Origin of the sequence: Devosia sp. ZW T5_3 (assembly GCF_044987315.1) — a bacterium.
Lineage (GTDB): Bacteria > Pseudomonadota > Alphaproteobacteria > Rhizobiales > Devosiaceae > Devosia.
This window is the reverse complement of record NZ_JBJDRE010000006.1, coordinates 1-111265: the sequence shown is the minus strand read 5'-3', so window position 1 is coordinate 111265 and position 111265 is coordinate 1. Positions and strand designations below refer to the sequence as shown.

General features: G+C 61.5%; 112 protein-coding genes and 3 pseudogenes (1 of these 115 cut by a window edge). 56 read left to right on the top strand and 59 right to left on the bottom strand.

Features of this window, described 5'->3' with window-relative positions; translation table 11 throughout:
• A protein-coding gene (locus ACI3KW_RS09525; protein ID WP_404847876.1) for a malate synthase G crosses the window boundary here: on the top strand, positions 1 to 757 show its final stretch. The gene continues 1400 nt to the left of window position 1, outside the view; only the last 757 of its 2157 coding nucleotides appear in the window; its start codon lies beyond the left edge, outside the window; it ends in the stop codon at positions 755 to 757.
• Here the strand turns inward: ACI3KW_RS09525 and ade are convergent, their stop codons facing one another.
• The gene (ade, locus tag ACI3KW_RS09520; protein ID WP_404847875.1) at positions 758 to 2467 is read right to left on the bottom strand and encodes an adenine deaminase; all 1710 of its coding nucleotides are present in this window, start codon (positions 2465 to 2467) and stop codon (positions 758 to 760) included.
• A gap of 128 nt (positions 2468 to 2595) precedes the next feature.
• Here ade and ACI3KW_RS09515 point away from each other — a divergent pair, with 128 nt between their 5' ends.
• Together ACI3KW_RS09515 and ACI3KW_RS09510 are read left to right on the top strand one after the other, a co-directional pair.
• A complete protein-coding gene (locus ACI3KW_RS09515) occupies positions 2596 to 2754 on the top strand; it encodes a hypothetical protein (RefSeq protein ID WP_162740130.1) in 159 nt (52 codons plus the stop codon).
• Positions 2754 to 3752 carry a DNA topoisomerase IB gene (locus ACI3KW_RS09510; RefSeq protein ID WP_404847874.1) on the top strand — a complete coding sequence of 333 codons (999 nt, stop codon included), beginning with the start codon at positions 2754 to 2756 and terminating at the stop codon, positions 3750 to 3752. The genes ACI3KW_RS09515 and ACI3KW_RS09510 overlap by 1 nt, the downstream gene beginning before the upstream one ends.
• A gap of 6 nt (positions 3753 to 3758) precedes the next feature.
• Here the strand turns inward: ACI3KW_RS09510 and ACI3KW_RS09505 are convergent, their stop codons facing one another.
• The gene (locus ACI3KW_RS09505; protein WP_404847873.1) at positions 3759 to 6002 is read right to left on the bottom strand and encodes a putative bifunctional diguanylate cyclase/phosphodiesterase; all 2244 of its coding nucleotides are present in this window, start codon (positions 6000 to 6002) and stop codon (positions 3759 to 3761) included.
• 94 nt (positions 6003 to 6096) lie between these two features.
• The gene (locus tag ACI3KW_RS09500; protein ID WP_404847872.1) at positions 6097 to 7311 is read right to left on the bottom strand and encodes an ROK family protein; all 1215 of its coding nucleotides are present in this window, start codon (positions 7309 to 7311) and stop codon (positions 6097 to 6099) included.
• 287 nt (positions 7312 to 7598) lie between these two features.
• On the opposite strand from ACI3KW_RS09500, the gene ACI3KW_RS09495 reads away from it, so the two are divergent.
• From ACI3KW_RS09495 to ACI3KW_RS09465, 7 genes are all read left to right on the top strand, one after another.
• Positions 7599 to 8627, top strand: coding sequence for a sugar ABC transporter substrate-binding protein (locus ACI3KW_RS09495; protein WP_113120875.1), 1029 nt, complete (start codon positions 7599 to 7601; stop codon positions 8625 to 8627).
• Between the two features lie 142 nt (positions 8628 to 8769).
• The gene (locus tag ACI3KW_RS09490) at positions 8770 to 9846 is read left to right on the top strand and encodes an ABC transporter permease (protein ID WP_262166300.1); all 1077 of its coding nucleotides are present in this window, start codon (positions 8770 to 8772) and stop codon (positions 9844 to 9846) included.
• Complete coding sequence (locus ACI3KW_RS09485; RefSeq protein ID WP_404847871.1) at positions 9843 to 10661, top strand: ATP-binding cassette domain-containing protein; 819 nt, start codon at positions 9843 to 9845, stop codon at positions 10659 to 10661. Before ACI3KW_RS09490 ends, ACI3KW_RS09485 begins: the two co-directional genes overlap by 4 nt.
• A 155-nt stretch (positions 10662 to 10816) precedes the next feature.
• Positions 10817 to 11863, top strand: coding sequence for an NAD(P)-dependent alcohol dehydrogenase (locus ACI3KW_RS09480; RefSeq protein WP_404847870.1), 1047 nt, complete (start codon positions 10817 to 10819; stop codon positions 11861 to 11863).
• Positions 11864 to 11983: 120 nt separating this feature from the next.
• Positions 11984 to 12769, top strand: a complete 786-nt coding sequence (locus ACI3KW_RS09475; RefSeq protein ID WP_404847869.1) for an SDR family NAD(P)-dependent oxidoreductase — start codon at positions 11984 to 11986, stop codon at positions 12767 to 12769.
• Positions 12770 to 12829: 60 nt separating this feature from the next.
• The gene (locus ACI3KW_RS09470; protein ID WP_404847868.1) at positions 12830 to 13354 is read left to right on the top strand and encodes an MgtC/SapB family protein; all 525 of its coding nucleotides are present in this window, start codon (positions 12830 to 12832) and stop codon (positions 13352 to 13354) included.
• A gap of 514 nt (positions 13355 to 13868) precedes the next feature.
• A complete protein-coding gene (locus ACI3KW_RS09465) occupies positions 13869 to 15602 on the top strand; it encodes a tetratricopeptide repeat protein (protein ID WP_404847867.1) in 1734 nt (577 codons plus the stop codon).
• Here ACI3KW_RS09465 and ACI3KW_RS09460 read toward each other — a convergent pair whose 3' ends face one another.
• From ACI3KW_RS09460 to ACI3KW_RS09450, 3 genes are all read right to left on the bottom strand, one after another.
• Entirely contained in the window at positions 15603 to 15935 is a 333-nt protein-coding gene (locus ACI3KW_RS09460) for a DMT family transporter (RefSeq protein WP_404847866.1), read from the bottom strand. It abuts the gene before it with no gap.
• An 82-nt stretch (positions 15936 to 16017) separates the two neighbouring features.
• The gene (gene murD / locus ACI3KW_RS09455) at positions 16018 to 17307 is read right to left on the bottom strand and encodes a UDP-N-acetylmuramoyl-L-alanine--D-glutamate ligase (RefSeq protein ID WP_404847865.1); all 1290 of its coding nucleotides are present in this window, start codon (positions 17305 to 17307) and stop codon (positions 16018 to 16020) included.
• The gene (locus tag ACI3KW_RS09450; protein WP_404847864.1) at positions 17297 to 18625 is read right to left on the bottom strand and encodes a hypothetical protein; all 1329 of its coding nucleotides are present in this window, start codon (positions 18623 to 18625) and stop codon (positions 17297 to 17299) included. The genes murD and ACI3KW_RS09450 overlap by 11 nt, the downstream gene beginning before the upstream one ends.
• A 149-nt stretch (positions 18626 to 18774) precedes the next feature.
• Here ACI3KW_RS09450 and ACI3KW_RS09445 point away from each other — a divergent pair, with 149 nt between their 5' ends.
• Both ACI3KW_RS09445 and ACI3KW_RS09440 read left to right on the top strand, forming a co-directional pair.
• Positions 18775 to 19188, top strand: a complete 414-nt coding sequence (locus ACI3KW_RS09445; RefSeq protein ID WP_404847863.1) for a YciI family protein — start codon at positions 18775 to 18777, stop codon at positions 19186 to 19188.
• Between the two features lie 112 nt (positions 19189 to 19300).
• Entirely contained in the window at positions 19301 to 20122 is an 822-nt protein-coding gene (locus ACI3KW_RS09440; RefSeq protein ID WP_404847862.1) for a C40 family peptidase, read from the top strand.
• Between the two features lie 45 nt (positions 20123 to 20167).
• On the opposite strand, the gene ACI3KW_RS09435 is transcribed toward ACI3KW_RS09440, so the two are convergent.
• From ACI3KW_RS09435 to ACI3KW_RS09425, 3 genes are all read right to left on the bottom strand, one after another.
• The gene (locus ACI3KW_RS09435; RefSeq protein ID WP_404847965.1) at positions 20168 to 21781 is read right to left on the bottom strand and encodes an ABC transporter substrate-binding protein; all 1614 of its coding nucleotides are present in this window, start codon (positions 21779 to 21781) and stop codon (positions 20168 to 20170) included.
• A gap of 143 nt (positions 21782 to 21924) precedes the next feature.
• Complete coding sequence (mepA, locus tag ACI3KW_RS09430; protein ID WP_404847861.1) at positions 21925 to 22776, bottom strand: penicillin-insensitive murein endopeptidase; 852 nt, start codon at positions 22774 to 22776, stop codon at positions 21925 to 21927.
• Positions 22777 to 22855: 79 nt separating this feature from the next.
• Entirely contained in the window at positions 22856 to 23332 is a 477-nt protein-coding gene (locus ACI3KW_RS09425; protein WP_404847860.1) for a MarR family winged helix-turn-helix transcriptional regulator, read from the bottom strand.
• Between the two features lie 60 nt (positions 23333 to 23392).
• On the opposite strand from ACI3KW_RS09425, the gene ACI3KW_RS09420 reads away from it, so the two are divergent.
• Positions 23393 to 24619, top strand: a complete 1227-nt coding sequence (locus ACI3KW_RS09420; RefSeq protein ID WP_404847859.1) for an FAD-dependent monooxygenase — start codon at positions 23393 to 23395, stop codon at positions 24617 to 24619.
• Between the two features lie 63 nt (positions 24620 to 24682).
• Here ACI3KW_RS09420 and ACI3KW_RS09415 read toward each other — a convergent pair whose 3' ends face one another.
• Entirely contained in the window at positions 24683 to 25489 is an 807-nt protein-coding gene (locus ACI3KW_RS09415; protein ID WP_404847858.1) for an AraC family transcriptional regulator, read from the bottom strand.
• Between the two features lie 92 nt (positions 25490 to 25581).
• Here ACI3KW_RS09415 and ACI3KW_RS09410 point away from each other — a divergent pair, with 92 nt between their 5' ends.
• Entirely contained in the window at positions 25582 to 26805 is a 1224-nt protein-coding gene (locus ACI3KW_RS09410; RefSeq protein ID WP_404847857.1) for an MFS transporter, read from the top strand.
• A gap of 39 nt (positions 26806 to 26844) precedes the next feature.
• Here ACI3KW_RS09410 and ACI3KW_RS09405 read toward each other — a convergent pair whose 3' ends face one another.
• Positions 26845 to 27639, bottom strand: a complete 795-nt coding sequence (locus tag ACI3KW_RS09405; RefSeq protein ID WP_404847856.1) for an SDR family NAD(P)-dependent oxidoreductase — start codon at positions 27637 to 27639, stop codon at positions 26845 to 26847.
• Between the two features lie 97 nt (positions 27640 to 27736).
• Here ACI3KW_RS09405 and ACI3KW_RS09400 point away from each other — a divergent pair, with 97 nt between their 5' ends.
• Positions 27737 to 28630 (top strand): LysR substrate-binding domain-containing protein, encoded by an 894-nt coding sequence (locus tag ACI3KW_RS09400; protein ID WP_404847855.1) that lies wholly within the window; start codon positions 27737 to 27739, stop codon positions 28628 to 28630.
• Positions 28631 to 28744: 114 nt separating this feature from the next.
• Here ACI3KW_RS09400 and ACI3KW_RS09395 read toward each other — a convergent pair whose 3' ends face one another.
• Complete coding sequence (locus tag ACI3KW_RS09395) at positions 28745 to 29170, bottom strand: hypothetical protein (protein WP_404847969.1); 426 nt, start codon at positions 29168 to 29170, stop codon at positions 28745 to 28747.
• Here ACI3KW_RS09395 and ACI3KW_RS09390 point away from each other — a divergent pair.
• Positions 29145 to 29360, top strand: coding sequence for a winged helix-turn-helix transcriptional regulator (locus ACI3KW_RS09390; RefSeq protein ID WP_404847854.1), 216 nt, complete (start codon positions 29145 to 29147; stop codon positions 29358 to 29360). The genes ACI3KW_RS09395 and ACI3KW_RS09390 overlap by 26 nt on opposite strands.
• 747 nt (positions 29361 to 30107) lie before the next feature.
• Here the strand turns inward: ACI3KW_RS09390 and ACI3KW_RS09385 are convergent.
• The 5 genes from ACI3KW_RS09385 to ACI3KW_RS09365 are packed head-to-tail and all read right to left on the bottom strand — an operon-like array spanning position 30108 to position 33349.
• Positions 30108 to 30557 carry a hypothetical protein gene (locus ACI3KW_RS09385; protein WP_404847853.1) on the bottom strand — a complete coding sequence of 150 codons (450 nt, stop codon included), beginning with the start codon at positions 30555 to 30557 and terminating at the stop codon, positions 30108 to 30110.
• Position 30558: 1 nt separating this feature from the next.
• A complete protein-coding gene (locus tag ACI3KW_RS09380) occupies positions 30559 to 30879 on the bottom strand; it encodes a hypothetical protein (protein WP_404847852.1) in 321 nt (106 codons plus the stop codon).
• A 35-nt stretch (positions 30880 to 30914) separates the two neighbouring features.
• On the bottom strand, positions 30915 to 31316 hold the full coding sequence (locus ACI3KW_RS09375; RefSeq protein WP_404847851.1) for a hypothetical protein: 402 nt from the start codon (positions 31314 to 31316) through the stop codon (positions 30915 to 30917).
• A gap of 56 nt (positions 31317 to 31372) precedes the next feature.
• The gene (gene groL / locus ACI3KW_RS09370) at positions 31373 to 33001 is read right to left on the bottom strand and encodes a chaperonin GroEL (RefSeq protein ID WP_113120333.1); all 1629 of its coding nucleotides are present in this window, start codon (positions 32999 to 33001) and stop codon (positions 31373 to 31375) included.
• 33 nt (positions 33002 to 33034) lie between these two features.
• Positions 33035 to 33349: a co-chaperone GroES gene (locus tag ACI3KW_RS09365; protein ID WP_404847850.1), complete on the bottom strand. Its 315-nt coding sequence runs from the start codon at positions 33347 to 33349 to the stop codon at positions 33035 to 33037.
• 208 nt (positions 33350 to 33557) lie between these two features.
• Between ACI3KW_RS09365 and ACI3KW_RS09360 the strand changes: the two genes are divergently transcribed.
• A complete protein-coding gene (locus ACI3KW_RS09360; RefSeq protein WP_404847849.1) occupies positions 33558 to 33827 on the top strand; it encodes an usg protein in 270 nt (89 codons plus the stop codon).
• Positions 33828 to 33902: 75 nt separating this feature from the next.
• On the opposite strand, the gene ACI3KW_RS09355 is transcribed toward ACI3KW_RS09360, so the two are convergent.
• The 6 genes from ACI3KW_RS09355 to ACI3KW_RS09330 all read right to left on the bottom strand — a co-directional run bounded on the left by ACI3KW_RS09355 (position 33903) and on the right by ACI3KW_RS09330 (position 37233).
• Positions 33903 to 34424 (bottom strand): Hsp20/alpha crystallin family protein, encoded by a 522-nt coding sequence (locus tag ACI3KW_RS09355; protein ID WP_404847848.1) that lies wholly within the window; start codon positions 34422 to 34424, stop codon positions 33903 to 33905.
• 76 nt (positions 34425 to 34500) lie between these two features.
• The gene (locus tag ACI3KW_RS09350; RefSeq protein ID WP_404847847.1) at positions 34501 to 34974 is read right to left on the bottom strand and encodes an Hsp20 family protein; all 474 of its coding nucleotides are present in this window, start codon (positions 34972 to 34974) and stop codon (positions 34501 to 34503) included.
• Between the two features lie 216 nt (positions 34975 to 35190).
• Positions 35191 to 35766, bottom strand: a complete 576-nt coding sequence (locus tag ACI3KW_RS09345; RefSeq protein WP_404847846.1) for a DUF1349 domain-containing protein — start codon at positions 35764 to 35766, stop codon at positions 35191 to 35193.
• A gap of 80 nt (positions 35767 to 35846) precedes the next feature.
• Positions 35847 to 36143 (bottom strand): YciI family protein, encoded by a 297-nt coding sequence (locus ACI3KW_RS09340; RefSeq protein WP_404847845.1) that lies wholly within the window; start codon positions 36141 to 36143, stop codon positions 35847 to 35849.
• 90 nt (positions 36144 to 36233) lie between these two features.
• Complete coding sequence (locus tag ACI3KW_RS09335) at positions 36234 to 36884, bottom strand: DUF2161 domain-containing phosphodiesterase (RefSeq protein ID WP_404847844.1); 651 nt, start codon at positions 36882 to 36884, stop codon at positions 36234 to 36236.
• A 154-nt stretch (positions 36885 to 37038) separates the two neighbouring features.
• Entirely contained in the window at positions 37039 to 37233 is a 195-nt protein-coding gene (locus ACI3KW_RS09330) for a hypothetical protein (RefSeq protein WP_404847843.1), read from the bottom strand.
• Between the two features lie 73 nt (positions 37234 to 37306).
• Between ACI3KW_RS09330 and ACI3KW_RS09325 the strand changes: the two genes are divergently transcribed.
• Complete coding sequence (locus ACI3KW_RS09325; protein ID WP_404847842.1) at positions 37307 to 37546, top strand: SDR family NAD(P)-dependent oxidoreductase; 240 nt, start codon at positions 37307 to 37309, stop codon at positions 37544 to 37546.
• A gap of 16 nt (positions 37547 to 37562) precedes the next feature.
• A pseudogene (locus ACI3KW_RS09320) lies at positions 37563 to 37862 on the top strand (SDR family NAD(P)-dependent oxidoreductase); the annotation flags it as partial.
• A 371-nt stretch (positions 37863 to 38233) separates the two neighbouring features.
• Here the strand turns inward: ACI3KW_RS09320 and ACI3KW_RS09315 are convergent.
• Complete coding sequence (locus ACI3KW_RS09315; protein WP_404847964.1) at positions 38234 to 38977, bottom strand: GntR family transcriptional regulator; 744 nt, start codon at positions 38975 to 38977, stop codon at positions 38234 to 38236.
• Positions 38978 to 39255: 278 nt separating this feature from the next.
• Between ACI3KW_RS09315 and ACI3KW_RS09310 the strand changes: the two genes are divergently transcribed.
• The 6 genes from ACI3KW_RS09310 to ACI3KW_RS09285 are packed head-to-tail and all read left to right on the top strand — an operon-like array spanning position 39256 to position 45189.
• Positions 39256 to 40359: an ABC transporter ATP-binding protein gene (locus ACI3KW_RS09310; protein WP_404847841.1), complete on the top strand. Its 1104-nt coding sequence runs from the start codon at positions 39256 to 39258 to the stop codon at positions 40357 to 40359.
• Positions 40360 to 40387: 28 nt separating this feature from the next.
• Complete coding sequence (locus tag ACI3KW_RS09305) at positions 40388 to 41428, top strand: PotD/PotF family extracellular solute-binding protein (RefSeq protein WP_404847840.1); 1041 nt, start codon at positions 40388 to 40390, stop codon at positions 41426 to 41428.
• A gap of 4 nt (positions 41429 to 41432) precedes the next feature.
• Positions 41433 to 42260 carry an ABC transporter permease gene (locus ACI3KW_RS09300; RefSeq protein WP_404847839.1) on the top strand — a complete coding sequence of 276 codons (828 nt, stop codon included), beginning with the start codon at positions 41433 to 41435 and terminating at the stop codon, positions 42258 to 42260.
• Positions 42253 to 43074: an ABC transporter permease gene (locus tag ACI3KW_RS09295; protein ID WP_404847838.1), complete on the top strand. Its 822-nt coding sequence runs from the start codon at positions 42253 to 42255 to the stop codon at positions 43072 to 43074. The genes ACI3KW_RS09300 and ACI3KW_RS09295 overlap by 8 nt, the downstream gene beginning before the upstream one ends.
• A 37-nt stretch (positions 43075 to 43111) precedes the next feature.
• Positions 43112 to 44527 (top strand): M24 family metallopeptidase, encoded by a 1416-nt coding sequence (locus ACI3KW_RS09290; protein WP_404847837.1) that lies wholly within the window; start codon positions 43112 to 43114, stop codon positions 44525 to 44527.
• Complete coding sequence (locus ACI3KW_RS09285) at positions 44527 to 45189, top strand: flavin reductase family protein (RefSeq protein ID WP_404847836.1); 663 nt, start codon at positions 44527 to 44529, stop codon at positions 45187 to 45189. The genes ACI3KW_RS09290 and ACI3KW_RS09285 overlap by 1 nt, the downstream gene beginning before the upstream one ends.
• A 218-nt stretch (positions 45190 to 45407) precedes the next feature.
• On the opposite strand, the gene ACI3KW_RS09280 is transcribed toward ACI3KW_RS09285, so the two are convergent.
• Positions 45408 to 46223: an alpha/beta hydrolase gene (locus ACI3KW_RS09280; RefSeq protein WP_404847835.1), complete on the bottom strand. Its 816-nt coding sequence runs from the start codon at positions 46221 to 46223 to the stop codon at positions 45408 to 45410.
• A 226-nt stretch (positions 46224 to 46449) separates the two neighbouring features.
• Positions 46450 to 47226 (bottom strand): alpha/beta hydrolase, encoded by a 777-nt coding sequence (locus tag ACI3KW_RS09275; protein ID WP_404847834.1) that lies wholly within the window; start codon positions 47224 to 47226, stop codon positions 46450 to 46452.
• Positions 47227 to 47538: 312 nt separating this feature from the next.
• On the opposite strand from ACI3KW_RS09275, the gene ACI3KW_RS09270 reads away from it, so the two are divergent.
• The 7 genes and pseudogenes from ACI3KW_RS09270 to ACI3KW_RS09240 all read left to right on the top strand — a co-directional run.
• Positions 47539 to 48162 carry a response regulator transcription factor gene (locus ACI3KW_RS09270; protein ID WP_404847833.1) on the top strand — a complete coding sequence of 208 codons (624 nt, stop codon included), beginning with the start codon at positions 47539 to 47541 and terminating at the stop codon, positions 48160 to 48162.
• A gap of 39 nt (positions 48163 to 48201) precedes the next feature.
• Positions 48202 to 48570, top strand: coding sequence for a response regulator transcription factor (locus ACI3KW_RS09265; RefSeq protein WP_404847832.1), 369 nt, complete (start codon positions 48202 to 48204; stop codon positions 48568 to 48570).
• Between the two features lie 62 nt (positions 48571 to 48632).
• A complete protein-coding gene (locus ACI3KW_RS09260; RefSeq protein ID WP_404847831.1) occupies positions 48633 to 49994 on the top strand; it encodes a PAS domain S-box protein in 1362 nt (453 codons plus the stop codon).
• Entirely contained in the window at positions 49955 to 50248 is a 294-nt protein-coding gene (locus ACI3KW_RS09255) for an ATP-binding protein (protein WP_404847830.1), read from the top strand. Before ACI3KW_RS09260 ends, ACI3KW_RS09255 begins: the two co-directional genes overlap by 40 nt.
• 606 nt (positions 50249 to 50854) lie before the next feature.
• Entirely contained in the window at positions 50855 to 51550 is a 696-nt protein-coding gene (locus ACI3KW_RS09250; protein WP_404847829.1) for a carboxylesterase family protein, read from the top strand.
• Complete coding sequence (locus ACI3KW_RS09245; protein ID WP_404847828.1) at positions 51468 to 52253, top strand: carboxylesterase family protein; 786 nt, start codon at positions 51468 to 51470, stop codon at positions 52251 to 52253. The genes ACI3KW_RS09250 and ACI3KW_RS09245 overlap by 83 nt, the downstream gene beginning before the upstream one ends.
• A gap of 31 nt (positions 52254 to 52284) precedes the next feature.
• A pseudogene (locus ACI3KW_RS09240) lies at positions 52285 to 52507 on the top strand (integrase); the annotation flags it as partial.
• A 320-nt stretch (positions 52508 to 52827) separates the two neighbouring features.
• Here ACI3KW_RS09240 and ACI3KW_RS09235 read toward each other — a convergent pair.
• The 9 genes from ACI3KW_RS09235 to ACI3KW_RS09195 all read right to left on the bottom strand — a co-directional run bounded on the left by ACI3KW_RS09235 (position 52828) and on the right by ACI3KW_RS09195 (position 61233).
• The gene (locus tag ACI3KW_RS09235) at positions 52828 to 53316 is read right to left on the bottom strand and encodes a RidA family protein (protein WP_404847827.1); all 489 of its coding nucleotides are present in this window, start codon (positions 53314 to 53316) and stop codon (positions 52828 to 52830) included.
• Between the two features lie 60 nt (positions 53317 to 53376).
• Complete coding sequence (locus ACI3KW_RS09230) at positions 53377 to 53772, bottom strand: c-type cytochrome (RefSeq protein ID WP_404847826.1); 396 nt, start codon at positions 53770 to 53772, stop codon at positions 53377 to 53379.
• A 24-nt stretch (positions 53773 to 53796) separates the two neighbouring features.
• Positions 53797 to 55473 (bottom strand): flavin monoamine oxidase family protein, encoded by a 1677-nt coding sequence (locus ACI3KW_RS09225; protein ID WP_404847825.1) that lies wholly within the window; start codon positions 55471 to 55473, stop codon positions 53797 to 53799.
• 129 nt (positions 55474 to 55602) lie between these two features.
• On the bottom strand, positions 55603 to 56361 hold the full coding sequence (locus ACI3KW_RS09220) for a sugar phosphate isomerase/epimerase family protein (RefSeq protein WP_404847824.1): 759 nt from the start codon (positions 56359 to 56361) through the stop codon (positions 55603 to 55605).
• Between the two features lie 159 nt (positions 56362 to 56520).
• Positions 56521 to 57000, bottom strand: coding sequence for a VOC family protein (locus tag ACI3KW_RS09215; protein WP_404847823.1), 480 nt, complete (start codon positions 56998 to 57000; stop codon positions 56521 to 56523).
• Between the two features lie 69 nt (positions 57001 to 57069).
• Complete coding sequence (locus ACI3KW_RS09210) at positions 57070 to 58317, bottom strand: ABC transporter substrate-binding protein (RefSeq protein ID WP_404847822.1); 1248 nt, start codon at positions 58315 to 58317, stop codon at positions 57070 to 57072.
• Between the two features lie 26 nt (positions 58318 to 58343).
• Positions 58344 to 59438, bottom strand: coding sequence for an ABC transporter ATP-binding protein (locus ACI3KW_RS09205; RefSeq protein WP_404847821.1), 1095 nt, complete (start codon positions 59436 to 59438; stop codon positions 58344 to 58346).
• Between the two features lie 5 nt (positions 59439 to 59443).
• Positions 59444 to 60343: a carbohydrate ABC transporter permease gene (locus ACI3KW_RS09200; protein WP_404847820.1), complete on the bottom strand. Its 900-nt coding sequence runs from the start codon at positions 60341 to 60343 to the stop codon at positions 59444 to 59446.
• Complete coding sequence (locus tag ACI3KW_RS09195; RefSeq protein ID WP_404847819.1) at positions 60343 to 61233, bottom strand: carbohydrate ABC transporter permease; 891 nt, start codon at positions 61231 to 61233, stop codon at positions 60343 to 60345. The genes ACI3KW_RS09200 and ACI3KW_RS09195 overlap by 1 nt, the downstream gene beginning before the upstream one ends.
• 192 nt (positions 61234 to 61425) lie before the next feature.
• On the opposite strand from ACI3KW_RS09195, the gene ACI3KW_RS09190 reads away from it, so the two are divergent.
• The 4 genes and pseudogenes from ACI3KW_RS09190 (at position 61426) to ACI3KW_RS09175 (ending at position 64872) form a co-directional block, all read left to right on the top strand.
• Entirely contained in the window at positions 61426 to 62238 is an 813-nt protein-coding gene (locus ACI3KW_RS09190; protein ID WP_404847818.1) for an aldo/keto reductase, read from the top strand.
• A gap of 155 nt (positions 62239 to 62393) precedes the next feature.
• Positions 62394 to 62837 (top strand): VOC family protein, encoded by a 444-nt coding sequence (locus tag ACI3KW_RS09185; RefSeq protein ID WP_404847817.1) that lies wholly within the window; start codon positions 62394 to 62396, stop codon positions 62835 to 62837.
• A gap of 120 nt (positions 62838 to 62957) precedes the next feature.
• Positions 62958 to 63980, top strand: a complete 1023-nt coding sequence (locus ACI3KW_RS09180; protein ID WP_404847816.1) for a LacI family DNA-binding transcriptional regulator — start codon at positions 62958 to 62960, stop codon at positions 63978 to 63980.
• A 249-nt stretch (positions 63981 to 64229) separates the two neighbouring features.
• A pseudogene (locus tag ACI3KW_RS09175) lies at positions 64230 to 64872 on the top strand (tyrosine-type recombinase/integrase).
• A 202-nt stretch (positions 64873 to 65074) separates the two neighbouring features.
• Here ACI3KW_RS09175 and ACI3KW_RS09170 read toward each other — a convergent pair.
• Positions 65075 to 65434, bottom strand: a complete 360-nt coding sequence (locus ACI3KW_RS09170; protein ID WP_404847815.1) for a winged helix-turn-helix transcriptional regulator — start codon at positions 65432 to 65434, stop codon at positions 65075 to 65077.
• Positions 65435 to 65539: 105 nt separating this feature from the next.
• On the opposite strand from ACI3KW_RS09170, the gene ACI3KW_RS09165 reads away from it, so the two are divergent.
• Positions 65540 to 66418 carry an SDR family oxidoreductase gene (locus ACI3KW_RS09165; RefSeq protein WP_404847814.1) on the top strand — a complete coding sequence of 293 codons (879 nt, stop codon included), beginning with the start codon at positions 65540 to 65542 and terminating at the stop codon, positions 66416 to 66418.
• 221 nt (positions 66419 to 66639) lie between these two features.
• Here the strand turns inward: ACI3KW_RS09165 and ACI3KW_RS09160 are convergent, their stop codons facing one another.
• The 3 genes from ACI3KW_RS09160 to ACI3KW_RS09150 are packed head-to-tail and all read right to left on the bottom strand — an operon-like array spanning position 66640 to position 68550.
• Positions 66640 to 66855 carry a 4-oxalocrotonate tautomerase family protein gene (locus ACI3KW_RS09160; RefSeq protein WP_404847813.1) on the bottom strand — a complete coding sequence of 72 codons (216 nt, stop codon included), beginning with the start codon at positions 66853 to 66855 and terminating at the stop codon, positions 66640 to 66642.
• Positions 66856 to 66907: 52 nt separating this feature from the next.
• On the bottom strand, positions 66908 to 67810 hold the full coding sequence (locus ACI3KW_RS09155) for an SDR family NAD(P)-dependent oxidoreductase (RefSeq protein ID WP_404847812.1): 903 nt from the start codon (positions 67808 to 67810) through the stop codon (positions 66908 to 66910).
• On the bottom strand, positions 67810 to 68550 hold the full coding sequence (locus ACI3KW_RS09150) for an SDR family oxidoreductase (protein WP_404847811.1): 741 nt from the start codon (positions 68548 to 68550) through the stop codon (positions 67810 to 67812). The genes ACI3KW_RS09155 and ACI3KW_RS09150 overlap by 1 nt, the downstream gene beginning before the upstream one ends.
• A 102-nt stretch (positions 68551 to 68652) precedes the next feature.
• Here ACI3KW_RS09150 and ACI3KW_RS09145 point away from each other — a divergent pair, with 102 nt between their 5' ends.
• The gene (locus tag ACI3KW_RS09145) at positions 68653 to 69546 is read left to right on the top strand and encodes a LysR family transcriptional regulator (RefSeq protein WP_404847810.1); all 894 of its coding nucleotides are present in this window, start codon (positions 68653 to 68655) and stop codon (positions 69544 to 69546) included.
• Positions 69547 to 69872: 326 nt separating this feature from the next.
• On the opposite strand, the gene ACI3KW_RS09140 is transcribed toward ACI3KW_RS09145, so the two are convergent.
• Both ACI3KW_RS09140 and ACI3KW_RS09135 read right to left on the bottom strand, forming a co-directional pair.
• Positions 69873 to 71111, bottom strand: coding sequence for an ATP-binding protein (locus tag ACI3KW_RS09140; RefSeq protein ID WP_404847809.1), 1239 nt, complete (start codon positions 71109 to 71111; stop codon positions 69873 to 69875).
• Positions 71108 to 71833 (bottom strand): response regulator, encoded by a 726-nt coding sequence (locus ACI3KW_RS09135; RefSeq protein WP_404847808.1) that lies wholly within the window; start codon positions 71831 to 71833, stop codon positions 71108 to 71110. Before ACI3KW_RS09135 ends, ACI3KW_RS09140 begins: the two co-directional genes overlap by 4 nt.
• 195 nt (positions 71834 to 72028) lie before the next feature.
• On the opposite strand from ACI3KW_RS09135, the gene ACI3KW_RS09130 reads away from it, so the two are divergent.
• The 7 genes from ACI3KW_RS09130 to ACI3KW_RS09100 all read left to right on the top strand — a co-directional run bounded on the left by ACI3KW_RS09130 (position 72029) and on the right by ACI3KW_RS09100 (position 83859).
• Positions 72029 to 73405 (top strand): efflux transporter outer membrane subunit, encoded by a 1377-nt coding sequence (locus ACI3KW_RS09130; RefSeq protein WP_404847807.1) that lies wholly within the window; start codon positions 72029 to 72031, stop codon positions 73403 to 73405.
• Positions 73402 to 74670 (top strand): efflux RND transporter periplasmic adaptor subunit, encoded by a 1269-nt coding sequence (locus tag ACI3KW_RS09125; protein ID WP_404847806.1) that lies wholly within the window; start codon positions 73402 to 73404, stop codon positions 74668 to 74670. The genes ACI3KW_RS09130 and ACI3KW_RS09125 overlap by 4 nt, the downstream gene beginning before the upstream one ends.
• 50 nt (positions 74671 to 74720) lie before the next feature.
• A complete protein-coding gene (locus tag ACI3KW_RS09120) occupies positions 74721 to 77834 on the top strand; it encodes an efflux RND transporter permease subunit (protein ID WP_404847963.1) in 3114 nt (1037 codons plus the stop codon).
• Positions 77835 to 78054: 220 nt separating this feature from the next.
• Complete coding sequence (locus ACI3KW_RS09115; protein WP_404847805.1) at positions 78055 to 78540, top strand: GNAT family N-acetyltransferase; 486 nt, start codon at positions 78055 to 78057, stop codon at positions 78538 to 78540.
• A gap of 1119 nt (positions 78541 to 79659) precedes the next feature.
• Positions 79660 to 82287 (top strand): hypothetical protein, encoded by a 2628-nt coding sequence (locus tag ACI3KW_RS09110; RefSeq protein WP_404847804.1) that lies wholly within the window; start codon positions 79660 to 79662, stop codon positions 82285 to 82287.
• The gene (locus ACI3KW_RS09105) at positions 82268 to 82714 is read left to right on the top strand and encodes a hypothetical protein (RefSeq protein WP_404847803.1); all 447 of its coding nucleotides are present in this window, start codon (positions 82268 to 82270) and stop codon (positions 82712 to 82714) included. Before ACI3KW_RS09110 ends, ACI3KW_RS09105 begins: the two co-directional genes overlap by 20 nt.
• Positions 82711 to 83859 (top strand): response regulator receiver protein, encoded by a 1149-nt coding sequence (locus tag ACI3KW_RS09100; RefSeq protein ID WP_404847802.1) that lies wholly within the window; start codon positions 82711 to 82713, stop codon positions 83857 to 83859. Before ACI3KW_RS09105 ends, ACI3KW_RS09100 begins: the two co-directional genes overlap by 4 nt.
• A 132-nt stretch (positions 83860 to 83991) precedes the next feature.
• On the opposite strand, the gene ACI3KW_RS09095 is transcribed toward ACI3KW_RS09100, so the two are convergent.
• A complete protein-coding gene (locus ACI3KW_RS09095; protein WP_404847801.1) occupies positions 83992 to 84882 on the bottom strand; it encodes a metallophosphoesterase family protein in 891 nt (296 codons plus the stop codon).
• Positions 84883 to 84992: 110 nt separating this feature from the next.
• On the opposite strand from ACI3KW_RS09095, the gene ACI3KW_RS09090 reads away from it, so the two are divergent.
• Positions 84993 to 85469 carry an NUDIX domain-containing protein gene (locus ACI3KW_RS09090; RefSeq protein WP_262166349.1) on the top strand — a complete coding sequence of 159 codons (477 nt, stop codon included), beginning with the start codon at positions 84993 to 84995 and terminating at the stop codon, positions 85467 to 85469.
• 174 nt (positions 85470 to 85643) lie between these two features.
• On the opposite strand, the gene ACI3KW_RS09085 is transcribed toward ACI3KW_RS09090, so the two are convergent.
• Positions 85644 to 86603, bottom strand: a complete 960-nt coding sequence (locus ACI3KW_RS09085; protein WP_404847800.1) for a glutathione S-transferase family protein — start codon at positions 86601 to 86603, stop codon at positions 85644 to 85646.
• Positions 86604 to 86953: 350 nt separating this feature from the next.
• On the opposite strand from ACI3KW_RS09085, the gene ACI3KW_RS09080 reads away from it, so the two are divergent.
• The 3 genes from ACI3KW_RS09080 to ACI3KW_RS09070 all read left to right on the top strand — a co-directional run bounded on the left by ACI3KW_RS09080 (position 86954) and on the right by ACI3KW_RS09070 (position 89377).
• Positions 86954 to 87508 carry a GNAT family N-acetyltransferase gene (locus tag ACI3KW_RS09080; protein WP_404847799.1) on the top strand — a complete coding sequence of 185 codons (555 nt, stop codon included), beginning with the start codon at positions 86954 to 86956 and terminating at the stop codon, positions 87506 to 87508.
• A gap of 64 nt (positions 87509 to 87572) precedes the next feature.
• On the top strand, positions 87573 to 88199 hold the full coding sequence (locus tag ACI3KW_RS09075; RefSeq protein ID WP_404847798.1) for a CoA pyrophosphatase: 627 nt from the start codon (positions 87573 to 87575) through the stop codon (positions 88197 to 88199).
• A complete protein-coding gene (locus ACI3KW_RS09070; protein WP_404847797.1) occupies positions 88196 to 89377 on the top strand; it encodes a CCA tRNA nucleotidyltransferase in 1182 nt (393 codons plus the stop codon). Before ACI3KW_RS09075 ends, ACI3KW_RS09070 begins: the two co-directional genes overlap by 4 nt.
• Here the strand turns inward: ACI3KW_RS09070 and ACI3KW_RS09065 are convergent.
• The 4 genes from ACI3KW_RS09065 to ACI3KW_RS09050 all read right to left on the bottom strand — a co-directional run bounded on the left by ACI3KW_RS09065 (position 89374) and on the right by ACI3KW_RS09050 (position 92289).
• Entirely contained in the window at positions 89374 to 89571 is a 198-nt protein-coding gene (locus ACI3KW_RS09065; protein WP_404847796.1) for a DUF1059 domain-containing protein, read from the bottom strand. The genes ACI3KW_RS09070 and ACI3KW_RS09065 overlap by 4 nt on opposite strands.
• A gap of 177 nt (positions 89572 to 89748) precedes the next feature.
• Positions 89749 to 90924, bottom strand: coding sequence for an AAA family ATPase (locus tag ACI3KW_RS09060; protein WP_404847795.1), 1176 nt, complete (start codon positions 90922 to 90924; stop codon positions 89749 to 89751).
• A gap of 1 nt (position 90925) precedes the next feature.
• Positions 90926 to 91822, bottom strand: coding sequence for an oxygen-dependent coproporphyrinogen oxidase (hemF, locus tag ACI3KW_RS09055; protein ID WP_404847794.1), 897 nt, complete (start codon positions 91820 to 91822; stop codon positions 90926 to 90928).
• A complete protein-coding gene (locus ACI3KW_RS09050; RefSeq protein WP_404847793.1) occupies positions 91819 to 92289 on the bottom strand; it encodes a tRNA (cytidine(34)-2'-O)-methyltransferase in 471 nt (156 codons plus the stop codon). The genes hemF and ACI3KW_RS09050 overlap by 4 nt, the downstream gene beginning before the upstream one ends.
• A 247-nt stretch (positions 92290 to 92536) precedes the next feature.
• Here ACI3KW_RS09050 and petA point away from each other — a divergent pair, with 247 nt between their 5' ends.
• The 5 genes from petA to ACI3KW_RS09025 all read left to right on the top strand — a co-directional run bounded on the left by petA (position 92537) and on the right by ACI3KW_RS09025 (position 96103).
• Positions 92537 to 93067 (top strand): ubiquinol-cytochrome c reductase iron-sulfur subunit, encoded by a 531-nt coding sequence (petA, locus tag ACI3KW_RS09045; protein ID WP_390888772.1) that lies wholly within the window; start codon positions 92537 to 92539, stop codon positions 93065 to 93067.
• A gap of 14 nt (positions 93068 to 93081) precedes the next feature.
• A complete protein-coding gene (locus ACI3KW_RS09040) occupies positions 93082 to 94332 on the top strand; it encodes a cytochrome b N-terminal domain-containing protein (protein ID WP_113120950.1) in 1251 nt (416 codons plus the stop codon).
• 17 nt (positions 94333 to 94349) lie between these two features.
• Complete coding sequence (locus ACI3KW_RS09035; RefSeq protein WP_113120951.1) at positions 94350 to 95195, top strand: cytochrome c1; 846 nt, start codon at positions 94350 to 94352, stop codon at positions 95193 to 95195.
• Positions 95196 to 95338: 143 nt separating this feature from the next.
• Positions 95339 to 95533 carry a hypothetical protein gene (locus tag ACI3KW_RS09030; protein WP_404847792.1) on the top strand — a complete coding sequence of 65 codons (195 nt, stop codon included), beginning with the start codon at positions 95339 to 95341 and terminating at the stop codon, positions 95531 to 95533.
• Positions 95534 to 95569: 36 nt separating this feature from the next.
• Entirely contained in the window at positions 95570 to 96103 is a 534-nt protein-coding gene (locus ACI3KW_RS09025; RefSeq protein WP_113120953.1) for an adenine phosphoribosyltransferase, read from the top strand.
• A 12-nt stretch (positions 96104 to 96115) separates the two neighbouring features.
• On the opposite strand, the gene ACI3KW_RS09020 is transcribed toward ACI3KW_RS09025, so the two are convergent.
• The 7 genes from ACI3KW_RS09020 to ACI3KW_RS08990 form a co-directional block, all read right to left on the bottom strand.
• A complete protein-coding gene (locus ACI3KW_RS09020) occupies positions 96116 to 96517 on the bottom strand; it encodes a GFA family protein (protein ID WP_404847791.1) in 402 nt (133 codons plus the stop codon).
• A 66-nt stretch (positions 96518 to 96583) separates the two neighbouring features.
• On the bottom strand, positions 96584 to 96976 hold the full coding sequence (locus ACI3KW_RS09015) for a VOC family protein (protein WP_404847790.1): 393 nt from the start codon (positions 96974 to 96976) through the stop codon (positions 96584 to 96586).
• Between the two features lie 124 nt (positions 96977 to 97100).
• Positions 97101 to 98120, bottom strand: a complete 1020-nt coding sequence (locus ACI3KW_RS09010; RefSeq protein WP_404847789.1) for a TerC family protein — start codon at positions 98118 to 98120, stop codon at positions 97101 to 97103.
• Between the two features lie 383 nt (positions 98121 to 98503).
• On the bottom strand, positions 98504 to 98848 hold the full coding sequence (locus tag ACI3KW_RS09005; protein WP_404847788.1) for a hypothetical protein: 345 nt from the start codon (positions 98846 to 98848) through the stop codon (positions 98504 to 98506).
• 32 nt (positions 98849 to 98880) lie between these two features.
• Complete coding sequence (locus ACI3KW_RS09000) at positions 98881 to 99438, bottom strand: MaoC family dehydratase (RefSeq protein WP_404847787.1); 558 nt, start codon at positions 99436 to 99438, stop codon at positions 98881 to 98883.
• A complete protein-coding gene (locus tag ACI3KW_RS08995) occupies positions 99435 to 99914 on the bottom strand; it encodes a MaoC family dehydratase (RefSeq protein WP_404847786.1) in 480 nt (159 codons plus the stop codon). The genes ACI3KW_RS09000 and ACI3KW_RS08995 overlap by 4 nt, the downstream gene beginning before the upstream one ends.
• A 63-nt stretch (positions 99915 to 99977) precedes the next feature.
• Positions 99978 to 100850 (bottom strand): helix-turn-helix domain-containing protein, encoded by an 873-nt coding sequence (locus ACI3KW_RS08990; RefSeq protein WP_404847785.1) that lies wholly within the window; start codon positions 100848 to 100850, stop codon positions 99978 to 99980.
• A 105-nt stretch (positions 100851 to 100955) separates the two neighbouring features.
• Between ACI3KW_RS08990 and ACI3KW_RS08985 the strand changes: the two genes are divergently transcribed.
• Positions 100956 to 102410, top strand: coding sequence for an alpha-glucosidase/alpha-galactosidase (locus ACI3KW_RS08985; RefSeq protein ID WP_404847784.1), 1455 nt, complete (start codon positions 100956 to 100958; stop codon positions 102408 to 102410).
• 177 nt (positions 102411 to 102587) lie between these two features.
• On the opposite strand, the gene ACI3KW_RS08980 is transcribed toward ACI3KW_RS08985, so the two are convergent.
• The 5 genes from ACI3KW_RS08980 to ACI3KW_RS08960 form a co-directional block, all read right to left on the bottom strand.
• Positions 102588 to 103955: an alpha-glucosidase/alpha-galactosidase gene (locus ACI3KW_RS08980; RefSeq protein ID WP_404847783.1), complete on the bottom strand. Its 1368-nt coding sequence runs from the start codon at positions 103953 to 103955 to the stop codon at positions 102588 to 102590.
• Between the two features lie 17 nt (positions 103956 to 103972).
• Positions 103973 to 105640, bottom strand: coding sequence for an ABC transporter ATP-binding protein (locus ACI3KW_RS08975; protein ID WP_404847782.1), 1668 nt, complete (start codon positions 105638 to 105640; stop codon positions 103973 to 103975).
• 10 nt (positions 105641 to 105650) lie between these two features.
• Positions 105651 to 106793, bottom strand: coding sequence for an ABC transporter permease (locus ACI3KW_RS08970; protein ID WP_404847962.1), 1143 nt, complete (start codon positions 106791 to 106793; stop codon positions 105651 to 105653).
• A 56-nt stretch (positions 106794 to 106849) separates the two neighbouring features.
• The gene (locus tag ACI3KW_RS08965) at positions 106850 to 107854 is read right to left on the bottom strand and encodes an ABC transporter permease (RefSeq protein ID WP_113120962.1); all 1005 of its coding nucleotides are present in this window, start codon (positions 107852 to 107854) and stop codon (positions 106850 to 106852) included.
• Positions 107855 to 107918: 64 nt separating this feature from the next.
• On the bottom strand, positions 107919 to 110012 hold the full coding sequence (locus ACI3KW_RS08960; protein ID WP_113120963.1) for an ABC transporter substrate-binding protein: 2094 nt from the start codon (positions 110010 to 110012) through the stop codon (positions 107919 to 107921).
• Between the two features lie 159 nt (positions 110013 to 110171).
• Here ACI3KW_RS08960 and ACI3KW_RS08955 point away from each other — a divergent pair, with 159 nt between their 5' ends.
• Complete coding sequence (locus ACI3KW_RS08955) at positions 110172 to 111101, top strand: helix-turn-helix domain-containing protein (protein WP_404847781.1); 930 nt, start codon at positions 110172 to 110174, stop codon at positions 111099 to 111101.
• The last annotated feature ends 164 nt before the right edge of the window (positions 111102 to 111265 follow it).

Here is a 111265-nt window from a genome sequence, read left to right as displayed (position 1 = left end):
GGCGGTGCTGCGCAAGGATGAGATCAAGTCCGAGCGTTGGATTGCCTCCTATGAGGATCGCAATGTGCTGATCGGGCTGGCCTGTGGCCTCTCGGGCAAGGCGCAGATCGGCAAGGGCATGTGGGCGCGGCCCGACGATATGGCGGCGATGATGGCGGCAAAGTCCGGCCATCCCAATGCCGGTGCGAACACCGCCTGGGTGCCTTCGCCAACGGCGGCGACGCTACATGCCTTGCACTATCACCAGATCGACGTGTTCGAGGCGCAGCAACGCCGTCACAACCAGCCGGTGCCGCCGCTGGCGGAGCTATTCTCCATGCCGGTGCAGGCGCCTTATTCGCTCAGCCGCGAGGAAATTACCCGGGAGCTGGAGAATAATGCGCAGGGCATTCTGGGCTATGTGGTGCGCTGGGTGCAGCAGGGCGTGGGCTGCTCCAAAGTGCCCGACATCAACAATGTGGGCCTGATGGAAGATCGGGCTACCTGCCGGATTTCCTCGCAGGCAGTGGCCAATTGGCTGCGCCATGGGCTAGTGTCAAAGGACGAAGTGACCTCGGTGTTCGAGCGCATGGCGGCGGTGGTCGATCAGCAAAATGCGGATGACCCGATCTACCGGCCGATGGCGGAGAATTTCCAGTCGGTGGCGTTCCAGGCCGCGCTTGATCTGGCGCTACATGGCGCCGATCAGCCCTCCGGCTATACCGAGCCGCTGCTGCACGCGGCCCGGCGGAAGGTCAAGGCGCGCGAAACGCATTGATCAGCTGACGAAATCGAACTTATCAACGTCGAACAGGCCCCGGTCGGTCATCTTCAAATGCGGGATGACCGGCAGCGCGAGGAACGCGACTTGCAGGAACGGCTCCGGCAGCACGCAGCCCAGGGCGAGGGCGGCGTCGCGCAGATGATGCAGATCTTGGGCGACGGTTTCGAACGGGTTGAGGCTCATCAGCCCGGCGATGGGCAGGGCCAGCTCGGCTGATATTTTGCCGCCGTCGGCTACCGCGAAGCCGCCTTGCAATTGTATCAGCCGGTTGACGGCCAGGGCCATGTCTTCGTCATTGGCGCCGATGACGGTGATGTTGTGGCTATCGTGTCCGACCGAGGAGGCGATGGCGCCGCGTTGCAGGCCGAATCCTCGAACGAAGCTGCGGCCGATATTGCCGTTGCGGCCATGGCGCTCGATCACCACGCATTTGAGCACGTCCTGGGCGATGTCGGCCTGGGTGCCGCGTTCGCCAATTTCCAGCGCCGCGGATTCGCGGAAGGTGAGGATGAGGCCCGGCTTGACGCCGATCACCGGCGTCTGGTTGCGGTCGGGGCGGGCGGGGATGATGAAATCGTCGGCCACGATCGTGCGGGATTTGACCGAGGTCAGGCCCACCGGCGCTACGGGTTTGCGCGCGGCAAACAGCTCAAGGCGCACCAGGCGGCCGGCGGTCAGCACATCGGAAACCTGACAATCCTCAAGGCTATCGAGCAGGGCGATGTCGGCGCGCCAGCCGGGGGCGAGGAGGCCGCGATCCGTAAGGCCGAAAATCCGGGCGGCGGAGTGGCTGGCGGCGCGATAGACGTGGTGCAGGGGCCGTCCCATGGCGATGAGGCGGCGGATGGAGCTATCGAGGTGCCCTTCCTCGGCAATGTCGAGCGGGTTGCGGTCATCGGTGCAAAGGGCGACGAAGCTGGAAGTGTTTTCGTCGAGGATCTCGGCCAGCGCTTTGAGGTCCTTGGAGACCGAGCCTTCGCGGATCAGGATCGCCATGCCCTTGGCGAGCTTTTCGCGGGCTTCGGCGGCACTGGTCGCCTCATGGTCGGTGCGAATGCCGGCGGCGAGATAGCCGTTGAGGCTCTGACCGAGCAGCAGCGGGGCGTGGCCATCGATATGGCCATCCTGGAAGGCGACGAGCTTGGCGATGATGCCCGGATCGGCCGATAGCACGCCGGGAAAGTTCATCATTTCGGCCAGGCCAATGACCTTGGGATGGTTGCGGAAGGGCTCGAGGTCTTCGATTTCCAGTGCCGCGCCATTGGTTTCAAAACCGGTGGCCGGGACACAGGAGGAGAGGTTTACCCGCACATCCATGATGGTTTGTTCGGCGCTATCGAGGAAATAGCGAATGCCTTCGGCGCCCAGCACATTGGCGATTTCATGGGGATCGCAGATGGCGGTGGTCACGCCATGCGGCAGCACGCAGCGGTCGAATTCGAAGGGGGTGACCAGGGAGGATTCGATATGCAGATGGGTATCGATGAAGCCGGGCACGGCGTAGCGGCCGGCGCCGTCGATGATGGTTTCGCCTTCATAAGCGGCATGGGTGCCCACGATGCGGTCGCCGACAATGGCAATGTCGGTCAGCGTGACAGCGCCGGTGACAACATCGAGCAATTGCACATTCTTGATGACGAGATCGGCTGGCGCCTTGCCCTGTCCGGCCATGATCATGCGGGTGAGAAGTGCGGCAGAGGTCATCAAAATATCCTGGAATGGGCAATGGCCGAGAGTCGGCCGCTGGCCCCGCGGCGTCAAGTCCCGGCTTTGGCCGGAACCAGGGCGAAGGGCGCACGTTTGCCCCTAAAGCGCCCAAGGGGAGAACCAGTTTGGAAACCTATGATCCACACAAGAACAAGACCGAGGTCCGGCAGGGCAGCCCGCGCAAGATGAATATGCGCGTGCTGGTCATTTCGCTGATCGGCATCATTATCCTGTTCGCCATCATCTATCTCGTCTTTACCATGAGCCAGCCGAACCCGACCTGATGGCCCGCCTGATCAGAGCCAGCCGCGAGGATTTGACCATTGTCCGGCAACGGCGCGGCAAGGGCTTCACTTATGTCGATGCCGATGGCGTTGTCATCAGCGACCGGCTGACCCGGTTGCGCGTGGCGGCTTTGGGCATTCCGCCAGCCTGGCAGCAGGTGCGGATTGCCAGTGACCCGCGGGCGCATATCCAGGCGCTGGGGGTCGATGAGGCGGGGCGCGATCAATATATCTACCACTCCGATTGGGAGCTGAAGCGCAATGGCCGCAAGCTCAAGCGGCTGGCGACGTTCCCCGCCGTCTTGCCCAAAGTGCGGCGCAAGGTGCGGGTCGGGCTCAATGCGCAAACCGGCAGTCGTGAACTGGCGCTGGCCATCGCGGTGGCGCTCATCGACAAGACGGCGATGCGGGTAGGGCGCGAGAAATATCTCGAAACCAGCGGTACACGGGGCGCGGGAACATTGTTTGCGCGCGACGTGAAGGTCGATGGCGACGAAATCAGCGTGAGTTTTGCGGCCAAGGGCGGCAAGCGGGCGGATTATCGCTTTACCGACAAGGCGCTGGCCACGGCCCTGAGCCGGATCCAGCAATTGCCGGGCAAGCGCCTCCTGGTCTATCGCGACGAGAGTGGCACGGTCCGGCCGATCCAGACCGGCGCCATCAATGACTATCTGCGCGAGCTGGCCGGGGTGGATATTTCGGCCAAGGATTTCCGCACCTTCCATGCCAGCGTCATGGCCGCCGAGGCGCTGGCCCGCATGGAGAGCGGCGGCTCGATGTCGGCGCGGCGGCGGCAGATGGCGCAGGTGGCGCGCGAGGTTGCAGAGCAATTGCGCAATACGCCGGCGATCTGCCGGAAATCCTATATCGCGCCGTGCCTGTTCAAGCTGTTCGACCAGGGCAAGCTGCAGGCCTTGTGGCTCGAGGCCGGCACGGGCCGGGCTGGGCTATCCACGCGCGAGAAGCGGCTGGGTGTCGTGCTGGCGGCAGCTGGTTGAGCCCGCTCAGGCGGCGCGGTTGCGGGCGCGACGGCGGCGTTCGGGCGTATTGAGCGGATCGGCGAAAATGCCGGCAATCTTGGCAGGAATGACGGCGCCCGAGAACAGGAAGCCCTGCAGGGTATTGCAGCCCATCTTGCCCAGGATGGTCGCCTGTTTTTCCGATTCCACGCCCTCGGCGGTGACTTCGATATCCATGGCATGGGCCAGCGTGACGATAGCCTGGGTGATGGCGACCGAGACATGGCCTTCGGCCAACTGGCTGACGAAGGAGCGGTCGATCTTGATGCGATCGACGGGGTAGCGCTTGAGGTAGCTCAGCGAGGAATAGCCGGTGCCGAAATCGTCCAGCGCGATCTGAATGCCGGCGGCGCGGAAGGTGCGCAGGTTCTGGGCCGAAATATTCTCATCGTCGAGCAGGATGGATTCGGTGATTTCGAGTTCCAGATCAATCGGGCGCATGCCCGTTTGATGCAGGATGTCGAAGACCTGGTTGGAGAAATACGGGTTGCGCAGCTGGGTCGGGGAGATGTTGACCGCGATGGTGCGGCCAGGCGCGCTGGCGCCGATTTCGCAGGCGCGCCGCAGCACGAATTCGCCTAGTTCTTCGATCAGTCCGGTATTTTCGGCCACGGGAATGAAGCGGGCCGGAGAAATCTGGCCATACTTCGGGTGATACCAGCGGGCCAGAGCCTCGGCGCCGATAACCTTGCGCGTCTTCTGATCGACCAACGGTTGGAAGGCGACGGAAAGCTGGTCGTTGCGGTTGAGCGCCGCGCGCAGCTCGCCTTCGATCGTGTGCTGGAGCTGGAGCAGCTCGTTCATATGCTCTTCATAGACCATGGCGCGATTGCGTCCGCTCGCCTTGGCCTCGTAGAGCGCGATGTCGGCCTTGCGCACCAGCTCGCGCGGTTCGGCCGAACTGGCGTCGGCTTCCACAATGCCGATGCTGACCCCGACATGGGCCTTGAAGTGACCGAGATCGAAGGGGCGGCCGATGGCTTCGATGATGCGGCCGGATACCGCCATGGCGTCGAAGGGGCGATTATGGGTGACCGCCAGAATGGCAAATTCGTCGCCGCCGAGGCGGGCCACCATCACCTCATTGCCCACGACCAGGCGGATGCGTTCGCCAACGCTGCGGATGAGATCGTCGCCGGCCTGGTGGCCGAGCGTGTCATTGACCTGCTTGAAGCGGTCCAGATCAAGCATCAGCAGCACGATATTGGTGCTGGGGGCTTTCTGCTCACGCAGTATGCGCGCCAGATGGGTATCGAAATTGGTGCGGTTGGGCAGGCCGGTCAGCCGGTCATGGGCGGCTTCATGTTCGGCAACCCGGCGGCCCTCCTGCAGGGCGGCCGAGGAGCCGCGCAGCTTGCGCAACAGCAGCATGAAGAGCAGGGCGCCAGCCAGGATGACGAAGATCAGCACCGGCACGGTGTGACCCAGCATCAGCCGGCCGGGTCGGTCGCCGGTCCATTCGAAGAAGGCCACGAAGCGCCCGACGTCGTTGATCACCGGATAGGAGACCCGATCGGGGCTGGCGGATGGGACGAGCACGAAAGCTGCGTCCTCGATCAGGTATTGGTGCATCATCTCGGTGACGGCCTGGGCGCCGAGAAAGCGTACCGACACCATCAGGCTCTCCGTGCCGGGCGTGTGCGCCAGGGTGCGGGTGTGGCTGACAATGGGGGTGACGCCCACAATGGCGGGCTTGCCATCGACCAGCGCAAAATCGCAGACGGTGGGCGGAGCTTCGGCCCTGCCGCTGACGAAATCGGTCATTCGCCCGGCGTCGATCAGGGTGCGCAATTGCTGAACGAGAGGCATGACGCCGCTGGCCATGTCGCGGAAGCTGGTCGTGGCTACGGCTTGCCCATCTTCCATCACGTAGAGCGGCTGGTCCTGGGCATCGAGCACCATGGTGCGGTCATGCCCAAAGAAATTGTGCATCCACAGGCCCATATTGGCATGGACCCAATCATGATCGAAGCTCTGGCCGGTATGGATCACCGCCTCGTCCCAGATGGCAATGCCGCCCTGGTCCTTGAGCATGAGGTCGCGCTTGCCCTGCAGCACCTGGGTGACCATGGTGGTCTGGCGCTCGATGGCGCGCTGGTCGATCGTGCTGGTCGACCAGAAGACAAAGCCGATCACAGCGGCAGCCGTTGCAACCAACGCCAGGACGACGGGCAGCAGGACAGCCGTTATGAAGTGCCAACGTTCGGTCGTCGAAGTTTGCGCCTGCATGAATAGGAACCGGGCCGATTACCGGCTTAACCTAGACCGGGTAAACTTGCAGACTGGTTACTAGATTTCGCATAAATCCGCAGAGCGATCTTAATCAGCTGTTTTCTTTGAACAGCACTTCGCGGTCTTGCGTGAAGTTGGCCAGAAGCGGCAGGCAGGCGCCGCCGACTTCGCGGGCGCCGAAGCCGATCGTGCCCTCGGCAATGTCGAAGGGGGCCAGGCCCTGGCGGTCGAATTGGGCGAAAGCAGCCCGTGTTGCCTCGACCAGACGTGCCCGCACCGCGGTGGGGAAGGCGCCATCGAGCACGATTGTGCGGAAATCGATGATCGAGACGGCGGTGACGCAGGCAATCGCCAGGCTCTGGGCGGCTTCGGCGATCCAGTCATCAAGCGGGGCGCCAAGCGCGCCCCAATCGCTGGGATCGAGCCAGAGCACTTGCGGGTCGATCCCGGCCGATTTCAGCCTATCGGCCAGCACATAGATGGAGGCGCTGCGCAGCAGCTGCTGGAAGCCGCCGGGAACGGGGACGGGCAGGGGGGCGAGTGCGCCGGCATAGCCGGTGCGGCCGGGAAACAAATGCCCATTGAGCACCACGCCGCCGCCCAGAAACGAGCCGAGGAAAATATAGAGGAAGTCCTCGCCATGCTGGCCATTGCCCAGCACCAGTTCGGCGGCGCAGGCGGCCGTGCCGTCATTGTGCAGATAGACCGGCCAGGTGCTGATACCAGCGATATCGCGGTGAATATCGGCGTGGCGCCAGGATTCGAGCACGTCGGGGGGCGCCGCCAGTTGGGCTTCCCAGTTCCACAATTCGAAGGGCGAGGCGATGCCGAAGCCGGCAATGCGGCTGCGCTCGGCGGGGTTGAGCTGGGCGGTCAACTCGGCAATGCCGCGTTGGGCCAAAGCCAGCGCGATTTGCGGCGTGGGATAGGGATGCGGCTCGTGGATGCGGCCGAGCACATTGCCGGTAAAATCGAGCAGCACGATATCGGAGGAACGCCGGCCGATCTTGAGCCCGAGGAAAAATGCGCCGCGCGGATTGAGTGCATAGGGCACGAGCGGCTGGCCGACCTTGCCGCGCAAGGGCGATTGCCGCGTGATCAGGCCATCGCGCTCCAGCGCATTGGCGATGGTGGAAATCGTCTGGGGCGATAACCCAGTGCGGCGGGCAATGTCGGCCTTGGGCAGGGCGCCATGGCGGCGGATCAGCGAGAGCAGCAGCCGCTCATTGTAGAGGCGGACGCCGGTCTGGTTGGTGCCGCGGCTCAGATCGTCCGAACGGGCTCGACCGCCGTCTGCCTCAACCATCCATCCGCCCCTGTTTTCTTAACCAGGCCAATAATTTGCCATAGCGCAGCTAGCCCGAACGGATGCGAATTCGCAATCGTTTTCATTGGCTTGCAGCTCCTCCCGGCAAACTAGTGGCGCCGAACGGGTGGCTCTGTCAATTAATAAATCAGTTGGATTAATTTATTGACAGAAGTGGAATGTGCGGCTGATATGGCGGCAAGGACGGGTGGCCGGAGGAGAGCGCCGCACGGACTATCGACCCGCTGCGCCCATCAGGGCGACGGCAATTCTCGGGAGGAGACATTATGGGTAGGTTTATCAAGATCGCGGCCGCAGGGGCCGTGATGCTGGGTCTGATGGGCGGCACGGCGGCCATGGCACAGGAAGCCATTGTCGGGCTGATCACCAAGACGGAAGGCAATCCCTTCTTCGTCAAGATGCGCGAAGGTGCCCAGGCCAAGGCGGACGAACTGGGCATTGAATTGCGCACTTTTGCCGGCAAGTTCGATGGCGACAATGACAGCCAGATCGCGGCCATCGAAAATCTGATCGCCTCGGGCGCCAAGGGCTTTGCCATCGTGCCTTCGGATTCCAGCGCCATCGTGCCGACCATTCAGCAAGCGCGCGATGCGGGCCTGCTGGTGATCGTGCTGGATACCCCGCTCGACCCGATCGATGCGGCCGACGCCACCTTTGCCACCGACAATCGCAAGGCCGGTGAATTGATCGGCGCCTGGGCCAAGGGCACGCTGGGCGACAAGGCAGCCGATGCCAAGATCGCCTTTCTCGATCTGGCGGTGAACCAGCCAACCGTCGATTACCTGCGCGACCAGGGTTTCATGGCCGGCTTCGGGATCGATGTGAAAGACCCCAATAAATATGGCGACGAAGACGATGCGCGCATTTGCGGGCACGAAATGACCGGCGGCGCCGAAGATGGCGGCCGCACGGCCATGGAAACGTTGCTGCAGAAATGCCCCGATATCAACGTGGTCTATACGATCAACGAGCCGGCCGCTGCCGGCGCCTTCGAAGCCCTCAAGGCCATCGGCAAGGATGATGGCTCGGTGCTGATCGTGTCGGTCGACGGCGGCTGCCCGGGCGTTGCCAACGTCAAGGCCGGCGTGATCGGCGCCACCAGTCAGCAATATCCGCTCAAAATGGCTGCCATGGCCATGGAAGCGATCAAGAAATTCGCTGACACGGGCGAAAAGCCGGCGGCAACGCCTGGCCTCGACTTCTTCGACACCGGCGCCGCGCTGGTGACCGACAAGCCAGTGGCGGGCGTTGAGTCCATCGACACGGCCAAGGGCGCTGAACTCTGCTGGGGCTAAGCTGATCTAACCACCGGAGAATGGTTCGACCTCATCCTGAGCTTGTCGAAGGACGAGGTTGAACCATCCCCGGTGCCACGCCCTCGTGGTTCGACAAGCTCACCATGAGGCCTACTGAAATATACCCTGGGGAGGGGCGTTGATGAGTGATGACGCAAGCGGCTCGGCCGTAGCGGAAAAGGGATTGGCGGGGGCCGCGCAGGCGGTGGCCAGCTTTGAGGAGGACGCGCCGGGCCCGGTCCGGCGGCTGCAGGCGTTCCTGCACAGCTATCCCACGGCCATTCCCTTCATCGTGCTGATCGTGGCCATTGCGATCTTTTCGGTGGCGGCGGGCAGCAAGTTTTTCGCGCCCTTCAACCTGTCGCTGGTGCTCCAGCAGGTGACCATTATCGGCGTGCTGGGCATTGCCCAGACCCTGATCATCCTCACCGCCGGCATCGATCTGTCGGTCGGGGCCATCATGATCCTGAGCTCCATCGTCATGGGGCGGCTGTCGGTCGTCGCGGGCGTGCCGGTGGAAATCTCCTTCGTGCTGGGCATCGCCACCGGCATTCTGTGCGGGCTGATCAATGGCGTGCTGGTGGCATTGGTAAAGCTGCCCCCCTTTATCGTGACGCTGGGCACCTGGTCGATCTATGGCGCCATGATCATCTTCATCTCGCAATCGGAAACCATCCGCAGCCAGGATATCGCGGCGATCGCGCCCATGCTGCAATGGATGGGGGCCAGGGTCGCGTTGGGCGGCGGGGCGATCCTCACTGCCGGCTCGATGGTGATGATCCTGATCGCCGCAACGGTCTGGTACATTCTCAACCGCACCGCCTTTGGCCGGCATATCTACGCCACGGGCGATGATCCGGAAGCCGCGCGGCTGGCCGGCATCAATACCAAGATGACGCTGATCGGCGTCTATACCTTGGCCGGGTTCATCTGCGCGCTGGCGAGCTGGGTGCTGATCGGCCGCGTCGGCGCGGTGTCCCCGCTCGGCAGCCAGACGGCGAACCTTGATTCCATCACCGCCGTCGTCATCGGGGGCACCTCGCTGTTCGGCGGGCGTGGCTCCATCGTCGGCACGCTGCTCGGCGCGCTTATCGTGGGCATGTTCCGCAATGGTTTGGCGCTGGCAGGCGTCGACGTGCTCTGGCAGGAATTTGCCGTGGGCGCCCTCATCATCATCGCTGTTACCACCGACCAGTGGATCAGGAAGATTTCCGCATGAGCCTTGATCAAACGGCAGCGGGCCTTACCGCAACTCCCATCGCCGGCCCCCAGCCCATCCTCAGCGCGCAGGGCTTGCAGAAGCGTTATGGCAAGGTGGTGGCGCTCGACAATGCCGATTTTGAGCTGATGCCGGGGGAAATCCTGGCGGTCATCGGCGACAATGGCGCGGGCAAATCCACCCTGATCAAGGCGCTATGCGGCGCTGTGATCCCCGATGCGGGTGTGATCAAGCTCGATGGCTCGCCCGTGCAGTTCAAATCGCCGATGGAAGCGCGGCTGGCCGGTATTGAAACGGTCTACCAAAATCTGGCGCTGTCGCCCGCCCTGTCGATTGCCGACAATCTGTTCCTCGGCCGCGAGATGCGCAAACCCGGCCCGCTTGGCCATATCTTCCGGCTGCTCGACCGCTCGACCATGAACCGGCTGGCCCGCGAAAAGCTCAGCGAATTGGGGCTGATGACCATCCAGAACATCAACCAGTCGGTTGAAACGCTGTCCGGCGGCCAGCGGCAGGGCGTTGCCGTGGCCCGTGCGGCAGCCTTCGGCTCGCGCGTGGTGATCATGGACGAGCCCACGGCCGCCCTGGGCGTCAAGGAAAGCCGCCGCGTGCTGGAATTGATGCTCGACGTGAAGCGTCGCGGCCTGCCCATCGTGCTGATCAGCCATAATATGCCGCATGTGTTTGAGGTGGCGGATCGCATCCATATCCACCGGCTGGGGAAGCGGATCGCGGTGATCAATCCGAAGGATTACACAATGTCGGACGCGGTTGCGATCATGACCGGCGCGATGCAACCGCCCGGGATGACCTGATTTTCAGGTGATGCCGGCCTGCGAATGGTGACTTTCTCCGCTTCCGGTGCTCACGTACTGATGTACGCTGCGCTCCGGTTCTCGAAAGCCGCCATTCTCGACTCGGCCTGACCTGAAACTCAGGCCATCCCTCTGTGATCGCCCAGGAAGAAGAAATGACCAAAGTCCGCGCCCTTGTCCTTGAACGCCAGCATGAACTGGCGCTGCGCGATATCGATCTGCCGCTCGATGTGGGGCCGGGCATGGTCAAGATTGCCATTCATACCGTGGGCGTCTGCGGCTCGGATGTGCATTATTATACCCATGGCAAGATCGGGCCGTTCGTCGTCAATGCGCCCATGGTGCTGGGGCATGAGGCGGCCGGGACGGTCACCGAAATTGGGGCGGGCGTGACGAACCTGAAGGTCGGCGACCGGGTCTGCATGGAGCCGGGCATTCCCGATGCCAATTCGCGGGCGAGTCGGCTGGGCATGTATAATGTCGATCCCGCCGTGCGCTTCTGGGCCACCCCGCCCATTCATGGCGTGCTGACGTCCGAAGTGGTTCACCCCGCCAATTACACCTTCAAGCTGCCCGACAATGTCAGCTTTGCCGAAGGCGCCATGGTCGAGCCCTTCGCCGTGGGTATGCAGGCCGCGGCCAAGGCCAGGATCACGCCCGGCGATACCGCGGTAGTGCTGGGCGCCGGGCCGATTGGAACCATGGTGGCGATTGCGGCTTTGGCCGGCGGTTGTGCGCGGGTGATCGTGGCCGACCTGGCGCAGCCCAAGCTCGATATCGCGGCGCGCTATCAGGGCGTCATCCCGGTCAATATTCGCGAAAAGAATATCGTCGAGGAAGTCGCGCGCCTGACCGAGGGCTGGGGCGCCGACGTGGTGTTCGAATGTTCCGGCTCGCCCCATGCCTGGAAGACCATTATGGACCTGCCGCGCCCGGGAGGCGCTATTGTCGTGGTCGGCCTGCCGGTCGATCCGGTGGCGGTGGACATCGCCGGCGCATCGACCAAGGAGCTGCGGATCGAAAACGTGTTTCGTTATGCCCATCAATATGACCGCGCCATCGCGCTCATCGCCTCGGGCAAGGTGGATCTCAAGCCGCTGATTTCCGAGACCTTTGCGTTTGAGGATTCGATCAAGGCGTTTGATCGGGCCGTCGAGGCGCGGCCGAGCGATGTGAAGCTGCAGATCAAGGTGGCGAAGTAGCCGAACAGAACCAGTAGACCTCATCCTGAGCCTGTCGAAGGGCGAGGTCGTGGCGAGATTGTCGTGCCCGACCTCGTGGTTCGACAAGCTCACCATGAGGTCTCAGGGAGCGAGGACAACATGGATTTGAATCTGCGCGACAAGGTCGCCGTCATCACTGGCGGCACGGTGGGTATCGGGCTGGCCGTTGCCGAGGGGCTAGCGGCCGAGGGGGCAAATCTGGTTCTGGTGGGCCGCGACAAGCTGCGGGGCGATGACGCGGCAGCGCGCATAGCCGACACATTCGGCATTATCGCCACCGCTATCAGTGCTGACGTGGCGACGGCCGAAGGCTGCGAGGCGGTGATCAAGGGTACGGCCAGGGCGTTTGGCGGGGCCGATATCCTGATCAACAATGCGGGGACCGGCTCGAACGAAACCATTGCCGAGGCCGACGACGCCAAGTGGCAATATTATTGGGACCTGCATGTGATGGCCGCGGTGCGGCTGGCGCGGGGGCTGGTGCCAGCCATGAAAAAGCGCGGCGGTGGCGTCGTGCTGCACAATGCCTCGATCTGCGCGGTGCAGCCGCTGTGGTACGAGCCGATCTACAACACCACCAAGGCCGCCTTGATGATGTTTTCCAAGACGCTGGCCAATGAAGTGGTCGGTGACAATATCCGCGTCAATACGATCAATCCGGGCCTGGTGCTGACGCCCGACTGGATCAAGACGGCCAAGCAGATCGCGGGCGAAGATGGCTGGCAGAAGCACCTGCAAGGCGTAGCTGACGAAGCCGGTGGCATGAAGCGTTTCGCGATGCCTGAGGAATTGGCGAACTTCTTCGTCTTCATGTGCTCGGACAAGGCGAGCTACTCGACCGGCTCTACCTATTTCGTCGATGGCGGCTGGCTCAAGACGGTCTGATCGGAACCAACGAAGCGGGCTCACGGTTGTGACGGCAGCGTCACTACAAGGGCCCACGCCATGGATGCCGGCAACGCCATTGGATATGTCGATACCTTCCTGCCCCAGCACATCATCTCCATTCGCCTGGTGATCGCAGCCATTTTGGGCGCCATGATCGGGTTCGAGCGGGAGTGGAACACGGCTGAGGCCGGGCTGCGCACGCATATCCTGATTGCCGTGGCGGCGTCGCTGTTCACCATCCTGGCGTTCGAGATATTCCACACCATCCAGGGCGAGGGGCATTCCAACCCCGACCCGATCCGCGCCGTGGAGGCGGTCACCGCGGGCATCGCCTTTCTCGGCGCCGGGGCGATTTTCCGGCGCGGCGGGGGTGTGCAAGGGCTGACCACGGGCGCGGGCATGTGGCTGGCGGGCGCTGTCGGCGTCGCAGTTGCGCTGGGCTATTACCTGATCGCGCTGGGCGTGGCGGTACTGGCGGTGATGATCCTGGCCGTGTTGCGAGCGTTTGCCCATCATGTGGTGGGCCGGGATGCGCAAAATCCTGCGGTCAAAGGGCCGCGGGGAGAAGCAGATGGAGATTGATGGCGCGCGCCGAGGGATATGCGCGCTGCCGATCCTGCCTCTCCCCCCGTACGATCAACGACCCGGGAGGTGTCGCGACCGCGCCCTGTTGCCAAGCCCCCTTGGAGTAGGGCCGGCACGCCGCTCCGGCGCAGGTGCAAGCTGCCGGAGGGTTTAGCCAAGTGGCGGAGAGGGAGCTTGGGAATGCAAGGCCGGCCCGAAGGCAGATCCTGCAGCACCTCTCCGCCGAGGCATGCAACCTGTGGACGCAGGGATTGCATGCCAACCGAGCTGGACGCCGATGGCATCCAGAAAAAGAAGCGGCCGCACCGTCGTGAGACGGAGGGCCGAGCTAACCTTGCATGGTCAAGAATGTCCGCGGAGGCGCCGCACCACCGCAAACGAGGTCACGCCGCATTGGGGCGCCGACAGCCCGCCTATGCGCGAACCGGGCCGTGGGAAACAGGCAAAGCGGGGTAATGCTCAGGTAACATTCGCTTGCGTTTTACATGTAAAGGCACACAATCGCGCCGTTTTGCGGGGGAGGTGTGCCGTTCTGCAACCTGCACCAGAGCGCGACCAGATCGTTGCAGCCCTCGATCATCTGCTCGAGTGGCCCGAAATCGCGCGCTCGCCGCAATTGGCCAGGTTTGCCGCCTATATCGTAGGACGCACGCTGGACGGCGAACAGCAGGCCATCAAGGCCTATTCCATCGCCGTCGATGTATTCGGGCGGCCTGCTGATTTCGACCCCCAGGCGGACCCCATCGTGCGCGTGCAGGCGCGGCGGCTGCGCGCCCTGCTCGACGCCTATTATGCGGGGGAGGGTGCGGCCGAGCCGGTGCGTATAAAACTGCCGGTGGGGCGCTATGTCCCCGAATTCGAGCTGGTGGCAGATCCGGCTGAAAAGCCGGCGGGGCCGGTCGCAGAAGATGAGCCAAGGCTGGCGGCGCCCCAACGGCAGAATGGCGTAACCCTGTCCTGGTTCGCATTGGCCACGATCGCGCTGGGCGCGGCTGCCATTGCCTTTTCGACGGCGACCTGGCAACCGCGCCAGGCGGCACAAGCCTTGGCCACAGGCGCGGTGCAGCGGCCCAGTCTGGTGGTGGCGGAGTTCCAGAACCTGACCGGGCAGGGACGCAGCGCCCTGCCGTTATCGGGCCTGGCGATCGAGCTGGTCACGGATCTGGAGGCCTTCGACACCATTGATGTGCGCTATGACGGCGCCCCGGCACCCGAGCCGGTGCCGGCCGCGGAGTTTGCGCTGAGCGGCATTGCGCGGGTCGATGCCGACATGGTGCAATATAGCGCCATTCTCACCGATACGCGGACCAGCGATATCATCTGGAGCGAGGTGATCTCGCTGCCCCTGGCCCGCGCCAGTGAGCCGCTGGCGCTCGATGAAGTGTCGCGCCGGCTGAGCCTGGTGCTGGGAAGCACGCGCGGACCTGTGCATGCCCAGGCGCGGCAATTCCTGGCCTCAGATACACCCATTGCGGGCAATGAGAACGCCTATCTCTGCCGGGTAGCATTCGATCTTTATCGCGATACGGGCAGCGCCGAGACGGGCGAGCGCGCCAGCGCCTGTTTTGCGGCGCTGCCCGCCAGCGAAGGCGAGAAGGCCGGTGTCCGGGCGGCCAAGGCAAGCCTGATTGCTGAAATCGGCACAGCCGAGACCCTGGCCGACCGCTACAAGACGGCCGAGACGGAGATGGCACGGGCCATTGCTGCTGCCCCGGTCGATGGGTTCGTCTGGGAGCAGCAGGCGCGGCTATTTGAAACCATTGGCGCCATAGCGCAGGCCGAAGCCGCGTTCGGCTCGGCAACCCAGCTCAACCCGGCCAGTGCCGATGCCTTGGCCGGCTATGCCAGGCTGCTGGCCTTTTCCGGCCGGCTTGACGATGCGCGGGCTCTGGCCGATCAATCGGTGAGCGTGCCGCCCAATCCGCCCGCCTGGTATTTCGGCGTGCCGGCTTTGCTGGCGCTGCGCGACCGGGACTTTCCTGCCGCCATTGCCCATGCCGAAATCTATGCCACGGCCGATCGCGAGCTGGGGCCGGTGCTGGCGATCATGGCGGCGCAGGAGGCGGGCAATAGCGCCGTGGTCAATCGTTATTTGCCGCAGGTGCTCGAGATTGCCAGCTTCCGGGCGGCTGGCCTGTTGCCGCAATTGCGCAAGCGCATCAGTGACGCGGGCCTATTGGGCCGGATCGGCGCGACATTGGCGGCGGCCGGCGTGCCGCCCGCTTCGCTCAATGCCGCGTTCTGATCAATGCGTGGATGATTGCGAGAAGAGATTGATGACGAGCACGCCCGCCAGGATCAGGCCGATGCCGATCAGCGCAGGCAGGTCCAGCGTCTGGCCGTAGACAAAATAGGCGATGATCGAGACCAGCACGATGCCGACACCGGACCAGATGGCGTAGCCGATGCCCACGGGAATGGTCTGCAGCGCCAGCGAAAAGAAATAGAAGGTGATGCCATAGCCCACCACCACCACGATCGTGGGGACAAGCTGGGTAAACCCGGCCGAGGCGCGCAGGAAGGACGTGGCAATCACCTCGCCGATAATGGCGATGGCGAGATAGATCAGACCGGGCATGGCCGCTCCAGGGGCTTGAGGGATATGGCGGCTAACTTATGGTGCCGCTGCGGCCCCGCAAACCGGGTTTCTTTGCTGTCGGCTAGCCAAAGATCGCTTGCGCCAGCCCAACAAATCGTACCCCTCGCTCCTCGAAATTCTTGAACTGGTTATAGGAGGGCGCCCCGGGCGAGAGGATGACTGCGTCGAATTGCTTGCTGTAGCCAGAAAGCGTGTGCATGGCGCTGGCGAGGTCGGGCTCCGCCAATACGGTGATGTGAGGCGCAGCGGCTATCGTGGCCGAGGCGAGGCGGGCGCCGGTGACGGGCAGGCAGGCCAGCGTGGTCACGCCATAGCCGGCCAATAGGCTCGCGAGTTCAGTATAGTCCTGCTCGCGCTCGTGCCCGCCCGCGATCAGCGCGATGCGGAAGCCCTTATAGGCCGCGAGTGCCGCCTTGGTGGCTTCGGGCGTGGTCGAGATCGAGTCATTGACGAAAATGGTGCCGCCGAATTGGTGTTCCTCCAGCCGATGCGGCAGGGGCACGAAGGCGGTGATCCCGGCCACCACGCCCTCAAGGCTGGCGCCGGCGGCCAGCGCGATCTGGGCGGCGAGGCGGGCATTGTCGACATTGTGGCTGCCCTTGAGGCGGGAGCCGATGGCCGCCTTGTCGATGGCAGCCAGTTCCTCCGGCGTCAGCTCGCGCAGCAGGCGGCGATGGTCGCGCACGGCATGGGCCACCAGCGCATTGCCCTTGGCGCCGGCGCCCAGTGCTACCGGGAAACTGCCGTCGCGATCGATCAGGTGCAACTTGTCCGCGTAATAGCGCTCGACCGAGCCGTGCCAGTCGACATGCTCGGGATAAAGATTAGTCACGGCCGCGATATCAGGCAAAAAGTTCATGTCGGCGGTCTGGTAGCTCGACAATTCGAAGATGACGACCGGGTGCCGGTCGGCAATATCGAGCGGGGCGACGCCCACATTGCCCGCTAGCCCGGCGTCGATGCCCGAACGGGTCAGCATCAGATGGGTCAGCGTGGCGGTGGTCGATTTGCCCTTGGTGCCGGTTATGGCGATCACCGTGCGGCCATGACGATAGGTGGCGCCCCAGAGGTTGAGATTGGACGTCACCGGAATGCCGGAATGGCGGGCGATATCGAACACCGGCTTGTAGCGCGACACGCCCGGGCTTTTGACGATGAGCCCGAAGCGATGGTCGCGAATGGCCATGCCCAGGTCGTCCGCCGCAATCTGCTCCGTGCCGGGAATATCGGCTTGCCCGCTATCGACCGTCACATAAAGCTTGAGATCGGGCTGGCGGGCCTTGAGAAAGGCTGCGGTGGAAATGGCCTCGCGGCCGGCGCCATAGAGCAGGACGGGTTCTTCAAACCGCATAGGCAGCCACCTTGGCGGCAAGGGCCGGGGGGATGTGATGATCGTGGCTGTCGGTCAGGCATTCGGCCATGGCCGCCTGCAGCTTGGGCTCGCCATATTGGGCAAACAGGTCCGCCTTGACCGCCCGCACCACGGCCGCCTCATGCCAATCGGCATGGCGGGTCAGCGTATAAAGGCACGCCGCGGCTTCGAGGATTTCCCCCACGCATTCCCAGGGCTTCTGCCCGGCAAGACCTGACAGTTCGCGGAACGAGGCCTCGTTATCGAGATTGTCGAGCAGGTCCTTGCCGAAGATCGACAGCAGCCTGTCCTTGGCCATGAAGGGGGCAAAAATCAGGAAGACGAAATGGCATTTGGGGCATTCCCCGCACCAGAGCGGACCGTCATTGCCGGTGAGCCGGAAATTGCGGTTGCAGCTGGAAAACACCCGATCGAACTTGGTTTCGTGGGTGAACAGCGAGGCGATGCGCGCTTCCGAATAGGGGCGGAGCAGCGAATAATATTTGAGCGCGCCGCCGGTGGCGTCAGACAAGATCGAGGCAATCAGCAGTTCGAAGCCGAGCGATTTGGAATATTGGTGATTGGTCTCGCGCCCGTCAAAGGTGACATTGCCCTCGCTTGCCGAACGCTCATTGGACAGCACGATCTGGTTGAAGCCGAACAAAACGGCGCAGAGCGCAGCAATCATGGAATTGATCGCGGTGGAGGGCACGTGGCCATTGTAATAGCCCGGCTCTTTGGAAAGCCGGATCATCTCGGCGTCGAGCGTGCGCGTGACATAGACCGGCTTGGTGCCGATCTTGTCGATCGAGGTGATGATCGGCCCCTTGGGATTGACGGCAAAGGGCGTGAAATCAAGGCCAACCGCCGTCAGCAGATCAACGCTGACCAGCGAATCCTTGCCCCCGCCAATGGGCAGCAAAGCGCGGTCGGGCAGGGCCACGATCGGCTTGATAGCCTCGGCATCATGCGGCGCCGAAATGGTCAGCTTGCCGAAACGGGCGAGATTATTGCGGGCATAGAATTCGCCCAGGCCGTTCTCATAGACGTCGATAGCGAAGGCCCGTTCGGCTTCGCTCAGCGCGATATTGGGCGCGACGATCTCAAAGGGCGCGCGCAGCTTGAAATAGCTGACGCCCAGCACGATTGCCGTCAGATCGAGCAGCTTGGCAAAAGCGGGACTGGCCGCCTTTTCCACATCGGCTTCCGGCAGGGTCAGGGTCTCGGTAAAGCTCTTGCCGCCCAGGCCATAGGTAAAAATGGCTTGGCCCGTCGCCAGATGGAAGGATGGGCGCTCGATGAGAAATTGTTCGGTCACGGGGCTGATCACTCGCGGATGGTGCCACCCATATAGGTGATTTGCAGGCGTGGCGGGAGTAGGGCGCTTGCGCTGTGTCGAATCCGGGCCATGCTGTTCGTCGTATGGTTGGAAGCCGGATAATCCGGCACAATTGAGGAGATAGAACAATGCGGGTTCTGGTTTTTGTCAAAGCCAACGAAGATAGCGAAGCGGGTGTGATGCCCTCCGCCGAACTGCTCGAGGCCATGGGCAAGTATAATGAGGAATTGGTCGAGGCCGGTATCATGAAGGGCGGCGAGGGATTGCAGCCCTCCAACAAGGGCAAGCGCATCCTGTTCGACGGTTCCAGCCGCACGGTGGTCGACGGGCCTTTCACCGAAACCAAGGAATTGGTGGCCGGCTTCTGGATCTGGGACGTTCGGGATATGGACGAGGCCGTGGCCTGGGCTCGGCGCTGCCCCAATCCGATGGACGGCGGCGGTGTACTCGAAATCCGACCGGTGTTCGAAATGGACGCATTCGGCGATGCCATGACCCCCGAAGTGGCCGAAATCCACAATCGGGTGCGCGACAAAATCTGACGTTCGGCTGGCAGTGACAGAGGGCGGTGGTTGGGCTAGCGTCCGCGCATGTGCCATTCCTCCTTCATGACAAGCCAGCGCCGCACCACCTCAGCCATGCCGGGGACTTGCCTTGCCTGATCCCCGCCTGACCCTGGCTCGTGACGGGATTGCCGCCCGGTCGCTGGAGGGCATCGTGCCGGCTGCCCGCTATATCGACACTTCCATGCGCCAGACCGTGGTCCCCTCGGCCGCTCTGCGCCGCGCGCCGTCGCCGGATGCCGAGCAGCTTGACCAAGTGCTGTTCGGCGAACTGTTCGAAGTGCTGGACGAGGCGGAGGGCTGGGCCTTCGGGCAGGCCAAGCGCGACGGCTATGTCGGCTATGTCGAGGCGAGCGCTTTGGGCCAGGTCTCGGCCGCGCCGACCCACAGGGTGCGGGCGCTGCGCAGCTATGGCTTCAGTGCGCCCAGCATAAAGGCCAAGCCCACCGGGCTCTATTCGATGAATGCCATGCTTGCCGCCGAGGGGCAGGAGGGGCGTTTCATCAAGACGGCGGGCGGCTGGTTCGTCGCGGAGCATCTGTTTGGTATCGACAAGGCCGAGACGGATTATGTGGCTGTTGCCGAGCAGTTCGTCGGCACGCCTTATCTGTGGGGCGGACGCGAGAGCCTGGGGCTCGATTGTTCCGGGCTGGTGCAGCAGGCATTTTACGCCAGTGGCCGCACTTGCCCGCGTGACAGCGATCAGCAGGCGGGGATGGGCGAAGCGATCGAAACCCCGGCGCGCGGCGATCTGGTTTTCTGGCGCGGGCATGTGGCGATGATGATCAACGAGGCCGATATCATCCACGCCAATAGCTGGCACATGGCCGTTGCCATCGAGCCCCTCGCCGCAGCCATTGCGCGCATCAGCCGCCTCGGCGGTGGCGAACCGACAGCCTTTCGGCGGCCCTGAGCCGAGGACGCGCGTTGGCGCGTCCCCGCTTGCATTCCGTTCAGCCTATTGCGCGACCGGCCGCAGGGCCAACAGCTGGAGCAGGCGGCCCGGATTGGCGTTGGAAATCACCGGCGAAACGATGGGATTTTCCGCGCTGGCCCAGCCGGTGAAGCGCTTGGTGCTGTACTGGTAGAAGGACGGGCTGTTGTAGACGGGGATCACCGGCATGGCCTCCGCGACCTTGAGCTGGATGGCGTCCATGATCGACTTCTGCTCGGCCGGGTCCTTCACCTGGGTATATTTGTTGAGCATCTCGACCACTTCAGGATCGGTCCAGCGCTGGGCCGAGGTCCGGCTCTTGCCGAAATCGGCGGGGTTGAACGAGCGAATATAGGGGAAATAGGGATTGGCGGCCGACCCTATAGCGTTGAGCGACATCGCGTATTTCGCGCCGATCAGGTCTGAGGCCCACACCGATTCCTCGGGCGTGCTCATCTTCACGTTGAGGCCCGCTTCTTTCAGCGTCTCGATGGCGATCTGGGTCGCATCGATCCAATCGGTCCAGCCATTGGGGATTTCGATGTCGATGGCGATTGGCGTGCCGTCGGGATTGTCCAGGAAACCGTCGCCATCCTTGTCGACATAACCCGAGCTTTCGAGCAGGGCCACGCCGGCATCAAGGTCAAACTTGCCATATTGGCCGAACTGGGTGGCAACTTCGGGATTGCTGAAGGCCTTGTAGAATTCGCCCAGCATGGAAGGATCTTCGTTGATCACCGGATAGCCATAGCCGGCAATGTCGATGATGGTCTGCCGGTCGATCAGCATGCTGACCGCGCGGCGGAAATTCACGTCGTTGAAGGCTTTCTTGTTGTTCTCGTCGGGGCTTTCGAGGTTGAGCGTGAATGCCACCAGGCTCGAGGGCAGGAACCAATATTTATTGTGCTCGGGGTCCTTGGCGACGAACGTATTGTCGATATCGGGAATGAAGCTGGTCGCCCAGTCGAGCGTGCCATCGGCCAGTGCCGACAGAACCTGCGGATTGTCGGCCAGCTGGGGCAGCCGCATGCAATCGACCTTGAGGTTCTCGGCATCCCAGTAATTGGGATTGCGGCATTGCTCATAGACCTGGGGCGTAAAGCGGGTGATTTCGGTGAGCGGACCCGAGCCGACCGGGGTCTCATTGGCGAAGGTGACCGGATCGGCGACATCCTTCCAGATGTGCTCGGGCACGATGGGCATGGCCACGATGGTGGTAGCGATCAGCGAATTGGGCTGCACCAGGTTGAAACGCACCGTGCGCTCGTCGACCTTTTCCACCGACTCCATCAGCGGCGCCACCGAGTTGAAATCGAGCGCCGGGAATTTCTTGAGATAATCGTAGGTGAACACCACGTCATCGGCGGTGATGGGCTCGCCATCGGACCATTTGAGCCCGTCACGCAGGGTGAAGCTGATCGATTTGAGATCGTCTGCCAGCTCGAAACTTTCCGCCAGGCGATATTCCCATTTGTTGCCGGCCAGGCGATTAAAGATGGCCAGCGGCTCGTAGATGAAATCCTTGGTGGTGGCGCGGGCAGAGGTCTGGTTGAACGGGTTGAAATTGCGCACCCAGGTGGTGGTCTGTTCGGAACTGGCGGTCAGCACCGCCTGGGCGCTGGCGGGCGCTGCGGCCATGGCCAGCACCAGGGCGGAAGCCGCCAGGATCACTTTGTTCTTCAGCACTGTTTTTCTCCTCTGCATCTGCACATCGCTGGGGCGATGCCGTTCTTTTTGCAAGATCGGCCCAAATTCGGAGTCGAAGCAAGAGCCAAACGCCCTCATCTTGCTTCAAGGACAGCCGTGCAGGCCTTGGGCAAATCCGCCAACGTCAGCGGCGGGGCCGGTGGGCTGGTGTTGGGCTGATAGGGGGCATCGGTGAACCAATAGTCGAGTTCGGAGCCGCAGCCGTCCCCGGGCGGCACCACGTCCTGGTCCTGACAGGACGAAGCTCCAGTTGGGCAGGAAAGCCGGACATGGATGTGGTCGTCGTGACCATACCAGGGGCGGATTTTGCCGAGAAAACTGCGGTCCCGCCACCGCGTCTGGCACAGCGAGCGCTTTATGCCCGGCGCGACGAAGATGCGGGCGACGCCCGGCAACTGCGCCGCGCGATAGATCAGCAGGCGCTCGGCTTCACCAAAACGGCTTGGATCGATGTCGCGGCTGCCCTGCTTGAGCACCGAAATGGCGGATAGCTCCTCGCGCTCCTGGGCGCTCAGAGTATGGCCGGGCATGGGTTGCAACCAGAGATCGACATCGAGCCCGATCTGATGGGAGGCGTGCCCGCTTTTGGCCGGTCCGCCGCGCGGCTGTCCCATATCGCCGACCAGGAGGCCCGGCCAGCCATCGTGCGCCACAGCCTGGGCAAGCGCGCCGATATACTGGACCAGCTCGGGCGTGCCCCAGCGGCGGTCGCGCGACAATCGCATGGCCTGCCAGCCCGGCCCATCCGTCGCCAATTGCACCGCTCCGGCAATGCAACCCTTGGCATAGCTGCCGATCGGCATCGAAGGCCCACCGGTCGGACCCGTCACCGCACTAAACAGGTCACGCGCGGCCTGTTGCCCATGCCCAGGCGCGGCGAGCAGCAAGAAGGCGGTGAATATGGCACTCAGAAAGCGGAGCTGCATGATCGATACCCGGCCGTGAATCACATGCCCACTATAGCGCCGAACGCGCCACGATGCCGATCACACTCGAAAAAGCGCGCTATCGCGAAAGGGCTGGCCTCTCCGCGAGCAATTTTGCCATGCGCTCCTGCAGAGCCAGGGAATCGCTGAGGAAGGCCGCGACGGTTTCGAGCTCGGCATCGGTATATTTATCCAGCATCCGGGCGCCTTCCACGCTGAGCGGCAGATAGGCCGTCTCAGTCAGGCGCAATGCTTGTTCGGCGGCTTCGACCAGCACTTTGCGGCGGTCATTGGGGTCGGCCTTGCGGCGGACGAAGCCGCGTTTTTCCAGGCGGTCGATCAGGGCCGTCACTGCGGCAGGCGTGAGCCCGATCTGCCGGGCGACGGCGCTTGCGGTCTGCGGCCCGGTCCACAGAAAGCTCAGGCACAGGCGTTCCGAGGCATTCAGATCGTAAATCCGCCCGACGGCCTCATCGTATTTTTGCGTAGCGTCCTGCCAGCGCATGATGGTGTGGCCGATAGTTTGGATCAGGGCCTGCCGGTCGGGGCTTGACATTATATTTCGACACTCTAATTGTTAGATTATATAATTATCAGATAGCGGTAATGATATCCCATGATTGCAGCGAGCCAGGCAAGCGCCAAATCAGGCCGTCCCAGCGTGGCCATTGCCGGTGGCGGGATTGGCGGCTTGGCCTTGGCCCTGGTTTTGAAGAAACAGGGCTTCGATCCAGTGGTTTTTGAGCGCAAGAACGAAGAGCAATTGCGGGGCGAAGGCCTGTTCCTGACGCTGGCACCCAATGGCGTGAATGCCCTGCGAGCCCTCGGGCTGGCCGAGATGGCGATTGCGGCTGGCGTCGTTACAAAGGGGTTGGCCATTCACAATGAACATGGCAAGCGGCTGGCTTTGGTGGACTATGCCGGCCACGCCGAGCGGTTCGGTGCGCCTTCCATCACCATTGGGCGCGGCGCGTTGAGCACCGTGCTGCTCGACGCGGCGCAGCGCCAGGGGATCAAGCTGCATCTGTCCGGTGGAATCGAGGCGGTGGCCGAAAGCGCCGATGGGGTGACGGTGACCAGCGGGGGCGTTACCGGGCATTTCGACATGCTGGTGGCTTGTGATGGTCTGCGCTCGACGGTGCGCCGGCTGGTGTTTCCCGATTTGCCGCAGCCGCGCTATTCCGGGTTGATCGGCACGGGCGGCATGGCAGACGCCCCCGCTGTGCCCGGCACGGATGGCATCATGAACATGACCTTTGGCCGTCGCGCCTTCTTCGGCTATCTGCATCAGCCCGGCCGGCCGGTCATGTGGTTCAATTCCTATCCCGCCCCGGAAAATGCGGCAGCCCCCATTGCCGATCCGCAGGCCTATGCACGCCGGCTTGCTGCCATGCATAGCGAGGATCCGCTGGATAACCGGCAGGTGCTGGCCTCGGTCACGACGCTGGACCGGCATTATCCGATCTTCGACATGCCCGAACTCCAGCGTTGGCATAGCGGGCGGATCGTGCTGATGGGCGATGCCGCACATGCCGTCGCGCCCCATTCCGGACAAGGCGCGTCCATGGCCATCGAGGACGCCCTGGTGCTGGCGGCGTGTCTTGATCAAGCTGACGAGGTTGAGGCGGCATTCCGCCGGTTTTACCGGCTTCGCCATGAGCGCACGCAGACCGCCATTCGCATCGGGCGAATGAGCGGGTCGCAAAAACATGCCCAAAGCTGGCTGCAATTGCGCATTCGCGACCTGATCCTGCCGCTGATCATGCCCCTTGGCGTCAGGGCGCAGGAAAAGATGTTCCACTTTCGCGCAGACCGCGATCCCCTGGCCACGCCGAGGCAATGAGGCAGGTTGTCTGCTGTTGGCGGCTCGGCGGCCAAGCCACGATCTCATAGCAGCCGCTCGCGCCTATGAGGCCGGAGAGCCACCGGTTCCCGCAAAATACTGCCGCGGCGGGGCACCCAGCATGCGTTTGAACATGGTGGTGAAGGCGGCGGCGCTGTCATAGCCGAGGTCCAGCGCCACGCTGGTGACCGCTTCGCCATTGGCCAGGCGCGGCAATGCGCTGAGCAGGCAGGCCTGCTGGCGCCAGAGCGACAGGCTCACCCCGGTTTGACGGCGAAATGTCCGGGTGAAGGCGCGGCGGCTCATGGCGAGAGTCCCAGCCCATTCGTCGATCACCAGATGCGGGGACGGGTTTTCGATGAAGCTGCGGCAGAGCGCGGTGAGGCGCGGCTCGGATGGGAAGGGTAGGCCGAGCGGCATTTCGGGCAATTTGGCAATTTCATCGAGCAGCAGCGCCATGACGAGACCCGAGCGTGCTGTGCTGTCTTGCGGCAGGGCGACGGCTTCCACGATCAGCGCACGGGCCAGATCGGTCAGCGCCACCACGCGCACATTGGCCGATATCTCGGGCAGAGCCGCCGGCGAGACATAGATCGAGAGCATATGGACATGGCCGATCATGTCCACGGAATGCTCGAGCTCGGGCGGAATCCACAAGGCATGTTCGGGCGGCACCATCCAGCGGCCCTGGCTGGACGTCACCATGACCACGCCGGTGCGCGGATACAGCAATTGGGCGCGGCTATGGTGATGCGGCGCGACGGCGTGGCCGGCAGGATAGCTCGAGGGCAGGGCGTAAACCGGCGCCGGGGCGGCCTCGATCTGGCGCAGGCGCTGTAGATGATCGCTTTGCCCGTTGTCCGGTTTCATGCTTGGCCCACTCGCGAAATAAATTGACCAGAACACGAACGCGGGACAGGCGCAATTGGTCTATCGAGAATGCCTCAACATGGAGCGATATCGTGACGAATAGTGCAGTGACTGCAGATCGGGAAGCGGGGGAACAGACGGCCTTTGCCGTCATCATGGCAGTGAGTTTCTGCCATCTGCTCAATGACACGATGCAGTCGCTTATTCCCGCGCTCTATCCAATGATCAAAGCGGATTACGGGCTCGATTTCACCCAGATCGGGTTTTTGGGCCTGGTGTTCCAGGTTACGGCCTCGCTGCTGCAGCCCTTGATCGGCATCTATACCGACAAGCGCCCGCTGCCCTATTCCCTGCCCATCGGCATGGGCTTTACCCTGATCGGCCTTGTCGTGCTGGCCTATGCGCACTCCTATTGGATGCTGCTGGTCGGCGCGGGCGTGGTGGGGCTGGGCTCGGCAGTGTTCCACCCCGAATCCTCCCGCGTGGCGCGGCTGGCCTCGGGCGGGCGGCATGGGCTGGCGCAGGCACTGTTCCAGGTCGGCGGCAATTTCGGTTCGGCCGTGGGGCCGCTGCTGGCCGCATTCATCGTCTTGCCGCGCGGGCAGGGCAGCGTTGCCTGGTTCTCGCTGGCGGCGCTGCTGGGCATCGGCGTGCTGTGGCAGGTGGGCAATTGGTATAGCCGCCACCGCGCCGCCAACCGGAGCCGCAAAGCCCCAGCGCCGGCCGTGACCTTGCCGCGCAAGACCGTCATCATGGCCATTGCCGTGCTGGCCCTGCTGGTGTTCTCGAAATATGTCTACATGAGCAGCCTTTCGAGCTTTTACACCTTCTACATGATCGAACGCTTTGCCGTGTCGGTGCAGGACGCGCAGATCCTGTTGTTCGTGTTCCTGGGCGCGGTGGCGATCGGCACGGTAGCGGGCGGGCCGATCGTGGATTGGTTCGGCACCAAATTCGTGATCTGGCTGTCGATCTTGGGCGCCCTGCCGTTCACCCTGGCGCTGCCCTACGCGGATTTCACCTGGACGGTGGTGTTGACCTTCATCATCGGGGTAATCCTGGCCTCGGCTTTCTCGGCCATTGTGGTGTTTGCGCAGGAATTGGTGCCCGGCCGGGTGGGCATGATTGCAGGCCTGTTCTTTGGCTTTGCCTTCGGCATTGGCGGAATTGGCGCGGCCGTGCTGGGCATCGTGGCGGACCGGACGAGCATCGAGTTCGTCTACCAGATCTGCTCCTATCTGCCGCTGCTGGGCCTGTTGACCATTTTCCTGCCCGATATCGGCAAGGGTCGGCGCAGCAAGCCAAAGGCGGCATAATTCATGGGGCTCTGCCGAGATATCGGCAGAGCCCGTCGCTTAAACGCCGTAGCGCGGTGCGGGTGTTCCCGTCTGGCTGGCAGCGAACAGGGCATCCTGGGCAGCGTCGAAGCGCGCCCAGAGGTCCAGATCCCCCACCGATGGCAAAGTGACCTCTTCGCCGCGATCGAGCCCCGCCAGGGCAGCGTCGACCAACGCGTCCACATTCATCACCAGCTCGGCCGGAATCTGGTCGAGCGGCAAGATCGTGCCATCATAAATTTCGGTGGCGACCCCGGCGGGCAGCACCGCCTGCACCTTTACGGCAGTGTCCTTCAGTTCGGCCTGCAAGCCGCGCGTATACAGCAGGACATAGGCCTTGGTGCCGCTATAGGCTGAGGCGATCGGGGGAGCCTTGAACGCCAGGACCGAGCCGATATTGACGATGGTGCCGCGATTGCGGGCGACAAAACCGCCCAGTGCAGCGCGCGACAGGCGGGTCAATGCGGTGATGTTGACGGCAAGCAGGGTGTCGATTGCTTCCGGCGCGATCTCCATGCTGGCGCCGAGATAGGAGACGCCGGCATTGTTGACCAGCATGTCGATTGAAGTATCTGAGACCAGGATATTGGCGACCTCTGCCATACCGGCATCGCTGGACAGGTCAGCAATGACAGTTCGCACACTAACGCCAAAGGCGCTGGTCAAGTCGCTCGCCAGCTTCTCGAGCCGGTCGGCGCGGCGGGCGACGAGGATCAGGTCATGGCCGCGGGCCGCCAGACGCTTGGCATAACTGGCGCCGATGCCGGAGGAGGCGCCGGTGACCAGGGCGGTGGAACGGGGAGTGACAGGCATTTTCTAGTCTCCAAGGGGTGATGGAAAGGAGATAGGACAAGTCGCTTCTCTGCATTAGACTGACCAATGTGATTGGGTTTATTGGTATGGTCGATAAATGAAGCGTGAGGACCTGAGCGATCTGGCGGCGTTCCTGGCCGTGGCCGAGGAGCGCAGTTTCACCCGCGGCGCGATCCGGCTTGGCCTGTCGCAGGCGACGCTGAGCCAGACGGTCAGCAATCTCGAACGGCGCCTGGGACTGCGCCTATTGGCGCGCACCACGCGCAGTGTGCGCACCACCGAGGCGGGCCAGCGCCTGCTGGAAACGCTGCGGCCCGCCCTTGCCGATATCGATGCGCAGGTGCAGGCGCTCACCGCCTTGAGCGACACGCCCTCCGGCACTATTCGGCTGACCAGCATCCGCTTTGCCGCCCGCGCCCTGGTGCTGCCGGCCCTGTCGGCGTTCCGCCAGGCCTATCCGCGCGTCAAGGTGGAAATCTCCGCCGAGGATGCCTTCACCGATATCGTGGCGAGCGGCTTCGACGGGGGCATTCGCTTTGGCCATCAGGTGGAAAAAGACATGGTGGCGGTGCCCATCGGCCCCGATGCCCGCGTGGCCGTGGTGGCAGCGCCGGGCTATTTCGAGCGCCATGGCAGGCCGGAAAATCCGCGCGATCTGGCCCGGCACGATTGCATCAATTTCCGCATGGCCAGCGCCGGCAGTATCGCCCGCTGGCAATTCTGGGAGAATGGAAGGGCGCTCGACGTCAAGGTCGATGGCGCGCTCACGGTCAATGACGGCGATCTGCTGGCGCAAGCCGCTCTGGACGGGCAGGGGCTGGCCTATATCTTCGAGGATCAGGTGGCCGAGCACTTAAAGAGCGGCCGGCTGCTGCGCTGTCTCGAGGCCTGGTGCCCGGCCTTGCCGGGATACCATCTCTATTACCCCACCAGGCGGCAGAAGACCCCGGCGCTGGCAGCGCTTGTGGAAGCGCTGCGCTATTGGGCGTGAAGATATTATCTCTCGATGAGAATTGCTCGCGTAGACAAAAATAAAGAATGTAAATTCAAAGATTTATACTTCCATTCTGGCTCAATTATTGTCCTTCGTTCAGAGTGTTTCGGCTCAATCATCTCGGTAGCAAAGAAGCCCCGCTGCCGGGCCTTTCGTTTTGGATGCGGATTTTACTTCGAGGGGTGTCTGCTGACTTCGCTTCGACAAATAGGTCGCGGGTATGACTGGGCGGGTGAGGGCGGGAACCACTCCATTCTGCTTCATCAACTTTTTGATGCGCAGTGGGTGAACACCCATCTCTGCCGAAACGTCGAGAAGCGAAATGTACCGCTCGGCGAAGGCTTCCAATTCGCGAACCTCCAGCAGCCTTTGGATCTGTCCGCAGATTGGGCTGTTGAATAGGGGATTATGCCGGCGCGGACAATTTTTGCGAACAAAGGATAGCTGATGTCCAAGAGCTCCGCTTCCTTTGGTACTCAATGGCAAATTGCGCTTCAATGCCCTGTGTCGCATGGTCCCCAACGCAACGGCGCGCATGGTGACGCTCCAGTTGCGAGAGCTGGAGCGGGATGGGGTCATCCATCGCATTGTCTATCCGGAGGTGCCGCCGCGAGTGGAATATGAACTGACCGATCTTGGCCGTTCGCTCGAGCCGGTTCTCCTCAGCATGCGCAACTGGGGTGCTGGCTTTGCTGGCATTGAGCAGACCGATCCGAATTGCCGATAATACACGTCTGGAGACCTGTCTCGACACGGCAGAACTTAGGGCGGGCATTAAGGGCTCGAAATGGCCGACATGGGTTCGATGGCCGGATTGGCACATGTGGGGTGGGAAAACCTCCAGTCCGGATCGGGTGGGGCGTGGGTTCCACCGAAATATCGGGCGCGTCCACGTCCAGTTCCGCCGGCAGCGCTCAGGGTGGCACTATAAGCTGCGCCGGCGCGGCTGGACAATGTTCCTACCGAGTCTGGCTCAAGCCCGGCGGCACGGCGCCGCTCGAGACGCTGAATTCGTATGGCTCGGTCCCTAGCGCCCCTCTGATGCGCTCGAAGAAAAGGGTGCCGGTGCCGGGCATCTAGCAGCGCCGTAGGAAAAATAGCGATGCTCGGCGCCTCCACGACCAGGGTGTAAATCCGATGCTTCCAGCCCGTTGAGGTCGGTGGCATGCACCCTTATGGGAAAGCTGCCCACTTCGCTGGGCGTGCCCGAAATCATGCCAGCGATGGCGGCAAGCCCGCGCGATAGCCGCGACCCCACGAGAATGGAATAGGGGCCTGACCACCAGAATCATAGAAGTCGTGGCAATAGAAGGAGCCGAGCATTGGGTATGGTCGCGGTGCGCTGCCGAAATGCTGCACTACGCCGGCTTGGCGAGGCGCATACTTACCGACCAACAAGTGGACCAGGTGCATGTCTAGGCCAGGAGACCCGTTCACTCCGGCTCGGGCGGCAGCCAAGCCGGAGCCGTTGTGTCTAGGCCGCCGAGAGGGCGGCTTCACCCGACAGGATCGGCGCCGGGCGAGGTGCCTTGGCGGCCGAAGGGCAGGGCGGGGGATCATCATAATCGTCGTCGCGCCGTGATATCCCCGGGCGGCGTAAGGTGCGGACAAGTGTTCTTCTGCGCCCAAGCCGCTCGCGTGACTGGACGACACCGGCTTTTATGGAAGCAGCGGGCTTTCCATCGAGCTCTTTGAGCGCGCCAAGTATCTTGTCGATATGCAGCACCGTGCCATCCTCCAACTGCCGCAGAGCTGGCCTGTCGCGCACGGCCCGCGCGTCGGATGCCCAGGATGCCAGGACGGCTCGCTTTTGCTCGATGGTGAGGGATGGGTCGAAAACCACATCATAGGGGTCGGAGTGCCCCTCAGCGGCGTCCCGATCGTTCGTCTCATATTCATCGGATGGATAAAAATCGTTCCACATCTCAATCCTCCCAGACAGCAGCCGTTTTGGCCTTGCCGAGGAGCGGTATCTCACTGTCGCTCGCCCGGCGGCTGAGGCCCTTGACCTTGGATTGCAACGACTTGTCCGATGGACCCCGCGCCAGCACTGTTTTGGCTTTCGGCTGGGCGGCTTGCGCCACCGCATTGCCAGGCCACAGGTCCTCGCCTGCGAGGGCCGTGCGCAACTCCAGCCAAGGGCCGCTAGCCTGCTTGCCGGCATTGGCAGGGATCGCAGTTGCCAGGCCTGGTGAAAGGGCCAAAGCGCAAGCAATCGCGGCAGCAGACAGTGAAATCGTTCGCATTTTGATACTCCTTTCATGGGGTTTGGATTGGAAAACTATGATCCGGCTATCGACGCGGCCGATTGTGGCGGTCGGGCCATTGCCCCATCGCTGACCGGGAAGGCCGCTTGCTCCGGCGCAGGGTCGGGCTCCTGATGCCGCTCGACAACTTCGAGCGTCTTGAGAGCAAGCGCGGTCTCGGTGCGCAGCCGCTTGAGATGGCGGATCGTTGCCTCCACAGGCTCGCCTCGGCTTTGCCGATTTGCCATGGCGACGAGTTCGGCATCGATCAACTGGATGACGCACTCCGCTTCGATGCGTGTCCAGGGGTCGGGCATATCCGTGCGGAAGGCCTCCCGCGCAAGCCGCGAGATCCTGTCGATATCAACCGTCCACTCCAGGAGCAGTTCTGGCTCGGGGTTTGCCAAGGCCGGTTTCTCGTTGATGAACGCGTGCATTTCTCCTCTCTCGCAATTGGATGGCGGCGCCCGGTCTGCTCCGGGCGCCGCTGGCCTTAAAAGTCCATGCCGGCTCCCGCAGGCAGGGCAGGGGCCGCGTCCTTCTTCGGTTTTTCGGCGACCAGCGCTTCCGTGGTGATCAGCAGCGCCGCCACCGAAGCGGCGTCCTGCAGCGCGGTCCGGACGACTTTGGCCGGATCGATCACGCCATTGCCGACAAGGTCCTGATATTCGCCCGTCGCGGCGTTGTAGCCCCAGCCATAATCGTCCTTTTCGAGCAGTTTGCCCACAATCACCGAGCCATCCTCGCCCGCATTGAGCGCGATCTGCTTGGCTGGCACCTGAATGGCGCGGCGGACGATATCGACACCGGCCTTCTGGTCGGCATTGTCGGGCGACACCTGCTCCAGTGCCTTGAGGGCACGCAGCAGCGCGATTCCACCGCCGGGCAGGATACCTTCTTCGACCGCCGCGCGGGTGGCGTGCAGGGCGTCGTCAACCCGGTCCTTCTTTTCCTTGACCTCGACTTCGGTGGCCCCGCCGACGCGGATCACTGCAACGCCGCCGGCCAGCTTGGCCAATCGTTCCTGCAGCTTTTCCCGGTCATAGTCGGAGGTGGTTTCCTCGATCTGCTGGCGGATCTGGGCGACGCGACCGTCAATATCGGTCCGGGCGCCGGCGCCATCCACGATTGTGGTGTTCTCCTTTTCGATCACCACCTTCTTGGCGGTGCCAAGCATATTGAGTGTGACGTTCTCGAGCTTGATGCCGATGTCTTCGGACACGACATTGCCGCCGGTGAGGATGGCGATGTCTTCGAGCATGGCCTTGCGGCGATCGCCGAAGCCCGGTGCCTTGACGGCCGCGATCTTGAGGCCGCCGCGCAGTTTGTTGACCACGAGCGTCGCCAGGGCTTCGCCTTCCACATCCTCCGCAATGATCAGCAGCGGCTTGCCCGACTGCACGACGCTTTCCAGCAGCGGCAGCATGGGCTGCAGTCCGGACAGTTTCTTCTCGTGGATCAGGATGTAGGGGTCTTCCAGTTCCACCCGCATCTTGTCCTGGTTGGTCACGAAATAGGGTGAGACATAGCCGCGGTCGAACTGCATGCCTTCGACGACTTCCAGCTCGGTCTCGGCGGTCTTGGCTTCTTCGACGGTGATCACGCCCTCATTGCCGACCTTTTCCATGGCTTCGGCCAGGAACTTGCCGATCTCGGCATCGCCGTTTGCCGAAATGGTCCCGACTTGGGCAATCTCGCCATTGGAGGTGACCTTGCGGGCATGGCTCTTGAGGTCAGCCACCACCGCGTCGACGGCCAGGTCGATGCCACGCTTGAGGTCCATCGGGTTCATGCCGGCGGCCACCGCCTTGGCGCCTTCCTTGACGATGGCCTGCGCCAGCACCGTTGCCGTCGTGGTGCCGTCGCCGGCCAGGTCATTGGTTTTGGAGGCGACTTCGCGCACCATCTGGGCGCCCATGTTCTCGAACTTGTCTTCCAGCTCGATTTCCTTGGCCACCGTTACGCCGTCCTTGGTAATGCGCGGCGCGCCGAACGATTTTTCGATCACCACATTGCGCCCCTTGGGGCCCAGCGTGACCTTGACGGCATTGGCCAGGGTATCGACGCCGCGCAGCATCTTGTCGCGGGCATCGGTCGAGAACTTGACTTCCTTTGCAGCCATTTTCGTTTCTGCTCCTTCAGCTGAACAAGCGCCTCAAGCGGCCTTGCGGGCCGGCTCGGTGCTTTCGATCACACCCAGAATGTCGGATTCCTTCATGATGATGAGATCCTCACCATCGATGCGCACTTCCGTGCCGCTCCATTTGCCGAACAGCACGCGGTCGCCGCTCCTTAGGTCGGGCGCGGCCAGTTCGCCGCGCTCATTGCGCGCGCCTGGACCCACGGCGATCACTTCGCCCTCCGAGGGTTTTTCCTTGGCTGTATCGGGGATGATAATGCCGCCAGAAGTCTTTTCATCGGCTTCGATGCGGCGAACGAGCACACGGTCGTGCAAGGGGCGGAAAGCCATCCATTCCTCCATTATCAACATTGATGTCAGAGCGCGTCCTCCGGCATCCCGGGAGGAAGCAGAAAATGAATTAGGAGCGCGGCAAGTGGCTTCAAGAGGGGGACGGAAAAATTTTGGCACTCACCGGTAAAGAGTGCTGATTTGCACTCAAGCCGCTGGTGGCGTTATCTTAATTGGCGAAGCACTTGCGCGAAAGGAGAGCGGATCGATGACCGATACCAGTTTCATCAAACAGCTCGATGGCTATGGCCTGACCACGGCCCAGATCCACTATCGCCTGCCGGACCAGCCTTCGCTGCTGCAGCTTTACGTATGGCAGGAATATGATCTCGCCCCCGATTTTCCCACCCTGCAGGGGTTCCTGAATTTCTGGCGGCGCGAGATCGAAGGCGCATTGCATTCAGTGTGCATTGCGCATCAGCGGCTGATCCAGCCCAGCGAATTCCGGGCCGTCAACGGCGTCATTACGGTTCATTGAAATGGCCCCGCTCCGGGGAGTGGGTAACACTCCTCGGGGCAGGGCCGCAGCTACCCGGCGCGGGCGGTGCGACTATTAGTGCACCTGACCCTGTCCATTGATGGCGATGCGCTTGACCTTGGATTGCGCCGTCGCCGATTTGGGCAATGTCACCGTCAGGACGCCGTTCTTGAACGAGGCGTTGGCCTTGTCCTCCTCCACTTCCGAGCCGAGCGGGATGCGCCGTTCGAAACGGCCATAGAACCGCTCGGAGAAGTGCCGGTTCTTGTCCTCGTTCTCGGCGCGCTTTTCGCCTCGAAGCGTCAGCACACCGTCCTCGAGCAGGAGTTCGATATCCTTTTCATCCATGCCGGCAATCTCGGCGGTCACCCTGACCTCGTTCTCGGTTTCCGAGATTTCCACATTGGGCCACCCGGCGCCCGCTGCAAACGAACCGAATGCCGGCAATCGCGTATCAAAGCCGCGGAACGCGTCGTCGAACACGCGATTGATTTCGCGATGTAGCGACAGGAACGGGTTCTGCTCGCTCTCGCGATAGAGAGACGGGGCCTGATTGTCGCCGTTCCGGCCCCAGGGAATGAGATCACGTACACTCATCTGGCCTTCTCCTTTCAATGCCATGGATTGACTGACAACCCGGGCGCCAGCGCCCGGGTTTCGCGGTAAGCCTCGGTTAGGCGGCCTGTCGGTTCGCTTCGATCTGCTGCGGTTCCACCGGCGTCCGCACGGCCGTGCCGATCTCGATGCGCCGTGGCTTCATCGCCTCTGGAAGTTCGCGCCTGAGGTTGATCGTCAACAGGCCATTGCTAAGGTTCGCGTCGGCGACCTTGACGTGATCAGCCAGCTCGAACCGCCGCTCGAACGTCCGGTTGGAAATGCCGCGATGCAGATATTGCGCATTGTCTTCACCGGCCTTTTGGCCGCTCACCACAAGCAGGTTGGGCTCGTGGGTGATGGTCAGGTCCGCCTGCGAGAAGCCGGCCACCGCCATGGTGATCTGATAGTCATCCTCGCCCGTCTTGACGATATCGTAGGGCGGCCAGCTATCGATCGCCTGCACGCGACTGGCGTTTTCCAGCAGGTTGAACATTCGGTCAAAACCGATGCTCGACCGGTACAGGGGTGCGAAATCTAGACTAGTCCTCATAGCCATATCCTCCTTGAGCAACATGGATACGAGAGGCGCCCAAGAGGAACGCCTCCCAGACCTGCCGGGCCAAAGCCCCGGCAACACTTGATTTTGGAACGGCAAAGCGGTTTTCAAGAACCCAACGGGAAAATTTATGATGCCGTGCAATTGACCGTCGTCACCTGCACCGGACCACAGCGATCCGGCACGTCAGCCCATTCGCCGCCAATAGCATTACGTGAGATCGTGCAGTGCTTTGCCGTTGGGCGGGCCGATCTCGAAGTTGGAGAATTTCACGTCCAGCCCTTGGCGTTCCGGTGTGCAGAGCATGGGCCCGACGCGATAGGTGGATGCCTTGGGAAACGGACACAGTCGCACCAAGGGCCAGCGTATGCCGTCTGTGGAGGATTGCAGGCGCAGCACGCCGGCTTGCACGGTGACGCGCAGATAGAAATCCGAAGGGTCGGATGCATAGATCGATGTTGACCAGTCCGATCGGTCGACGGTCAGCACGCTACCGATGCACGCGGCGCCGTCCGACAGTTCGATGCCGGCTTTTATCCAGTTTTTCTCATCGATGCGGACCATTATTCCGGCCTGATCGTAGAGCGCCTCGTAGCGGGCCTGAACTCTCAGGGACGCGGTGAAGTCGCCCGCCCAGGCATGACCAAAAAAGTGGCCACTATCGCGGGTGAACCCGTAATAGGTGTCCCGCCAGAAGTCCGTTTTTTCGTCGGAGCGCACCGTTAGCGCCCCGTCATTCAGGGACCATTGGCGAGGCTCGTTGTGCCAACTGCAGGATTCAAACATGACGGCTCCTTGCGAAATCGAGTAGCCGACACACACGGCTGGTGGGCTGGCGGCGCCTGTCGCTGCCATATGCGATCCGCTCAGCCGCGGAATTTCAGGTGCAGCATGGGATGATGCTCATAGTGGCCGGCGCCGTGCCGGATGATCGGGTCTTGGGATGTCAGGTCCTCGATATTTTCATCATCCTCGATCTGGTAAAGCGAGACGCCATATCCACCTGCCGGATCCATGACGGGACCATGGGCGACGATTTTGCCTTGCGCCAACAGCTCATCGAGAAAGGCGCCATGCTGCTGCATCCAGCCGGCGTCGTCGGCCGACATGGTTGCGAGGAAGTCTGCACGTGGCGGGATGTATTTGCAAAGGTATGATTTCATGCTCGATCTCCAGTCTGGTTGGTTCGCACTGCGTTCGGGAACGTGATCTAAAATCCGCCGATCCACATTGGCATGGATCGGCTGGAATGCTCAGCCTTGCGGTGGCAACACTGCGGCCCGGCCAAGTTCTGTCAGCCCGTAAATACCTCTGCTCTCCCGTACGAACCACCCATAGACATTGTCTCGCAAAATTGTCGGCGCTCTAGGGACCAGCACCTTGAGCTGCTTTGGGCTTTGTGGGCCGGCCAGCAACGCCGTGGCGCAAGCTATGCAATCTTGCCGATAGGCCGTCATGATCGGCTTGCCGCGCCCCCCGCCCACCTGTGGGTCACCCACCCTGCGCTTGTGTTCATCAAGCAGCCGGGACCGCCTTTTCGCGTCACGGCGCGGCGCAGCTGCAAATGGGGCAACGATGACCGCCACGTCTCCGGCGTCCGAAACCGACATCACCCCAAAGCCAAGCCGCCGACACAGATTCCGGAAACGGGCATCGTGCTCTCGCCCCCTTCCGGTCTTGGATGCTCTTGCCGCGAGCCAGACTTCATCACAGAACGAAGCCCGCTTCACGCCTTGCATGACCAATTCGAGATTGAAGGCCAGCTTCATTTCGCAAACGACGATGACAGGCGGATCGCCGTCTTTAACGCCAACCAGATCGCAATCGTTGACCTCGCCTTTGACGGAATAGCCGGCGCCTTCCATGAAGGTCTTCAAAGGGAGGTAAAGGTCCGTCTCCGCCATTTGGTCCGTTTCAGATCGAGATGCACACGGGCTCGATATACCTGAGTCTGCCCACCGATGCCGCGCCGTCAGGAAGGGGCGGGCTTGGTCACGGCAAGACCGGCAGGCGATATCTAGGTGTGGATGTCGATGACGCCCTCGCTGTCCGGCGCCATTAAATCCGCTTCCAAGCGACTTCACCGTTGAATACGCCTGCGCGTTCGGCCACGCGCGTGGTCGTTAGTCGATGGATGCCTTCCCGCAGCAAAACCTGAATGGTCGCTTCGAAAATCGCCTCGAGCGTCGTTGCAGATCGTGCCTGGCGCGGCTTTTTGCGGGCGCTGAGGTGTTGAGGCGGTGTCGCGTCCATATGCGAATCCCGAAAACGAATGATCCTTCATATATTGATCGCATCATTTTCGGCCGCCAGCTAAGGAAGTTCCATGACGGATATGAAGAAAGTCGCGCTTGTGACCGGCGCCAACAAGGGCATCGGTTTGGAAATTGCCCGGCAATTGGCCCAGGCCGGCATTGCGGTGATCATGGGGGCGCGAAACCTGCAGCGCGGCCAAGATGCCGCCAGCGATCTGGCAAAGACCGAGCTGGACGTCGAGGCGATCGAAATCGACCTCACAGACGAGGCGAGCATAGCTTCGGCGGCTGAAAAGATTGCCGCCAAATAACCGGCTCGACATTCTCATGAACAATGCCGGGATCGTCGATCCCGAAGATGGTCCGCCTTCCGTTAGCTCGACGGCCGCGACGCGCCGGCTTATGGAAACCAATTTCCTGGGCACCCTTGCCGTTACGCAAGCCATGCTGCCCCTGCTGCGCCGCTCGAACGCCGGTCGCATCGTCAATCTTTCAACCACGCTGGGTTCGCTGGCAATCAACGGCGATCCAAGCTCGCCTTATTACGAGGCCCGGCTGATCGGATACAATGCGTCCAAGGCCGCGCTCAACATGCTGACAGTCCAGTTGGCAGCGGAACTGAAGGACACGTCCATTGTCGTGAACTCGGTTGCCCCAGGCTATGTCAAGACCGACCTGACAGGCGGCAACGGCTTCATGACACCTGCCGAAGGTGCACGCCTTCCGGTCGAGTATGCCTTGCTCGGCACCAACGCCATTCCGGCAGCTTTATCGAGCCGCAGGGCAACGTCCCCTGGTAGGGCCTCACCAGAATTGCGGGCAGGAGCAGCATCTGCCCGTCCGCTTTGCAGCGAGCCTGTCTTAAATCCCGATGACCGAATTGGGGTCGACGGCGACCGGGCAGAAACGCGCCCCTTATCGGACATTCAGCGCTTCCGCCGTGAAGCTGCCGTTGCTGTCCCATACGTAAATCGATGGGGTACACATAGGCGATCATTTCAAGCGCGGCTAAACGTCTCCAATAGCGACACGAAGCTGTGCCGTTCACCCTGCCCTTCGGTCAGCTTCACGCGGCCTTCGATGTCGCCAAGGTGGGTGTCCATCAGGCCTTGCGCCTTTTTCAGGTCTTTTTCCCGCAAGGCCGCGACGATCGCCCGGTGGTGCTCCGCCCCGCAATCGTCGACGCGCTCGTCTTCGTAAAGCGCCATGACCAGGGAGAGCCGGGCGACCAGTTTGGCCAGCATCTCGGACAGCACCGCGTTACCGGCGATCCGCGACAGTTCGACGTGGAACTGACCGACTGACGCGGACTTGGGGGCGTTGTGATCGGCGTGGTAGACGCGCAACTCCTCCTCGGTGAGGGCTTCCAGCCGGTCGAGATCGGCTGGTGTGATGCGCTGCAGCACCAGTTCAAGCGTCGTCCGCTCCAAGGCCCGTCGCGCTTCGAAGAGCTGTTTGGCCTCCTCAATCGAAGGCTCGGCCACGAAGGTGCCGCGGTTGCGTTTGCGTTCGAGCAGGCGATCCCGCTGCAGCACCCCCAGGGCGCCCCGGACTACGGTGCGGCTGACGCCGAAATGCTCGGCTATGGCCTCCTCAATAATCTTGCTGCCGGGCTTGAGCGCGCCCTCGCCAATGGCGGTGGCGAGTGTCGCGCAGATGCGGTCCGTCACATCCTCGGCTTCTTCGATATCGCTGAGCGGCTCCGCCATTGGCGCGGTCTTTTTCCGTGTCGGCTTACGCATGGTCACTCCGAATCTCTGCCCAACAATAGCGCAGCTGACGAAATTTTGTGCATCATTTTTTGCGACACAACATGCGAACTGTTATGCGTACAAATTTTCGTATGTTCATTGTAACTCAATTTCATTATACATATCAACGTGTTGCAAGAAATATGACTGGCGAGTTCCGATGTGGCACGGCGCTTGCAATGAGGTTGGCAACACCACTGCTAGCACCCCTGATACCCATTGCAAGTCTCATGCCGTTTTGACGGACAGGACGAACCGGGAGAGACCAAATGAGTGGCCTCATTGCCAATACCCTGTCCGTCCGGGGGCTGACCCATAGTTATGGCGGCGCTGCCGCCGTTGACGAGGTGTCCTTCACGGTGCCCGCTGGAGAGATCGCCGCATTGCTCGGCCCGAGCGGCTGCGGCAAGTCCACCGTGCTGCGCGCCATCGCAGGGCTGGTTAGCCCGCGCAGTGGCAGCATCATGCTGGGGGATGCGGATCTCGGGCATTTGCCGGCGCGCGAACGCGGTATCGGCATGGTGTTCCAGAATTATGCGCTGTTCCCTCATCTGACGGTGGCCGAGAATATCGCCTATCCCCTGGCCTGCCTGCATGTGGGCCGGACGGAGCGCCGCGAACGCGTTACCGAAATGCTCGAACTGGTGCGACTGGCCGATTATGCCAAGCGCCTGCCGCGTGAACTCTCGGGCGGCCAGCAGCAGCGCGTCGCCGTCGCCCGCGCTTTGGCGCCCAGCCCATCCCTGCTGCTGCTCGATGAACCCTTTGGCGCGCTTGATCGGGCACTGCGTTTTGACCTGCAGGTCGAAATGCTGCGCCTGCAAAAGACATTGGACATTACCACGCTGATCGTTACCCACGATCAGGAAGAGGCGCAGAGTCTGGCCAGTTCGCTCGTGCTGATGAACAAGGGCCGCATCGAGCAGATCGATACGCCCATGGCGGTCTATGACCGGCCGCAGACCCTGTTCGTCAATCGCTTCATCGGCCAGGCCAACCAGTTCGAAGCCATCGTTGAAACACTAGAGACGAATGCGACAATTCTTCGCCTCCGCTCGGGCGAGGCTCTGTCGCTGCCCCGCCGGTTGGATTTCGTCACCGGCGCTGCTGTCGTCGCCACCTGCCGGCCCGAACATGTGTCGTTAGTCGATACGTCCGCCGCCAATGCGCTGGCTGCCACGGTCGGCGTCTCCGTGCCGCTGGGCCCCAGCCTAGTGCACGATCTCATTCTTGCCAATGGCGGCGAGCTGCGCGCTAGCCAGGCACGCGGCCCGGAAACTCTTGTCCCGGCCGCCGGCTCCACCGTCTTTGCCAGCATCGACACCGCCCGATGCCACGTCTTTCCGGCCCAGTCCGGGACGCCTTCTGCCTGATCCTGCCTCGAACCCCATGGTGCATGACATGACTGCAATGAAATTGACCCGCCGCCAGTTCGGATTTCTCGCCGCCGGTGCGGCGGCCGCCGGCCTGCTGCCCATTCCCGCCCGCGCTGCCAATGGCAGCATGGTTGCCGCGACTTTCCCCGGCAATTGGGAGGATGCCTATCGCCGCGTGCTGACCCCGCTGGTCTCGGAAGCCGGGTTCGATCTCACCATCGCTCCGGCCCTGGCGCAGGACCAGTTGGCCAAGATCATGGCCAGCCCCGGCAACCCAGCCTATGACACACTGCTGATGTCGCCGGGCCAGATGGCCATCGCCCTCGAAAACGATTTGATTCAGAAAATCGACACCAGCCGGCTCGCCAATTGGAGCAAGCTCGATCCGGCGTTCCAGGGCGAATATGGTCCCACCGTTACCGTCGAAGTCAACGGCATCGCCTATAATCCCGATCTGGTGCCGGCGCCGAAAGGCTATGCCGACCTGTTCGAAAACCCCGCCTTTGCCGGCAAGGTCTCCTGGACCGGCTTTGGCTCCAACACCGCTGTCATGGCCTATACCCAGCTCGCCAGTATCTATGGCAGCGGCCCCGATGACATGGAGGCCGTGTTCAAGCTGTTTGCCGATCACCCGCAAAACCTGGCCGGCGTTGTCGACAGCACCAATAGCCAGATGTCGCTCTACCAGCAGGGCGAGATCGCCGTGTTCATATGCAGCACCGGCAATGTCGCCAAGCTCAAGAGCCTGGGCCTCAATGCCGAATTCGTGCATCCCGAGACGGGTTCGCCCGCCGCGCCGGTCAATATCCACCTGACCAAGGGCTCGGCTAATCTGGATGCGGCCTATGCCTATATGGATGCCGCCATCTCCAAGGCCGCGCAGGAACAGCTGACCCTGCCGCCCACCGAAATGTTCCCGACCAATATGGATGTGGCCCTGACGCCGGGCATCGAGGCGTTTGTCACCCGCGATACCATCCCCTCGCTGGTCTATCCCGATTGGGCGATGATCAACAAGAACCGAGCCGACTGGATTCGCGCCTTCGACGCCCTGGTTGCAGGCTAGACCGATGCGAGCGAGCGGCTTTCCATTCCTCGTGCCCATGCTGGCATTGTCGGTGGCGTTCTTCGCACTGCCGCTCGCTCTGCTCGTCGCCTATAGTTTTGCCGGCGAGACCGGGCCGTCGCTGGAGAACTATGCCAAGTTCCTCGGCGATCCCTTCAACTTCCGCGTCCTGCTCAACACGGCCCGCCTCGGTTTCGAGACGGTGTTGGGCACCACCTTGCTCGGCATCCCGATTGCCCTGTTGTTCTGGCATAGCGGCCAGCGCATGCGGCAGGCCATCATCTTCCTGACGCTGATCCCCATGCTGACCAGCAATGTGGTGCGCACCTTTGCCTGGATCGTCATCCTCGGGCGGCAGGGGCCGATCAGCGAGAGCCTGATGGCGCTCGGGCTGACCGGCGGCCCGATCAGCCTGATGTTCACCGAGCTGGGCCTCGTGCTGGCCATGACGCAGATCGATCTGCCGCTGATCATCCTGCCGCTGGTCGCCATCCTCTCCCGCCTGCCGCGCAATCTGACCGAGGCAGCTGAAGTGTCCGGGGCTGGGCCCTGGCGGGTGTTCGTCACGGTGCTCCTGCCGCTCATGCTGCCGGCGCTGCTGGCCGGCTGGATCCTGGTCTATGCCAGCACCAGCGCCTCTTTCGTGACCCAGGCGGTGATCGGGGGCGCCCGCAATGTCTATGTGCCGCAGCTGATCTATCGCGAAGTCGGCACGCTATTCGATTGGCCTTTGGCCTCGGCCATTGCCGTTGTCCTGCTTTTCACCACCGGCATTCTCCTGCTGGTCCTCTCCATGCTGTCCCGTCACCGGAGGCTCGTCGGTCATGGTTAGATATAAGACCAATCCGCTGCCCGAATGGCTCTACAAGATATTCGTCTTCGGCTTCGGCACGCTGTGCCTGATGTTCCTCATTGCGCCGATCGTGCTGGCCCTCATCATGTCCTTTACCGGCGGACAGACGCTGAAATTTCCGCCCGAAGGCTTCTCGCTGCGCTGGTATGAAGCCCTGCTCGATCCGGTGCGCTCCGCCACCGAGCATATCGCCGCCTTCAACTCGCTCAAGATCGCGGCACTGGCCGTGCTCGGCGCGCTGCTGTTCGCCGTGCCCGCCGCCATCGGTGCCAGTCGGGTTCGTCGCAACACGGCCAATGCGGTCGAGCCGCTACTGCTGTCGCCCCTGGTGTTGCCGAGCCTGGTCTATGGCCTGGCAGCGCTGATCGTCGCCAATCTCATCGGCATCCGGCCGTCGCTCTGGCTCACCATAACAGGCCATATCGTGGTGTTCGGCCCGCTGATGTACCGCTCCGTCGCGGTGGTAGCGCAGGGGCTCGATCCATCGCTGGAGGAAGCATCGACCCTGATGGGCGCGAGCTGGCTCACCACGCTGCGCCGCGTCACCCTGCCCCTGCTGTTGCCGGGCATTCTGGCCGGGGCGTTTCTGGTTTTCATCCAGTCGCTCGACAATGTCTCGATCTCGCTCTTTCTCGCCGATGCATCGACCACGGTGCTGCCGCTGCGCATGTTCGCACTGATCGAGGAAGGGCTCGACGTCCGCGTCGCCGCTATGTCCGGCATTCTCATAACCGTGGTGCTGATCGGCCTGCTCATTGGCCGCCGCGCCCTCGGCAAATCCCAAACCTCATAGCCAACGCGCTACGGCGCTCGCCAACAAGGAACTAAAAATGAACGTCCACGCCACCGCCGGCACCCGCCGGATCGAAGAAATGTTGTCCGATTTCCAGCCGAACTTCGATTTCAAGGCCCCGCTGCCACTGCCCCTGGAGGAATACGAAGAGCGCCTGCGCCGCATTCGCCGCGAGGCCGTCCTCGCGGGGCACGACGCGCTGGTCATCCACACCGACATGGTGGGCTGGTTCCACACCTCGAACGCCTATCTGCGCTATGTCTGCGACTGGATGCGCGAAGGCGTACTGATCATCCCCACCGATAGCGACAAGCCGATCACGCTGCTCTCCTTCTTCACCCAGGCCGTCATCCTGCCGCCGGGCGGCGAGCCCATGCTGGTGGAGGACGTCTGGCAGATCGGCGCCATTGGCCGCGAATATGCCGACCGGCCGGGCTCGTCAGTCGCCCTCACCGCCGAGCATTGCGCCAATCTGCTCGCCAAACTGGGCCTTTCCAGGGGCCAGATCGGGCGCCTGGGCGATCGCGCCTCTCTCGAATTCTGGCGCTATCTCGACCAAGCCATGCCGTCGGCCAAATTTGTCGACGACAATGCCATCATCGACCGCATGCAGAAGCTGCGCAGCCCGCGTGAAGTGGAAATGTTCCGCGCCGCCGCCCAGCTCATCAGCATCGGCACCCAGGCGGCCTACCATGTCACTCGCCCCGGGGTGACCGATGCCGAAATCTACGCGGCCTTCAGCCTGGCGCAACTCGCCCGTGGCGGGGAAACCGGCGACGGCTACCAGATCGGCATCAACGAATATGGCACCCATTGCGGCAAGCCCTATGGGCATGTCGCCCGCCCCGGCGACCTGATCAGTCTCTATATCTCCAACGTCACCTATCGTGGCTACACCGCCCAGACCGCGCGCATGATCGCCGTCGGTGACATCACCGCCCGCCAGGAAAAGGTACTCACCGCCTGCACCGAAGGCGTCAAGCGCGCCGAACAACTGATCCGCCCGGGCACGCTGATCAGCGAGGTCAACAACGCCGCCTTCTCGTCCTATATCGATCATGGCCTGTTGAGCGCGCCCGATGCCCGCACCATGCCCTATAATTGGAGCCCGGCTGACGATGGCGGTCCGCGCCTGCTGCCGCGCCAATATGTGCCGGACGCCGATTGGGAAGCGCAGGGCCGCAAGCTCATGCATGTCTATCCGGCCACCCATGGTCCGCATAACCCCAATCTGGGCCATTCCGTCGGTATGGCCGGGGCGCAGAACAGCTTCAACGTCTCCTCGCACAATTTCGATCGGCTGGAGGAAGGCATGATCTTCGTGCTGCACGCCCAATGGCTCGAAGCCCAGTCCGCCGGCTGCAATATCGGCGATTGCTATCTCGTCACCAAAGACGGCTTCGAGAACCTCAGCCGCCATACCCCGCTCGAGACCCACCGGGTCGCCGGCTAATGGACCATCCGGCCGAGACCCACACCCATTTCGACTTTGCCGCGCTCGATGCGCGGCAAAAATACAAGCTCTTGATCGGTACCGTCATCCCGCGCCCGATCGCTCTCATCACCACGCTCGGCCTTGATGGCCGAGCCAATGCCGGCCCTTTCAGCTTCTTCAATGTGCTCACGCATGATCCGGCCATCGTCGCCATCGGCGTCGAGAATTATTCGGACATGAGCTTCAAGGACACGGCCCGTAATATCCGCGAAACGGGCGAATTCACCGTGCATATCGTCGATCAGGCCCTGGCGGCACAAATGGAAATCTGCGCCATCAAATTCGGCCGAGAAGTGGACGAACTCGCCGAAGCTGGCCTAGCGACCGCCCGGGGCCAAATGGTGCGCAGCCCGCGCATCCTCGCGGCACCAGCCGCCCTCGAATGCCGCCGCTACATGACCCTGGAAGTCGGCAAGGCCCGCGAAATCATCCTTGGCGAAGTCGTCGGCCTCTATGTCCGCTCCGACGCGCTCGACCCCACAAACCTGCACATCGACCAGCACGCCATGGACGCCATCGGCCGCCTCGGCGGCCACAGCTATACCCGCACGCAGGACCAGTTCGAAGTAAAGACACCAAGTGTGGCGGAGTGGGAGAATGGCAAACCCGAGGCCGGCTAATACGGCCCGAGCCATCCGCGAGTAACCCTGCATTTGTAGAGCAAAGAAAAGCTCAATGAATGCAGCGAAGTGCCCCATTTCTGCCGTCAGCGTCGCGCTGGCCGAGTCCCAAAAGCGGTCGTCCGGGGAGCGACGCGCAACGTCGAAAACGGGGCCGCTTTCGGGTATAGGAACGCCAAAGCGGGCATTCACCTTTCGGGAGGCGTGCTGGCCTTCCCTCAACTCACGTTGGTCGGAAGCGCCAGCTCGGCCGGCTTACGCATGTTCTTCAAAGACCAGTCGAGGGCGAGGTTGGCGACCTCCTCCCAACCGGGATCCATGCAGGTCCAGTGAGAGCGGTCTGGGAAGATGTGCAGTTCCGTCTTGGACGCAGCACGTTTCTGGTGGTCGTAGATCGACCTGGTCATGCTCGCATCCGCGATCAGGTCGGCACCGCCGCCGATGAGTAGCAACGGTGCACGGTAGGGATTGTCCCATCGGATCTTGCCCAACTTCGTGAGGATGCCGTCCCAGTAGAGTTTGCCTGGCGTCGGCACAATGTAGCGGTCGTAAAGTTCGTCGGCTTCGGCGCGGGTCGGGATGGTCTGGGCGAACCGGGTGGCGAAGAACTTCCGGGACATGCGCATGACGCGACCCCAGCTGCCGAGCGAGCCGAGCACGGGGAATGCCGAGACGATCGAGTGCGGACCGAGCGGCACGCCGGTGGTCGGCGCCGGATCGATCGAGACACCGGCGACGCCGAGACGGCGGTCGAGCAGGGTCTGGACGAAGACGGCGCCGGCAGAGTGACCCATGAGGATAGGTTCTTCCGGCAGCCGCCAGATCTCGGCCTCGTAACTGTCGACGATCCGCTTGAAGCCGATATTCTTCATGTCTGGATGCGGATTGACGCGAAGTTCGGCTGGGCTTCGCTCGTCGTGCGGCCAGTTTGGGGCAACAACGCGGAAGCCCTTGGCTTCATAGTGGGCCTTCCAATTCTCCCAGCTGCTGGCGTTGAGCCAGGCGCCGTGGATCAACATGATCGTCTTGGTCATTTTTCGATCTCCTGTTGGGTGGGGAGGCACGTAGAACGGGGAGAGCAGGTTCAGTTACGGGCGCGACCTGCCCAGTGCGCTAAGTTTCCTGATGCAGCATGAAGGCGTTGCGAACCATCGGAGGGTTACGACTGCGAGGTGGCGTGCCGCCGTCCGGGCATGGGGCATTGGGACGGCGGCACGCAGCCGCGAAGCCGGGCGCTGGCCTCGCGGGATGGCCGCCGGGCTACTGAGCAGCAGCGGTCGCAGCGGTTTCGATCAGCTTGGCCGTCGCATCAGCGTGGGCAATGAATGCGAGATGGCCGCCCGAAACCGTCTCGACGGTGGAGCCCGCCCGCTCGTACATGAACTTCTGCAGCTCGGGGGGTATGACGTGGTCGGCATCAGCGGTCTGGTACCAGGTCGGCTTGGTCTTCCAGGCGGCAACGGTCAGCGGAAAGGCACCGGCATCATTCAGTGAGATTGGCACCTGGCTGTCGCGCATGAACTCGGCGTCCTCCATCGACAGGCTGTCAGCGAAGCCGGGCGCAAAGGCCTGCTCGTTGAAGAAGGCAAAGCCATCCGCGGTGAAGTCAAACGGCGGCGGATGGTTGGGGTCCTGCGGGATCATGCCAAAGACCGATTCACCGACATCGGGCATGAACGCTTCGACATAGACCAAGCCCACGACCTTCTCGTGGTCGCCGGCTTCGGTGATTACCGCGCCGCCATAGGAATGGCCGACGAGAATAGTCGGGCCGTCCATGCGGTCGAGCACCCGGTCGGTCGCGGCGACGTCGTCCGCCAGCGACGTCAGCGGGTTCTGCACCATGCGGACGTTGTAACCGTCTTTTTTGAGAATTTCGTAGATCGGGCCCCACCCCGATCCATTAGCCCATGCACCATGGACAAGGACGATGTTCTTGACGCCGATGTCCTGGGCGGCAACGGAGCCGACAGAGGAGGCGCCGACAGCAAGCGCAAGAGCGCCGGCGGCAAGCACGGTCTTTAGATTGATCGTCATATTCGTCTCCCTAAACCGAGCCGATCTCGGTGATAGGAGCAACATGATCGAGGCCGGCCATGGGAAATATCGTGCGTTGAGATTGCCGAACCATACCTTCGCATCCCTCGCGAAACTCACGGGTCGAACGGCCGGCTTTTTGGGACAGTACTCACAGGTCAAAATACGACTATCGCAGGATGACCGATATGCAGTCATCGTCGACGCTTACCAGTCACCGGGCGAACACAGCACTCCCTGGAGTATACCTAGGTGTGAGTGATGAGCTGGGCGCCACGATGCTATAGTCGCCGGATTGTTTGAGGCTCGCAGATGTCAGACGCCGCCGTCGTCCATATTGTCGATGATGATGACTCGCTGCGACGGGCGCTTGCGAACCTGTTCGGGTCAGTCGGTCTCGGAGCCCGAACCTATGGGTCCGCACAGGAGTTCCTCGGGAATTTTGATGACTTGGCGCCGGGCTGTATCGTTCTTGACGTCCGTTTGCCAGGCAAGAACGGCATCGCCCTGCATGAACAGATGGCCGGTCTTGGCATCCACCTTCCGGTCATCATGATTACCGGGCACGGTGATATCCCGATGTCTGTGCGGGCAATGAAGGCGGGAGCACTCGATTTCCTGCCGAAACCCTTCCGTGACCAGGATTTGCTCGATGCTGTAGATCGCGCAATCCAGCGTGACCTGGAGCGTCGAGCGACCGAAAAATCTGCGTCCGAACTGCGGGCACTGTTTGCGTCGCTTTCCGAACGCGAGCGGCAGGTGATGATGGGTGTCACCTCCGGCAAGATGAACAAGCAGGTCGCCGGCGATCTTCATATCAGCGAGGTCACGGTCAAAATTTACCGCGCCCACGCGATGCAGAAAATGGGGGCGAAGACGCTGCCGGATCTGGTTCGCATGGCTGAGCAGGTAAAGGCGGCCGATGCGAAGCGGTGACGTGAACTACCCTAGCGTCTTCCCGGCTCATATATTTCCATGAACTATACCAAGACCATAGCCATCATTGACGATGACGAGTCGATGCAGCGCGCCCTGGTGGCTCTGATGCAATCTCTTGGCCATTCAGCACGCAGTTATTCATCGGCCGAAGCCTTCATCGAAGGCGGCCAGATTGAAATATTCGATTGCATCATCACCGACCTGCAAATGCCGGGCATGAGCGGTGTCGAGCTAATGGCTCGTCTCAACCGGGAGCGTTACAATGTTCCCATTGTTGCGATCACCGCGCAGAAGCAACCTGGCCTGGAGGGTCGAGTATTGGTGGCCGGCGCGAAGAGCCTTGTCTACAAGCCATTCGACGCGGACACATTGGTTTACTGCGTTACCCGGGCGTTGCATTTCTAGTCACAGGCTCGGTTCTGCCACAAGTATTCGTCTCAAGCGGGACAATAGTCAGGGTGGAGCAGATGCCAAACGACGCGCTCGGTAGTGTGACGTTTTCCGACGGCGACCTTTTCAATGCTCTTAGAGAGAGCGTCGCCATCCTTGCGCCGGATGGCAGCATCACCGCTTTGAATCGGCCCGCCGAGGCTCTCTATGGTTGGACGTCCGAGGAGGCGATCGGACGAAGCGTGGCATCGCTGACCTCGAGTTCGAGCCCGGTGGAGGTAACACTGCTGCGGCGTGCTCGGGAGTTTGGCAGGGCAAGCGCGACGATGACGCGCGGCCACGCATCCGGGAAGCCTGTCACCGTCAGCACGCAGGTTACGGCACGGCGGGACGCTGCCGGCCAACTGATTGGATTTTTCGAGACAACCCTCGCGCTCAGAGACGACGGGGAAAGCGCACAGCTTTCAGAGGGCCAAAGCGACAGAACGCTCAGCGGCGAACGCTACCGAGACCTTTTCCATCATACGCCTCTCGCTCTTTGCCAGCTCGATGAGACGGCTACGATGCCGTTTTTTCAAGAGTTCCTTGGAAGCGGGCAGACGGACGTAAGCGCTTACCTGGAGAGCCATCCGGGGACACTGGTTTGGCTGCTTGAAAGATACAAGATCGTCAACAGCAACCGATACTCCATGGAAATGTTCGAGGCACGCGAGGTGGGGGACATGCTCGGACCCACCGGGCGGTTCTGGAACGAAGAAGGGCGCGGAACCGTCGCACGATGCATTGCGGCCCGCCTACGCGGCGAAGCCAGCTACCGTGAAGACACGAAAATGGTGACCTTGCGCGGCCGGGTCATCGACGTCCGATTTGGCTGCGACTGGCTCATGTTTCCTGATGGCCAACATCAGGTTCTGCTCAGCTTCGAGGATATTGGTGAAAGAGTGAAGGCGCAGCAGACTCTGAACCGTGTGCAAGCGGACTTTGCACACGCCGCGCGGATTTCCATGCTTGGTGAACTGACCGCATCCATCGCCCACGAGGTCAATCAGCCCCTCGGGGCGATCGTGGCAAACGGGCAGGCGGGATTGCGTTGGCTGCAACGAGAAGTGCCCGATATCGAGCACGCACTGGAAAGCACGACGGACATGATCGCCGATGCTCGGCGCGCTTCCGACATCATCGGCCGTATTCGTGCGATGGCCGTCAACCGCACGCCGAAGCGCGAACGGTTGAATTTGATTTATTGGCGCGCGAGGTCATGCTGTTCCTGGGGCATGAGATGCAAACGAACGGCGTTAGGCCCACTCTGGCTCTTGACCTTGGAGACACATTCAGCCTGCTCGACCGCACTCAGATCCAGCAGGTTATCGGCAACCTGTGCGTCAACTCTATTCAAGCCATGGCTCACGACGCGGCGGCCCAGCGCCAACTTCTGGTGACGACGCGCTTGGTGTCGCCGGTCCTTCTGCAATGCTCGGTCGAAGACAGCGGGCCGGGCATTCCGGAGCCCAATCTTCCGCGCCTGTTCGACACCTTTTACACGACCAAAGACAATGGCATGGGGATGGGGCTGCCGATCTGCCGATCGATCGTCGAGGCCCACGGCGGCCAGATTAGTGCCGACAACAATTCCACCCTCGGTGGCGCCAGATTTTCCTTTACCCTGCCGATTGGCGAGAGAACGCCTGACTAGGGTAGGGTCAGATGACCCTCTCCCGTTGCGAGAGCCGTGAAGGGGTTAGTGTCCGCTACTGGCGTGGCCTAAAGGGGTTCCTTTCGCGGGAACGGCCAATTGGGGGCTGTGCCCATATTGACCTGCAGTGGCGAACGACAGCTTTTAGGAATTCTATCGTGGGACGGAGCGACCGATATGGGGTCGGTTGCTGCCGCTCCTGTCATGGGTGACATTTGGATCCTTGCCGCGTTCCCCTGACGGTGGCGCACGAGCCGACCTGAATGAAGGAATATTCCCGGTTGCCGCGTGTCCACCACGCCGATATCATCTCGATTGCCGTGGTCTCCTCGAGGCTGTCCAGTTCACCGAGGCGCTGGGACAAAGCGGTCTGAATCCCCGCGGGTGCGTTGGGCCACAAAGCGGCCGTTGCGATGTTTGCGCTGCGCGCCGGCAGTGATCTCCAGCCCGCCCCGGAGTAAGTCGACGCCAAGGCATTGGGCCGATGCGGTCGGAGCGTTGTTTGGGTGATTTGGGCCCAGGCGAAGGTTAGCGCACAGGGGGAGCCGTCTTGGAGCCCGCACCCGCCGTGCTCCTTCTCGCCACCAGGCGTGGGTGGACCAGGAAGTGCTCGGCCTTTTGACGTCCTTCGATGTGTTTGCAAACCCATCCTACCAGGTGCCCGGCGGCGAGATGGGGCCGAAAGGCAATGGCCGCATGCCGGCCCCCTCCGAGGATTGCCTCTATCTCAATGTCTGGACACCTGCCGCGGACAACAAGCCTCGTCCCGTCATGTTCTACAACCATGGCGGCGGCTATATGATCGGTTCGGGCGCCGCGACCGGTCAGGATGGCACCAATCTGGCCCGGCTCTATGATGTTGTCGTCGTGCAATCCAATCATCGCCTCGGACTCTTGGGGTACCTGTTCCTGGGTGATCTGGCAGAGGGCGATTATGCCGCCAATGCCGGCATGCTCGACATCCAGGCCGCCCTGCAATGGACGCGCGACAATATCGAGAATTTCGGCGGCGACCCGGACAATATCATGGTCTGGGGCGAAAGCGGCGGCGGCTCCAAAACGGCTGCCATCTACACCATGCCGGGCGCTGCGAGCCTGTTCCACAAGGCCTCGATTGAAAGCGCTGCGCCGTTGCGTTTCCCAACCCGAGACGCGGCAACCGCCCGGGCGCGCAAGACCCCTGGATCTCCTTGGCCTTGCCCCCGGCGATATCGGCCAGTTGCAAGACATTGCAGCCGAAAAGCTGCTCGAAGTGCAAGAGGCGGATGGCTCCAGGGGTCTTGCCCCGTGGGGCAATCCTGACCCGATCCCGGGCTTTGGATCGTTCATCGATGGCACCATTATCACCCAAAATCCCTTCGCCGATGCCGTGGCGCCCTTTTCTGCCGACAAACCGCTAATGGTCGGAACCACCCGCGACGAGACCGTGTTTTTCAGCACCTTTGGTCCGCCCGATGTGTTCAACATGGACGAAACCGGTTTGCGGGAGCGCCTGGGTGGCACCTACAAGGGCGCCGAGCTGGACAAAATCATCGCCACTTTCCAGGCTTCTCGACCCGATGCCAGTCCGTCTCAAATCTATTTCGCCATCACCACATCGGCGATTTGGAAAGATGCGGTGAAAATTGCCGAGGCCAAGGTGGAGCAGGGCGCCGCCCCGGTCTTCATGTACCACCTGGCCTATCAAAGCCCGGTCAAAGTGCCCGGCACGAACTATTCCGTCGGCTCACCCCATGCCGCCGATATCAACATCAAGTTCGCCAACACCGACAAGAATCTGGGCAGCTATATGTCTGCTGACCAGTCCCCGCAGCGGCTGGCGGCGTCGGCCCATATGAGCGCTCTATGGGCCGGATTTGCGCGAGCGGGTGTCCCCCATGCCGAGGGTGTGGTGGATTGGCCTGCCTATGACATCGAGACGCGGCCGACCATGTGGATCGATGCGGAATGCCATGTCGTGAACGACCTGGACGCCGAAGAACGCCTGTATTGGGCGGATAGCTAGGAGGGGATCGGCAGAAGCCTCCCGCGCTAGGGTAAGCACGCGTCAGTCTGCGAGGCTTGTCGACGAGTGGGTAACGGCTATCGGTCTAACGCCGAAGGAATATGGCACCCACTCCATGCGCCGAACCTAAGCGTTGCTCATCTACAAAGCCACAGGCAACCTGCGGGCCATCCAGATATTGCTAGGTCACAGGTATCTGGGGCGTCGATGTTGACGATGCTCTTTCTCTTTCAGAGAAGGCTACCGAAATCTGAGATTTCCAACTTGGCCGACGGTCATTGGAGCTGTCGGCGAAGCGCCTCATTGCGGTCATCCAAGACCCCTCAGCGGTTTCCTAAAAGCTGCCGTCCCTTGAGGCGCGGCAGGCGGCCTCAATGGGGTGGCAGTGGTCAGACTGCTTTTTGACTGGCAAACGGCACGGTCCCTGCTGTCGAAGACAGGGGATTGGCGGCAACAAAATCCCGGAGCAATGGCATTCGCAAGAGTGCATTTGCTCCGGGAATGTTTTGAGCGGCAATGCCGATAAAAGAGGCGCTTGGCGTCAAGCTCGGCCCGCGGTCGTGCCGCAGCTATTTCACGGGCGTACTGCCGTGACCTCGATTTCGACCAGCCAACCCGGGCTGACGAGTCCAGCAACGGTCACTACGGAACGAGACGGCAAATTCGGCTGCTCCGTCGTGCCGAAAAATTGCGTATAGCCGCTCATAAATCCTTCGAAATCGAGCTGCTCACCATCAGGCGCAACCAGGAACGCCTGCATCTTGACCACGTCGCCCAGTGTGAGGTCGAGATCCGTCAGGGTTTTCTCGATAGATCTCAGAACGCTGACGGTCTGGGTTTCCATATCCCCATAAGCTGCAGGTGTAGCGCGGTCGGCCTTCTCATCGATTACCGAGGGAACCGCTCCGCTTAAATACACGGTCGTCTTTCCAGCAGGAACTTCAACGGCCCGCGCTATCGGAAAGGTCGAACCTGGATTGGAGTGGCGGATCACCTCCTGCGACAGCGCAGGAAGCGACAAGGCCGAACTGGCGACGAAGACAAGGGCAAATTGCTTGATCAAGTTGATACTCCGATAAAACGTGGCTAGGGGCGGCCAGCCTGGCCGGCCGCCAGAGATGCGTCAGCGGGAGTCTGTGACCTCCTGAGCGGTCACCGCTTCGGTGTAATTGTTCCCGAAATTGGTCCGGATATACTCAACTACCGCAGCAATCTGCTCGTCGTTGAGTACACCGCCCAAGGGCGGCATTGCCTTCTGGCCGTGGATAATCACGTAAATCGGATAGGCGGCAGCCTCGATGGACTCGTTATTGGCCAGTGCGGGGTACTTACCTGCACCCACAGCACCTTGACCCTCCGGCATATGACAGCCAGCGCAGATGGCATCATAGATGTCCTTGCCTTCTGTCTGCGTCAGCTTGCTGGGATTGGCGAACATCATCTCAGCGTCTGATTGAGCCACTGCCGCCACGGGCAAGGATACCAGAACCAGGGCGACGACGATCTTGAGTAATTTCATGATGAGATCCTTTCCTGATCGCTGTCAGGCGCTGACGACGTGCTGGTGCAGACGCGTAACGGCATCCAAAGCGGAGAGAATGGCGCCTTCCTGCCAAGCTGGCAGATAGGAAATGTGCTCCCCGGCCATCAAAGTGCGGCCATCCATGGCGGCGGCAGTGGCGTATTGCGCTTCCTTGTCGGCCCAGATGCCATAGCAACCCAGAACCCATGGAACACGGTGCCAGGTGACCGCAACGCCGCTGGAGAACTCCTGGGTATATTGCGGGTGAATTTGCGCGCCGTACTCCACTGCCTTGGCTACCCGCTCTTCGGGAGGCAATGCGTTGAACTGGTACGCCGTTGCGCCCCAACTATAGCCGCCCAGCAGCACGCCCGGCCCGTCGCTGAAATAGTCGGTGGAGGGATATGAAATCTGCGAGATCGGCAGGTTGGTATAGGTTATGCCGCCATAAATTCTCTCATCCTGCTCCCAGAAGCGGCGCTTGAATTCTAGGCCAAACTTGACCGATCCGGCATAATGCATGGAGTCAATGATGGAGCTCATCTCGCTGGAGAAGTTGTGCTCGATCTGTCCAAGAATGGAGAAGGGGATGGTGCAGATGCAATAGTCCGCACTCGCCGTTTGTTCGCCCTCCCCGCCATTGCTGTCGACATAGGTGACGGCCACACCCCTGTCGCTCTGTTCGATTTTGGTGACCTTGGCATTATAGGTGATCAGCTCGCCGACTACCTTTTCAAAACCCTGGGCGATCATGTCCATGCCGCCAACAGGTTGGAAGATCGTGCCCTGGTGGTCGATGGAGTCCCCGGTGATGAGGTTTGCCCAGAGGCGCGACTGCAATATTTCGCTCAGAGCGATGGGCTCGGACGGAATCGGCGCGCCATCGACACCACCGCCGGGCTCCTTCTCCCAACCGCGATGCTCGGAGGCGTCGTCGCTTTTCACATAGGCATAGTTTTCGTCCAAAACCCCATAGGTCTTGAGAGATTCCAGCAGAAGCGCGGCGTCTTCTTCCGAGACCGTCTCGTCCAGCGCATCCTGATTGACCACCTTGGCGAGAAGTTCGGCGACATGGCCGCGATAGTCAGCAGCAATCTCGCGGAAGCGTTGAGGCTTGCCGTCGAAGGCATCGGTATGATGCAAATAAGCGTTGTGATTTACCTGCATGAACGGCTCAAGCTTGACGCCGAGGCGCTTGCAATAGTCCAGAACCCCATAATGGTGATGGGGAATACGCCAGGGGCCGGGATTTATGTAATTGCCCTCGGCGAATTTGACCTCTTGCACCGCGCCGCCAAGCTCAACGTATGTGTCACCGCCGCGCAAGGTCCAGCACCGTCCGCCGGCCTTCTCCCGATATTCAAGCACCTGTACCTTATAGCCGGCATCCCGCAGCTCCAGAGCAGCCGTCATTCCGGCAAGTCCGGCTCCCAGAATCAAGACGGAGGCGCCCTTGGGGTCACCTTCAAGCTTGATCGGGCCCGTATATGTGGATGCCTGAGCGAAACCCAATGTGGTCATCGCGTTGTACATCACAACGCTCCCTGCCGCGGTGCCGATCATCGTCAGCAGCTGCCGCCGGCTCATGCCGGTCTCGATACCAGACATATTTTTCTCCTCGCAAATGCCCACCAGGCGAGTGAGCCCCCAGGAGCCTAGGCGCGCAATCTGAATCTTGCAACTACCGTCCTTGTGCAACTTATAATCATTTTTTGGAGCAAATGGAGCAATATATGCCTTTCTGCGCTGCATTTGCAGAATGGCAGTATAGGGCGAGCTGCTGCCGCCCCTCTACGATTGAGATCGGCCAGGCCGGTGACGTATCGGCTAGAGCCCTAGGGCCTTGAGATAGTCGATCGAGCGCTTGGCGAAACGTTGCCAATCACTAGGATTGTCGTGTTCGGTTACGATGTGATCGGCCCCGGTCTGGTGGAACAGCAGCGCTAGGGCAGCCCAGTCGATAATGCCGTCGCCGGTTGCGGTCCAGCCATCATCCGCCGCGGTACCCTTGGGCGCCGTATCCTTGGTCTGGATGGCGATGATGCGATCGGCATATCGGCGCAATTCAGTGGCGGGGTCGGCGCCCGCGCGGGTGATCCAACCGCAATCGATCTCGAACCAGACGTCCGGCCCGCCGGCCTCGAAGATGTGGTCGATGGGCCTAGTGCCGTCGGGCAGCGGCACATATTCGAAATCGTGGTTGTGCCAGGCCACCTTGAGCCCATGCGGTGCGGCAGCCTCGGCGCCGCGTCCCAGTTTTTCGCCCAGGGCTTTCCAGTAGTCAGGCTTCGGCTGGCGCTCTTCGGCGGTGACGAAGGGCGGGATCATCACAGTGGCGCCCAGCGTCAGCGCGATATCGATGAAACGGTCGGGCTGATCGACCAGTCCCGCCAGCGGCATGTGAAAACCGAGGCACTTCAGCCCCGCATCATCGAGCTGCCGGCGGAACAGCTTGGGGTCCGCTTCGTAAGCGGGCAGCCACGGCTCGATGGCGTCGTAGCCCATGGATTTGAGAATGGGGAGCTGGGCCGCGAGTGGCGGAAAATTGCGGGAAGAATAGAGCTGGTAGGCGATGGGGTAGGGCATGAGGGGCCTGAGTTTGTTGGCTCGATGCAGTCACGACACCGGCGTTCCCTCGGGCTTGACCCGAGGGCCACTATCAGCAGGGTGTGGGTGGCGAGAGGCCCTCGGGTCAAGCCCGAGGGAAAGCCGGTGTGTGGGACAGAGGGTACCTGACGAACGGCCCTAGCCCTGCGCCTCCTTGTCCTTGTCGAACTCCAGCAATTCCACCATCACGCCCAGGTCCTTGACCGTGTCGTAATAGGCATACCGCCCATGGCTGCCATCGAACTCACCGCGCTGCAGCAGCTTGTGGCCCTTGGATTCGAGATAGGCGTCGCGCTTGGTCAGGTTCCGGGTGCGGAAGGCGATGTGATGGCAGCCCGGACCCCTGTCCTCGAGCAGGTCGCGCCAGGCGCTCTTTTCGGGGCCTGGCTGCAAAAACTCCACGTCGATATTGCCGAACTTGAACATCATGATGCGACAGCCGACCGAGGCGGGCTTGCCATGATAGATGGCCTTTGCCTCTTCGGGCTCCGCCGCTCTGCCTTCATTGGGCATGGGCTTGCCAATCAGGTCGGAGAACCACTGGGCCGATTTTACCACGTCGTCGGTGACGAAGCAGATCTGCATCACCTCGTCTTCATCAAGCAAGCGCTTGTCCATTTCTTACGATCCATTCGATGTGAGGGCGGCCGGCGGCCCGAGGGTCACCGGCCCAGGGAGGGAGTCGTGTCAGCCCAAGATGGTGTCGTAGTTCTCATGCATCTGGGCGATGGCGTCTTCGACACTCATGTTGGGATCGCTCCAGAAGTTGAAGACAACGTTCCAGATCGAATCCTGCCAGTCGGCGTCGGCAGTATTGTGCGGGTTCTGCACCTGCTGGGCCGGATCTTCGAGAATGCGCAAGACCTCGGTGGAGCAGGCGTCGAGGCTTTCAGCGGGCGCATCGAGACGTACCGGGGTCGAACCCTTGGCGGCGGCGAACTTGGCCTGTTCACCCGGATCAAGCACTTCTGCCGCGAAGTCCAATTCGGCCGTCTTGACGTCGTCGGCGGTGCCGCCGAGCAGACCCCAGGCATCGACCGTCACCACCACGGCCTGGGCTCCGGGAATCTCGATGCAGCCGAAGTCCGTACCCGCGACCTTGCCAGCGCCGAGCCATTCGCCCTTCATCCAGTCCCCGTGGATCTGCATCAGCGCCTTGCCGGTGATGACCTCGTTAGTGGTTTCGTTCCAGGGACGGTTTTGTGCTTCCGGGCCCGCTTCATTGGCAAACAGGCGCAGGGTTTCAAGGGTCTTGGCAAAAGCCGGATCGTCTAGCGCCGTCGGATCGACCTCCTCGCCATAGAGCTTTTTGTAGATGTCAGGCCCCGCGATAGCCGCGACCAAAGCATGGGTCAGATAGCCGACCTGGAATGGCTGGCTGCCGACGGCAAGGGGAGCATAGCCGGCCTCGCGGATCTTGGGGAAATCGGCAAACATGGCGTCGACCGACGTCCAGGCGGCCGGATCGACGCCGGCCGCCTTGGCGACTTCCATGTTGTAATAGACCATGCCGTCGATATGGAGCGCCTGCGGCACCTTGACGATTTCGCCATCGACCGAGATCGAAGCGGCGACGGCGGCCGGAAGTTTGTCGACAATGCCCTGCTCAGTGAACCATTGCGTCAGTGGGAAGCCCAGGCCCATGCCGGCAATGTCGCGATAGACGCCGGGGTTGGATTCCATGAAGACGTTGGGGGGCTGGCCGCCGGTGATCAGGCTCATCAGGTTCACATTGGAGCCGGTATCGTGCGGAATGGCGATATCGGTCCAGACATGGCCCTTGGCTTCAATGCCGGACTTGATGACGTTGAGGGCGGCGATTTCTGGCGGGGCAGACCAGCTGTGATAGATGACCAGGTCCGTTGCCATGGCACCGAATGAAGCGGTGCTGAGCATGAGGCCAGCGACAATGCCGGCAAGTCTCTTGGTAGACATCGTTCTCTCTCCCTAGTTATTTTTGCTTACATTCGCTGCCCGGTCCGGGCGTCGAACAGGTTAGCCTTGCCTTTGAGGTAGCTGACGGTCACGGACCGGCCGGGGGTAAGCCGGGCGGCGGCATCGGGCTCGACGCGCAGGGCAAGCAGATCGTCTTCGAACGCGAAGTAGGCGCTGGCATCGGGGCCGGTGCGCTCGGCATATTGCACCGGCACTGTGAAACTGGCCGCGACCGGCCCGTTGGCTGCCAGCACAAAATGTTCCGGGCGGAGGCCGGCGATGATCTCGGCGCCCTCCTGCGGGGTGCTGGCAAAGGGATAGTCCGAAACATCGAAGCGCACGCCTGAACCAAACACAGCCTCGACCTTGCCGGCAGCGACGCTGAGCCTGGCTTTGCGCAGGTTCATGGCCGGCGAGCCGATGAAGCCGGCGACGAAAAGGTTTGCCGGGCGCTCGTAAATCTCGTCGGGCGTGCCGAACTGCTGGATGACGCCGCCATTCATCACCGCGATCTTGGTGGCCATGGTCATGGCTTCGATCTGGTCGTGGGTGACATAGACGATGGTGGATTTGAGCTGGTCATGCAGCTTCTTGATCTCGAGCCGCATCTCGGTGCGTAGCTTGGCGTCGAGATTGGACAGGGGCTCGTCGAACAGGAAGACGCCGACATTCTTGACCAGCGCTCGGCCGATGGCAACGCGCTGGCGCTGGCCGCCCGAGAGCTGGCCGGGCTTGCGATGCAGTAGCGGCTCGATCTGCAGCAGTTTGGCGGCCCAGGCGATGCGTTTTTCGATTTCCTCGCGCGGCAGCTTGCTGGCCGACAGACCGAACTTGAGATTCCCGTGCACCGTTTTGGTCGGGTAAAGGGCGTAGGATTGGAACACCATTGCCAAGCCCCGATCCTTGGGATCGAGGTCAGTAACGTCGCGCTCGCCAATCATGATGCGACCATCGGTGACGTCGAGCAGGCCCGCCAGCAGGTTCAGCAGCGTGGTCTTGCCACAACCCGACGGGCCGAGGAGAACGAGAAAATCACCGTCATCGATGCTCAGGTTGAGATCATCGAGAACCTTGAGCAGGCCGTAGGTCTTGGTGATGTGCTCGAAGCTTACGCGAGGCATATCGATCAACCCTTGATGGCGCCGGCGGTAATGCCCTGGACGAAGAGCTTGCCGACGAAGAAATAGATGACGAGGGGTGGAATGGCGGTCAGCAGGGCCGCGGCCATGTTGTCGTTGTAGCGAACGGTGCCGGTCGAGATGGTGATGAGGTTGGCCAGGTTGACCGTCATCGGCTGGGCGCCCATGCCGCCAAAGGTCACGCCGATCAGGTAGTCGTTCCAGATCGAGGTGATCTGCAGGATCAGCACCACGATCAGGATATTGCCGCTCATGGGCAGGATGATCTCGAAGAAGATCTTCCAGAACGAGCCGCTATCCATAATGGCAGCGCTCATGATCTCCTGCGGGATGTCCTTGTAATAGTTGCGGAAGATCAGGGTCAGTACCGGCATGGCCAGCACAGCGTGAATGATCGCCACACCCCAGATGCTGCCATAGACCTTGAGCGTCGCCGTCATCGAGATCAGCGGAAACATAATGATCTGGAACGGCACGAAGGCACAGATGAAGAGAATGAAGAGGAAGGTGCCCGCCCATTTGACGTTCCACAGCGCTAGCGCATAGCCGGTGATGATGGACAGCCCGATCGAGAGGATTAGCGACGGCACGAGGATGAAGACCGAGTTCCAAAACCCGACTTTGAGCCCTTCGCAGCGTGTGCCCGAACAGGCGGAGTTCCAGGCATGGTCCCAAGCCTCCAGCGTCCAGACATTGGGCAGCGCAAACATGGCCCCTTCGCGGATCTGGTCCATGGTCTTGAACGAGGTAACGATCACCACATAAAGCGGGATGCAGAAGAACAGCGCGCAGACCGAGAGAAAGACGATAATGGCGATGGAACGACCCGTAATGGCCTTCTTCTTGCGCGGAAACCAAGGAGCGCTGCGAACCGTGATCTCGCTCATCATGCGGCTCCCGAGCGGCGTTGCTGCCAAGCGGTGAGCAGCACCAGCGGCAGGAAGATGACTGCGGTGATCAGCAGCATCAGCACGGCAGCCGCCGAGGCAAAGCCCAGATTGCCCTTGGCCGACAGCGCCTGAATGGTGAAATAGGCGGGAACATAGGTGGATTGTCCCGGCCCGCCATTGGTCATGGCGACGATGACGTCATAGGCCTTGATTACGCCCAGCGAGAGCAGGATGGCACAGGTGACGAAGGTAAACTTCATCATCGGGATGATGATCTCGGTATAGAGCTTGAACAGGCCCACGCCATCGAGGCGGGCGGCGCTCCAGATCTCCGAATTGATGGATTTGAGGCCCGCCAGCATCAGCGCCATGTAGAAGCCGGCGCTCTGCCAGACCGAGGCGAGGATGACGCCATACATGGCGGTTTCCGGCCGGGCCAGCCAGCTTGCATTGACCCAGGTGAGGCCGATGGAATGGATGAAATGCTCGGCGCCCAGTTCGGGATTGAAGATCCAGCGCCAGGCAGCGCCGGTAACGATCAGCGAGATGGCGAGGGGATAGAGAAACACCGTGCGGAAGATGCTCTCGCCGCGCTTTTCCCGATCGATCATGGCCGCCAGGATGAAGCCGAAGACGATAGCGAGGGCGCTACCGAGACCCAGCACGACCAGGTTCTGCAACGAGATTATCCAGGCGTCGTCTTTGAACAGCCGCTCGTATTGCCGGCTCCATTCGGACCAGTCGATGTCGTATTCGGGCAGCCGGCGGCTGCGCGTCAGCGACAGGTACACCGTCCAAAGGATGGCGCCGATAAAGGCGACCAGAGTCACCAGGCCAGCCGGCACCAATGCCAGTTGGGGTGACCATCGGCTCCACCGAAAGGTCATGCTCGTCCTCCCTTGCACGTCGCGGCGGATTATTCCGGTCTTCGTCGTGTCGGCTCTTGCAGGCAGTATTATCGTTAAACTAGGTTCATGCGGAACGATCCGTCAATAGACTTTTCGCTTGCCGGATGCGTGTTTTGATCGGCCAATAGGTCAGCCTGGCTGCCAAAGGTCAGGCAGGTGGAGGGGAAAATTATGCGAAATCAATATGATATACCCGCAATGGGTTTCGGCACCTATGGGCGGCAAGGCGAAGCCGGCATCGCGGCAATGTTGGTCGCTCTGGAAACCGGCTACCGCCACCTCGACACCGCCCAGGATTACGGGACGGAAAAAGAGGTGGGGCAGGCCGTCAGGCGCTCGGGGCTCGATCGCGCCGATATCTTCGTTACCACCAAGATCGCCACCGGCAATCTGGGCAGCGGCGCGCTGGTTCCGTCATTGCGCGAGAGCCTCGATAACCTGCAACTGGACCGGCTTGACCTGACGCTGATCCACTGGCCATCACCCAACAATGCCGTGCCGATGCCGGTCTATATCGAGCAATTGGCCGAGGCCCACGCCCTTGGCTTGACCCGCCTGATCGGCGTTTCAAACTTCACGATTCGCATGCTGGAAGAGGCTCAGGCTCTTTTGGGCGATCTCAGAATCGCCAACAACCAGTTCGAACTCAACCCGCTGCTGCAGAACAAGACGCTAGCAAACTATTGCACAAACAGGGGAATTTCCGTAACCTGCTACCTGCCGATCGCCCGCGGCATTCTCGGCGACGTCCCGATCATTGCCGAAATCGCGGCCCGTCACGGCGCGACGCCGGAGCAGGTCGCCCTGGCCTTCGAATTCGCCAAGGGCTACATCGTCATCCCCACATCGAGCAAGGCGGACCGCATCCGCTCCAACTATTTGGCGACCAAACTGGTGCTGTCCGAGGCCGAAATCGCAACCATCGAAACGGTGGACCAAGGTCAACGTGTCATCGATCCGGCCTGGGGACCCGACTGGGACTGAGATGGCTTGGGACTGTTGACAACGTCGCGGCTTGGGATAATACCTGTCGTATTAACGTTCCTACGAGGGGCGCCCCGCTGACAGATCGGGGCGGTCCGCCGGCCTGTCGCCAGCGGAAACGTAGAGGTATGGCCGCAATGTCGGCGGGAGGAATTATGAAGGGCATTACCAGTCTGGGGCATGTGGCGATCAATGTGATCGATCTCGAAAAATCGCTGGATTACTACGTCAACAAGCTCGGCTTTCCCGAAATGCTGCGGCTCAAGCGCGATGATGGCGAGACCTGGCTGGTCTATCTGCGCATCACCGACGCGCAATATCTGGAGATTTTTCCCGGCGCGGAAAACGACCGTGCGCCGGCCAGTTGGCACACCAACGGCATGACCCACATGTGCTGGACTATCGATGATCTCGACGCCACCTGCGACCGCATCAAAGCAGCCGGTATCACTCTGTTGTCTGAACCCAAGGCCGGCCTTGACGGCAACCGCCAGGCCTGGCTGGAGGATCCCGACGGCAATCGCATCGAACTGATGGAAATGCACCCGGACTGCCTGCAATATCAGGCCATCAGGCGTCTGCACGCAGAAGGCGTCTAGTTTATCGACGGTTCTGGTGTCTATTGTCGCCCATGGTTTTGATCTTCTCTTGTCCGCCCTGTAAATCCGCTTTTTGGGTAGCATGCGCCGCTCATCCGGCGTGTCGGGTAGGTTGAGATCATGGGCAAATCCACCGTTCGCTTGAAGGACATCGCTGACAAGACCGGATTTTCGGTCAACACGGTGTCGTTGGCACTGCGCCAGAGCCCGCGCATTCCCGAAGAGACCTCGATCCGCATCCGCGAAGCGGCCGAAGCCCTCAATTACCTGCCCAACCATGTCGCCAAGTCGCTGGTCAGCCGTGAAACCAAGACCATTGGCCTGGTGCTGACCGACATTACCAACCCGGCTTTGACGCAGGTGGCCCAGGCGGTCGAAATGACGCTGTCGGAGCGCGGTTATTCCACGCTCTTTGCCACCTCCAACAATGATCTCGACGAGGAAAAGCGGGTCATCGAAATGTTCCGCTCCCGCCAGGTGGACGGTATGCTGATCTATCCGCGCAGCCATCGCGAGCTGGAGCATATTCGCCGGCTGCGACGCGCGAATTACCCCGTGGTCCTGCTCGTGGGCGATCCCGATGCCGGAATCGACGCCGTTTGCATCGACGAGCGGCGCGGCGCTTATCGCGCCGTGCGCCATCTCATCGATATCGGCCATAGCCGGATCGGTATCATCGATACCTCCAATGCCAAGGGGAATCTCGAGAAACGCGATGGCTATGAGCAGGCGCACAAGGAAGCCGGCCTAATGGTCGATGGTGATCTGCTCGCTGATCCAATGGGCAATACCGTCATTCGCGGCTATTGGGCCATGGATCGCCTGATGAGCCTGCCTGTGCGTCCCACGGCGGTGTTCGCGGCCAATGACTCCCTCGCCATTGGGGCGCTGCGCTGGACGCAGAAGAACAACCTGCGGGTGCCCAAGGACGTCGCCATTATCGGCTTCGACAATATCGAATTTGCCGAGCACGCAGCGACGCCGATCTCGTCGGTCAAATACGAAGTTGATATGGTGACAGAGCTAGCGGTGGAGCGCCTGCTGCAATTGATCGCCGCGCCCGATGGCCTGCCGGAGCCGCGGGTCACCATGATCGACCCCGAATTGATCGTGCGCGACAGCACCGCGGGCAGGGGAGACTAGCCCGGAACTGGCGGCTTTGATTTTCTGAGGAGGAACGAAGATTCCAGGCGCAGGAAGCGCAGATGCTCGCCAAACGTTGGCAGGAACGTCGCTGAAGAACGGTGCGCGGATGCCGGCCAATACTCGCCGAAAACCGTCAAAGACAGCCATTGGTCTGCACGCGCGCAACGGGCGTGAATGACTCAAATGGGGTCGGCACCCGGCGCTCGTGAGGTTGCCATTACATTTCTCCATCGGCCGCTTTGGCCGATGGAGAAATGTAATGGTATCTCACAGTATAATCCCGCCGCTGCGGGAAGGCCCGCTTGGAATGTCGGTAGGCAGGTTGGCGCTAAGCGCGCTTTGAAGTCAGACAGATTTTGGTCGATCTGCTTCTTTCTCGACCGTAAAGGCAGGGTGAGAGACCGGGCGGTTTTTGACCTCGTGATCGATAGCAAGCTTCGGGGCTGCGACTTGGTGAAGATCTAGATCGGTACATTGGTGGCTGGACCTGCCATCCGCTCCCGATTGATGGTGATCCAGCAGAAAACTGGACGACCCGTTCAGTTCGAGATCACGTCGGATACCAGGGCAAGCCATCTCGCCTAGCTCGAGCGCCGAGGCGGCTCTGTCAATGATTTTGCGTTTCCGAGCCGTGTCACTGCTGATGGCGCCTAAGCACGCGTCAGTATGCGAGGATTGTCGACGAGTGGGTAACGGCTATCGGTCTAACGCCGGAGGAATATGGCACCCGCTCCATGCGCCGAACCAAGCGTCGCTCATCTACAAAGCCACGGGAAACCTGCGGGCCATCCAGATACTGCTCGGCCACAGCAAGATCGAGAATACGGTCCGATACCTGGGCGTCGACGTTGACGATGTGCTTTCGCTGTCGGAGGCGACCAAAATTTGATCGATGCGTCTTTGCCGGCGGTTGCGGATGTGTCGTCGGCGAAGCGCCCCCTATCCGGTCTTTCAGATCGCCGCAGCTTTCGCCTGCAAGCGAACGCCAATTCCCGAGTATGTGGTTGGCCGCTATCGGGTTGGCTACCGGCCTGTCCTCCCCAGGCCGGTTTATTCAAATGCCGACCCTGGTCACGGCGCGGTCCTAAAAACTATGCCGCCTCTGATGCGCGTTTACGGTTTTGCACAATCATGGCGACCTCCCTCGTGTGACGGGTGCCCCATTCGCACAAGGGCGCGAGTACTCCGGCCAGGCTTTGACCAAAGTCGGTTAGTTCATACTCGACGTGCGGCGGCACCGTCTGGAAGTCAATCCGACGAATGACACCATCGTCCGCCAGTTCCTTCAGGTGCTGGATCAGCATTTTCTCACTCACGCTGGTAACGAGCCTACGGAGTTGACCGGTGCGTTCGGGTCCGCTGGCCAGATGATAGACGATAAGGGGCTTCCACTTACCGCCAAGGATGGCAAGAACCGCTTCCAGACCGCATTGAAAATTCCTCTCAGTCATTTCGGCCTCTGATCTGACACTTACCAAATAGTCGGTACTGGTTTGCAGGTATGTTCCGTCCTAACTGGACCGAACGACGATGTCGATCTGCAAAAGGAAATCACCATGACCAAGATCCTCGTAACTGGCGCAACCGGCAATATCGGCCGAAAGACTCTCCAACACCTCCTGAAGCGGTTGCCCGCCACCGATCTCGTCGGCCTGGCCCGCGATCCGGCCAAGGCGGCTGATCTGGCGGCTACGGGGATTGAGATCCGCCAGGGCGACTATTTCGAATATGACGGACTGGTGCGCGCGTTCGACGGTATTGATAAGATCATGCTCGTATCCGCCACGGCCTTTACCGACCGCAATACCCAGCACCAAAACGCCGTCAGCGCTGCACACCAGGCGGGCGTTAAGCACATCGTCTATATGCCGATCATCCATGAACCGGCATCCGCCTTCACCTTGCCCGATATCACCGAGCAGGATCTGTTCGTTGAGGAAAGGCTAAAGGCTTCCGGCCTCGCCTACACGCTGGTCGGTCATCCGCCGTTTATCGAGAGCATCCCATTTTACATCGGCGGCAACGCCCTGGAGACAGGGGTTCACGCGCCGGCTGGCGCGGGCAGGGCGGCCTATGCCAGCCGTGACGACCTAGCAGAGGCGCATGCTATTGTACTGAGGGAAGATGGTCACGAGTACAAGTCGTACGCGCTCTATGGGAATCCTGCCGTTTCCTTCGCGGATATTGCCCAGATCCTGTCAGATATCAGCGGCAAGCCAGTGTCGTTTGTTGCCGGCACCGACCAGGACTATATTGACCACCTTATGGCTGCCGGTCTGCCCGAGCCGGCTGCCCGCTTTGCGCTTGGGTGGGTGCAGGGCGTCAACGCAGGAGAATGGGGCGGCAAGACTGGCGATCTGGAGAAGCTTCTCGGTCGCAAGCCGATGACGGCCGCCGAATTCCTACGCACCAACTACGCGGCACGCGAGGCCTGAGATAGCGACCTGAGCAATTGCCGTTCGACACCGCTATATCGGGACTGGCCGGGGGATGGCGGTAATGCGCCGTCCCCAGCGTGCAAGGAGACGGCGTTTGCTATCCACCGCCGCCTGGTCTGGTGCTCTACTGCTTGGCTGTTTGTGCGCTTTGCTGCCCACCTGCGCAAAGCCCGGCTACGTCGAGCCGGGCTTTGATTTTGCTTGTTACAACAAGGACGTTACACGTCCTTCGCGCGATAGGCGTCGGGCATCTTGAATACTTCGTCTGCGCGGCCATATCCGCCATCCTTGACCTCTTCAATAAGGACCATGGTGTGCGGGCGTGCTGCCTCCGAGAAATACTCGACGATCAAATCGGTGGCGCGGTGAACAATTTCTTCTTTCTGGGCTCTGGTCAAAGCGGCTTCTGGCGTCTTGATGTTGATGAAGGGCATATGGAACTTCCTTTGATTATGGAGGGGGGAGGCGATAATCCGGCGTGATGGATCACGCTGTGGTTTGGGTCGGCACCATCAGGTCGGCGAAGCCGATGCGATGCAGGAACTGCTCCCGCACCCGGTCGACCACGGCGTAAGACACCGCCGATCCATCGCTCGAAGGATCGATCACTGTTCGGAACGGGCGCTTGCCGGGCGGGGTGCCGACGATGCGAGCGACCGCCTCGGCAACCTCGGTCGGGTCAGCGTCATCCGGCACGGTTTCGGCCAGGGCCTTGCTGAGCCGGTCGCTGAAGCCATGTGGCCACGCATCGGCATAAGCTCTGGCGCGATCGGCGTCCGCTGGGGACTCGGCATGGGCAAAGTGGTTGGTTCCACTGGTATAGACCCCCGGCACTATGATGGATGTCTCGATGCCAAGAGGCGCCAGTTCCCGGGCATAGGAGACAGCCAAGGCGTCCATGCCGGCCTTGGCGGCAAAATACGGCGCCAGCAATGGCGGCACGCCACCGGCAACGCTGCTGCTGCCAATCCAGACCAGCAGGCCGCTACCGGCCGCCCGCATCAACGGCAAAGCCGCCCGGTTGACCCGCTGCGTGCCCACAACGTTGATATCGTAGAGTGCTGCCAGTTGCTCGGGCGTGAACGCCTCCGCGGGCCCCAGGACCATGTGTCCGGCATTGTGGACGACCACGTCGAGCTTGCCCTGCTCGGCGACAATCCGATCGACTGCCACATTCGCCGATGCATCCGATTGCACATCCACCTCGAGGCTGTGAAGCGCTATTCCGGCGGACGCTGCCTCAGCGGCAATCGCTGCTGCCTGCGGCGCATTCCTGCCCTCAACGTCCCTCATCGAGGCGTAAACCACATGGCCTGCCTTCGCCAAAGCCTGTGAGATAAGCAGGCCGAAGCCGCATGATGCACCGGTGACCAGAACCGTGTAGCGCATCACACGACCCCGCCATTGGCCCGAATGACCTGGCCGCTGACCCAGCCGCTATCGGGCCCGGCAAGGAAGGAAACGACCGACGCAATGTCGTCCGGCTGGCCGAGACGCTTGAAGGGATTCATGCCCGCAATCGCCTGAAGCTGTACTGCACTCTTGCCGGCAATGAAGAGGTCGGTGGCGACGGGACCGGGAGCTACAGCATTGACGGTGATGCCACGTGTGCCGAGTTCCTTGGCCGCGATATGTGTCATGGCTTCGACCGCAGCCTTGGTGGCCGCGTAGACCCCGTAGTTCGGCTGATAAAGGCCTACGACGCTGGACGAGAAGTTGACGATGCGTCCGCCATCGCGGAGCCGCTTGCTACCCTCCCGAATGCCACGGAAGACGCCACCAAGATTGGTGTCTATCTGCACTTGGAAGACGGCGTCATCGACGTCTGCCATAGCACCCAGATGGACGATGCCGGCATTGTTGATGAGAATGTCGACGCCGCCAAATGCCTCTTCGGCGGCGCCAAAGAGAGTGTGAATCCCGTCCGGGCTTGCAACGTCCGCTTGGATTGCGACTGCATGGCCACCCGCTTGGACGATCGCGGTGACGACCGCATCGGCCGCGGCAACATTTTGAGCGTAGTTGACGACCACGGCCATACCGTCTGCCGCGAGGCGTTGCGCAATCGCTGCACCGATGCCCTTGGACGCACCGGTTACGATCGCAGTCTTGAGCTGTTTCTCGACCATCTAAAGCTCCTTGCTTTGAATGATCTTCATCTAGACTCCGCTCTTTGGCCGAACAATAACGCCAATCTTGACAATTCATTTCGGTTGATGCGAACAATCGACATGGATCGTCTCGACCGTATGCAGCTTTTCGTCCGGATTGTTGAACGTGGCAGCTTCACCGCTGCGGCCGCCGATTTCGGCCTTTCCCGATCGTCAACCACGGAAGCGATAAAGCGCCTCGAAGCGGACCTAGGCGCGCGATTGTTGAACCGCACCACGCGGCATCTGACAACAACGCTGGAGGGACAAGCGTTTTACCTGCGATGCAAATCGATCCTGGCCGATGTCGAAGAAGCTGAGGCCAGCTTTCGCGATGCACAGCCGCACGGCCTGCTGCGCGTCGACGCGCACCCGCTTTTGACAAGGACGTTCCTGCTGCCCAAACTCTCCGAGTTCCTGACCCGATATCCCAAGCTGGATCTGCAACTGGGCCAAGGTGACCGGCTGGTCGACCTTGTGCGCGAAGGTGTCGACTGCGTCATCCGCGCCGGCCAGATTGCTGATAGCACTTTGATCGTGCGTCGGTTGGCATCAATTACCGAGATCACCTGCGCCAGTCCGACCTATCTCGAGCGCCATGGGCATCCAGACACCATTGACGATCTTCAAGCTCATTCTGCCGTTGGCTTCATATCCTCTCGTACTGGGACCGTTCTGCCTTTGGAGTTTGTTCTCGATGGCGACATTCGCCAGGTCACCCTTGCGGCCCGAGTGACAGTCAACAACTCCGACACCATGGCTGATCTGGCCCGCTATGGTTTCGGCTTGATTCAGGCACCGCGCTATCGCCTGCAACACGATCTGGACACTGGTGTCTTGGTCGAGGTTCTGCCTCGGTTTCGGCCACCACCGATCGCAATTTCGGCGCTCTACCCACAAAGTCAGCAGACATCGCTGCGACTACGGCTGTTTCTGGATTGGATCACCGAAATATTCCAGCCCGGCACCCTCTAACGAGAAGCCACCGGGACGAATGTCCGGTTTTGGAATTATCGGCCTAGGCGCCACCGACCGTTAAGGGGGGCGTGAGCGGCCGATGGGTGAAGACGCCCTGTCCTTCTGCTCTGCGCCCCATTCTGGCCGTACAGGCCGACCGCGCAACCTCCAAAAGCCGCCGTTCATAAACGCATTTCCCAGAGCGTTACAACAGGGTTCGGCATGAGGAAGTCACCTTGTATCTTGCTAGACTGCCGAAGCTCATTCACCCATTTCAAATGCTTTGAGCGCTGGAGGATCGACTTCATCCATCGGAGCCGCGAGACGTGTCACCGGCCCACGCGTCAGCCACGCAGCGTGATCGTCTGAACCAGGCCGCCCGATAGGCCATTGCGGACTTCAAGCTGACCGCCGGAGCGTTCGATAATTTCTTTGGCGATCGCCAATCCCAGGCCGGCGCCGGGAATGGTTTGCACGCGGCCGGGCTCGGCACGGAAGAAGGGTTCGAAGACGCGGGCGAGCAGGTCTTGCGGAATGCCCGGGCCCTTGTCGGTGATCTCGATCACGACGCTGGGTCCATTGGCAGTCAGGCTCACAATCCCGCCCTTGCCATGGGTAGCGGCGTTAATGAGAAGATTGCGCAGTGCCCGCCGCATGGCCAGGCTCGGCAGCAGATCGATGATCGCCTGGTCGAGCCGGCCCAACGCGATCCGATAATGCTGGGCCTGCAGTTCCTCGACCGTTTCCGCCAGGAGTTTGTCCAGTTCCACCGGACTGTGATCACCCCAGGACACCTCTTCTCGCACCAGGCGGATGGCACTATCGGCGATCAGTTCGAGTTCGTCGATATCCTTGACCCAGGAATCACGGTCCTCGTCGGGCAGGAATTCCGCCCGGATGCGCATGCGGGTCATGGGTGTGCGCAGATCGTGCCCGGCGGCAGCGACTAGGCGCATGCGGCTTTCCACCGCGCTTTTAAGACGGGCCGAGAGTCGGTTGAGAGCGGAGGCGGTCTGGCGCGCTTCGCCCGATCCAACCTCGGGAATATGGGGAATGACCCCGTCACTACCGACCGAATTGACGGCGTTTTCCAGCATGGCGAAGGGCCGCGTCACCCGATAGGCCATGAACAGGGAGACCGCGATCACCCCCAGCACGATCAGGCCAAGCCAGTAGGCCAGAGCAATCCATAATTCGGGGGGCGGCCCATCCATATTGGGGAATTCAACAGCAAGTTGGCGGCCTGAGACCTCAACCAGAGCCAATTGTCCGTCCTGTCCGATCTTGTCATGGACCGTGACCGGCAGGTCGACGCCGCTATGGGTGAGGCGGGCTTGGAGGGCGTTTGTCAAATCGGGCCGCAGCGGCCCCATTTCGTCCGCCTCAACGGCCACTTGGTTGGCGGTATCGGTATTTTCGTAAAAAAAGCCGCTGATCGCGACGATCTGGCTCGCCACCGGCACCACCATGCGGTCTGGATCTGGTTGGTCCAGCACAAAAATGACGGCTGTCGTTGCAACCAAGACAACGACAACAATGGCGCCGATCAGGATTGCGGCAATGCGGAAGCGTAGCGACTTCACGGAAAGGTCTCACTGACTTCGACCCGCGTCGCCAGCTGATAACCGCCATTGCGGATGGTCTTGAGGATGTTGGCTGAGCCGGCTTCGCGGAACTTGCGGCGAAGCCGGCTGACCAGCACGTCGATGGAACGATCGAACGGGTTGGCTTCGCGGCCCTGCGTCAGATCGAGCAATTGATCGCGCGAAAGGACCCGGCCCGGCCGGTCCAGAAACACCTGCAGCAATTGATATTCGGCGCCGGTCAAGTCTACCGGAAGCTCATCCCGACCGATCACCGAGCGGGTCGAGGCATCGGCGGTAAAGCCATCGAAATGATAAAGCTGCCCGGGCGCAGTCAATGGGCTGGGTGTGCTGGCAGGCGCGCGCCGCAGCACGGCACGCATGCGGGCCACCAGTTCGCGTGGGCTGAACGGCTTGCCGAGATAGTCGTCTGCGCCAAGCTCCAGTCCGATGATGCGGTCGACCTCTTCCTTGAGCGCCGTCACCAGGATCACCGAAACATGAGGCGTGCGATTGCGCAGCATGCGGCAGATATCGAGTCCGGACCCATCGGGCAGCATCACATCGAGCACCACCAGATCGATGGCTTCGCTGGCAATCCTCTCATCGAATTCCTGTCGGCTGCCGGCAAGGGAAACGCGAAAACCCTGCTCGCCGAGAAAGCGAGCGAGCAGACGGCGAATTTCGAGATCGTCATCGACGACCAGAATGTGAGCGGACATGGCAACCTCCACATCTTCAATAGCCCAGCCGAGAACATTGGAAAGCGCGATTTTGTAACCGCATGTTGCGAAAGCCGGTTTGGCAACGTCTGGCAACAATTATAACCCTGCCAGCAATATACCGACACATCAGGACAATTCTGAGCAAAGAAGCTGGGGCATCAAGCGGGGCGAACTGCGCAATGGAGTGTCCCCGTGTTCCGCGTCACCACAACTCTTGCCACCACCCTGCTTCTTGCGGGCTGCACGACACTTGGCCAGCCCTATGTAGCGCCAACCGTTGATGCGAGCGCCCGCTACGGCGCCGCACTGGCAGGCGGGCCCAAGTCCGTGACCGCAAATACGATGTGGTGGCGCGCCTTCAACGATTCCCAGCTCAACGCGCTGATCGAAGCCGGTCTCAAGCAGAACCTGACGGTCGCGCAAGCGGTGGAGCGGGTGATTGCGGCGCGCGAAACCGCTGCTGCCAGCGGCATCGGCTTGCCGACCGGGTCTGCCTCGGGCTCGGCCGCAGCAGAGGGCAACAGCGCCGGTGGCGATGCGGAATTGACCCGCTCGACCACAGCTACGCTCAACTGGGAAATCGATCTCTTCGGCGGCCTGGCCAAAAGGCGCGAAGCCGCGCAGGCCTCGATCGATGCGGCGACCGAGGAAGCCAATATGGCGCGATTGACCCTGATCGGAGATATCGCGACCGCCTATGTCGAAGCGCGGGGCTATCAGGACCGCATCCATATCGCCCGCACGACGCTGGAGAGCCAGAACCAGACACTGGCGCTGACCCGCAAGCAGAATGAAGTCGGCGTCGTCACCCGGCTCGACGTCACCCAGCTTGCAGGCGATGTGGCGAGCACCGCAGCGAGCATTCCGGCACTCGAAATTTCGCTGAACGAGTCCATTCATCGATTGGGGGTGTTGCTGGGCCAGCAACCCTCAGCGCTCAAATCCGTGTTTGCCACCGCCACGCAAATTCCGCGCCTGTCGGGAAGTGTGCAGGCCGGCATTCCATCCGACCTGATGCGGGACCGGCCCGACATAAGGAAGGCCGAACGCACCCTGGCCGAGGCCGCAGCCAATATCGGGGTGGCGCAGTCCGACCTCTATCCAAGCCTGACGCTGGCCGGCAATCTCTCGGTGAGTTCTTCCACCAGTTGGTCGCTCGGCCCCACGCTGAGCCTGCCCATTTTCAACCGCGGCGCCCTGCAGGCCACCGTTCGTCTTGAGGAATCCGATGCAAGGCAGGCCTACCTTGCCTATCGCGAGACGGTGCTCGAAGCGGTTGAAGAAATCGAGAACGCGCTAGTGGGCTTCAGCAAGCAACAGGCCCGCCGCAGCGAGCTCGCCAAGAGCTATACCAGCTATACCGAAGCCACCGACATTGCCAATGACCTCTACCAGGCTGGCGATACGACGCTGCTTGACCTGCTGACGGCCCAGCGCTCGCTCTACGACGCACGCGACTCGCTGGCGCAGAGCTCGGTCGCGGTGGCGACCCAATACATCATTCTTTGCAAAGCCCTGGGCGGCGGCTGGAACATATCCGGCGCCACCACGGCGGAGTCCCGCTCATGACGCATTCTGTCTTTTCCCGCTTGGTTCTGGTGCTGTCCACCAGCATGTTTTTTCCGCTTGGCGCGGCTTTCGCACAACCTGCTGGCCTTCCTCCTGGCATGGGGCTGCCGGCCGGTCCGACCGAAGTCGGCGTCGTTACTTTGACCGCCCAATCGGTTGCGATGACCAGTCTATTGCCCGGCCGCGTCGTCGCTTCGGCAACCGCCGAAGTGCGTCCGCAGGTGGGCGGTCTCATCACCGAGGTGAAGGTTACGGAAGGGCAAGACGTCAAAGCCGGCGACGTGCTCTTCGTCATCGATTCTGCGACCTACCAGGCCGAAGTTGCAGTGGCGGAGGCCGATGTCGCCAGTGCCGAGTCACAAATTCCTGCCGCTCAAGCGACTGTCACGCGCTACAGCTCCTTGGTGGGATCGGGCGGTGTCGCCCAGACTGAGCTGGATACCGCCGAAGCCACCCTGGCCCAGGCCAAGGCCCAGCTCCTCTCGGCGCAGGCCTCGCTGCGGAAAGCCCAATTGTCGTTGGACCGCGCCAATGTCACCGCGCCCATTTCCGGCACCGTTGGCACCATTGAGGGACAGATTGGCGCGCTGGTCACAGAAAACCAGGCCGACGCGCTGACCACCATTCGCCAACTCGATCCGGTCGATATCGAACTGGCCGAGAGCAGCACCAACCTGCTGGCGCTGCGCCGCGCCCTGACAACAGGTGCGCTGGAGGGCCAGAACGGGGAGCCGCCCACCATCTCGCTGACCCTGGAAGACGGTTCCAGCTATGATCAGACGGGCACCATTTCGGCCGCCGATATTGTCGTCAGCCAGACCACCGGCAGCTTCACTATTCGCGCCAGCATGCCCAATCCCAATCGCCTACTGATGCCGGGCATGTTCGTGCGGGCCACGGTGAGCGTGGGCAACCAGCCCAATGCCTATCTCGTGCCGCAACGGGCGGTGACCTTCAACGACGACGGGCAGCCCACTGCCTATTTTGTCGGCGCCGATAACAAGGCCGAGCAACGCGTGCTCACTGCCAGTCGCGAATACGAGAATGCTTGGGTTGTGCTGTCAGGCGTCAAGGATGGCGATCAGCTCATCGTCGATGGGTTGCAGAAAATCACGAATGGCGACGAGGTCAGCCCCCTGGCAGTGGTTATCGAAGACAACGGCGTGATCAAGCAGACGCCGCCGCGTGAAGTTGCCGACGCAACGCCGATCGGCGGAGCGATGCCGGGTGCCGATGTCGCTCCAGTTGCCGGAGCCAATCCATGAGCGAGCTGACCGTAACCAATCCGGCGCCGGCCAAGGGGCCGCGCAGATCCATCGCCAGCTTCTTCATCGCCCGGCCGATCTTTGCCATAGTGCTGGCCATTGGCATTTCGCTGGCCGGTATCGTCAGCGTCTATACGCTGCCTATTTCTCAATACCCCGAGATCGCGCCGACCACCGTGAGCATCAGGGCCACCTATACCGGCGCCAGCGCCGAAGCGGTGGAAAACTCGGTGACCACGATCATCGAGAATGGCATGACCGGCTTTACCGACCTGCTCTACATGGAGTCGAGTTCTACCACCGGCTCGTCCAACGTGGATTTGACCTTCGGCAGTTCGGTCGATCCGGACATCGCCCAGGTACAGGTGCAGAATAAGCTCGCACTGGTCGAAAGCCAGTTGCCTGAATCGGTGCAGCAATCGGGCATCGAGGTTAGCCGCTCCGGCAACAGTATCCTGATGATCGGCAATATCGTCTCGCCCGACGGCAGCCACACCAGTGACCAGCTCGCCGATATCATGTCCTCCATCATCGAGCCTCGTATCGAGCAACTTGAAGGCGTCGGCAGCATCCAGTCCTTCGGCTCGAGCTACGCGATGCGCATCTGGCTCGACCCGTTGGCGCTGGCCCAGTACAGCCTGACACCGGCTGACGTCTCTTCTGCCATCGAGCAACAGAACACCCAGGTTGCGGTCGGCTCGATCGGCGCCTCGCCGACCGTCGAAGGCCAGCAATTGCGCGCCACCGTCACGGCACAAAGCCTGTTGCAGACACCCGAGGAATTCCAGAACATCATACTGGTCTCTGACGAGGATGGCGCCACGGTCCGGCTGGCCGACGTCGCCAGGGTCGAGCTCGGGCTCGAATCCTACGGCTCCAGCTCGACCTATAATGGCCAGCCCGCGGCGGGTTTCGGCGTTATGCTGACCAGCGGCGCCAATGCGCTAGATACCGCCGAGGCGGTGCACGAAGCGCTGGACGGTCTCGCCAATACCCTGCCCGAAGGCGTTGAAGTCGCCTATTCCTATGAAACGACGCCTTTCGTCGAGCTCTCGATCGAAAAGGTCGTGGAAACACTGATTGAGGCCATCATTTTGGTCTTCGTCGTGCTGCTGATCTTCCTGCAGAATTTCCGCGCCACACTGATCCCCATGATTGCGGTACCGGTGGTGCTGCTGGGCACCTTCGGCGTGCTCTACGTGCTGGGTTACTCGATCAACACGCTGACCATGTTCGCCATGGTGCTGGCCATCGGCCTGCTCGTCGACGACGCAATCGTCGTGGTGGAGAATGTCGAGCGCGTCATGGCCGAGGAGCATCTGTCGGCCCGCGAGGCGACCGAGAAGTCCATGTCTCAGATCACGGGGGCCCTGATCGGCATCGCCTTGGTCCTGACAGCGGTGTTCATCCCCATGGCTTTCATGTCCGGTTCGGTGGGGGTGATCTACCGCCAATTCTCGATCACCATTTCCACCGCAATGATCCTGTCTGTGCTGGTCGCCGTCATCCTCACGCCTGCTCTATGCGTGATGCTGCTCAAGCCGCATGATCCCGGCAAAAAACGGTTCGCGCCCTTCCGCTGGTTCAATACTGGCTTTGGCAAGACGACCGCAGGCTATGTCAGCACCGTGGGTTATTTCGTTCGGCGCCCGCTGCGTATGCTCGTGGTCTTTGCGGCTATCTCCGGCGGGGCCTATTATGTCTACAACCAGATGCCGACCTCCTTCCTTCCTGAAGAAGACCAAGGCGTGTTGATGACGATCATCACCCTGCCCAACGGCGCCAGCGCCGCCCGCACGCAGGCGGTGATCGACTTGGTGGAGGATTATTATCTCAATGTGGAGACCGAGGCGGTCGAGAGCGTGTTCATGTCGCTGGGCTTCAGCATTTCAGGTAGCGGCGAGAACGCCGCCATGGCCTTCGTCCGGCTCAAGGACTTCGACGAACGCACCGATCCTAATCTCTCTGCGGCAGCCGTTTCGGGCCGTGCCATGGGCTATTTCTCCAAAATCCGTGACGCCGAGATTTTTGCCCTCGCCCCACCGGTGATCCAGGGCCTGGGGCAGTCCAACGGCTTCTCCATGGTGCTGCTCGACAACGCCAACAACGGTGCCGGCGCGCTTGCGAAGGCGGCCAACCAGCTCGCCGACAATACGGCTGGCAGCAGCATCGTCACCAATATCCGCGGGAACACGCGTGATCTGGATACCCAGCTCAAGGTGACGATCGACCAGGAGAAGGCCGGCGCATTGGGTGTAGACCTGTCCGCCGCCAATGCCTTGCTCGGGGCCGCCTTCTCCGGCTCGCAGGTCAATGATTTCATTTATCAGGGTGAGATCAAGCCGGTGATCATGTCAGGCGATGCCGATTTCCGCATGCAGCCGGAAGACATCAAGAACTGGTATGTGCGCAACAATACCGGCGAAATGGTTCCCTTCTCGGCCTTTGCCACCACATCCTGGGAAAAAGGCTCCAGCTCGCTCGCCCGCTTCAACGCCACCTCATCGGTCGCGATCAGCGGATCGGCGGCCGCGGGCGTCAGTTCCGGCGACGCGATGGACGAAATGGAGGCCCAGGTCGCCAAGCTGGAGGGCGGCTATGGCGTCGCCTGGACCGACCTTTCGTATCAGGAACGTCTGTCAGGTTCACAGGCAACCATGCTGTACGGCCTGGCCGTACTAGCAGTATTTCTCTGCCTCGCAGCGCTTTACGAGAGTTGGATTATCCCGTTCTCCGTCATCCTGGCCGTTCCGGTCGGGATTTTCGGCGCCGTCGTCGCCGCCCACACGTTCGGGCAGGACAACGACGTCTATTTCAAGGTGGGCCTCCTCACCACGATCGGCCTGGCCGCCAAGAATGCGATCCTGATCGTCGAATTTGCCAAGGACCTGTTGGCAGAAGGACGCAATGCAATCGAGGCCGTGCTGGAAGCGGCGCGGCTGCGGCTGCGTCCCATCATCATGACGTCTGTAGCCTTTATTCTGGGGGTGCTCCCGCTCGCCACGGCCACCGGCGCCGGCTCAGGCGCCCAGAACGCCATCGGCATAGGCGTTCTGGGCGGCATGCTGGCGGCGACAGTGCTCGGCATTTTCCTCGTCCCCGTATTCTTCGTTATCGTCAGCGGCAGGACCAAGCACGCCAAAGTCCCGGTTCCTGAGGAATGATAAAAAATTCGGGACCTAGGGCCCATGCTGCAATTGCTGCTCGGCTAGTGCGGGTGCGCGGACATTTCCGCCCAACTCGTCAGCTCTATGTCGTCTTCTGGACCAGTTATGAGCATGCCTTCACGGCCAGAAACGTTCGCCACTCGACGCGCCAAAGGGAGAGAAAGCAGCAGATTTCAGGCATTCGGATATGCAAAGATATTGAGAAGGGGGAACTCGTGTGAAAAATTATCGGATTTTCGCCATTGGCCATAGCGACTTGCCTCGCGTTGCATCCCTCGCGCGCCGCATCTGGCCAGAAGCATTCGCGAAAATACTGCCGGTGGAAGCCATCACGCCAATGCTGGACGATATTTATGCTCTGGCAACTCTGACCGCCGATATCGACATACGCGACCACCAGTACTGGTTGGCAAGCATTGCAGATCAGGACGTAGGATACGTCTCCGCCTACGTTGAAGGCGGGCGCGTGTGGATCAAGAAACTATACGTGTTGTCCGAGACCCGGGGATCGGGCTTGGGCAAGGCGTTGATAAAAACCGTTGTGGATCAGTTTGGGAGCGAGTTGCCAATTGCTCTAAACGTCAACGACGCAAACCATGCCGCGATTTCATTCTATAAATCGGCAGGGTTCGAGATAGAGGGGCACGCACCTGTCCGGATGGGACCTTACGACTTCCACGATTTTGTTATGGTCAAGCGATAGTTCGATGCAAAGCGGCCTTACTTTTGGCTCCTCACACCTTGGCCGAATGACATTGGTCATCGCATCATTGCGGAGCAAAGGCAGCTTGTGGGTTGGTATCGGTCCGCACGAAAGGCCGCAATGGGATCGGTAACCGGACGCGATGCTCATGGAGCGACTGCTTACTCCGTTCCCCCACCAGAACCGGACCGGCAGCTATCGGCCCCGTTGCAGACAGCGCGCGAAATGACCGCCTTGGGCCAAGCGGACCTGTCGCGTTGTAACATCAGGGTTTAGGTTAGCACACCGTCTGTCACATCAGCGCTGCGCGAACCCTGATGTGTCGGGAAAAGCGCAGCAATCGTTACGCAGCACCAGGGTATGCCCTGGCGTGACGCTGGCTGAGCCGGCGCCGTCAGCGCGCCCTCTACTTTTGACGGGAATGGGGCCGAAAGCGGGCTGGCAGCTTTTGTAGCTGACCGAATGAAAGCAGACGTGCTTGTCGCTTCTGATAGCTTTTGTCATGGGCAGACGCCAAAGGTCGACGCTCCCGTCTCTAAGGGCCGTTCTTGTGGGAGTGATAGGAACAGCAGTGGTGGCCGTTGTCCACCGGCCGGCCAGAGTTGTTCGAGAAAGAACACCGGCGGCACTGGGCAGACCGCCTCTCGTGGGGCAAGGTCGGCATTTGGAATCGGTTAGGTGTCCACGACCAGAGACACGACGGTTTCGTCGACAGCTCGGGGAGAGGTTTTGAAAGATCGAAGGAAGCCATTCAAGCAATGGGTTGGCGGGAGGGCTAGGGCAGATAGACGTGGCGTATTTGCCAAGCTTCAAACGGTAGGTGACGAAGACACAAGGAACCTCCTGCGTGGAGTGCTAAGTGCCACTCAAGGAAAACTCCTTTCCGCTTTCCTAACTAACCGGGTTCGTAAGCAGGTCGACGGCGACTTTCTCGCCCAAAGCGCTGAATTCCTTTTTGGCAAAACCGGCGCATTCCCATTCTCAAATCAAGGAACTAGCTTTCGAAGCTTGCTTGTCCCACACCAGTTGGACGTGATCTCTGGTGAGAACGAGCTAAACTTCGTAATTGGTCACCTAAATGGTTGGAAGGACGACGCCTGCCTCGTCATCGATAGCATTATGTCCCTGGCCGGACTCGCGGACGCGGATCCCTTCGATGCGCTCAATGCGCTCCGTATATTTGCAGAGCGTTGGGGAGCGTCGAACTTCTTGGCGAAGAAGGTCGCATTCATCATGGCGCTCCATTCACGCGAGCAGCTGACCGATGCTTTCGCGGAATTCGCCGAGGTGGTGCAACAGACGAAATATCCAGCGCCGTATTTCACGGCAATGGAAGCCATCGACATGGAGTTCCCGTACTTCTCGGGAATACCGGCCCGGGTGGCGTTGTTCTCCCGCCTCGTCGACCACGACGGCCACCGGCAAGTTCTTCCTTTGCACAACGTGGCGGCAAGCCCGATGGCACCCGGCGATGTTGGCCCGTTCCTGCGTAAGTCGTACTCGATGTCCTTCGTCGACGAGATTGTGGCGATAGCGCAGCTCCGTTACGTCGGAAACCGCTGGCCGGGGATCGCATCGACGCTCAAAACTAGTCTTGCCCCAAGCATCGCGGATAAGCTGGCCGAACTGGAGATGGCGCCCTTCGACAGCTCGCGGCTCTATGCCAGTGTCACACCCGAATATGCAGACCTCGCCTACTACCGCCGCGCGCTGGCTTTCCTTGAATATCCCGAGCCTTGTAACTACCGGCAATACATCGACCTCGTGATCGCGCCGCGTCTCCTCGCCAAGGCCGGCGTCCCGGAAACAGACCTCGCCAGGCACCCGAAACCGGGCAGGAAGGACCTGACGAAGGGGCTCAACGGCTTCAGGCGCCCAATGGACTACCTGAGCTGGCAGAACGTCGGCCGCTTCCTCAGGACGGTCCACTTCCTCGTCTACCTGTCAGACGATGGCCTTTATACCCCGCTAGACCAGCACGAGGTGCGGCACATATTCGAGCATACTCAGGGGCTCGATGTGCTGTTGCACGAGAGGGAGATAGAACGGCTTTACCTGACCGCCGACGAGACCTCCAAGCTCATCGTCACCACGCTGGCGCTGGCGCTGTATAAGGAGCGGAGCCACGACGACGACGTCGATTTCAAGTTTAGGAAGAGTCTCTCCGACGCCATCACGGCCCGATTCAACGGCGACGTGACGGCATTCGTGGAATGGCTGCTGCCATCATCGCCTGAGGTGGCCAACTTCGTGCTGTCGACATTGGACCGCGACACGCTACACAAACTCTACTGGATCGTGAAATCGCCCGACGAGGCGGACGTCACCCGGCAGAACATCCTTCGGGCGGTCGGCAAGCGCCGGCAGGAGATCGCCTATTTCATCGAAGCGGACGCCATCGAGGCCCAGCGCAAGGTAGCCAAACTCAGCAAGTACTTCGACGACAGCCGGATGTATGTCGACAGCCTGGCGATGAAGAAGTGGCTAACGGAAAACCCGAGCGCCTACGCCCAGCAGTTCATGCGCCTGGTCGAGCTAGCGCCTGACTTCCCTACGGCACCACGCCCCGCACTGGAAGCCGAGCGGAAGGCAACCGAGATATTCGCGACCGCCAAGTTCGACTATATCCTGGTGGAGGCGGCCACCAAAACTTTCGAGCAGTTCTGCCTCAACGAGAGTTTCGGGATCGAATCGTACCTTAGCAGGCGTATCCGCCATAACACTCTGGCCGGCATGATGCGGTCGGAGGTGGAGACGCTGATCGAGCAGCCTCGTTTCGACGTTCTCACCTACGACGAGGAGTTCATACAGGCCGAAAGAGATTGGTCGGCCCGCTACAGGCTTGAGGTGGAGCGCATCCGGCGTGACCTTCTACAATTCAGGACCGACGGGAAACAACAGGGTATCTTGAACGCAAGGCCGAACATGGACGACCAGGGGACCAAGGCCAACGTCAACTGGCTAAAGAACCTGGTGATCGCGACCCGCAGCGCCGACCTGTTCAACGAATTGCTGGTCCGCTTCTGCTGGCTGCAGATCGAACCGCAGCTAAAATCGGCGGCACGCCTGTTCTCCGTAGACATGGTCAATGACGTTACAGAGAGGATCGAGACAACCTTCGGCAGCGCGGGCGGCGATTTGGGCGAGCAGTACAAGGCCGAGCTTAAGAAGCTTGTGCACGGGAAGTTCGCCAGGTTGGCAAGCTGGTTCCGCCAGCCCGATACAGCTTTCGTTCCCGCTACGGCACGGGATATAGGCGACCTGATTTTCCTCGAGGCGCCGAAGACTGACGATACGCATCTCGATTGGACTGGCTCACTGGTAGGCATTCTCATGGATGGCCTGTCAGTCCACCGCATCTACGACTGCCTGTTTGTACTCATCAGGAACGCGCTCAAATACGGTCAAAGCGGTCCGATATCGGTATCGGTCGAGGGCACCACTCAAAGGGAGAACCGGATCGCCCTCCTGCACGTGGAGGTAGAGTCCCGCCTCACCGAAGACCTTGAAATCCGCCGCTCGCAACTGGCGAACCTCGAGGCCAGCTTCAGGGAAGCCAATACAGCGGTCTACATGGTCAAGGAGGATTTCTCCGGGATCAAAAAGTTGCGCTATATCATCGGGTCCCCCACCGGGGTCGCCCCGCCGTCCTTCCGGGTCGTGGATGATCGGTGCGTGGTCTATTTCGAGATGATGGTAGAGCTCGCGGAAGCGGTGGAGGGAGCCCATGCGGGTGCTGCTGGTTGAGGACGAAGAACACAAGATAGCGGATCTTACGGAACGTATCTTGCGCGCGGGCATCGCACCCGGCGACCTGGTCGCGGTAAGCGGGGTCCGGGATGCCGTCCTGCAGGCGACGGGCGGGTCCTACGATCTGGTCGTGCTCGACATGGCCCTTCCGACTTTCTCCCACGGCACGGGGGGTGGCGTCCCCCAGTCGGTGGGCGGGGTGGAAGTACTGCGGGCACTGGACGCCGAAGGGCTTTCTCTAAAGATCATCGTCGTCACCCAGTATCCAGGCATAATCATAGGCGGGAAGAACGTCACCCTTCGGCAGGTGGGGAAGGTGGCCTCCGCCAAATACGGACAGCAGGTCCTCGGTGCGGTGCTCTACAAGTTCAAGATGCCGGAGTGGCAGGAGGCGTTCGACGCATTGATGGAGCGGGCAAGGTGAGAGTAGTCGTTTTCGAGGATGATACGGCCAAAAAGGAAGTGATCCTTGCTGCGCTCGAAGCGCGTGGCGTTGGCAGGAACACGGTCAGGTGCGTCGCGAACCTGGCACAATTCGCGGGTGTCGGAGCCGATGTCGAGGTCGACCTTTTCATCCTCGACCTCCGCATGCCGGGGGCCACCGGTGCCGATTCCCGAAACGTCGGGCTCGAGATCCTCGAAATGCTGGACCACGGCGGGAGGAAGCGCGCGCAGGTTCTGGCAATCACCGCCTATCCGGAAGAAGCCGAGCCGATCCGGGACCGGTTCGCGGAACGCGGATGCATAATCTTCGACTTCGAGCAACGCGCGCAATGGGGCAACGCCCTCGACATCTTCTTGGCCCAGGCACATGAGCGAGGACGATATGACTTCATCATATTCACCGCCCTCGAGGAGGAGCGGATGCCCTATAGCCAGTTCCGCGACATCGAGGTCAAGAGCCAGATCCGAAACGGTCTGAATGTCTGGGAAACCGAACTCGACGGCCGGCCAGGCGCGATCTTCATGCTGCCACACATGGGTCTCGTCAACGCGTCGATCGTCGTATCCCGTGTACTCGAGAATTACTCGCCATCGGTCGTCGCGATGTCCGGAATATGCGCTGGCTTGGGTTCCGAGATACATCTCGGACAACTGCTGGTGGCAGATGTGTGCTTCGAATACCAGTCAGGCAAGTGGTTGGACGAGGTGTTCCTGGCCGAGCCCTACCAGGTGGCGATACCGCCGCTTACGAGACCCCAGGTTGTGCTTGCCATCGAGAGCCCCGACATCACAGACGCGTTGGAGGCAGGCTTCAAGGGCAAGAGCAGGCCGGGGACCAAATATGAACCAAAGCTGGTTGTCTTCGCTACCGGCTCCGCCGTGATCGCTAGCGACGAACGCATCGATGGTATCCGTCAACAGCATCGTAAGGTCCGGGGTCTGGACATGGAGGCCTTTGGTTTTATGAAAGCAGCCGAGCTCTCCGGAAAGCGAATGCACGTGTTTTGCGCGAAGGTAGTGGTCGATAAAGCCGGGGCCGCGAAAGGCGACGAGATCCACGAGTATGGATCGTACGTCTCGGCGCGTTTCACCATCGACATGGTCGGTCAACTGTTGGCTCTCTAATCCTGACACCAACGCCTTCTATCTAAAGGCAGCCGTAGGCATGCTCAAGCGCAGGTCCGCTTCAGTGCGAACTTTGAGCCGCAGGTACCGAGCGAAATGCCAAACCTATCGAGCGATAACAATGATGGGCGCTTAGTAGATCCGCATTTGCAGGCGCATGACGATGTCTGAGCCCAGGCGCTGGAAGCCGTATTCGCGCATGGTGCAGGTCCAGCCTTCGCCGGATTTTTCGATGCGGAACAGATTGTAGCGCGCCGGATCGTCCAGCGTGCCGCCCTGGGCGGCGCTGGCGGCGGCGACGCCGACGACCGGCACTTCGTGGTTCTTGCCGGGAATGGAGTGGATCGAGGAGCGGTGGGTGTGCCCGTGCAGGATCAGTTCGGCGCCATGTTCGGCAATGACCTGGCGGAACAGTTTGTGCCCCTTGAGGCCGAATGAGGGATGCTGGAGTTCGGCATTGGGCGGGTGATGGATCAGCACGGTGCGGAAATAGCCCGCATCGCCCATGGCCTTCAAAATCCGCCCCAGCCGGTCGGCCTGCTTTTCGTCGAACCGGCCGATGGCGAGGAAGGGCCGGGTTGGCACGGCGCTCGAGCAGGAAATGATCGCGAGCTCGCCCACACGGCGCACAAAGGGGAAGGCCGCGCTATCCAGCGTCTCGCCCTTAAGGTAATCGCCCCAATCCTTTTGCGCCGTTTCCAGCGCACCGGGCACATAGGCGTCGTGATTGCCGGGGCAGACCGCAATGCGATCGGCGCTGCCCAAAGCCCGCAGCCAGTCGCCGGCGCGGACCACTTCGCTATCGAGCGCCAGATTGGTCATATCGCCCGTCACTGCCGTAAAATCGGCATTCTGGCCCTGCATATGGGCTACAAGGCGCGCCAGCGTCTCGCTATTGAGTTCGCCATGCCGCTTGAGCTTCCAGTTGAGGAAGCCGGTCAGCCGCTTGCCGAGCAGATCGCGCAGGGCGACCTCGGGCATGGGCGAAAGATGGATGTCGGAGATGTGGGCAAGGGTGATCATCAGGGGCGTAATGCCAGAAGGAAAGGGGCAAGAAAACGGACAATCGCCCGTAACGTCAATTTTGTCGTCATCAAAGCTCTGCTACCGATAGGGCGTAAACGGAGCCAGCCATGCAGATGAATCGATTCCAGCAGGTGCGCGCCAAGGTCTTCCTGACGCTCAAGGGGCTTTGGCACAGGATGACTATAGGCGCGCGCATCATGCTGGTGGATGGGGACAAGGTGTTCCTGATCCGCCACACCTATGTGCCGGGCTGGCAGTTCCCCGGCGGCGGTGTCGATCCCGGCGAAACCATGGAGGCGGCGGCCCGGCGCGAAGCGCTGGAAGAAACCGGCTATCGGGTCACCGGGCCGATCGAGCTGTTCGGCATCTATCACAATGCCAGCCCCGTGACCGATCGCGACCATGTGGCCTTCTATGTCGCCAAGAACCATGTGCTGGAGCGCGCGTTCAAGCCCAATCACGAGATCGCCGAAGCCGGCTGGTTTGACCGCAAGGCATTGCCGCAGGGGGTTACGCCAGCGACCTCGCAGCGGATTGATGAATATTTTGATGGGCAACCGAAGCGGGAGATTTGGGGGTATTGAGGGGCCGTTCTTTCCTTTTCCCTCGTGGGAGAAGGTGCCCCGAAGGGGCGGATGAGGGGGTGCTTCCATAGGCGCTAGAGCATGGGATGGCGCAAACCCCTCACCCTGACCTTCCGCTGAACGCGTCAGGTCGGTCCCTCTCCCACAAGGGGAGAGGGTAGAAAGCGCAGGCGCTCACTTCAAAAACGGCAGTTCCGGCCCAATCGGGATAATCCGCGTCGGATTGATCGTGATGTGGCTCCAGTAATAATGCGTGCGGATGTGGTCGAGATCGACCGTTTCCTTCACACCGGGAACTTCGTACAGCGCTTTAAGATAATGGCTCAGATTGGGATAATCGGCGATGCGTTTGCGGTTGCACTTGAAGTGGCCAACATAGACCGCGTCGAACCGCACCAGCGTCGTAAACAGCCGCCAATCGGCTTCGGTGATGGTCTCGCCGGTGAGATAAGCGGTTTCGCCCAATAGGCCTTCGACCCAATCGAGCGCGTCGAACAGCTTGGCGACGGCCTCGTCATAGGCCTCTTGCCTGGTGGCAAAGCCGGCCTTGTAGACGCCATTGTTGATGTCGTCATAGACACGGGCATTGATGGCGTCGATCTGCGGGCGCAGAGCCTCGGGATAGTAATCGTCCGTGTTGCCGGTCAGCTCGTCGAAGGCCGAGTTGAACATGCGGATGATTTCCGAGCTTTCATTGGAGACGATGGTGCCGGTCTGCTTGTCCCACAGTACCGGCACGGTGACGCGGCCGGTATAGTCCGGCACGGCCTGAGTGTAGACCTGCCACAGGAAGTCCTTGCCGAGCAGGCTGTCGCCGGTCGAGCCTTCGTCGGTCTTGAAGCTCCAGCCGGTTTCGTCGGGCATTTTGGGCGAGACCACCGAGACCGAGATCAGGTCTTCCAGATTCTTGAGCTTACGGAAGATCAGTGTGCGATGTGCCCAGGGGCAGGCCAGCGACACATAAAGGTGATAGCGTCCGGCCTCTGCCTTGAACCCGCCGGTGCCAGATGGGCCGGCGCTGCCGTCAGCAGTGATCCAGTTGCGGAAGCCCGCCTGGCTGCGCTCGAATTTGCCGCCCGTCTTTTTGGTGTCGTACCATTGGGTGGACCATTTACCGTCGATCAATTGTCCCACGATCGAACCCTTTCCGTCATGTTGTCGTCTCGTTTGCAGGTCTAAGTCCGGCAAGCCGAATACGTTGCCATTCACATAGACCGGCGCGGCGGGAAGGATAAGAACCCAATGGCGTGACGAACCGTTGTGCATATCGAACACAGCGCCTGCCGAAGGTCTTGATTTTCTTCGGTGCTGCAATACCTTTCTGTTTACGCGAGGCCCCCATGGTGCTAATGCGATTTTCAGGCGTGGAGGCGCCCAGGATGGTAAAGGTTTTGCTGGTGACACGACGACCGTAAGCGGTCTTTTGAAGCGGTGCCCTCTTGGGGCGCCGGGTTTGTCCTACGCATTCCATCCTGGATAATGTCATGAGCCTTCAATCTGCGCCTTCGGCTGCGGCCGCTGCTGTCTCCGCTTCGCCCATTCACGCGCCCACCGTTCGCTACGCAAATGCCGCCGATGATGCTTTCATTGAGGAATTGCAGGCCATTGCCTTTGGCCCGGGCCGGTTTGCCCGCACGGCGTTTCGCATCCGCGAGCGGTTCCCGATTGACAAGAGCCTGAGTCTGGTTGCCGAGGTTGATGGCACGCCTTGCGGCTCGGTCTGGATGACCCCGATCAGCATTGGCGGCATCAATGGCTGGATGCTTGGGCCGCTGGCCACCCATCCCAATTTCCGCAAGCTCGGCGCCGGCAAGCTGCTCGCCCGCGAAGTCACCAAGCGCGCTTTGGCGCGGGCCGATGGCCAGTTTGTCATGCTGGTGGGGGACCGCGACTATTATTGCCCGCTGGGCTGGGAGCCCACCACTTTGGGCGCCATCCAGTTCCCCGGCCCGGTCGATCCGACCCGCGTGCTGGTCTATGCCGATGATAAATCGCTGGCCACGACGCTCAGCGGTTCGATCGCGGCGTTCCAGCGATAAAAGGGATGCAGGGGCGGGCAGGCTCGCTTAAGCTCCGCATTCCGATTTGAATTGCTGGTGCCTCTTGTCGCTGGACGCCTCCGTCATCGATCAACTTGCCGCGCGGCTGCTGGCTGCCCCGCCTGCTCTGCCAGGTGGCGAACAGCTGGTGCCCGATTGGCTGCCGGAGCGGGCCTTCGATCGTCCGCCCGTGCCGGCGGCGGTGCTGATCGCGCTGATTCGGCGGCCCGAGGGCTATACCGTGCTCTATACTGAGCGCTCGCCAGACCTGCGGGCGCATTCGGGCCAGGTGGCCTTTCCCGGCGGGAAGGTGGATGCCTCCGACGCCGATGTCGGCGCCGCGGCTTTGCGCGAGGCCTATGAAGAGGTCGGCATGCGGCGCCAGGATGCGCGCATTTTGGGCTTTATGCCCACCTATTTCACCGGCACCAATTACCTGATCACGCCGGTTGTTGCCGAAGTGGCGCCCAGCGGCCCCTTCGTGCCTAATCCGGGCGAGGTGCATTCGGTGTTCGAAGTGCCGCTGCAGCGGATTCTGGACACCGAGAGCTATGGCCGGTTCCGCATCAAGCGGAATGGGCGGGAGCACAGCACCTGGCAGATCGACCATGATGGTCACACCATCTGGGGCATTACCGCCAATCTGACCCGCCAGTTCCGCGATCTGGCGCTGGGTGAGGCCGCGCTATGAGTTCCGAAGAGCGGTTGGCCAGCGCCGAGTGGCTAGTGCGTCCTGAAACGCAGGCGATTTTTGCCGCGCTCGATGGCGACAAAGGCCGCACCCGCGCCGTTGGCGGTGTGGTGCGCGACACGCTGCTGGGCCGCGAGCGGGACAATCCCGATATCGATCTGGCGACTGAACTGACCCCCGATGAGGTCATCGCGCGGGCCGAGGCTAATAGCATTGCCTACTATCCCACCGGCATCGACCACGGCACGGTGACCCTCAAACTGGGCGAGACCCTGGCCGAGGTTACGACGCTGCGCAGGGATGTGGAAACCAATGGCCGCCACGCCGTGGTGGCCTTCGGCACTGACTGGGCAGAGGACGCCGCCCGCCGCGATTTCACGCTCAATGCGCTCTATTGCGAGGCGGATGGCACTCTGTTCGACCCGCTGGGCGGCATTAATGACGCGCTCAACAGCCGTGTGCGCTTCATCGGTGACGCCGCAACGCGCATCGCGGAAGACGGCTTGCGGGTCTACCGCTTCTTCCGCTTTTCAGCCAGCCATGGCGGCGAAAAGTTCGACCCCGATGGGCTGGCCGCCTGTGCTGCTGCAGTCGGGCAATTGGGCCATTTATCGGCCGAGCGGGTCGGCAGCGAAATCCTGCGGATGCTGGCTTTGCCCGATATCGCGCTGACTTTGGGCGCCATGGCGGCCATCGGACTGGTCGAGATCGACCACGACCAGCTCAAAACCCTCAGGGCCTATGAAACATTGGGTGGCTTTACCCCAGCCACCCGCCTTGCCGTCCTCATCGGCACTCGCCCGGCCGACGCCGTGCAGCAGCAATGGCGGCTCTCCAACGAGGTCATGCGCGCGGCCCAAACCGTGGCAGCCGCCGCTGACATGGTGGAGCAGGACCGGCTGGATGAAGCCGCCTATCGGTTTGGTGAAGTGGCGGTCGAGGGCCTAGCCCTGGCGGCCGCGCAAGGCAATTGGAGGCCCGACCGGCTGGCCGAGGCCGCGCGCTCGCTTGCCGCCGTGCAATTGGTGCCGTTTCCGATTTCGGGCAATGATCTGGCCGGCCTCGGTATCAAACCGGGGCCGGCTCTGGGCCAGGAACTGGCGCGCCTTGAGCGCATCTGGATCGATAGCGGCTTTGCGCTGGATCGGGAGGCGCTGCTGGCGCAGGCCAGCGTCTAGTGCTTGGTCGCCTTGGGCCCGCCGGTATCGACGATGCGCTCCTTGATGCGCTCGATCATTTCGGGGCGCACATCGGTTTCGCCATGCAGGGTCTTGAGATTTTCCACCGCGCGGCGCACCACCTCGGCTTCGCTTTCCGCCTCGGCGTGCCAAGTGGAGCCGGGGATCAGTGAGCCCGAATCAAAGCGTTTCATCTGCATCTCCCTAGTTTGAGCAGTGGGATGGAACGTGCAGGGCAGGGGAGGGTTCCAGGATTTTGTGGCACGACCTCGTGGTTCGACAGGCTCACCATGAGGTCTACTGATAGGGCCCTGTATATCCCGTAGACCTCATCCTGAGCCTGTCGAAGGACGAGGTCGTGGCACGATCTCTCAATCGTCGGCAAATTCGCCGATCTGGCTCAATCCTTCCAGCCATGTGCCGTCATCGTTCCGCACTACTTCGCGCGGCAGCACGCCGCTTTCGGCGGCGATGGCGTCGGCCAGGTCGCGGGCATGGGTCACCACCCAGACCTGGCTGCGCTCCGCCGCCTTGACGATCAGTCGTGCCAGCATCGGGAGTAGGTTGGGATGGAGGCTATTCTCCGGCTCGTTGAGCGCGATGAAGGGCGGCAGCCGATAGGACAGTAGCGCCCCCGCCAGCGCCAGGAATTGCAGCGTCCCGTCCGACAGTTCGTGCGGCGCGAACACCCGCTTGGGCATTTCGGCATAACGCATGCCGAAGCTGGCGAAATCGCCGACCTCCGGAATGACCAGTTCGGCACCAGGAAAAGCATCCTCTATCGCCCGGTCGAGATCGATGCGGTCGCCGCGAATATGGTGCAAAGTCGCCAGCACGGCGCCGAGATTGCTGCCGTCCGAAGCGAGTGAAGGCGCCGTCACCGCGCGAGAGGGACGGCGTAGTGCCGATTCCGCATCGGTGCGAAAGCCGTGGAAGAAGCGCCAAGCGACCAGCGAATCCCGCACCAGCGCAACTTCCGAGCGCCCCGACAAGGCGGCCAGGGCCGTCTCGCTGGCCAAGATATCGTCATCAGCCAGCTCGCGTCGCCCCGCTGCGTCGCGGGCCCAGGCCATGCCGCCCTTGCGATCCATCAGGCTGACAGCCTTGCCGCGTTGCTGCCATTCAAGACTCTCGGCACGCACCTGGGCCTCGTTAGGAAAGGCAGCCGTCGCTTCCTTCGGGGCAAAGCCCACGTCAAGCCGATAGGTCGGATCGAAACTGCCGTCGCCCAGATCGGCAAAGCTCGCGGCCAGCCGCAGGCTGTTGCCCTCGCCCTTACGATAACCGTCAGTGCGGTACATCGGCTCGAAACTGCCGTCTGGTGAGAGATTCTTCCCGCCGGCCCAGAAGATCGAGGCCAGCCCGCCTTCGCGCGCAATCTCGTCGGCCAGCGTGCCGCGCGCTGCGGCCTGCAGCAGCTCCAGCGAGCGGTAGAGGTTGGTCTTGCCCACGCCATTGCCGCCCACCAGCACCGTCAACTGCCGCACCGGAAACCGGATCTTGCGGACCGAGCGATAGCCGATGATTTCGACGGCGGAGAGCGTCATGTCATGGCCAGCGCACTTCAGGCGGCATGGAGGAGAGAATCGAATTCACATTGCCGCCGGTCTTGAGGCCGAACATGGTGCCCCGATCGTAGAGCAGGTTGAATTCGACGTAACGCCCGCGCCGGATCAACTGTTCGTTGCGGTCGGCCTCGGTCCAGGCCGTTTCGTAATTGCGGCGCACCAGTTCGGGATAAATCCCCAGGAAAGCTTCGCCCACCGCCTTGGTGAAATTGAAATCGGCGTCCCAATCACCCGAATTGAGCTGGTCGTAGAAAATGCCGCCAATGCCGCGATGTTCGTTGCGGTGGGGCAGGAAGAAATACTCGTCGCACCAGTCTTTATAGCGCTGGTAATCGACGCCCGGCCGATCCGCACAGGCGGCGCGCATGGCGGCATGGAAATCGAGATTATCGCGATCGTCCTGCACGCGCCGGCGATCCAGCACCGGGGTCAGATCGGCCCCGCCGCCGAACCATTGCTTGCCGGTGACGATCATGCGCGTGTTCATATGCACCGCTGGAACATGGGGGTTCCAGGGATGCACGATCAGCGAAATGCCCGAACTCCAGAACTGGGCGCCCGCTTCGGTGCCCGGCATCTGTTTGGCAAAATCGGCCGAAAATTCGCCATGCACGGTCGAGATATGCACGCCCGCCTTCTCGAAGACGCGGCCATGCAGCATGGACATTTCCCCGCCCCCGCCGGCGGCGCGATCCCAGGGCGTGCGCTCGAACGTGCCGGGCGGCAGATGGCTATTGGGGCCGCTGACATCGGCCTCCAGCTGTTCGAAGGCGGCGCAAATCCGGTCGCGCAATGCGCGGAACCAGGCGGCGGCTATGGTTTTTTTATCGTCGATATCGGGCGGAAGAGTCATGGTGGCAGTGGAATGAACCCTCATTTGAGCTCTGTAAACCCGTCGGTCTGTCTTTTTGCTTCCCCCAGGATCAGCGTTGCGGCTAGCGCCACATTGATCGAGCGCAGTCCCTCGCGCATCGGAATGCGTATGCGCAGGTCCGCTATGTCGGCCACCGCGTCGGGCACGCCAGCGCTTTCGCGGCCTACCATCAGGATGTCATCGGCCTCGTATTGCGCCTCATAGGCAGAAGTCGTGGCCTTGGTGGTCAGCAACACCAGCCGTCGCCTCTCGGAGTGCCGCCATTGCTCGAAAGCGGCAAAGCCGGTGTGCTCGCGCACGATGGCATGGTCGAGGTAGTCGAGCCCGGCTCGGGCCAGTGATTTGGCCGAGAACGGGAAGCCGGTGGGATGGATGATATGGATAGTCGTGCCCAAGCATGCGCCGAGCCGGATCAGCGTGCCGGTATTGTTGGCGATATCAGGCTGATAGAGGGCGAGTTCTACGGGCATGGGCTCCTCGGGCAGGGCGGTATCCCCGCCACGGATTTGGCACTTTAAGGCCTGCTGCGGCAATCGGGTTGGGAATAGTGTCGCAGTTGATCCATGTCATTGCCCGCCGCACTGGACAAGTTCCTGTGACAGTGCAAAAAGAACCCCGGACTGACGGGCCGCTTGAGGGTGGACGGCGGCTGATTCCGCTTATGCGTGAGAGGCCCTGCCGCTACCGGCCGCGTTGGGCGTGTATTGTACGGGGATCGTGACCTTGGCTACGCAAGCAGAACATTCAACGACGCGGCGGGACTTCCTGTATGTCGCAACCGGTGCCGTTGGTGCCGTGGGCGCGGCGGCAGTGGTCTGGCCGCTGATCAACCAGCTCAATCCCGATGCGTCGACCCTGGCGCTGGCCAGTATCGAGTTCAATCTCGCCAATATTCCAGAAGGCCAGTCGGTGACGATCACCTGGCGCGGCCTGCCGGTTTTCGTGCGGCATCGCACCCAGGCCGAGATCGACGAGGCCAAGGCGGTTCCGCTGGCCGACCTCAAGGATCCCGAGACCGACGAGCAGCGCACCAAGCCCGGCCACGAAGAATGGCTGATCATGATCGCCAATTGCACCCATCTCGGTTGCGTGCCGATCGGACAGTCGGGCGATTTCGATGGCTGGTTCTGCCCTTGCCACGGTTCGCACTACGATAGCGCCGGCCGCATCCGCCGCGGCCCGGCACCCAAGAATCTTGTGGTGCCGCCTTATGAATTCATCAGCGATACGCTGGTCCAGATCGGTTAGTGGGGGCTTTTCCGATGTCAGAACATTCGACTTACGTTCCAGGAAATGCCGCCGAAAAGTGGCTCGACGAGCGCCTGCCCGTCGTCAGGTTTGCCAAAGAGCACCTGATGGATTTCCCCACGCCGAAGAACCTCAATTACTGGTGGACCTTCGGGGCTATTCTGGTGATGTGCCTTGGCGTGCAGATCGTCACCGGCATTATCCTGGCCATGCATTATACGCCCAATGTGGCGCTGGCCTTTGACTCGGTCGAGCATATCCGCCGTGACGTCAATGGTGGCCGCATCATCCAGGCGGTCCACTCGGTGGGCGCCTCGATGTTCTTCGCGGCGCTCTACATCCACATTTTCCGCGGCATGTTCTTCGGCTCCTACAAGGCGCCGCGCGAGATCCTGTGGATCCTGGGCGTCGTCATCTTCATCCTGACCATGGCCACGGCCTTCATGGGCTATGTGCTGCCCTGGGGCCAGATGAGCTTCTGGGGCGCCACGGTTATCACCAATATCTTCTCGGCAATCCCGGTGGTGGGCGAGAGCCTGCTGCAGCTGCTGCGCGGTGGTTTTGCCGTGGGCAACCCGACGCTCAACCGCTTCTTCTCGCTGCATTACCTGCTGCCGTTCATCATTGCGGCGGTCGTGGTGCTGCATATCTGGGCGCTGCATGTGCCGGGCAACAACAACCCGATCGGCGTCGAGGTCAAGGACAAGCGCGATACCGTGCCCTTCCATCCGTATTATACGATGAAGGACGCCTTCGCGATGGTGCTGTTCATGATCCCGTTCGCGTGGTTCGTGTTCTTTGCCCCCGACATTCTGGGCCATCCCGACAATTACATCATGGCCAATAGCCAGGTGACCCCGTCCCATATCGTGCCGGAATGGTATCTGCTGCCCTTCTACACCATCCTGCGCGCCATCGACTTCAACGTGCTGTTCATCAACTCCCAGCTTGGCGGCGTGATCGCCATGGGCCTGTCGATGCTGGCGCTGCTGGTGGTGCCGTGGCTGGATACGAGCAAGGTTCGCTCGGGCACGTTCCGCCCGATGTTCAAGTGGTTCTACGCCCTGTTCGTGCTCGACTTCATCGCCCTGGCGTATCTGGGTGCGCAGGAAGCCGCCGAGCCCTACACGACGCTGGCCAAGGTGTGCACCGGCTACTATTTCCTCCACTTCTTCGTCATCCTGCCCGTGTTGTCGCGCATTGAGGTTGCCAAGCCCCTGCCGACCAGCATTTCCGAGAGCGTTCTCGGCAAGGCACATTCGTGAAAGGCGGGGCGGGTTCAATGTTGACGTTCAAGACCATCATCGCTGCTGTCGCTATCGCCGCCGGCATGGCTGCAGCGCCGGCCTTCGCTGCCGAAGGCACCGCGCCGCCGGTGCCCAAGGAAAGCTGGAGCTTTGCCGGCATTTTCGGCACCTATGACCAGAACCAGCTGCAGCGCGGCTTCCAGGTGTTCCGCGAAGTCTGCTCGAACTGCCACAGCGCTCGGCTGCTGGCGTTCCGCAATCTTTCCGAAGAAGGCGGTCCGGGCTTCACCGAAGGCCAGGTCAAGGCGCTGGCGCTCGAATATGACGTGGCCGATCCGACCGCCGATGGCGGCACCCGCAAGGCCGTGGCGGCCGATCGCTGGCCGTCGCCCTTCGCGACCGACCAGGATGCCCGCGACGCCAATGGCGGCGTCGTGCCCCCCGATTTCTCGGTGCTGGCCAAGGCCCGTGGCATCAAGGACGCCTTCCCCTGGTGGATCACCAATTACTTCACCGGCTATTCCGAAGGCGGCCCGGACTATATCCACGCGCTGCTGAACGGCTATCACGATGAAGCGCCCGAAGGGTTCGATCTGCCCGAGGGTAAGCATTACAACGATTACTTCCCCGGCCACTCCATCGGCATGGGCCCGCCGCTGCAGGACGATCTGGTGGCCTATGAAGCCGCCGAAGGCCAGGAGCCGGTGCCGATGACGGTCGAGCAATATTCGCACGACGTCGCCGCGTTCATGATGTGGCTGGCCGAGCCGGGCCTGGTCTCCCGCAAGGAGACCGGCTTCAAGGTGCTGCTGTTCCTCATCGCCTTTGCCGGCCTGATGTGGGCCACCAAGCGCAAGCTGTGGCAGGGCATCGAGCACTAAGCTCGTCGCAACACGATTTCGCAAAGGGCTCCCTCGGGGGCCCTTTGTTTTTGCCGCGGTCACATCGGCTTCAGGGCTCTTGCCAAGAGCGCGCCGGGCCGCAATATGATATCAATAGCCAAATCAATCGCGAGGCCGCCGACATGTCCGCAGTTCGCATCGCCGTGACATTTGTCAGCGCCGCCATCACCGTCAGCCGCCACCCCGTGGTGCGCGCCGGTGTGCGGGCGGTGGTCAGCAATCCCAAGGCGCGCGAAACGGCTATCGGGGTGACCCGCTCGGCCGCCTATAATGCCGGCGTGATCGCGCGACACATCATGGGCCGCCGCGCTCCCTGATTTTTCAAAACCAATTATCCAACTTGCAGGATTGCGATGACGCTCGACCTCAAGGCCCTTGTGCGCACGATTCCGGACTATCCGAAAAAGGGCATCCTGTTTCGCGACATCACCACGCTGATCGAGCATCCCGAGGGCTTCAAGGCCAGCATTGAGCAGATCGCCGAAGCGCATCGCCATCTGGGCGTCACCCATGTCGCCGGGATCGAAGCGCGCGGCTTCATCTTCGGGGCCGGGGTGGCGATTGCGCTGGGCGTCGGCTTCATCCCCGTGCGCAAGAAGGGCAAGCTGCCCGGCGAAACTATCGGGCAGAATTACGCGCTCGAATATGGCGTTGATACGATCGAGATCCATGCCGACGTGCTCGACGCCGGCGACACGGTGCTATTGGTCGACGATCTTATCGCCACCGGCGGCACGGCCATCGCCGCCGTGGGTCTGCTGCGGCGTACTGGCGCGACGGTGGCCAACGCGGCCTTCGTCATCGACCTGCCGGACCTCGGCGGCGCGGCAAAGCTCGAGGCCGAGGGCGTGGAAGTCTCAACGCTGATGGCGTTTGCGGGGCATTGAGGGCACGATGCCCTACCAGCTCTTCCGCCCATCCATCTTCTCGATCACCAGGCTCGACAGGTCCAGTTCGTCCACCAGCCGCAGATTGACCGCATAGGTCCGCGCGGTGGGGAAGCTGTTGGGGTCGCCGTTCTTGGGCGTGCCGTCGCTATTGTACATCGAGGCCCAATCGGGAGAATCGCCCCAGGTTTGGATGCCGCAATTGGCGCAGAAATGGTGCAGGTTCATGCCGCCGCTGGCCGAATAGGTTTTCTCGGCGGTCGCCGAGAGCATCTTCAATTCGCCTTCGCCGAAATAGCCCCAGACCGCGCCGGTCCTGTGGCAGAAGCTGCAATTGCACTCCTTGGCAGAGGTCGGCAGATGGGGCAGTTCGATTCTGGTCTGGCCGCAGTGACAGGTGGCGATGACGGACATGGCGTGGCTCCGAGCTGTGATAGGCGCCAGCATGGCCATGGGCCGTGACATTCCGTGTCAGCAGCGTTATGCCGCCATGGCCTGGCGCTGGTCGACGAGGCAGAACTGGTTGCCCTCGGGGTCGCGCATCACGGTATAGGTGGGCAGCACCCGCACGATTTCGGCTCCTGCGGCTTTGAGGCGTTCCACCTCGTTGCCGCGCTCGCTCACCGCAATATCGAAATGCACGCGATTATTATCATAGCGCCGGCCTTCCACATTCTGGAAGCAGATGCTGGGGCCTGGGCCATCCACCATCACGGTGGGGTCGGTTTCCGGCGTCAGCCCGAGCGCGGCGAGCCGGGCGATTTCGGCCTCGTCATAGTCCCGCACGGCATAGCCGTCGAGCATCTCGGCCCAGAACTGGGCCAGTTTGGCCGGCTTGTCGCAGTCGAATACGATTTCCTGGATGGCACCCATGCCTTGGCTCCTGTGGTCGTTTCTTTTTCGTTAAACCGGAATTAAGGCAAGACTGGGCAAGCGAAAGGCCCGGCGCAAGGGGATGCGCCGGGCCTCGTGAAGCGTATTTGTCAGCGCCGGAGCGTTACGGCTCAAGCTGACCGGTTTCGGGCCGCTCTTCGGCGCTGATATCGGGCTCGTTGCGCGTCTTGTAGAGCGAGAAGATAATCCCGCCCGCCAGAATGCTGACGGTGACCAGCAGCGAGAGCAGCGTATCGATATGGATATGCAGCGGCACAAGGAAGATCTTGATGCCCACCAGCACCAGGATGATCGCGAGCGACACCTGCAGATAACGGAAGCGGTTCATCGCCGCGGCCAGCGCGAAATACAGCGAGCGCAGACCCAGAATAGCAAAGATGTTGGACGTGTAGACGATGAAGGTGTCCTGCGTCACGGCGAAGACAGCGGGCACGGAGTCGACGGCAAAGACCAGGTCGACCACTTCCACCATGATCAGCGCGACAGCCAGCGGGGTCAGCCAGGTGACGATCTTGCCGGTCTTGGGGTCCGGCTGCTTGACTGTGAAGCTGCGGCCATGCAGCTGTTTGGTGACCCGGAAACGTTTAGTAATGAACTGGAAGATCTTGTTTTCTTCCAGGTTCGGTTCTTCATCCTTGTGGGTGAACATGCGGATGCCGGTGAACACCAGGAAGGCGCCAAAGCCGAACAGGATCCAGTTGAATTCATTGACCAGAGCCGCGCCGAGCCCGATCAGGATGGCGCGGAACAGGATGACGCCCAGAATGCCCCAGAACAGCACGCGGTGCTGGTAGATGCGGGGAATGGCCAGGAAGCCGAAAATGGTGGCGATGACGAACATATTGTCCATCGCCAGGCTCTGTTCGAGCAGATAGCCGGTATAGAATTCGAGACCGGCCTCAGCGCCACGCTGCCACCAGACCCAGCCACCAAAGGCCACGGCAATCAGCACGTAGAAGCCGTATAGCGTCAGGCTCTCCTTGGCGCCGATCTCGTGCTCATCCTTGTGCAGGACACCGAGATCGAAAACCAGCAGAGCGATCACGATCGTAATGAACGCGATCCAAAAATAGACGGGAGTACCTAGAAAATCACCCGATAGGGCGGCAAGAAGCGATTCCATCGCCGGACCATCTCCATGAGAAAATTGGAGCAGCTCCGACATCGCGAGAGCATCATCACTCTCGCCAGAGGGGCCCGGCGCCGCGTGTTAATAATGCGCGTAGGGCGAGAGAAATTCAAGCCCCCGTCTGTTTTGGGGTGATTTTCGCGCCTCGATCTGGCCCGCCGTCAGACCACCCGCGGTGAGAATGGCATGGTAGGTTTGGCAGTTAGGTGTGGAGACTAAAACCAGCACTGTTCTCCCTCGGGCTTGACCCGAGGGCCACTCGCCGCTTGTGCCGGGTTGAGGACGACCCTCGGGTCAGGCCCGAGGGAGAGCGGTGGGTGGGGCGATTTGGGGGTGCTGCCACAGAAGTATGTGCGGTTTGGCGGGCAGAAAGTGCCCTACCGCGGTGTACACAACATCACGATGGCATCACCAGTTTCCAGCTGCATGGCCACGCCGTGATTGGGATCAGGAATCACCCGCCCGGCCTGCACATTGCGGGCGGCGCGCAGGGGGCCGTCGCTGAAGCCGACCCCATCTTGATAGCCCATGATGGCGCCCGTCCCCGAGGATGGGTCGCCAAAGGTGGTCGAGGCGAAGCCATAGACCGAGCCATAGATGGTCAGGATGCCGACGCGGGCGGCATTAGTGTCCCGGCACGACCAATTGCCCTGAAACTGCTGGGCAAAGCTGGGCGTGGCGGCAAGGGCGAGGAGGCTGGCGGTGAGGGCGATTCGGCGCATGAGCCGCAGAGTGAAGTGGCGCGCTGTCGCATTCAAGAGCGCCGCTTGAGCAATCCGCCGATCAGGGGCAATCTGGTGAGCGCGAGCAACACTCGCTGGCTGGCCGGCGCGCGGTAGTCACGCAATTTGGAAAAGCCCACCACTTCGGCCGTGTAGACCAGCTCGCCGCGCTGATTGGTGGCGGTGATGCGGTTGAACAGCAGGCCCCAGCCGGGAATCGAATTGGAGGCGCGCTTGTCGGTCACCACCAGCTCATAACTCACCGTATCGCCCGGCCGCACCGGCACCTTGAAGTCCATGGTATTGACGCCCGGCGAAGGCCCGGAGATGCCCGGTTCTTCCCCCAGTCCGCGCAAGCGCTGCTCTTCGGCATCAAGCGCGTCGACCATGCGGCGATGGCCGACGCTGACCGTGTGCCACCCGCTGGCGACCAGCCCGCCGAAATGGCTGTGCTTGGCGGCCTCGGGATCGAGATGGAAATATTGCGGATCATAGAGGCTGGCAAAGCGGATGATTTCGTCAGCGGTAAAGGTGTGGCTGCCGAGCGGAAATATCTCGTTCAGCGCGATATTCTCGAACCAGCGGGTCATGCTGCGGCTTCCGCATTGCGCGTCTCGACCAGATTGGCCAGCCGCATGGTCAGTACCGGCTTGCCCTGCTGGTTGCGGATGTCAAAATCGAGCGTGACAATGCCCCATTGCGGATGGCTGGCGGAGCGGCGCAGTTCGGTGATTTTTACTGTGCCGCCGATCGTGTCATCGACCATGACCGGGTTTTTCCATTTCAGATTGGTGAAACCTAGTCCGCCGGTCGAGGCAATCTGGCTCAGGAAACTGTCGACCAGCATGCGCAGGCTCAGTGCCCCGGTCTGCCAGCCGCTCGATGCCAGCCCGCCCAGCAGCGACGCCTTGGCGGCTTTTTCATCAAGATGAAAGGGCAGGGGATCGAATTCGCGAGCGAATGTCGTGATCATCTCGCGGGTCACCTTGGTGTGGCCCAGCGCGATGACTTCGCCCACGGCAAGGTCCTCGAAATGGCGGCGATCGCGGGTTACAGGATTGGTCATCGAACTTCCCTATACGTCAACGCCTTTTGCACCCTTTTCCAGGTTGGGGCAAGCGCTGGACCCTCAGATGCCGGTCGGCAGACGCCGGCTGACGCGATAGTCGAGCGGGGTCATGCCGCGCAGGCGCCGGAAGGCTTTTGCCAGGTAATTGGCGTCGCTGAAGCCGGTCAGCGCGGCAATGGCGCCGATCGTCATGTCGGTGGCGACCAGCAGCCGTTCGATCCGCTCGATGCGCCGCTCCTGCACGAAACTGGAGGGCGCTAGGCCCGTGGCCAGGGTGAACTGGCGGACAAAATGGCTCCGGCTCATCTCGGCCAGGGTGGCGAGCCGATCGACATTGAGCGTACGGTTGAGGTTGGTGTCGATATAGGCAACCACTCGCGCGATAGCGGGCGGCAGGGTGAAATCGGGCGCCGTGTCGGTGCCGAACACCCCGTCATGCAGGGCCGCCATGGCGCCATAGGCGGCGCTCGATGCCTCGCCCGGAGAAATGCCAGGCCGGTCGATCAGCGTATGGCAGGCCAACGCCAGGCGGTCGACAATGCTGGGCGGCAGGGTAACGACAGGGCCGGCGGCGTCGATAATCTCGCGGGCGAGGCGTAGCGCTTCCCGCCCGTTCAGCACCATCCAGAAATATTCCCAATGCCCGCCCCGCTCCAGCCAGTAGCGATGGGCATGGGGCAGGCTGAGCACCATGGTTTGCCCCGGCACCAGCCGATGCCGAACCCCGGCAAAATCGAGCCGGCCTTCCCCCACAATAGTGTGCTGGATGACCAGGAATGGTGCGCTGCCGCGCTGCAGCCCGTCCCAGGAATAGACTTCATTGAGCCGCTGCTCATAGCCGGCACTGATCGCCATGCAATGGAGTGGCACGGCGCTTTTGGGGAGCGTCAGGGCGCGGACTTTATGGCCGTAGTCGATGAGCTGTTTGAGCACAAAATTACCCGCAATGGCACAAGGTTTCTCTAGCACCAATGCGGCGTTCAACGCTAGCAGTGTGCTAACCAATTCGCAGTGTGTGCTGCGTCCCGGAGGAACGTCATGTCATTCAAAGTTACCGTCATCGGCGCCGGCTCGGTCGGCTTCACCAAGACGCTGATTTCGGACCTGCTCAAGGTTCCCGAATTTGCCGATTGCGAATTCGCGCTGACCGATATTAATCCGCACAATCTGGACATGGTCCACCAGATCATCGCCAAGATCGTCTCGGTCAATAATCTGCCGGCCAAGGTGACGGCCACGACCGATCGTCGCGCCGCCATTACCGGCGCCCGCTACATCATGAGTTGCGTTCGCGTCGGTGGGCTTGAGGCCTTTGCCTCCGACATTTCGGTGCCGCTCAAATATGGCGTCGACCAATGCGTGGGCGACACGCTCTGCGCCGGCGGCATTCTCTATGGCCAGCGCAACATCCCAGTGATCCTTGAATTTTGCAAGGATATCAAAGAAGTAGCCGAGCCTGGCGCAGTGTTCCTCAACTATGCCAACCCCATGGCGATGAACACCTGGGCAGCCAATGCCTATGGCGGCGTGCAGACCATTGGGCTGTGCCATGGCGTGCAGCATGGGGCACATCAGATCGCCCAGGTGCTGGGTGTGGCCGATAGCGAGCTCGATTATGTGTGCTCCGGCATCAACCACCAGACCTGGTATATCGATATTCGCGCCAAGGGCCGCAAGATCGAGAAGGACGAGCTGATCGCCGCTTTCGAGGCCCATCCGGTCTATTCCAAGCAGGAAAAGGTCCGCATCGACGTGCTCAAGCGCTTCGGCGTCTATTCCACCGAGTCCAATGGCCACCTCAGCGAATACCTGCCCTGGTATCGCAAGCGCCCGGAAGAAATCTCCAAGTGGATCGACATGAGCGACTGGATTCACGGGGAAACCGGCGGCTATCTGCGTTATTCGACCGAACGACGGAACTGGTTCGAGACCGATTTCCCGATGTTCCTCGAACAGGCCGCCAAGCCGCTTGACCAGCATAAGCGCACGTCCGAGCACGCTTCCTACATTATCGAGGCTATGGAAACGGGCCGCGTCTATCGCGGGCATTTCAACGTGCGCAACAATGGCATCATCACCAATCTGCCGGACGATGCGATCATCGAAAGCCCCGGTTTTGTTGACCGTTTCGGCCTCAACATGGTCGAAGGCATCACCCTGCCACTGGCTTGCGCGGCCACCTGCTCGGCCTCGATTTCGGTGCAGCGCATGAGCGTGGAAGCCGCCATGACCGGCGATATCGACATGCTTAAGCTTGCCGTGCTGCACGATCCGTTGGTCGGCGCCATCTGCACCCCCGATGAAGTCTGGCAGATGGTGGACGAACTGGTCGTCACCCAGGCCCAGTGGCTGCCGCAATACAAGGACGCCGTTCCGGCCGCCAAGGAGCGGCTCGCTAAAGGCACCGTCAAGACCAAGGACTGGGAAGGCGCCGCCCGCAAGAAGGTTCGCTCCGTGGAAGAATTGCGCGAAGTCGTGGGCGGGCACCACTAAACCTCAGATCACCGGCATCTTCTCCCGAAACGGGCGCTCCACGAGCGCCCGTTTTGCTATTTCGGGGTGAGCACAAAGTTACCCTTTGACGGTGGAGTGCTGGCGCGGAGGCGCTAAAACCAAACGGCCCCAGCGCAGAGCGCCGGGGCCGCTTTTTGGAAGCAGGGGAGGTTAGCGTCAGGCGACGCGCTGCTTCCGGGAGCCACGAGCCCATTCCGGCAACATGGTGCCATGGGCTTCAAGGAGATCGTCAACCAGGTTCCAGATCTGGTCGAGATCGAGTTCGGCGGCGGTGTGGGGGTCCATCATCGCAGCGTGGTAGATGTGCTCGCGATTTTCGGTCATCAGCGCCTGAACGGTCAGTTCCTGCACATTGATATTGGTGCGGATCAGCGCGGTCAGTTGGGGCGGCAGGTCGCCGATAAAGGTGGGCTGCAGGCCATTGCTATCGACCAGACATGGCACTTCCACGGCTGCATTGTTGGGCAGGTTGGTGATGACGCCGTTGTTGCGCAGATTGCCGTAGATCACCGAGGGCTCGCCGGTCCAGACCGAGTTGACGATGGAGGAGGCGTATTCCTTGGACTGCTGAACCTCGATGCGGTCAGCGTTGCGGTAGTCCTCGGAGGTCTTTTTCCACTTGGCGATCTGCTCGACGCAGCGCTTGGGATATTCGTCGAGCGGGATGCCGAACTTCTCGATGATGTCCTCGCGGCCTTCCTTGATGAAATAGGGCGTGTATTCGGCGAAGTGCTCGGAGCTTTCGGTGACGAAATAGCCCAGGCGCGTCATCATTTCGTAGCGCACCTTGTTGGGGCAGCGCGGGTTCCAGGTCGGCTTGGGGGCGCGGCCTTCGGCATAGGCTTTGAACAGGTCCGGGTAGAGATCCTTGTAGGATCCGTCGGGCTGGCGATGCTCGAATTTGAGGTAGAAGGCCATGTGGTTGATGCCGGCCGAGCGATAGCGGATTTCCTCGTAGGGAATCTCGAGATCGTGCGCCAGTTCCATGGCCGTGCCCTGCACGGAATGGCAAAGGCCGACCTGCTTGATGGTGGGGTATTTCTCGGCAATGGCCCAGGTATTGATGGCCATCGGGTTGACATATTGCAGCATGATCGCCTCGGGCGCGACCTGCAGCATGTCTTCGCAGATGCTCCACAAATGAGGCACGGTGCGCAGGCCGCGCATGATGCCGCCAACGCCCAAGGTATCGGCAATGGTCTGGCGCAGATTATACTTTTTCGGCACGTCGAAATCGATGACCGTCGAGGGCTCGTAGCCGCCAATCTGGAAGCAGACGACGACGAAATTGGTGCCGTCCAGGGCCTGGCGCTGGTTGGAGTAGGTCTCGACCTTGGCCGGTACGCCCAGCGTCGAGATCAGCTTTTTGGCGATGACTTCGCTTTCTTCCAGCCGCGTGGGATTGATGTCCATCAGGCGGATGGTGGCGCCTGCGAGTGCCGGGCGCTGCAGGATATCGCCGACAATGTTCTTCATGAACACGGCCGATCCGGCGCCGATGAATGTGATCTTGGGGTTTGCCATTGGGGAATGCTCCAGCGTTAGGCGGCTATTTCGAATGCGGCGCGGACCAGCCGAGCCGTATATTCGGTTTGAGGATTGGTGAGGACATCGGCGACCGGGCCTTGTTCGACAATTTTGCCGTGTTGCATAACCATGACGCGGTGGCAGAGGGCGCGCACGACCTTGAGGTCGTGGCTGATGAACAGGTAGGAGAGGCCCTTCTCGTCCTGCAGCTTGCGCAGCAGATCGATGATCTGGGCCTGCACCGAGAGATCGAGCGCCGAGGTGGGCTCGTCCAGCAGGATGAATTCGGGCTCCAGCGCCACGGCGCGGGCAATGGCGATGCGCTGGCGCTGGCCGCCGGAAAACTCATGCGGGAAGCGGTTGAGAATGCCATCGGGCATGCCAGCATCCTTGAGCGCCTGGCGGACCCGATCGAGCCGCTCGCGGCCATTGGCCCCGATATTGTTGACGATCAGGCCTTCCTCGATGATCTGGCGGATCGACATGCGGGGATTAAGGCTGGCGAAGGGGTCCTGGAAGACGATCTGCATGCGGCTGCGCAGCGGGCGCATGGCGGCGCGATCGCGATCGTGGATCGGCTGGCCGTCGAAGAAGATTTCCCCGCCCTGATTGTTGATCAGCCGGATCAGGGCCTGGCCGAACGTGGTCTTGCCCGAGCCGGATTCGCCCACAATGCCGAGGGTTTCATGGCGGGCCAGCTTGATGTCGAGATTGTCGACGGCCTTGAGCTCGAAGAAATCGGGCTTGAAGAAGCCGCCGCGCTTGAGGGTGTAGGAGACCTTGACGTTCTTGCCTTCGAGCACTGTGTCCTGCTCACCGACCAAGGGATTGGCCGTGCCCTTGGGCTCGGAGGCCAGCAGGTGGCGGGTATAGGCGTGTTGCGGATTGGCGAACAAAGCCTCGGTGGCATTGTGCTCCTGCACGCGGCCATTCTGCATAACATAGACATAGTCGGAGAACTGGCGGACCACGGTCAGGTCGTGGGTGATCAGGATCACCGCCATGCCGTATTTGTCCTTGAGGTCCTTGAGCAGGTTCAGAATTTGGGCCTGCACCGTCACGTCGAGGGCGGTGGTGGGCTCGTCGGCGATCAGCACATCGGGGCGGTTGGCGAGCGCCATGGCGATCATGACGCGCTGGCGCTGGCCGCCCGAGAGCTGGTGCGGATATTGCCGCAACCGGGCACCGGGATCGGGGATCTGCACTTCCTCGAGCAGCTTTTCGGCGCGCTGCATGGCCTCTTGGCGGGAGATGCGATTGTGCAGATGCAGGATTTCGCAGATCTGCTGGCCGATGGTGTAGACCGGGTTTAGCGAGCTCATCGGCTCCTGGAAGATCATGGCGATATCATTGCCGCGCAGCTTGCGCATGTCGCGCTCGCTGGTGGCAACCACATTCTTGCCCGACAGCGTGATGCGCGAATTGGGCAGGATGGTTGCCCGCTTGGTCAAAAGCTTCATCAGGGTACGGGCGGTGACGGATTTGCCCGAGCCGGATTCCCCCACCAACGCGATGGTTTCGCCCTTGTGCAGCTGGAAGGATACGTCGTGCACGGCGTGAACCACGCCGCCCTCGACCTTGAAATCGACCCCGATATTGCGGGCATCAAGGATCAGCTCGCGGCCGTGGCTGTCGGCATCGTGGCGGGTATTGGAAACAGGCTGGTGATTGGTGTCTGGCATGGCCTGGTCCTCAATACGGATCGACGGCGTCGCGCAGGCCGTCGCCCAATGCGTTGAACGCAAAGACGGTGATCAGCACGAAGATGACGGGTGACAGGATCCAGGGATAGGAGCCGATCACCGAGAAGGAGCCGGTATCCTGCAGCATCAGGCCCCAGGAGATCAGCGGCGGCTTCACGGCAAAGCCGAGGAAGCCGAGGAAGCTTTCGAGCAGCACTACCGAAGGCACCGACAGCGTCACCGCCACGATGACGTGGCTGAGCACGTTGGGCAGGATGTGCCGGGTGATGATGCGCCCGTCGGATGAACCCACAGCGATGGCGGCGCGGACATATTCGATGCGGGCCAGCGAGAGGGTTTTGGAGCGCACTTCCCGGCTCAACTGCGCCCAGCCCAGCACCGCCATGACGCCGATGACGAAGGCGATGAAGACGTTGGAGGGCGCGGTGATGGGAATGAGCGAGGTCAGTGCCAGATAGAGCGGCAACTGGGGGAAGGCGAGGACGAATTCGACGAATTTCTGTGTCCAGCGGTCGAACCTGCCGCCCAGATAGCCTGAGGTAATGCCCACCAGCGTGCCGACCACAGTGGTCAGCAGCGTTACCACGAGGGCAATGGTGAGCGAGATGCGGGAGCCGACAATGCCGCGCGAGAGGATGTCGCGGCCGAACTTGTCGGTGCCCAACAGGTGGAAGGTCTTGGCCGGATCGGTGGGGCCGAAGAAATGGATATTGGCCGGGATCACCCAAAGGATGTGGTAGGCATAGCCCGGCACAAAGAAGCCCAGCTCGGTCGGGTTTTCATAATCCGGGCCGACAATGGGCTGGAAGGTGATGGGGTCGAGTTCCTCGCCTTCGCTGATCGGATAGACCACCGGAAGCGGGGAGAAGCTGCCATCGGCGTGGAAGAAGCTGATCGTGTCAGGCGGGGCAAAGCCGATATTGGTCTGCTTGGGATCGTGCGGGGCGAAGAAATCGGCAAAGACCGCGACGAGCAGCAGCAGCACGACCAGGATCATGCCGAGCATGCCCATGATGGAGCGGCGGAAGCGGCGCCAGACCAGGCTCGAATAGCTTTCGCTATTGGCGTAGCGCGGATTGATGGCGCCGGCGGAATTGACGTCGGCCTGTGACTCGGTGGCGGCGGTGGGCATGGCGGCGCCGGCATCGGGAGGCAGGGGGATGGATTGATCGATGGTATCGCGGGCCATCATGCGTCTCCCAGCCGGATACGGGGGTCAAGCACGGCCAGCATCATGTCCGAAATGATATTGCCGATGATCAGGGTGGTGGCGAGCACCAGCATGAAAGTGGCGGTGACCCAGACGTCGCCGACGGCCATGGAGCCGGTAATCGCCGGGCCCACGGTGGCAAGGCCAAAGACGATGGCGACTTCGATTTCGCCGGTCAGCATATAGGGCAGCACGACGCCCTGATAGGCGACGAGCGGATGCAGCGCATTGGGCACGGCATGCTTCATGATCACTGCGCCGTGGCTCAGGCCCTTGGCGCGGGCGGTTTCCACATATTGGGCATTGAGCACGTCGAGCAGATTGGCCCGCATTACGCGCATATTATAGGCCAGCCCGCCAAAGGTGGCGATGGCGATGACCGGCCAGACATGCTTGACCAGATCGACGAACTTATCCCAGCTCCAGGGAGCACCGCCATAGCGGGGCGAGAAGAAATTGCCCACATCCTGCACGCCCATGCGGAAGACCAGGAAATACATGATGACAATGGCCAGCAGGAACCGCGGGATGGTCATGCCGAGGAACGAGACGAAGCCGAACAGGGTATCGACCCAGGAATACTGACGGGTAGCGGCCACGATGCCCATGGTGATGCCGATGGCCGAGGCCAGGATATGGCAGGTCAGCGCCAGCAGGATGGTGGCGGGCAGGCGCTCGGCCACGACGGCGCCAACGGGCTTGTTGAAATAGAGCGAGTGGCCGAAATCGAAGCGGGTGATGATGCCCCAGATCCAGTTGACATATTGCACGGGCAGGGGGTCGAACAGGCCATTGGCGGCGCGATAGGCATCGGCCTGGGCCTTGGCAGCCTCGAAGGAAGCGCCGCCCTGATTGATGGCCATGGACTGGATATAGTCGCCATAGTCGCCGGGAGGCGCCTGGATGATGGCGAAGGTGACAAGGCTCAATACGAGCAGAATGGGTATCGCCGACAGGATGCGCGATATGAGGAAACGGATCATCTGGAGCGGCTCATCTTAAGTCTGTGGGTGACGAGGGGCCGGAGCCCCTCGCCGGGAGAAGAGCTTAGTTGCTCTTGATCGGACCATTACCGACGCCGGGGGCGCCCGGCAGGGTATCGGGGAACAGTTCGTTGGACGATTGCTGCTCGGCCGGAACATAGAGGCGTTCGCGGATCAGGCTGTCTTCGGCCCAGTTGAACTGCAGGATCGGGGTGCCCGGGGGCACGTTGACGAAGCGCTTGTTGATGATCAGCGCACCCGGATATTGGGTGAGGCCGATAGCAAACAGGTTCTCGGTATAGAGACGCTGGTAGGTCTTCATCAGCTCGATGCGCTCGGCCGGATCGGCCGTGGCGACGAAGCTGTTGACGGTGTCCACCATCTCCTGCTCGAAGGGCAGAAAATCCTGCGTGCCATCGGTGCCGGCGCGGTGGTTGTAGCTGATCTGGGGGCCGGTAGGCGCCAGGTTCTGCGTGTTCTGCACCACGGTGATCAGGTCGGCGCCGTTTCTAAGGACCTGCCAGTCGAACTTGCCAGCTTGATAGTTGGCATCGCGCTGATTGCCAGCCTGGAACTGCGCAATGACGCGCAGACCAAGGCGTTCCATCTGGGCGATCACGCCTTCGGCGAGGCTCTTGTCGGTCTGGTAGTCGGAGGTTGCCAGCAGGGTAATTTCGACATCCGCACCGCCCACCACATCGGCCGGGAAGTTGACGAAGCCATTGCCATCGGTATCGACCAGGCCGGCCTTTTCCAGCAGTGCCTTGGCGTCGTCCAGCGAGTACGGATAATAGACCGTGGAGTCATTGTCGTAATAGCTGGTCGGCGGCATCAGCCCGCCTGCGTAAGGCGTGGTGAAGGGGCCTTTGACCAGGGCTTCGCCCAGCGCCTGGCGATCAAGCGCATAGGTTACGGCTTTGCGGAAATCGAGATTGCGGTTGAGTTCGCGCACGGCCTGGCCGCGGGCATCTGGTTCGCCCCAGCCATTGGCCGACAGGTTCGGATAGAGCGAGTAGGAGATGGTGCGAGCGCCAAAGGCGAGACGGGCGGGCGCGGATTCTTCGGCCGAACGGCGGAGGGCTTCGACGAAGCTTTCCGGCTGTTCGAGATTGGACAGATCGCCCGAACCGGCCACGGCCTGCACGTCGCGGTCTGCCCAGGTGGACAGGCGATATTGCAGCTCGTTCAGGTAGGGGAGCTGGTTACCGTTCTCGTCGACCTTCCAGTAATAGGGATTGCGGCGCATCACGATGATGTCGTTGGCGCGATATTCCACCGGCGCCCAGGCACCCATGACAGGAATGTTGAGATATTCGGGTGGGAAGGCGTTCTTGAACTGGTCATAGGTCGCGCCATCCTTGTATTTGGGATGCTCGGCCTTGAGGATATGGCTCGGACCGGGGCAGAAATTGCCATAGGCCATGGCATAGAGATACTGGGTCGGCTTGACGTCCTTGAAGGTCCATTTGATCGTGTACGGATCGACCTCTTCAAGCGTGGTGCCGACGCCGAACGTCTCGGGCGAAGCGCCATTGAGCGGTGTGACCTGCGGATCGAGCAGCACGTCGTTCCAGTAGAACATGATGTCTTCGGCGTCGAAGGGGTCGCCGTCGGACCATTTGGCGCCTTCGATCAGGTGCATGGTCAGCTGATGGCCGTCTTCGGACCATTCCCAGCTCTTGGCGAGGTTCGGCAGGGGCTCGAGTTCCTCGGCCTTGACCTGGAACAGCGGGCCGGTGCGTGTCAGGCATTCGGAGAGGCCGATATCGATGCCGCCCCAGCCCTGGGTCTGGCCGGCGCTGTAGTTCCAGCCTTCCGGGCGACCGCCGATGACGTGGCGCATCACATCGCCATAGGTGCCGATGCCGTCGGGCATGTTGGCGGTCTTGTAGACCAGGGGTTCCTTGGGCAGGCGCTCGGCGACGGGCGGCAGCTTGCCGGCATCCACGAACGCCTTGACGTAGTCGGGCTCGTGATATTCAGGCAGCGCCTTGAATTCCTGGATATCCTTGATCCCCACGAAGGTGGGGACCTGCTGGGCGTCGAATTTCGGTGGTTCGGGCGGGGTGGTGGGGGCCACAGTCTGGGCTTGCGCCGCAAGAAGGGAAATACCCAGCATCAAGCCTGCCCCGCCAAGGGCAATAGCGTGTTTTCTCATAGTTCCTCCCATGGCAACGGACTGGCTTGAGCCAGAGGCCGAATATCCCATTCGAGCCCGTCTCCCGTGCAATGCTTGAATGGTACGCCTTGCCATGGCCGAAGCAATCCGGAATGATAGAGACTTCTTCCGGGTTTCTAAGATTTGGAAAATCGTGCAATGGACGAACTCAACGCCGCTGGCGACCTGGTCCGGCTGCCCAGGCAGCGGGCGCCGCGCCCCACGCCGCGGCCGGATCGCAGCTTTTATGCCTCGGGCAAGGCCTTTGGCCGCTTCGGCATGCGGGCCTTTACACCCCAGTTGATGGCGGCCGCCCACAGCCATGGTCATATCGAGTTCAACTGGCTCACGCACGGCACGATGGACTATTTGTTCGATGGACGGGCCATTACGGTGGGGGCCGATCGGCTGGTGGCGTTCTGGGCCGGTATTCCGCACCAGACCGTGGGGCTGAGCGGCGAGGCGATTGCCGGAAAACAGCACAATATCTACCTGCCGATGGATTCGTTCCTGCACATGCCGCAATTGGGACGGCTGACCGAAACCCTGATGGGCGGCGGGGTGATCCAGCTGCTGCCCGATGCCATCGGGCTCGACACGCTGGAGCGCTGGCACGGCGATTATCGCAGCGGCAATTCACTGCGCACCGATATCGTGCGGCTGGAAATCGGCACCATGTTCCGGCGGGCGGCCATTACCGGTTGGGACCTGCTGCTGTCGCCCTGGATCGAGCCGACTGGCAGCCGCACCCGCACCGGTTCGCCCGTGCGCTATGTGGTGCGCATGGTGCGGCATATCGTGGAGAACATCACCGAGCCACTGACCGCCGAGGACATTGCCCATGTGGTGGGGCTGCACCCCAATTACGCGACCAATCTTTTCACCAAGGTGATGAGCATTTCGGTGCAGAAATTCGTGGTCCGGATGCGGCTGATCCGGGCACGGTCATTGTTGTTTGACGGCAATACCTCCATCGCCAACGTGGCATTCCAGTCCGGTTTCGTCAGCCAGACCCAGTTCTACGAGCATTTCCGCAAGGCCTATGGCATGACGCCCAGCCAGATGCGCAAGGATACGATCGAGGGGTAGGTTTCTCCTCCGGACAGCCGAAAACGCCGCCCGGCCTGGTGTGGCGTCGCGGTTATACGGTAACGGGCGGCCATTGGACCTTCCGAAACAGATAGAGTGGGCCAATGGCCGCCCGTCACGATCCGCTTTTTATGCAGGGTCCGGTTCAGGCGGTACCATTCTTG

Coding starts and splice junctions, on each gene's coding strand:
- ACI3KW_RS09260 (WP_404847831.1), top strand. CDS start 48,633: ATGCCAAACGACGCGCTCGGTAGTGTGACGTTTTCCGACGGCGACCTT.
- ACI3KW_RS09510 (WP_404847874.1), top strand. CDS start 2,754: ATGGCCCGCCTGATCAGAGCCAGCCGCGAGGATTTGACCATTGTCCGG.
- ACI3KW_RS09205 (WP_404847821.1), bottom strand. CDS start 59,438: ATGCCTCGCGTAAGCTTCGAGCACATCACCAAGACCTACGGCCTGCTC.
- ACI3KW_RS09195 (WP_404847819.1), bottom strand. CDS start 61,233: ATGACCTTTCGGTGGAGCCGATGGTCACCCCAACTGGCATTGGTGCCG.
- ACI3KW_RS09345 (WP_404847846.1), bottom strand. CDS start 35,766: ATGTTTGAATCCTGCAGTTGGCACAACGAGCCTCGCCAATGGTCCCTG.
- ACI3KW_RS09335 (WP_404847844.1), bottom strand. CDS start 36,884: ATGGCGGAGACGGACCTTTACCTCCCTTTGAAGACCTTCATGGAAGGC.
- ACI3KW_RS08970 (WP_404847962.1), bottom strand. CDS start 106,793: ATGCCCACCGCCGCCACCGAGTCACAGGCCGACGTCAATTCCGCCGGC.
- ACI3KW_RS09025 (WP_113120953.1), top strand. CDS start 95,570: ATGACGCTCGACCTCAAGGCCCTTGTGCGCACGATTCCGGACTATCCG.
- ACI3KW_RS09505 (WP_404847873.1), bottom strand. CDS start 6,002: ATGCAGGCGCAAACTTCGACGACCGAACGTTGGCACTTCATAACGGCT.
- ACI3KW_RS08980 (WP_404847783.1), bottom strand. CDS start 103,955: ATGGCAAACCCCAAGATCACATTCATCGGCGCCGGATCGGCCGTGTTC.
- ACI3KW_RS09030 (WP_404847792.1), top strand. CDS start 95,339: ATGTCCGCAGTTCGCATCGCCGTGACATTTGTCAGCGCCGCCATCACC.
- ACI3KW_RS09090 (WP_262166349.1), top strand. CDS start 84,993: ATGCAGATGAATCGATTCCAGCAGGTGCGCGCCAAGGTCTTCCTGACG.
- ACI3KW_RS08975 (WP_404847782.1), bottom strand. CDS start 105,640: ATGCCAGACACCAATCACCAGCCTGTTTCCAATACCCGCCACGATGCC.
- ACI3KW_RS09110 (WP_404847804.1), top strand. CDS start 79,660: ATGTCCCTGGCCGGACTCGCGGACGCGGATCCCTTCGATGCGCTCAAT.
- ACI3KW_RS09315 (WP_404847964.1), bottom strand. CDS start 38,977: ATGCGTAAGCCGACACGGAAAAAGACCGCGCCAATGGCGGAGCCGCTC.
- ACI3KW_RS09190 (WP_404847818.1), top strand. CDS start 61,426: ATGCGAAATCAATATGATATACCCGCAATGGGTTTCGGCACCTATGGG.
- ACI3KW_RS09375 (WP_404847851.1), bottom strand. CDS start 31,316: ATGCACGCGTTCATCAACGAGAAACCGGCCTTGGCAAACCCCGAGCCA.
- ACI3KW_RS09020 (WP_404847791.1), bottom strand. CDS start 96,517: ATGTCCGTCATCGCCACCTGTCACTGCGGCCAGACCAGAATCGAACTG.
- ACI3KW_RS08960 (WP_113120963.1), bottom strand. CDS start 110,012: ATGAGAAAACACGCTATTGCCCTTGGCGGGGCAGGCTTGATGCTGGGT.
- ACI3KW_RS09310 (WP_404847841.1), top strand. CDS start 39,256: ATGAGTGGCCTCATTGCCAATACCCTGTCCGTCCGGGGGCTGACCCAT.
- ACI3KW_RS09280 (WP_404847835.1), bottom strand. CDS start 46,223: ATGACCAAGACGATCATGTTGATCCACGGCGCCTGGCTCAACGCCAGC.
- ACI3KW_RS09445 (WP_404847863.1), top strand. CDS start 18,775: ATGCGGGTTCTGGTTTTTGTCAAAGCCAACGAAGATAGCGAAGCGGGT.
- ACI3KW_RS09095 (WP_404847801.1), bottom strand. CDS start 84,882: ATGATCACCCTTGCCCACATCTCCGACATCCATCTTTCGCCCATGCCC.
- ACI3KW_RS09340 (WP_404847845.1), bottom strand. CDS start 36,143: ATGAAATCATACCTTTGCAAATACATCCCGCCACGTGCAGACTTCCTC.
- ACI3KW_RS09490 (WP_262166300.1), top strand. CDS start 8,770: ATGAGTGATGACGCAAGCGGCTCGGCCGTAGCGGAAAAGGGATTGGCG.
- ACI3KW_RS09405 (WP_404847856.1), bottom strand. CDS start 27,639: ATGCCTGTCACTCCCCGTTCCACCGCCCTGGTCACCGGCGCCTCCTCC.
- ACI3KW_RS09065 (WP_404847796.1), bottom strand. CDS start 89,571: ATGAAACGCTTTGATTCGGGCTCACTGATCCCCGGCTCCACTTGGCAC.
- ACI3KW_RS09495 (WP_113120875.1), top strand. CDS start 7,599: ATGGGTAGGTTTATCAAGATCGCGGCCGCAGGGGCCGTGATGCTGGGT.
- ACI3KW_RS09285 (WP_404847836.1), top strand. CDS start 44,527: ATGGACCATCCGGCCGAGACCCACACCCATTTCGACTTTGCCGCGCTC.
- ACI3KW_RS09105 (WP_404847803.1), top strand. CDS start 82,268: ATGCGGGTGCTGCTGGTTGAGGACGAAGAACACAAGATAGCGGATCTT.
- ACI3KW_RS09220 (WP_404847824.1), bottom strand. CDS start 56,361: ATGCCCTACCCCATCGCCTACCAGCTCTATTCTTCCCGCAATTTTCCG.
- ACI3KW_RS09040 (WP_113120950.1), top strand. CDS start 93,082: ATGTCAGAACATTCGACTTACGTTCCAGGAAATGCCGCCGAAAAGTGG.
- ACI3KW_RS09125 (WP_404847806.1), top strand. CDS start 73,402: ATGACGCATTCTGTCTTTTCCCGCTTGGTTCTGGTGCTGTCCACCAGC.
- ACI3KW_RS08965 (WP_113120962.1), bottom strand. CDS start 107,854: ATGATCCGTTTCCTCATATCGCGCATCCTGTCGGCGATACCCATTCTG.
- ACI3KW_RS09420 (WP_404847859.1), top strand. CDS start 23,393: ATGATTGCAGCGAGCCAGGCAAGCGCCAAATCAGGCCGTCCCAGCGTG.
- ACI3KW_RS08985 (WP_404847784.1), top strand. CDS start 100,956: ATGTCATTCAAAGTTACCGTCATCGGCGCCGGCTCGGTCGGCTTCACC.
- ACI3KW_RS09435 (WP_404847965.1), bottom strand. CDS start 21,781: ATGGCCGCAGCGCCCGCCAGCGCCCAGGCGGTGCTGACCGCCAGTTCC.
- ACI3KW_RS09210 (WP_404847822.1), bottom strand. CDS start 58,317: ATGTCTACCAAGAGACTTGCCGGCATTGTCGCTGGCCTCATGCTCAGC.
- ACI3KW_RS08995 (WP_404847786.1), bottom strand. CDS start 99,914: ATGACCAATCCTGTAACCCGCGATCGCCGCCATTTCGAGGACCTTGCC.
- ACI3KW_RS09160 (WP_404847813.1), bottom strand. CDS start 66,855: ATGCCCTTCATCAACATCAAGACGCCAGAAGCCGCTTTGACCAGAGCC.
- ACI3KW_RS09015 (WP_404847790.1), bottom strand. CDS start 96,976: ATGGGTGCCATCCAGGAAATCGTATTCGACTGCGACAAGCCGGCCAAA.
- ACI3KW_RS09035 (WP_113120951.1), top strand. CDS start 94,350: ATGTTGACGTTCAAGACCATCATCGCTGCTGTCGCTATCGCCGCCGGC.
- ACI3KW_RS09010 (WP_404847789.1), bottom strand. CDS start 98,120: ATGGAATCGCTTCTTGCCGCCCTATCGGGTGATTTTCTAGGTACTCCC.
- ACI3KW_RS09365 (WP_404847850.1), bottom strand. CDS start 33,349: ATGGCTTTCCGCCCCTTGCACGACCGTGTGCTCGTTCGCCGCATCGAA.
- ACI3KW_RS09360 (WP_404847849.1), top strand. CDS start 33,558: ATGACCGATACCAGTTTCATCAAACAGCTCGATGGCTATGGCCTGACC.
- ACI3KW_RS09270 (WP_404847833.1), top strand. CDS start 47,539: ATGTCAGACGCCGCCGTCGTCCATATTGTCGATGATGATGACTCGCTG.
- ACI3KW_RS09350 (WP_404847847.1), bottom strand. CDS start 34,974: ATGAGGACTAGTCTAGATTTCGCACCCCTGTACCGGTCGAGCATCGGT.
- ACI3KW_RS09170 (WP_404847815.1), bottom strand. CDS start 65,434: ATGACTGAGAGGAATTTTCAATGCGGTCTGGAAGCGGTTCTTGCCATC.
- ACI3KW_RS09480 (WP_404847870.1), top strand. CDS start 10,817: ATGACCAAAGTCCGCGCCCTTGTCCTTGAACGCCAGCATGAACTGGCG.
- ACI3KW_RS09265 (WP_404847832.1), top strand. CDS start 48,202: ATGAACTATACCAAGACCATAGCCATCATTGACGATGACGAGTCGATG.
- ACI3KW_RS09295 (WP_404847838.1), top strand. CDS start 42,253: ATGGTTAGATATAAGACCAATCCGCTGCCCGAATGGCTCTACAAGATA.
- ACI3KW_RS09385 (WP_404847853.1), bottom strand. CDS start 30,557: ATGTGGAACGATTTTTATCCATCCGATGAATATGAGACGAACGATCGG.
- ACI3KW_RS09300 (WP_404847839.1), top strand. CDS start 41,433: ATGCGAGCGAGCGGCTTTCCATTCCTCGTGCCCATGCTGGCATTGTCG.
- ACI3KW_RS09185 (WP_404847817.1), top strand. CDS start 62,394: ATGAAGGGCATTACCAGTCTGGGGCATGTGGCGATCAATGTGATCGAT.
- ACI3KW_RS09135 (WP_404847808.1), bottom strand. CDS start 71,833: ATGTCCGCTCACATTCTGGTCGTCGATGACGATCTCGAAATTCGCCGT.
- ACI3KW_RS09275 (WP_404847834.1), bottom strand. CDS start 47,226: ATGACGATCAATCTAAAGACCGTGCTTGCCGCCGGCGCTCTTGCGCTT.
- mepA (WP_404847861.1), bottom strand. CDS start 22,776: ATGCAGCTCCGCTTTCTGAGTGCCATATTCACCGCCTTCTTGCTGCTC.
- ACI3KW_RS09390 (WP_404847854.1), top strand. CDS start 29,145: ATGGTCCCCAACGCAACGGCGCGCATGGTGACGCTCCAGTTGCGAGAG.
- ACI3KW_RS09200 (WP_404847820.1), bottom strand. CDS start 60,343: ATGAGCGAGATCACGGTTCGCAGCGCTCCTTGGTTTCCGCGCAAGAAG.
- ACI3KW_RS09255 (WP_404847830.1), top strand. CDS start 49,955: ATGGCTCACGACGCGGCGGCCCAGCGCCAACTTCTGGTGACGACGCGC.
- ACI3KW_RS09070 (WP_404847797.1), top strand. CDS start 88,196: ATGAGTTCCGAAGAGCGGTTGGCCAGCGCCGAGTGGCTAGTGCGTCCT.
- ACI3KW_RS09425 (WP_404847860.1), bottom strand. CDS start 23,332: ATGTCAAGCCCCGACCGGCAGGCCCTGATCCAAACTATCGGCCACACC.
- ACI3KW_RS09005 (WP_404847788.1), bottom strand. CDS start 98,848: ATGCGCCGAATCGCCCTCACCGCCAGCCTCCTCGCCCTTGCCGCCACG.
- ACI3KW_RS09330 (WP_404847843.1), bottom strand. CDS start 37,233: ATGGACGCGACACCGCCTCAACACCTCAGCGCCCGCAAAAAGCCGCGC.
- ACI3KW_RS09355 (WP_404847848.1), bottom strand. CDS start 34,424: ATGAGTGTACGTGATCTCATTCCCTGGGGCCGGAACGGCGACAATCAG.
- ade (WP_404847875.1), bottom strand. CDS start 2,467: ATGACCTCTGCCGCACTTCTCACCCGCATGATCATGGCCGGACAGGGC.
- ACI3KW_RS09325 (WP_404847842.1), top strand. CDS start 37,307: ATGACGGATATGAAGAAAGTCGCGCTTGTGACCGGCGCCAACAAGGGC.
- ACI3KW_RS09415 (WP_404847858.1), bottom strand. CDS start 25,489: ATGAAACCGGACAACGGGCAAAGCGATCATCTACAGCGCCTGCGCCAG.
- ACI3KW_RS09145 (WP_404847810.1), top strand. CDS start 68,653: ATGGATCGTCTCGACCGTATGCAGCTTTTCGTCCGGATTGTTGAACGT.
- ACI3KW_RS09000 (WP_404847787.1), bottom strand. CDS start 99,438: ATGACCCGCTGGTTCGAGAATATCGCGCTGAACGAGATATTTCCGCTC.
- ACI3KW_RS09470 (WP_404847868.1), top strand. CDS start 12,830: ATGGATGCCGGCAACGCCATTGGATATGTCGATACCTTCCTGCCCCAG.
- ACI3KW_RS09395 (WP_404847969.1), bottom strand. CDS start 29,170: ATGCGCGCCGTTGCGTTGGGGACCATGCGACACAGGGCATTGAAGCGC.
- ACI3KW_RS09215 (WP_404847823.1), bottom strand. CDS start 57,000: ATGGACAAGCGCTTGCTTGATGAAGACGAGGTGATGCAGATCTGCTTC.
- ACI3KW_RS09290 (WP_404847837.1), top strand. CDS start 43,112: ATGAACGTCCACGCCACCGCCGGCACCCGCCGGATCGAAGAAATGTTG.
- ACI3KW_RS09060 (WP_404847795.1), bottom strand. CDS start 90,924: ATGACGCTCTCCGCCGTCGAAATCATCGGCTATCGCTCGGTCCGCAAG.
- ACI3KW_RS09485 (WP_404847871.1), top strand. CDS start 9,843: ATGAGCCTTGATCAAACGGCAGCGGGCCTTACCGCAACTCCCATCGCC.
- ACI3KW_RS09500 (WP_404847872.1), bottom strand. CDS start 7,311: ATGGTTGAGGCAGACGGCGGTCGAGCCCGTTCGGACGATCTGAGCCGC.
- ACI3KW_RS09305 (WP_404847840.1), top strand. CDS start 40,388: ATGACTGCAATGAAATTGACCCGCCGCCAGTTCGGATTTCTCGCCGCC.
- ACI3KW_RS09460 (WP_404847866.1), bottom strand. CDS start 15,935: ATGCCCGGTCTGATCTATCTCGCCATCGCCATTATCGGCGAGGTGATT.
- ACI3KW_RS09180 (WP_404847816.1), top strand. CDS start 62,958: ATGGGCAAATCCACCGTTCGCTTGAAGGACATCGCTGACAAGACCGGA.
- groL (WP_113120333.1), bottom strand. CDS start 33,001: ATGGCTGCAAAGGAAGTCAAGTTCTCGACCGATGCCCGCGACAAGATG.
- ACI3KW_RS09050 (WP_404847793.1), bottom strand. CDS start 92,289: ATGCCCGTAGAACTCGCCCTCTATCAGCCTGATATCGCCAACAATACC.
- ACI3KW_RS09150 (WP_404847811.1), bottom strand. CDS start 68,550: ATGGTCGAGAAACAGCTCAAGACTGCGATCGTAACCGGTGCGTCCAAG.
- ACI3KW_RS09380 (WP_404847852.1), bottom strand. CDS start 30,879: ATGCGAACGATTTCACTGTCTGCTGCCGCGATTGCTTGCGCTTTGGCC.
- ACI3KW_RS09230 (WP_404847826.1), bottom strand. CDS start 53,772: ATGAAATTACTCAAGATCGTCGTCGCCCTGGTTCTGGTATCCTTGCCC.
- ACI3KW_RS09155 (WP_404847812.1), bottom strand. CDS start 67,810: ATGCGCTACACGGTTCTGGTCACCGGTGCATCATGCGGCTTCGGCCTG.
- ACI3KW_RS09165 (WP_404847814.1), top strand. CDS start 65,540: ATGACCAAGATCCTCGTAACTGGCGCAACCGGCAATATCGGCCGAAAG.
- ACI3KW_RS09080 (WP_404847799.1), top strand. CDS start 86,954: ATGAGCCTTCAATCTGCGCCTTCGGCTGCGGCCGCTGCTGTCTCCGCT.
- ACI3KW_RS08955 (WP_404847781.1), top strand. CDS start 110,172: ATGGACGAACTCAACGCCGCTGGCGACCTGGTCCGGCTGCCCAGGCAG.
- hemF (WP_404847794.1), bottom strand. CDS start 91,822: ATGAGGGTTCATTCCACTGCCACCATGACTCTTCCGCCCGATATCGAC.
- ACI3KW_RS09475 (WP_404847869.1), top strand. CDS start 11,984: ATGGATTTGAATCTGCGCGACAAGGTCGCCGTCATCACTGGCGGCACG.
- ACI3KW_RS09400 (WP_404847855.1), top strand. CDS start 27,737: ATGAAGCGTGAGGACCTGAGCGATCTGGCGGCGTTCCTGGCCGTGGCC.
- murD (WP_404847865.1), bottom strand. CDS start 17,307: ATGCGGTTTGAAGAACCCGTCCTGCTCTATGGCGCCGGCCGCGAGGCC.